Below are 115,343 nucleotides of genomic sequence, written 5' to 3' on the forward strand. Positions count from 1 at the left end.
GAAACCCGGCGCCGTCCGGGCCCCGCTCCCCACCTCCTCGCTCTCCTCGTCATCCCCCCGGGGGCGGGGTTATGCCCCCCCCGCACCACTTCCTGTTGCCGGACTCCAGCTTAGCAAGGGGGTGAATTATAGTCATGGGCCCCACCATCAAAGTCGTGCGATGCGCTGAGCCGGGCAGGCTGGTGTTTGAGGAGCAGCAGGCACCAGGCACTCCGCCCGAAGGCTGGGCACTGATCAATGTCGCCTATGTCGGGATATGTGGAACCGACTACCACATCTTCGAGGGCAGGCATCCTTATCTCGCCTATCCGCGCGTCATGGGCCATGAGGTTTCGGGAACAATCGCGACAATCAACGCGCCGGTGGACCTGTCGGTTGGAGAGCAAATCCTCGTCAACCCCTATTTTGCCTGCGGAAATTGTGCCGCCTGCCGCCAGGGAAAGCCGAACTGCTGCATGTCGATCGAGGTGCTTGGCGTGCACCGTGACGGTGCCATGAGCGAGCAGATTCTCGTGCCGGCGCAGAACTTGATACCAGCGGCCGGCCTGTCACCGGTCGAGGCTGCCACGGTCGAGTTTCTGGCCATCGGTGCTCACGCGGTGCGCAGATCCATGGCGGGGCCGGGCATTCGCACCTTGGTTATCGGCGCCGGGCCGATCGGCCTTGGCACCGCGCTTTTTGCGCGCATAGCGCAACTCAACGTGACCGTCATGGACGTCGATGCCGAGCGGCTGGCCTTTGCCGCAAGACAATTGGGCTTCCTGGTGATCGACGGGTCGAAGGGATCGATCGTCGAAACGATAGCGGAGCGAACTGCGGGAGCAGGTTTCGACGTCGTCTTCGACGCCACGGGGAACAGCCGTTCGATGCAGTCTGCCTTTGCCTATGTTGCCCATGGTGGCGTCATGGTGATGGTCAGCGTCGTGCCGGACGACATAACCTTCTCAGATCCAGAGTTCCACAAGCGGGAAATGATGCTGATCGGCAGTCGCAACGCGACGCGTAGCGATTTCCAGCACGTCATTGCCTCGATCCGCGCTGGAAAAATACCAATCGACCGACTCGTCACCCATCGCACTACCCTGCGAGACAGCCCACGCGATATTGCGATCTGGGCGCAGCAGAAGTCCGGTCGGATCAAGGCTGTTGTCGACGTGGCTGGAGCTGGCTGACGTCGGCAAACACAATCAAGATATGTGACCGCAGCCCTGATGCTGCATTGTGGGAGGGGGAGTTGCTCGGTGACGCCAGGCTAAGCGGCGCGCTTGACACAGTATTCGGAGTGGGTTTCCTAAGTGAACAATTGTCCCTGCCGAACTGGCTTGGCGTTTCACTGATTGCAGCGGGCGCAGTTCTCGTCGCATACAAAGGTTGAAGCCGTGAAGCGACGATCCTTCCGGCACAAAATGCGTTCACGCCAAGTCCGCCGGGTATTCGCATCGTTTGAGTATCCGACGTCGCTATTTTATATGATGCGTGATGTTTGATGCGCACCAAGCAGGGCAACATGAGAACCACACTGGCGATCGATGACGATGTCCTGGTTGCAGCCAAGGCCACCGCCCGGCAGCAGGATCGCAGCCTCGGCGAGGTCATCACCGATCTCGCCCGGCGCTCGCTGCGTCGGCCTCAAGCCGGCGGCGAGCGCAACGGGATTCCTCTACTGTCGCCTCGGCCGGATGCACCTCCCGTCACGCTTGAGACGGTCAACGCCTTGCGAGACGAACTGCCGTGACGTGCTCGATGTCAATGTGCTGATCGCACTGATAGATCCTGGCCACGTCGCCCATGACGACGCGCATGGAGTTCGAAGAGACCGGTAACTCGGCATGGCTACGTGTCCCATCACCGAAAACGGCGTCCTGCGCATCGTCGGCAACCAAAGATATCCCAATTCTCCCGGCTCACCAGCTGTTGTTGCGCGAATCGTTACCAAGTTGCGGACCCTGCACGGGCACAGCTTCTGGCCCGACGATGTGAGCCTGGTTGGCTCCGGCGACATTGATGCAGCCAAAATCCTGACCTCGGCGCAGGTGACGGCTACGTACCTTCTCGCGCTCGCCAAGGCGCGCGGCGGCCAACTTGCCAGCTTTGACCGCAAGCTGTCAGCGGCGGCCGTGAAGGGCGGGAAGTCTGCACTGCATCTGATTCCAACAAGGTAGAGACTCTTCGGTGCGGTCTACCTCCGATCTTCTCGGGTTTCTTCGGCGAGAAAGTCGCGGAGGTCCAGAGTCAGCACGGAATCGAGAGCGTCAAAGACTTCTGCACGTCGAACAACATAGGCAGGTGGTCGAGCGAAGAGGTCAATTGCCATTCGCGAGCGGCCCGAGAATTTGGACTCCCTGGCGGCGTGCGGCAAGTGCGAGCTTCCGATCGAGGGTGGCCAGCGGCAACTCGGTTTCGATTGCCAGCGCCAGATAGGCGGCGTCATAGGCGCTGAGCCCGTGCGAAGCCGCTAATGTCAGCACTGCGCCGTCCGACCCGCCGCCGGCGTCCTCCAGCGGCAATCGGCGCAGCCGTGCCATGGTGGTGGCAGCTTCGCCCGCCGCGATGCGGCCACGCCGCTCGGCCATCAATACGACGTTACGCGCCTCGTGCCAGAACAGGGAAGGGACAGGCGCCGTTGCTCCCGGCAATCGTCGCATCAGGGCGGCCGCCGCCTCACTGTCTTCATCAGGAAGAATCCAGGCAACGGCCATGGAAAAGTCGACAACGAAAGGCATCAGACGATGATCGCCATCAAGCGCGACGCCCTTCATCGCGCCAGGCCCGAATTTCGTCCTGCGTCACGGGCTTGGCGCGAGCGCGGGCAGCGCTGATCTCTTCGATCACGGCTTCGACATCGTTGCGCCGTTGAATCCGCGACAGTTTAGCGATGGGATCGTTGCCGCGCGAAATAATCACCTCCTCGCCGGCTTCTACCCTTGAAAGCAGTTCCGAGAGATGCGTTTTGGCCTCGCCAACTTTCACCGTGATGGTCATTTTCCTGTCCTTGCGCGCGTCGGGTCAACGTGGCGAGCCGTGTTCATTACCGAGCTGAGTGTAGATTGCTCGACAATCGCGCTTGCACGCGACGATAGGCGCAATCCTGCCCCTTGGTCAAGGCTTGGTCAAGTCACTGCCGACCCCTCGCACGCCGCAAGGCGGGCCGTCTCTTGACAAGGTGAAATCGTTCTGGAGCAACGGCTTCTGATCATGCGCAGTGTCTGATTTTGCGGGCGGAATCTTGCGCAACTTGTCGCGGTTATCGCACTCCAGTGGATCGCGAGTGGCTATCTGACCATAGTTTGCGGGGCATTCTTCTTCGGGCGTTCGCGCTTGGAGGCGCAGCGCCGACCTCTCGCCGTCTCTGTTGCCGTAGCACGACAACCCGATCACGCGGCTCTTCCCCAGGCCCGCGACCCATCTGGACAGTTCGGCCTTGCCCCAAATTGCCCTTTCAGCTGAAACGATTAGGGCGGAACGTTGCAAGCATGGGATGCGGATTGCCAGAGGCGATTTCTTTGGCAAGCAATTCGCCGACGATCAATCCAAGCGTGGCGCCGCTGTGGCTGAAGGCGACGTGAAGTTCGGCAACGGTCTCGACGCAGCCAAGCACTGGCTCGCCGTCGCCGGGGATGGGCTTCGGGCCAACTGCATAGGCAGCGAGTTGGAGCCGCGGATTGCCCTCGAGCACCGCACTAGCCTCCTCGAGCAGTCCTTTGACGGTCTTGTCGTGCACGGTGTAGGTTCCGTCAGAGTTGACCACGACTTCTTCCTCCGACCACGCCGAATCCAAAACAAGTGCGCCGTCCGGCGTCGGGCGAACCGCCACGCGGGGCGTATTCAGCACGGCACGGAGCTCGGTCTTGATCGGCTTGGTCTTCAAGAGAAGTGAAATTGGCGTGGCGTCGGGGACACGAACTCCGATCTCTGCGAGCATGATAGGCGTCGCTGGCCCGACCGCAAGGACCACTGCATCCGCCTTTACCGGCACACCGTCGGCAGTGACGACGCCACGCGCGCGACCACCTGTGGCATCTATCCGGACGCGTCCAGCGTCCCGAACAAACTTGCCGCCACGGGAGCGGAACTCATTGAGCAGCAGACTGATCAAAGACGGCAGGTCAACCCATCCTTCGCCAGGATTGAAGATGGCGCCCTGGGGGGTAATTGCGCTCGCGTTGACGCCGGGCACCACTGCACCGACTTCGGCAGGGCCGAGCAGAAGCGCGTCATAACCAATATCCTGCTCCAACTGGCAGACGGACGCGATCTGGTTCGTCCCGTCATCCGCATCCCAGGTGAGGCCGCCGTCAAAGCGAAGCCACGATCCCGTTTCCGGCCTTGTGGCGGCCAGGGTCCGATAACGGTCGATGCCTGCAAGCCTCAAGCGGTGGTAGGCAGTGTCCGCACGTCGCGCTGAGTTCAGCCAGGAAAGTGAACGGCCGGATGCACCGTTGGCTGGCGCGCCGTCGTTGACAAGCGTTACATCAAGGCCAAGACGAGCAAGGTGCAACGCGGAAGAGATGCCGAAGATGCCCGCGCCGATAACAACGACATGGCGCGGCTTTGGTGATGCAGTCATAGAGAAATCCTTCTTCGCAGAAGCCGGGCTGGGAGTTGTTGGATGGCTGCAGAGCGCGGCGGAACTAATAGTCGGTGAGCTTCTTCATGTAGCGCCGGCCCTCAAGCATTGGACGGCCGCGCAGGGCGGCCAGCTCGTAGGCAAAACGCCAAAGCGTGTCGAAGAAGACCAAGGGCACGAGATAGGGTTTGATGTGTTCGGACATACCGCTGAGGTCGAGTTCCGCTCCATCGAGCACCAGGACGTTTTCCCGGCTGCCGTACTTGAAAAGGAAGTCTCGGGCGCGTTCGGGAAGGCTCCGCGTTTCGTCCAAACCCAGCAAGACCACGAAGCAAGTATCCCGGTCGACCACCTCAAATGGGCCGTGAAAGAACTCGTTGGCGTGTATGGCCTGCGAATCGTACCACTGCATCTCCATCAACACGCAGATGGCGTACGAATAGGCCGCACCATAGCTGGCACCGCTGGCCAGTGTGTAGATCGCATTGCGCGGCGCGAAACGGGGGGCGAAGGCCTGAAACCGGTCGGCATAGGTCCGGTGCGCACGCTCGATCGCCGGCTGAAGATGGCTCAGGCTCGTCAGCAGATCGGCCGTTAGCCCGGCATCCTCCCGAGCATCGATCAGGCCGGCGAGCAACATATAGAGCACGCCGTAGTTGCTGCAGGCTGAATCGATTGCTTTGCCCGTCGTGTAGGAGGCCTGGTAGGCGACTGCGTGGTCGACCGCCAGCGCGAGGGGCGATATCTGGTCGAGCGTCATGCCGATTGTCGTTGCGCCTCGATCCTTTGCATGATTGGCCGCTCGCACAGTTTCGCGGGTGGTGCCGGTCTGCGAGCAAAGGACAACGAGCGCGTCAGGTCCCAACCGTCGCGGGTCTCGGCAGACGAACTCATCCGCGTTGTAGATGTCGCAGGCGAATGTGCCGCTGTGACGGTCGACGAAGTATTTGCCTGCCATCATGATCGAGAGCGAACCGCCGCACGCCACGAGGAATAGGTGCGAAAACTGCGTGCCCGCCGTAGCGGTCAGGGCGCGTTCCACGTCGGAGGGCAGGGCGGAAATCATGAGCTTCCTCGTCTCGTTGGCAGAGCTAGGGGCGGGCCCACAATTGACAGGTGGGCGGCCACTGTGCGAACGTTATCACACCCTTTAAACTGAAAGTCCTGCAATGGTCAAGATTGCCGCGATAGGCGATAACGTGGTCGATTGTTATCTTGCTCGCGACGAGATGTATCCTGGTGGAAATTGCCTCAATGTCTCGGTTTATGTCAGCCGCTTCGGCGGGCGATCGGCCTATGTCGGAGCGATCGGCAAAGACCGGGCAGGGGACCTTATCTGCACTGCACTGGCGTCGGAGCGCGTGGACATCACCCGATTACGGCGTCTCGAGGGACCGACCGCTTACTGCCTCATAGGTCACCGCAACGCCGATCGGATTTTCCTGGACTTCGATCTCGGAGTTTCGGTGTTTACGCCGACGCAAGAAGATCTGGATTTTCTCTCGGGCTTTCAGGCCGTCCACATCGGCCAGTCCAGCGGTTTGGACCCGTGGGTTGCCGCTGTATCAAGTAAGTCACTGTTGTCTTATGATTTTTCCACGCGACGGGACCCGGGACACCGACGCGAGATTGGACCCTATTGCTATCTGGCTTGTGTCTCGGGTGACGGTCTCGACGACAAGGAATTGGCCGCAATCGCGGCCGAATTGCTTGCACGTGGTTCAAAGTGGGTTCTTGTGACTCGTGGTCGAGCCGGCGCGGTGCTTCACGGCGACACCGTCTCTTACCGAACCCCGGCGCGGTTGGTCAAACCCGTCGACACCCTGGGCGCGGGCGACACCTTCATCGCAAGAACGCTATTCGGCCTGCTTAAGAAAGAGGCGCCTCAAGACATTCTCGGCCATGCCGCAGAGGCGGCTGCTGCTACCTGCCGGTACTACGGGGCAATCGGCCATGCGACAGCAATCGACTTAGGAAAGATGACGCCGAAGATCCCCCACGCTTAACACTGGAAACCATCTAGCTGCGAAATTCTCCGAAACAATTGACGCGAGAAATGGACAATGCTAGAGAAAATGATAACGTTCTCACCTTCCTGGCCGAACGCCGTCCAAGAGCGTTTTGATAGATGAGACGTCGAGTGGGATCGCAAGGCCGAGTTCGGCCAATCGTAAGAGGAGAAGACATGCACACGAATTCGAGCAGGCGCCTACTTTTGAAATCCGGTCTGGCGCTGACGATCGCGCTGTTGACAGGACTTGGCACGTTGGCCTCGTCAACTCAGGCAAACGCGGCGGACAACCCTTATAACCTCATCGACCCGACGGTGATCAGCGTCGGAACCATGGGCGATGCGAAACCCTATGTCTTCACCGATGCCAACGGCAACTTCACCGGCTTCGACGCCGAACTCTTCCGTGATGTGGCGCGCCGGCTCGGGTTCAAGGAGGAGCAGGTCGTTTTCACCGGCCAGGAATTCTCGGCGCTGCTGCCCTCCGTTGCCAACGGCCGCTTCGATGTCGCTGTCGCCGCCATCGGCACAACGGCGCAGCGCAAGAAGACCGTGGATTTTGGCGACGGCTATCTCGCCGGCTACCTGTCGATCATTTCGGCGGATCCGGCACTGACGAGCAATGAGAGCACCGCCGGAAAGCGCATCGGCGTGATCCAGGGAACGCTGCAGGAAATCTATGCCGAGAAGAACCTCAAGGGCGACATTGTCAAATTTCCCGACAACAACACTGCGGTGGCGGCGCTGAATAACGGGACGATTGATGGCCATTTCACTGACTATGAGTCCGCCAAGCAGTATGTGGAGCGCTATAAGAACCTGAAGATTACAATGAACGTGCCGTCCTTCGACGCGCCGGCCGGGTTCGTGGTCAAGAAAGGCAACGATGCCTTCCGCGAGGCGCTCAACAAGGCGCTGCGCGAGGCCATGGACGATGGCACCTGGAAACGGCTGCATGAGAAGTGGTTCCCGGGCACTCCGATGCCGGATCAATATCTGCCCAAGAAGTAAATTCGCGCGTATTCATTTTCGTTTCCGGCCGGGCCCGTCAGCAACGGTGCCCGGCCGAGTTATAGATGGACTTGATATGAGCTGGTTCGATACCTTCGCCCGCAGCTTCCTTGATTTCCAGGCGATGGCAGAAGTTCTGCCAAACATGGTGATGGTCGGCCTCAAGAACACTTTGATCCTGGCCCTTGCCTCGACGTTTTTCGGGACGCTGATCGGTATCGTCCTCGCAGTCATGGGGATTTCAGAGAACCGGCCGCTGAAACTCCTTGCCCGAGTCTACACCGATATCTTCCGTGGGCTTCCTGCCATTGTCACAATCCTGATCATTGGCCAAGGCTTCGCGCGGTTGGGCCGAGATCTGTTCGGTCCATCGCCTTATCCGCTGGGCATTCTGGCGCTCAGCTTGATCGCCGGAGCCTACATCGGGGAGATTTTCCGCGCCGGCATTCAGAGCGTCGAGCGGGGTCAGATCGACGCCACGCGCACTCTCGGTATGACGTATGGCCAAGGCATGCGCCTGGTGGTGATCCCGCAAGGCATCCGTCGCGTCCTGCCTGCACTGGTCAACCAGTTCATCGGCAATGTCAAAGACTCCAGCCTGGTCTATTTCCTTGGTCTGCTCGCCTCCGAACGCGAACTGTTCCGCGTCGGCCAGGACCAGGCTGTGCTGACCGGCAACTTGTCGCCCCTATTGCTGGCCGGCGTGTTCTATCTCGTGATCACGGTGCCGCTGACCCATCTCGTCAACTACATCGACGCGCGCATGCGCGTCGGCAAACGAATAACCGCCGTGCAGAGTGGCCTCCAAGAGGTCGCCGAGCTTGCCGAAGCCGTCGTGCCGGGAGCAGCGACGTTGCCTGCAGCAGCGCCCACACGCTTCAAGGGTGGCGGCATCGAGGTCAAAAATATCGACATGGCCTACGGCGCCGTCCAGGTGCTGCATGACGTCGGTCTGAAAGTGGAGCCCGGGACCGTCACCTGCCTCATCGGTCCGTCCGGATCGGGCAAGTCGACCTTGCTGCGCTGCCTCAACCGTCTCGTAGAATGCCGAGCCGGTGACATTCTGCTCGACGGCGAAAGCATCTACAAGCAGACCCCTGACCAACTCCGGCGGCGTGTGGGCATGGTTTTCCAGCAGTTCAATCTGTTCCCCGACCGTAGCGCGCTCGCCAACATCACCTTGGCGCTGCGCAAAGTTAGACGCATGTCGCGCGAGGAGGCTAATGACGCGGCCTTGGCGAGGCTAAATGAAGTCGGACTGCTGGAGCGCAAGGACCATCGGCCGGCCAATCTCTCGGGCGGGCAACAGCAGCGGGTGGCCATCGCGCGTGCGCTCGCGCTCGAACCCGAAATTATGCTGTTCGACGAAGTCACCAGCGCCCTCGATCCAGAATTGGTCAAAGGTGTCCTGAACTTGATGGCCGACCTCGGGCGGGGCGGGATGACGATGGTGGTCGTTACACACGAGATGAATTTCGCTCGCAAGGTCGCGAACCAGGTCGTGTTCATGGACGAGGGGCGGATCGTCGAGGCAGGCCGGCCAGAAGACCTATTCGACAATCCGCAGAGCCCGCGTCTTCGACGCTTTCTGTCGGAGGTGCTGTAATTCAAATGGTGTGCGCAGCGGCGGGTTCTGCGGTGTTCGGCCTTGCGGGGCGTGCCTAACTGCCGCTAGTTCGTCGCCACGACGTTGCATGGTCGGCGGGACTTGCTGGGTGACTCAAAGATCCAAAAACGCAACTATCATCGAAGTCGCTCGCCGGGCTGGAGTGAGCTCTGCCACGGCTGGGCGCGTGCTTGGTGACTACGGGTACAGCAGCCCTGAGGTCCAGGAGAAGGTGCGCGCCGCGGCATCTGCGCTGGGTTATCGGCCCAATCGCCTGGCCAAAGGCCTGATCACCGGTAAGACCCAGACTATCGGCGTTGTCGTAGGCGACATCGAAAGCCCATTCTATGCAAGCGTGCTGCGCGGAATAGGGGACGTCGCGCGCCGTGGCGGCTTCGGGGTTATCGTTACGAATAGTGACGAAAATGCCGAACTCGAGCGAGAGGCGGTGCAGCTGCTGTTGGAAAAGCAGGTCGATGGTTTAGTCGTCTCATCGACCTTCTTGGACAAGCCGGATCATCTTCGTGACGCAGTCGCGGCCGGCTGTCCCGTCGTGCAGTTCGACCGCATCGTGGCGGGCATGGAAACCGATTCGGTCGTGGTCGATAACGTTTCTGTAACGCGTAGCAGCATAGCGGCGATCATCGCCGCCGGACACAGCCGCATCGGAATATTGGCGGAACTCGGGCCGGACCAACGCGATGATGTTGGTTCCTTTGTGACAAACGCTGATCTCTCCAGCTCCGACGTTCGCTACCATCATCCAAGCTGGCAACGGTTGTTGGGTTATCTCGAAGCCCATCGCGCTGCGGGCATTTCGCCGGATCCACAGTTGATCCGCCGCGTGGCGGTCTATTCCAGCGAGGCAGCCCGAAAGGAGGCACTCGATCTGCTGACAATGCGCAATGCGCCGTCCGCCCTGTTTACCGCCGACGGTGTGATGTCGACAGGCGTTCTGGAGGCGACATCCGCACTGAAGCTTGCGATTCCGGGAGAGGTTTCGCTGCTTTGCTTCGACGATCTCGACTGGATGCAGTTCGTGGCCCAAGGTATCACAGCCATCGCGCAGCCGGCGCATCTGATCGGGGCGACGGCAGCCGAGCTTCTCTTGAAGAGGCTGGCTGGCGACACCGCACCGTTTGAACACCGTGTCCTCGCGGCTCGCCTGGTGAACCGTAATTCGATTGCGGTTCATCTCAACCGCAACGCCCCTGATCCGGCCGCGACGGTGTAGCTGGAGCCGAATTGCCGCGCCTCTTTGTGTCGAGGTCGATCCCATGCAACGGCTGAATGATAGCTCAAGCGTATTGCTGGGTAGGACTTTTGTCGCTTGCGATGCCCAGCGTGAGCTGCGCCAGAAATCGGGCGAGCCCATCCGGGTTCCGAGACCTAATCACGTGCGGTCGCAGTAGTATGGCTTGGTCGTTGAACGCAAAGGCTGCCCGATTTCGTTCCGCGATGGGTACAATTATAGATCAAGCAAAATGTCGCCTTGTGGGCGGCTGCAGCACGCCAGGATGTAGCCTGCCGATTTGTCCTCCAAGGTCAGTCCGCCTAGGTCATCCATGACGACTTCGCCAGACAGCTTGGCGATACGGCACGTACCGCAAACTCCCTGCTGGCAAGCGGTTGGGACATAGACGCCACATTGGCGCGCCGCTTCCAGCAGGGTCTCTCCGGGCGCGCAGTGATATGCAAGGCCGGAGCGGGCGAAGCGGACCGAAGACGAAACCTTTGAATCCGATAGCGAACGCGAAATGTTGCCGCCCCCGAAGCTCTCCTCATGATACTGTGAAGGGGCGAGCCCGATTGCATCGAGGCAGCTGCGTGCAGCCTTCACGTAGGATTCCGGCCCACAGGCAAAAATCGTGCGGCTATGGAGATCGGGAACCAAGGTCAGGAGCATCTCACTGTTAATTCGCCCGGTTGGACCCGTCCAGGCCGGGTCTCCATGACTGCAAATGCAAGTCACATGAACATTGGGAAAGCGAGCGGCAAGTGCGTCCAGTTCGAGCCGAAAAATGATGTCGTCCGGCGTTCTCGCACTATGAATGAAGTGGATATCCTGGTTTGCTGCGCGGTCGGTAAATGCCCGCAGCATCGACATGACGGGAGTTATCCCGCTGCCACCTGAAAGGAAGAGGGACTTTGCATGCGGCAGATCGTCGAGATTGAACGAGCCGAGCGGCCCTTCGATCTCGATCCCATCGCCCGGCTTCAAATTGTCATGGAGCCAATTCGAAACGAGCCCGCCCGGCGTCCGTTTCACGGTGATCTGCAGGTCGAGCGGTCGCGTCGGCGGTGATGAAACAGAGTAGGAGCGTGTCACCGCGGCCCCCTCGATCCTCAGGTGCACCACAACATATTGGCCAGCGCTGAAGCAGAACATCCGATCTGAAGCGGGTGTGAGAACGAATGTTTTCACATCGTGCGTCTCGTCGATCACGCGTCGGCAGAGCACAAGCTGCGGCGTGGTCTGTGCCCACTCCCGGTGAAGCTTTGTTGGGGCGAAGCCGGAGGCTGCAAAGGCCGCGTAAGCATTCATCATTCAACTCGGGTTTGAAGTGGAGCCAAGATGCCACTTCAAACCCCGCTGAACAGCCGCGCAATCCTGCCGTTATGATCGGCAATTTCGATTACACTTCCAGGGACATTACAGCCACCTGGAGAGCTCGGATGCCCTTGCGAATAATGGGTTCGTGTTTGCGGCGCGCAAGGATCGCGGTGTGGACTGGCTGGTGCAGCGTCGGCGCTCCCTCGACGAGGAACGATGGGAGCTCGGCCGTGAACCGGCGCGCATCGTCGCTGCGCATGTAGCAGGTGCCGCCCGTTCGCCGCAGCATGATCTCCGCCAGAGTTTCCGATCCCGTCGAAAGCCGACAGATCGCCAGCTCGGCCAGCAGCTCTGCGTGCGTCTTTTCCAGCACCGCGGTGTAGCCTGGGCGAATGTAGGTTTCAGGGTCGACATCGGACAGCGTTCTGGCAGCCGTCGAAACCATCACATATTCCTCGACCATCAGATGCTCGTAGGCGATCTCAGGCAGGTAGCGAGGCGCATAAAGCACGGCAATATCGAGATTTCCCATGCTTAGGTCGCTGACCATCTGGTTCGAATAGTCCGACTCGACATGGATCGAGGATTTTGGAAGCGCCTGGCACAGTGTCTCGACCCATCCCGGCAGGACCGAACGGGTCATGCCCACCTGTGCGGCGATGCGCAACGTGCCCTCGAAACGGTTGAACGCTCGCACATCGTGTCGAGCTTGCGACCACGTCGACAGCAAGGATCTGGCATAGGCTTCGAACCGCCGCCCGGCGGCTGTCGGCTCAGCGCCGGCGCGCCCGCGCAGAAAGAGCTCGGACCCGATCGCGCTCTCCAGATTCTTGATGCGGGTGCTGATCGTCGACTGGGTCAACCCCAGCCGGTCGGCGGTACGATTGAAATTTCGCGACTCGATGATGTCGAGAAAGGTTTCGATGTGATCTAGCTGCACATGACCTCCGATCGAAAAAGTCGATCATATTGCGCAGGATCATAAGCTTGATCAAACAATACTCAAGGCGGAAGCTGCACGCGGTGAAATCGGCCGGCAGATCGACCAGGCTGAAGCTACGGAGCTGAGCAACGTGTTCATAGTCGACTGCGATTGTCACAATTACTGGTCGAGCGCGACTGTATTGGAGCCTTACCTTTCCGGCCTCTGGAAGGACATGTTCGTTGAAGGCGAGAAGACAGGTCCCGTTGGCGCCTTCCCGCATGGCCATCGTCCCTGGTTTCATCCGCAGGACTTCTCACGCAAGGACGTCCGTCCGAAAACAGAAGCCGACAACTATCTCATCATGAAGGAAAAACACCTCGACAAGTACAAGGTCGATGTGGCGATCCTGACCGGCGATGAGCCGATCGAGGCTTCCACCCTCGCCAATCCCTATTATGCCAGCGCCCTCGTCAGCGCCTACAATGACTATCAGATCGACCAATGGCTGCCGAAGGACGATCGCTTCATGGGCTCGATCATCGTCGCGCCACAGGATCCGAAGCTCGCGGCCGCCGAGATACGCCGTCTGGGCAATCACCCGCGCATGGTTCAGGTTCTCGCTTCGCAAGGCTCCGTCAAGCCCTATGGCGATCCGTTTTACCATCCAATTTATGAGGCTTGCGCCGAGGTGGGGCTGCCCTTTGCCATTCATCTGGGCGGCCATGGTGGCGTGAATTCGACCGCGATTGCTCCGGCCCCGACGACATTCTTCTGGGAGACCCATGCCATCCTGCACATGTCGGCCATTTCGCATGTCGCAAGCATGATTGCGCATGGCGTCTTCGAAAAATGGCCGGACCTCTACTTCGTGGTCATCGAATGCGGCGTCGCCTGGGTGCCATCGGTATTGTGGCGCCTGGACGCCGACTACAAAGCCCTACGCAAAGAGACGCCATGGCTGAAAATGCTGCCGTCCGAATATTGCCGGCGAAATATCCGCTTTTCCACGCAGCCGCTGGAGCAGCCCGCAAATATTCAGCATCTCTGGTCCACTCTCGAGGCGATGGACGGCGAAAATACGCTGATGTTTGCCTCCGACTATCCGCATTGGGACTATGACGATGCCAACACGCTGCAAATCCCTCCTGCCTGGAAGAGCAAGATCATGGGGCTGAATGCGCTGGAGGTTTACAAGCGCATCCCGCGCGCGCAAGCGGCGAATGCTGCCTGAGGAAGCAGACGATGCCCGAGAAGACATACATCTGTAGAGTCGACGAGATCGAAACCGGATCTCCCTTCATCGCCAAGATCCGCAGCCTTTCGGTCGGCGTTTTTCGCATCGGAGATTCATTCCACGCGCTGCTGAATGTTTGTCCGCACCGCGGCGCTCCCCTTTGCGAGGGGCCGCAATGTGGAACAACTGCACCGGTCGAAGAGGCGCAGTTCATCTATCACCGCCAAAACGAGATCGTGCGCTGCGCCTGGCATGGCTGGGAATTTGACATCAAATCAGGCGCGGCCCTGGTCGATCCGTCCGTTCGTGCGCGCACATTTCCAGTAACGGTCGAGGCGGGCAGCATCTATGTGACGGCCTGATTGAGGTACGGATTCGAAGAGTAGCAGAAATGATGATCGCGGCTAACGGGCAGATTTCTTCACAGGGTGCGTGACGAACAAGAACGCGGAAAATCCGCAATGGGAGAGTCAAATGTCAGAATCTGGATACAAGCTTGCTATCGCTCAAAGCCTGATCGGTCGCGGCAAGATTTCCCGTCGCGATTTCATTAATCTTGGGCTGGCCGCTGGGCTGACGGTCACCGCTGCGGATAAGCTCTTCGTCAGCACGGCCCGCGCCGAACCGCTGCAGGGCGGCTTCGCCAAGCTCGGAATGGCACATGGCGCGACGACGGATTCGATCGATCCGGCCGGCTACCCGGACACCTTCACACAGACAGCGTTCTCAGGCTCGATGTCCAACAGCCTCACCGAGGTCGACGCCAAAGGCAACGTCCAACCGGACCTTGCCGAGAGCTTTGAATCGTCCGATGGCGCCAAAACCTGGGTCTTCAAGCTTCGCAAGGGCGCAACCTTCCACAACGGCAAGAATGTGACGGCGGACGATGTCGTGACTTCGCTTCGCTATCATATGGGCGACGAAACTAAGTCGGCGGCGAAGCCGCTGCTTGAGCCCGTCGCCAGCATTAAGGCGGATGGCCCCGAAACGGTTGTCTTCACGCTGAAAAGCGGCAACGCCGACTTCCCCTACATCATGAGTGACTACCATCTGGTCATCATGCCGGCCAAGGACGGCAAGGCGGATTGGGGATCGGGCGTTCGCACCGGCGCTTTCGTGCTTGAGAATTTCCAGCCCGGCGTTTCGGCCAAACTCAAGCGCAATCCGAACTACTTCAAGAACGGCAAACCCTATCTCGACGAGGTGGAGTTCATCGCCATCACCGATCTCGCCGCTCGCATGGCCGCGCTATCGACAGGGGAGGTAGACTATATCGGCCGCGCCGACCTCAAGACCCTCGGCATGTTGAAACGCAACCCCAAGGTGGAGATCGTCGAGGTCACCGGCTATGGCCATTATACGTTGCCGATGAATGTCACGATGGCGCCGTTCGACAATGCGGATGTCCGGATGGCCTTAAAGTGGGCGATCAACCGTCAGGAGATCGTCGACAAGATCTTTCTCGGTCACGCCACTGTGGCCAATGACAACCCGATCGCGCCGGCGATTAAATTCGCCACCAATCCGCAGCCGCAGCACAGTTTCGATCCGGAGAAAGCCAAGCATTATCTGAAAAAGGCTGGAATGGAGAAACTGAAGGTGGACCTCTCGGTCGCCGATGCCGCTTTTGCAGGCGCGGTGGACGCGGCTGCGCTGATCCGCGAGACGGCAGCCCAGTGCGGTATCGACGTAAACGTCGTGCGCGAGGCCGAGGACGCCTATTGGGACAATGTCTGGCTCAAGAAACCTTGGTGCGCTTCCTATTGGAGCGGTCGCGCGACGGCCGACTGGATGTTCACGCAAGCCTTCGCCGCCGATTCCAGCTGGAACGAGTCGTTCTGGAAAAATCCCCGCTTCAACGAGTTGCTTGTCCAGGCGCGCGCCGAGACGGATGAGGCCAAGCGGGCGGCAATGTATGCCGAGATGCAGCAACTGACGCATGATGATGGCGGCAGCATCGTGCTGGTCTTCAACAACTTCGTCAGCGCCAAATCCAATAAGCTCGCACATGGCGAAGTGGCGCCGAACTGGGAGAACGACGGACTGAAGATGGCCGAACGCTGGTGGATCGCCACTGCGTGAGAGAGCGGGCCGGACCCGCGATGGCTACTGGGCTTCGGCTTGCAGCCGCGTGCCCTGCCGGCAGGGCAGCGACGGCAACGGGAAACGCGAGCAAATGAACCCGGTCGCAAGAACGGTTCTGCAGCGCCTTGGCCTCGGCCTGGTCACGCTGTTCATCGTCTCCATCATTATCTTCTCTGCGATTGCAATGCTGCCGGGCGACTTCGCCAAGGCGATGCTCGGACAATCCGCGACACCCGAAACGGTCGCCGCCTTCCAGCGAGAAATTGGCATCGACCGTCCGCCTGTCGAGCGTTATTTCGTCTGGGTCGGGCAGATGCTCCACGGGGATTTCGGCTCTTCGTTCGCGAGCCGCACCGGATATCGGCGCACCGTCGCCGAGATCATCGCGCCGCGCCTTTACAATACGATGTTCCTCGCATCGATGACCGCGCTGATCGCAGTTCCGCTCGCCCTGGGACTGGGCATCCTCGCTGCGCTCCACCGCAATGGCTGGTTCGACCGGCTGGTGAACGCAGTGACGCTGACAACCATTTCGTTCCCGGAGTTCTTCGTCGCCTATATGCTTGCCTACCTGGTCATCTCGCGCGACACATTCATCGGCTCCGAGTTCGCACAATCCCTGCCGCATTGGCTTGCAGTGTCAGTGAACTGGATACTTAACGCAGTTCCCAAGTTCCCGACATTGTCGAACGTGAACGACCAGACGCCGTTCTGGGATCAGGTCTGGAGAGTAGCCTTGCCGGCGACCACGCTTACGCTCGTCATCGTCGCACACATGATGCGCATGACACGAGCGGCGATCATCAACATGCTTGCAAGCCCCTATATCGACATGGCGCGTCTCAAGGGAGTCTCGCCGATGGCCATCGTACTCAGGCATGCCTTGCCCAACGCATGGGCTCCGATCGTCACGGTGGTGGCCTTCAATCTTGCTTATCTCGTGGTCGGAGTGGTCGTCGTCGAAGTGGTGTTCGTCTATCCCGGCATCGGTCAGCTGATGGTCGACGCGGTCAAATCAAGGGATGTTCCGGTTGTCCAAGCTTGCGCCTTGATTTTCGCGGCAACCTATATCCTCCTTAATCTGACCGCTGACATCATTTCCATCGCCACCAATCCCAGGCTCTTGCATCCACGATGACCAGCTACGAACCAATCGCGCAGGTTCACAGGCTGAGGCGCTCGCGCGCCACCCGGGCCAAAACGGCGCTGAAGAAGGCACCCTTCAGTGCCTGGTTCGGCATCCTCGTGATCATTGGCTATGTCGTCGTTGCGGTCTTCACGCACTGGATCGCCCCATACGGCGAAACACAGGTCTTCAGCGAGGCCTTCGCACCGTGGAACCAGCAGTTCAAATTGGGTACCGACCAACTCGGCCGCGATATGCTCACACGCTTGATTTACGGTGCGCGCAACACCATCGTTATAGCCGTCGCGACTACATTGCTGTCCTTCGCAGTCGGCGTCTCGCTAGGCCTTCTTGCCGCGTTGTATAGAGGATGGCTCGACCAGATACTGTCGCGTGCGGTGGACGTCTTGATGTCGATCCCAAGCCTTATCTTCGCCCTGGTGCTGCTTTCGATCTTCGGCTCGTCGATCACAAGCCTGATAGTCATCATTGCGCTGCTCGATTCTACCCGTGTCTTTCGGCTCGCACGCGCCGTCGGGCTTAACGTGGCGGTAATGGACTATGTCGAAGTGGCGCGATTGCGCGGCGAAGGCCCGAAATGGATCATCGCCAAGGAAATCCTTCCCAACGTGATGCCGCCGCTGGTCGCGGAGTTCGGCTTGCGATTTTGCTTCGTATTCCTCACGATCGCGGCACTGTCCTTCCTGGGGGTCGGTATTCAGCCACCGACCGCCGATTGGGGATCGATGGTGCGCGAGAATGCGACCCTGATCACCTACGGCGATGTCACGCCGCTGCTGCCGGCCGGCGCGATTGCCCTCCTCACGGTCTCTGTGAATTTCGTCGTGGACTGGTTCCTGCATGCAACAAGCGGGTTGCGGGATGAAAAATAGCGCTCCCGGATTGCGCGAAAAAGGCAAGGATCTGCTTCAGATCCGCAATCTGCATGTGGAGGGTTTCTCGGACGAGCGGTGGTATCCCATTGTCCGCGGGGTCGATCTGGCGCTGAAGCGGGGGGACGTTCTTGGCCTGATCGGCGAGTCAGGCGCCGGCAAATCCACCATTGGCCTCGCGGCGATGGGTTACGCCAAGCCGGGCTGCCGTATTACACAGGGCTCGATCCTGTTCGACGGGATCAATCTTCTGGCACTAAGCGAAACAGGGCGGCGTCGCCTCAGAGGCTCCCGTATCGCCTATGTCGCGCAAAGCGCGGCGGCCTCTTTCAATCCGGCCCACCGACTCCTCGATCAGACTGTCGAAACCGTGGTGGCGCATGGGATTGCCAGCCGAGAGAAAGCGAACCGGAGTGCGGTCGATCTTTATCGGCGTCTTCAGCTTCCAGATCCGGAGACCATTGGCTTTCGCTATCCTCACCAGGTTTCCGGCGGACAATTGCAACGGGCGATGACCGCGATGGCGATGGCTTGCCGTCCGGACCTCATCGTCTTCGACGAGCCAACGACGGCGCTCGATGTGACAACGCAGGTCGAAGTTCTCGCCTCCATTCGCAACATCGTGGAGGAGTTCAACACCGCTGCAATCTATGTGACGCATGATCTGGCGGTGGTGGCGCAAATGGCGGACCGCATCATGGTTTTGCGCCATGGACTAACCGTGGAGGAGGCAGAAACGCGCCAGATGCTCGCCTCGCCCACCCAGGAATATACCAAGACGCTCTGGGCCGTGCGCAAGCTCGCCAAGCCCGAAGTTCCGGCCGATGAATATTTGCTTACGATAGACAACGTCACCGCGGCCTACGGCCGGGCGGTTAAGGTGCTCCAGGATGTCTCCATCAAAGTTCCACGCGGAAGAACAGTGGCTGTGGTCGGCGAGTCCGGTTCCGGCAAATCGACGCTCGCTCGCGTCGTTACCGGCCTGCTGCCCCCGCTTTCGGGGTCGATTTCCTTTGCCGGCCAGGCCCTTTCCAAGACCGTGAAGTTGCGCCCAAAAGAGATCCTGCGACGCATACAGATGATTTATCAAATGCCCGACAACGCCCTAAATCCGCGCCAGACAGTCGAAGAAGTTATAGCTCGTCCGCTTGAATTCTACCTTGGCCTCAAGGGTGCACAACGGGATCGGCGGATCGGCGAACTCATGCACATGGTCGAGATGAGCGAAACTTACCTGGATCGTCTGCCGGCCGAACTGTCGGGAGGCCAGAAGCAGCGCGTTTGCATCGCCCGGGCGTTGGCCGCCGATCCGGAGCTGATAATCTGCGACGAAATCACGTCCGCGCTCGACCAGATTGTGCAAGAGGAAATCCTGAAGCTCTTGATCCGGCTTCAGCGCGAGCTCGGCATGACCTACATTTTCATCACCCATGACATTGCCACCGTGCGGGCGATCGCCGACGAAATTGTGGTCATGCACCAGGGTAAAGTCGTTGAGCAGGGATTAAAGAGCGAAATTCTCACGCCGCCGCATGCCCCCTATACCGAACGGCTTCTGTCCTCCGTGCCGGAAATGGATCCGGATTGGCTCACAAGGCTGCTCGCCAGCCGGACGATATGATCGTCGGGCAGAGTGTTCTTCCATATCGCCACGGTTTACGGTCTCGCGGAAGGCGCTCGGCGAGACCGCGCTCGGTCGCAAACGGACAGCGCGCGTCGCCCCGTCCATACGAGGATAGGCGCCCTTTGCCGTCACTCGGTTTTCTGAGAGCATGATGGAGTACGCGCAATCCGGGAGCCGATACTCTATGCCAGCAGAAATCGATGCTAGCGTAGCGCGCCGGTGGTTTGCCGAAGACCTGCGTGTCGCATCACCTGTCTTGCACAATCCTGCGGTCATCGAGGCCTTTGCAAGGGTTCCGCGCGAACACTACCTTGGCGACGGGCCATGGCGTATCCATTCGAGACTGCAAATCGGGGCGGTCCATACCAGCCCTTCAGCCGCGCTTCATGAGATCTACCACGACGTTCTGGTCTTGCTTGACGAAAAACGCGGACTGAACAGCGGCTTGCCGTCGCTTTGGGCATTGGTTTTCGACCATCTGAACATCACTCCCGGCCAGACCGTCCTTCAGGTGGGCGCCGGTGTCGGCTATTTCACCGCCATCCTCGCTGAACTGACGGGTTCTGAAGGACGCGTGATTGCATATGAGATCGACGAACAACTAGCTCGTCGCGCGCAAGGCAATCTTGCTCAATATGCGCATGTCGAAGCGACGTGCGGTGATGCAACGCAGGCAATTGATCTGCCAGACCTCGATGTCGTGATCGCCTTTGCCGGAGTGACGCACGTGCCGGAACGGTGGCTTTCAAATTTGTCCGACGCTGGCCGGATGGCATTGCCGTTCACGGGTGAAGACCGACGAGGTTTCATGATGCTTCTGGAAAGGGCTGGCGATACGTTTCCCGTACGATCACTTGTGCCATGCGGATTTTACCCCTGCAGCGGAGCCAGGCGCAGTGACGAAGAAAAGGCCTTGATGGTCGCCCTCAAGGCTGCGCGAGGCAAGGTCACCCGTCTCGCGCAATATCACCGAGGGCGACCGAAAAATGGCATCGAGAACGCTTGGTTGGTGACCGACACATACTGGATTTCGAAAGCCTAGATGTCGATCTTGCGTGTCACCGTCATAGCGTGCGGCACGGCTTTCCACGAGCGATTTATGCCGGCGGGAGCAGTCCGAAACATCATTATTGCGTCCGAAATTTCCCCGATCCGCGCGTGGGGATTGCAGCCGCGGTCCTGGCAGGCTGCAGCACAGCCTTCTTCTTATGCGAACTATCCTGCGCAGCACGATCCGCCGTCGAGACGTCTCCGACCAGCGCCGCAAGTTCAGTCTCATCGAGCGTCTCGGTCTCGAGCAGCCTGCGTGCCGCCCTTTCCAGCACGTCGCGCCGGGAGGTGAGCAGGCTGACGCTTCGTTCGAACGCGGCCTCCACAATGTCGCGCACTTCTGCGTCGATGGCATCGGCGGCGGCTTCGCCGTAATCGTGCTCGCGCGGTCCGCCGGCGAGCGGGTTGGGGCTCAGGAAGGAGCGTGGGTCCTTTTCCAGCGCCACGTGCCCGAGTTTTGCCGACATGCCGTAACGCGTCACCATGGCACGCGCTATGTCGGTTATCTTGGCGAGATCATCGGCGGCTCCGGTGGACAGATGGCCGAATACGATCCATTCGGCCGCCCTGCCGCCGAGCAGCACTGCCATCTTGTTGTCCAGCTCCTCGCGTGTCATCAGGAAGCGATCCTCGGTCGGACGCTGGATAGTGTAGCCGAGCGCGCCGACGCCGCGTGGTATGATCGACACCTTGTGCACCGGGTCGACGCCAGGCAGCGCCATGGCTACCAGCGCATGACCCATTTCATGGTAGGCGACGATCTCGCGCTCCTTCGGGTTCAGGAGCCGGTTGCGTTTCTCCAGTCCCGCGACGATGCGCTCCACCGCATCGTTGAAATCTCCCATCATTACCGCATCCGCCTTGCGGCGCGTGGCGAGCAACGTCGCCTCGTTCACGAGATTGGCCAGGTCAGCACCGGTGAAACCGGGCGTCAGCGCCGCCACTTTTTCCGCGTCGACATCCGTCGCCAGCTTGGCCTTGCTCATGTGAACCTGCAGGATCTTGATGCGACCCTGCTTGTCGGGCCGGTCGACCAATACCTGGCGGTCGAAACGGCCGGCGCGCAGAAGTGCCGGATCAAGGATCTCAGGACGGTTCGTCGCGGCCAGCAGCACGACGCCGATCTGTGGATCGAAACCGTCGAGTTCGACCAGAAGCTGGTTGAGCGTCTGCTCCTTTTCGTCGTGGCCGCCGACCATGGTCCCGCGGGCGCGGCCAAGAGCGTCGAGCTCGTCGATGAATATGATTGCGGGAGCCTTGGACCGCGCCTGCTCGAAAAGATCGCGCACGCGCGCGGCCCCGACCCCCACGAACATCTCGACGAACTCCGAACCGGAGATCGAGAAGAACGGGACCTTGGCTTCGCCGGCGACGGCCTTGGCGAGCAGAGTCTTGCCCGTGCCCGGCGGTCCGACCAGCAGCACGCCTTTGGGCATGCGGCCTCCGAGGCGGCCGTATTCGCCCGGGTTCTTGAGAAAATCCACAATCTCCTGCAGCTCGGCCTTGGCTTCATCGACCCCCGCCACATCGTCGAACGTCACGCCGGTATTGGCTTCGACATAGACCCTGGCCTTGCTCCTGCCAATTTGCATCAAACCTCCGACGCCGCCGTCCATGCGTCTTAGAAGCAGCATCCACAGGCCAAAGAAGACGAGCACCGGCACAACCCAGGAAAGCAGGTCGCTCAGGAAGGTGCTTTCGACCTGGCCGGTCACAGTGACACCGTGCTCCTGCAGGTCACGGGCGAGGTTCGGCTCGACGCGTGTGGTGATGAATAGCGGCCTGCCGTCTTGCGGCTCCTTGAATCGGCCCTGGATGAAGCGGTCCGAAACCTGCACCTCGGCGATTTTGCCGGCGTTCAGCAAGGTCTCGAACTGGCTGTACGGTATCTCGGCGACGTGCTGCGTCGTGGCATAGATATACTGGACGACCATCACGCCCACGAACGCCGCGACCCAGTACCAGATATTGAACCGCGTCTTTCTGTTGCTCATGTCCATGGCGGCCTCCACAGGGAACCGGATATAGGTCGCCAAGCCCGCGCGGCATCGGTGCAGGCCAGGTACGGCGCAAAAAAGTGGGAGGCCCCAGACCGGCCGGCGACGATAGTGGGTCAGTCATTGTCCTTTCCTGTGCGGCATGCCCGGCATGCCGTTTTCCTCCGCCGGATAGCCCCTTCAAAACGTCGTTGAAATGATGGCTGACGGCCGCATTGCACTCGCAGGCAAGCGCCTGCGACCGGTGGCGGTTGCTGCTCTGCAGCAACGCCAGGCAGTTCCAGACAACATCTGCGCCGGCATGCGGCCGCTTTTCCGCATCGCAAGGATCCAACACTCAGGCGAGAGCCGGACCTATGGAACCCTACATGAATGGACGCGGAGAGAACGCGCCAGTCCTCGCCCGCCGGCGAGTTCCTCGCCGGCGGGCGGATGCCTCGGATGCAGAGAGTGGCCGCGTTCAACTCAAAGTCGATCGACGGATGCTGTAAAACCGGTGACCGCGATACCTTCGATTTCACGACCGCGACCGGCGCCGGGAAGCTTCTCCAATTGATCCAATTGGCGCAACGCGTCCATGATGGCATCGAAGCTGACTGGTTCGGTTGCTCCCGGCGGCATGCGCAGCGCCGGCACCGATTCCACTGCACAGGCATCCGATGCCCATGACGAAAGGATTGCACGCTTCTCCTGGAAGTCCAGCGTCACGTCGGTCAGCACGTTCTCAGGTCGCTCGAAATGCCGTGCCGGATGGAGCAACCGGTCAAGAAAGACATCAGGGCCCTCTGGCCCGATTGGGGGAAAACTCGTCGAAATGGCTCCTTCCATCGATAGTCCTCCGCTTTGAATAGTCTCCTCTGTTGACGTCGTCTGTGGTGGCTCTCGCGATTTCCACCAGCTGAAAATTTTGGAGAGTTTCGACCAAATTTCAATGGCTCCGCAACGCCACATCCTCGCAGTTCCGCCCGCCATCAACATTTTTTCGAACCGGTGAAACAATCGGCGTGAATGTCAGTTCTTGCGCCTGGGACAAGTCGCGCGGCAGCGCCAGGGCGGTCGGGCAGGAGAACCAATCATTTCTTACATTTCCAGGAAGCGACTGTGCATTGGCTTGGTCGCAGGAATTTTGATGCTCTCGGCTGGCGGCTTTGCTCCGGTTTCAGCACAGGAAATCCCGAACGACTTCGGCGCAATCCTGCGTCAGAAGCTGCCGGCCGTGGTCGCGAGCCCGGGCAAGATTACCGGTTTCGCGCTCTATTATCGAGGCCGACCAGCAAATGGCCGCGAGAATGCCTGGCTGATGAGGGACACATGCTGGAACTCGAAAGCCTGGCGATCGATATCAATCTCGCGTGTCGCCGCCGTAGGGCGTGGCACGCATTGAAGGGCGTTCCACGAAGGAGCTATACCATTGTGCCAGTCGTGGCCTTCCCTGCAGGAAGTCGGGCAGTCCGCGGAATTCCAGCCAGCTTAGACAAGTGGCGAGCGCGATGTGGCCGACATGGAGCGGCGCGTCGAATTCGACCTCGCTTTCCACGAAGTCATAGGATTCGATAAGCTTCATCGTCATGCCTGCACCCAAGGCGGGATAACGCAGATGTTCAGGGCGGCGCTCGTTTTCCCAGCGGATGGAAATGCCTGCGTCGCACATGCCGCCGGCAAGCGCCTGGAGGCGCAGGGCGGACCATTTGGCCCGCCCTGTTTCGGGGATGAGCCGACGACTGCTTTCAAGGTTGTCGAGATAGTCGCAGATTACGCCCGAATCGAAGAGAGCATAGCCGTCGTCGACAACGAGAACGGGCACCTTGCCAAGCGGATTGATCGCAAACACATCATCGTTGCGATTGATGGGGCTCGTCTCCTGATGAATGACGCGCAGACGTCCGGCAAGCCCAGTCTCGTGGGCAAAGACCAGAACCTTACGCGCGTAGGGAGAGTGGGTCTGGTAGATGAGTTTCATGGACCCATTCTGCGTTGGGTCTGGAATGCGGACATATCGAGCAGTACGTGGCCCAGCCGCTCTTCCGTTCAATGATCCCGGGTCCGGTGCCATCGTCCTGCGTCCTTCTCCAGTTCGGCCTCGGTCACGATGATCAGCGCCCGGCTCGATTCGTCGAGCGCAAGCTCCTGCGACAGGCCGTAAGCCGCGACGGCGGTGGCGAGGCCGGCGAGGCCTGCGGCACCCGACGGGGTTGTGTCTGGACCGTTTGCCTCACGAAGCCGGCTCTTCGCGTCGGCAAGCGCCGCTTCGGACACGGTTATGACCCGAGCGTTGCCTTGGCGCAGTACGTCGAGCGCCGATGCCGCTGCTTCGCCACAGGCGAGCATGTCTGCCGACGTCTTGAGATCGCCGGATATCCGAACTGAGCGTGCTTGCGACAGCGCGGCCGCGACGCAGGCTGCGGCCTCTGGTTCTACCACGACGATCATGGCCGGAGGCATCAGCCAGTCCTTCAGCCCAGTCGTCAGGGCGGCGGCAAGTCCACCGACACCGGCCTGCACGAAAAGGTGGGTTGGCCTCAGATGGCCAATCTCCTCGACTTGGCGACGGATTTCCGCGGCAATCACGGCATAGCCAGCGATGACATCAGCGACCGCTGGATCATCCGGGTCGCTCGAGGTATCGGCCACCAGAATGCCTTCCCCGGCGCGGGCTGCCGCAGAGGCCCGATCGACGGCATCGTCATAGGTGCCGTCGACCCACACGATTTCGGCGCCTTGGGACTCGATACGCCGCACCCGGCCCGCAGGGACGCCCGTATGGAGGTATATCCTTGCCCTCCCGCCGGCAAACTTCGCCGCCGCGGCGACGGCAAGTCCGTGATTGCCGGCGCTGGCCGTGATTAGCGCCGGCAGCGGCGTCTGGGCCCGCTCTGGATCGAGCAGTTCATCGATATCCATCCCGGTAGCGCGAGCGAGAGCGCACAGACCGGCATAGGTGCCGCCGAGGGACTTGAAGCTGCCCAGGGCACGGTGGCCCTCGTTCTTGGCAAGCACCTGGGTCACATCCAGGCTCGCAGCCAGGCTTGGCAGGTCGAGCAGCGGTGTCGGTGCATAAAACGGCGACAGGCGCTGTAACAGCGCCGCAATGAGATCAGGGCCAAGGCCCGGCTGTGTGTCTGTGGTCATGAGGCGAAATTCTATTCCCGAAACGATGGCGCTTGGCGCCTATTATCGTTGCCCAGCTGCCTGATTTCGTCATAGATGCCTGTCCAAATGACGAAAACCGCTGCCCTCGATCGCTTCGACCATGTGCTGCTGTCGCTGGTTCAGCGCGACAACCAGATCCCGGCGCGGCGTCTCGCCGAGCAGGTCGGGCTTTCCCAGAGTGCGGTCCTGCGCCGCCTGCGCCGGCTGCGGAAGGATGGCGTGATCGCGGCGGATATTGCCGTCATTCGTCCGGCGGCCGTGGGCCTGCCGCTAACCATCCATGTGCTCGTTTCGCTGGAACGGGAGAGCGCTGTCGAGTTGGACGCCTTCATCGGCAAGCTCCGCGGGCGCTCGGAGGTTCGTCAGGCCTGGTATGTCACCGGTGAAGCCGATTTCGTGCTCCTCCTGCAATTGCCGGGGATGGAGGCGTACGATGTCTTCGCGCGGGAAGTCTTCCACGCCAATTCGAACGTGAGGGCGTTCCGCACCATCGTGACAATGCGGGAAGTGGTTGGCGCAGCGGATGCGCGGCCGCTATCCACTGCCTGAGTTGCGGCGTGCCCCCGGCAAGCTGACTGCCCTGCTTGACCCGGAATTCTAGTCAAGGGCGCGAACCCGATTGAAGTTCGCTACACGCATCCCGTATCTACTCACCCGCCGCACCGAGCTAATCGCTGCCGCCAAGATGCTTCGCGAATGTCTGCCCCTGGCGCAAATTACTTCCACTCGTGCGTAGAAGAATATCCATGTATGAAACGGGGGGTGCAGCTCGCTCCCGTATACTGATCGTCCAACGGCGGCATGAATTTCGGAAGGGATATGAGAGCCAACACTTCAGGATCTCCCGGCGATGAGGCGCACTCTACCCGCAGCAGAATCAAAGAGGTCGCGGCCGAGTTCTATGTCCTGCGCGGCCACGATGGTTTCAGCTTCGGCGATATAGCGACGGCAATCGGCACGACGCGCGCCAACATCCATCATCACTTCGGCAACAAGCGTCAGCTGATGGAGGAATTGATCGCGGACTTCGCCGCCAACGCCGAGGCCCGCATCAAGCGCTTCTGGACGACCCCCGATATCCGGTTCTTCGACCGTCTCGATATGCAGCTCGAGGATCTGCGCCGCTTCTACGAACGTTTCAACGCTGAGAAGGGAGCCCGCAATATGTGGAGCCCGCTTTCGCGCCTTCGCCACGACCTCCCGGTTCTCGGCGAACCAGCGGAACGTGCCTTGGAGCGCGTCAACCGGGTCTATGATCAGAGCCTGCGTCATGCGGTGGACCAGGCGGTGAAGGACGGAGAGCTTTCCTCCGACACACTCAGCGACGAGCTCGTGCACATGCTGCGCATTACCCTTCTGTCCTGTCCACCGATGACGCAGGACACCGGAAGCTTCGACGAGGTCGCCAGGACTTTCGCAGCGCTCGCCGCGATCATCCGCGCCGCTTGGCAGGATGCGGGGAAGGGCTCGGATCGAGGCTAGATATCCGGTGGAACAAAGCGAGGGTGAGTTGACAGCCTTTGGCTTTCAAGTTACTTACTTGCAGGTAAGTCAGCCCATGATGGCGACGAGGCGCGTATTAGGGAGGATCACGTGCTGCGCGATGATGCATTCACCCGTTTCGAGGTCAGCCCCTTCACTGGTGCACTCGGTGCGGAAATTCGCGGGATCGATCTGGCGAGCGCGAGCGAGGATGCCTTCCAGGACGTTCGCCGCGCGCTCTACAAATATCATGCGCTCGCCGTGCGCGATCAGGAGCTTGACGCCGCTGGCGTCCACAAGGTCGCCCGCCGGTTCGGACCATTTAGCGGCAATCCGGTGCACACGCCGATCGACGGCTTTGACGATATCGTGCGCTTCGTGCGCGAGCCGGACGACACGGGCAAAGTGATCGGCGAGGACTGGCACATGGACCTCGCCTGGCTACCGAAGCCACCGGGCATTACGATTCTCTACGGTGAGGAGGTGCCGCCGGTTGGCGGCGACACCTGCTTCTCCAGCCTCGAGAAGGCATATGACTCGCTTTCGCCGCGGCTGGTCGAGATCCTGCAAGGCCTGACGGGCGTCCATAGCGGCCGCGGGGTCTTCGCCATCAACGCGGCCCACAGCCGGCTCGGCGTCAAGGCCGATGTCCAGACGATCGAGAATGCCGTCGTCGAGCATCCTGTGATCTGTCGCCACCCCGAGACTGGCCGGCGCTATGTCTTCGTCAGCAGCGTGATGACCAATTTCAAGGGGATGACGGAGGAAGAAAGCAAGCCGATGATCGACTTCCTGATGGCGCGGGCTGTCCGGCCCGAGTTCAACTGCAGGCTGCGTTGGGAACCGAAGACGCTCGGTATGTGGAACAATCCCCATGTCCTGCACACCGCCATCAACGATTATCCTGGATATCGCCGGGTAATGTACAGAACAACGGTGGAGGGCACCGTTCCACTTGCCGCCAGGGACGGCTGACACGCAACCGCTCAGGGAGGAGCAATGGCATTTGGTTCCGAGGCGTCCGTCGGCCATAGGGGGGAAGGGGCGGCGGAAGCGGCTGGCGAGACCATGAGGCGGCGCTTCGCGTTTTCGCCTGCCTACCTCTATGCGACGCCCGTGCACCTCCTGGTGCTTGGGATCATCGTGCTCCCCGCGATCTTCGTCCTGTGGCTGAGTTTCGAAGCCTCGTCATTCGGCCAATCGGCAACCTTCGTTGGCTTCGATAACTATATCCGCGTCCTCACCGATCCCTATTTTTGGGGTTCGGTCTGGAACACGGTCCTCGTCGTCGCCGTGGCGGTTCATATCGAACTGCTGCTCGGCCTTGGCCTGGCCCTGCTTTTCGCCTCCGGGCTTCCCCTCCAGCGCGTCATGCTCGTCGTGGTGCTCGCTCCCTACGCCATCAGCGAGGTGACGGCGGTCGCAATGTGGCGCTTCCTGTTCGATCCAGACGTCGGCCCGATCACGCTGATGCTGCGATACACCGGTCTGCCGACGCTCGACTGGACGTTCATCCCTTCTCACGGCCTCATCCTCGTCGGCCTGCTCACGATCTGGCTGCACCTGCCATTCACATTCATCATCCTCTATGCGGCACGGCTCGCGGTTCCGAAGGAGCTCTATGAGGCTGGGCGCACCGACGGAGCCAATGCGTTCCAGCTCTTCCGCAACATCACGCTGCCGCTTCTGGCGCCAGCGATGCTGATCGCGCTGCTCTTCCGCTACATCTTCGCCTTCCGTCTCTTTTCCGAGGTCTGGCTCCTGACCCAGGGCGGCCCGGCACGCACGACCGAGGTCGTTTCCGTTTATCTTTATCAGGAAGGCTTCCGCTACAACTCGTTCGGCACGGCGGCCGCGACGGCATGGATGATGGTCGTCATCTCGCTGCTGCTTGCGACTGGCTATGTCTGGCGGCTGCGCAAGGAATCCATGGCCAATGCGTTCTAGGCGTCTCGCCATCGGTGCCGGAAAGACGCTCGCCGTTGCGGCAATCGTCGTCTGGTCACTGTTTCCGATCGGCTTCATCGTGCTCTCGTCGTTCAAACCCGGTCGCGAGATTTTCGCGGTTCCACCGGAGCTCTTCTTCGAACCGACCTTCGAGCACTACGCCTCGCTGTGGCAGCGCTGGCCGGCCTTTTTCGACGGGCTCGTCAACAGCCTGATCATCACCACCGGGGCGACGGCGCTTGCCGTCATGGCAAGTCTGCTCGCCGGTTTTGCCTACTCGCGCTATCGAGGCGTCCGTTTCCTGGAGGGATCGGTGATGTTTCTGATCGGATCGCGGCTGATCCCGCCGATCGTCGTAACGCTGCCACTGTTCCCGGTCGTCAATCGGCTCGGGCTCAACGACACCCATCTGGTGCTGATCCTGCTCTACGCGACCTTCTTCGTCTCGCTCGGCACGCTCCTGATGCGCACGTTCATCGACCAGGTACCGCGCGAACTCGACGAGGCGGCCGTCCTCGACGGCGCGCGGCCGCTGACGATCCTTGTGAAGATCATCTTGCCGCTCGTAGCGCCCGGCATGCTCGCCGTCGCCGTCTTCGTGGTCGTCTTCGCGTGGAACGAGTTTCTGTTCGCCTATATCTTCACCGCCAACCACGCCAAGACCGCGCCTCTGGTCCTTTCGGAGATGATCAGTTCGATCGATGGCGTCGACTGGGGCGTCCTCTTTGCTGCCTCTACCGTCCAATTGCTGCCGGTTCTCGTCTTCGTGGTCCTGATGAACCGGTTTCTCGTCGCCGGATTGACCGCCGGCGCGACCAAGGGGTGACGACGTCACCGAGAAAGGGAGGAAGACAATGCCTTTGCACATGACACGCAGAGCCCTGCTGACGACGGCGATGGCCGCCGGCGCGACGGGTGCCTTGGGTCGGTTGGCCCATGCCCAGGTAAAGACGCTGAATGTGCTTTGCCATCGCGTCCACCAAGCCAACCTGACGACCGGCGCCGCCGGCAATGTCATCAAGCCCTGGGAGGACAAGAACAATGCCCAGATATCCTGGACCACGCTTGACAGCAATCCGCTCCAGGACCGGCTGTTCCGAGAGGCGAGCCTGAGCGAGACCGATTTCAACATCGGCTATGTCATCGACAACCGCATGACGTCGCAGATCGCCTCGCTATTCGAGCCGCTAGACGATCTCCGGAAAGCCGAGCCGATCGAGGATTTCGACGATATCGCCGAGGGCCTGCGCCACTCGATGACCGTCGGCGGCAAGCTCGTCGGCGTTCCGGTGCGCCATGCCACGCAGGGGCTTTTCTACAACGAGGAGCTGCTTCAGGAGGCCGGCATTTCGGCGCCACCGAACACGCTGGAGGAGCTGGTCGACCAGGCGAAGAAGCTGACCTTCACCTCCAGGTCCGGCACGCCCGTCGTCGGCATGATCCTTGCGAGCGACCTCGCCGTCTTCCCGGTCATGTTCGCCCGCGCCTTCGGCGGCGATTTCATCGACAAGCAGTTCAAGGTGGTCCCCGATCCGGAGGCGATGGAAAAAGGCCTGTCCGCGCTTGCCGACCTCTTCAAGGCCGGCGCGCTCCCCCGCAGCTATGCCACAACGCGCAACGACGACATGGTGACGTGGATGCAGCAGGGGCGCGCGGCCTTCGCGGTGCTGCCTTTCGCCCGCTACGCGCAGCTCAACAACAAGGAACAGTCGACCGCACCGGGAAAGATCAAGGCGATCGAGTTCCCCGGCTCCAAAACCCTCGGCAGCGGTCACGAAATGCATCCGGTCGTTGAATCCTGGGCGATGGCCATTCCCGCCAATTCGACGGACAAGAAGCTCTCCTGGAGCTACATCCGCTTCGTAGCGAGCAAGGCCGCCACACTCGACATGGCGCGCAACGGCAATGGCCCCGTCCGCACCTCGACCTATGCCGAGCCGTCGTTCGCCGGGTCGCTGCCGCAGGCGAAGGTCGAGGCTGCCGCGCTCGCCAAAGCGCGACCGGCATTTCCGGCTTTTCCCGAAGCCGCTCGCGCTCAGTCGACGTTTCTCGAGGAGGTTCAACTCGCTGTCCTCGGTCGCAAGAGCCCGAAGGAAGCGGTCGCCGCCATTATCGACCGCGTCAAACCGCTGATGCCAGCGTAATCATATGAACCGACGTTCATATCGCCTCGCACATACCGAATGGGAACGCCGGCCGAAATCGCTGCGGCGGTGGCGTTCCTCGCGAGTGATGAAGCTTCGTTCGTCACAGGCCAAACCCTGATCGCCGACGGAGGGCTCTCGATACTGGACTTCACTTCGCTTTCTCTTCTCGACCAGCGCGGTTCGGTGCTGTTCTCAGGCATGGTCGGCGACACTCCGTAGGCAGGTCTGAACCAGGCCGAAGCCGACCGCCGATCTTTCCGATCGAATATCCGATGATCTGGTAGCAGGAGCGCGCTGCCGCCTTTGCCATACTCACCGGAGTACCAGTTTCGGGTTTCGCTGCTGCGGCTGAACGAACGGAGCCTACCCCGGACCTTCGCGCGCCGATTTTCTACTAGCTTCCCGCGAGCGACAACCCACTGGCGCGCTCGCATAACAGGGCAAGCAATTCGCTGCGCCGCGCTTCTGGCGTGTCGACGGGCAACACGAAACAAAGCGTCTTGTTGATGGCTCCGTTGCCGTCGCGGATGGGCGCGGCCATGCACCAAGTGAAGCGGTCGGCCAGAGCGGCGGTCTCGCTGAAACCTTGCTGGCGCGCCAGAGCGACATCGCCGAAGAACTCGGCTGGCGCAATGACACGGCCGTCTGGAAGCGTGTAGTCGCCAGGCGGAATGAAGTCCCGTATTTCCTGCTCGCTCATATGGCCGAGCAGCAGCCTACCGGACGCCGTCCACGGTATCGGCACCTCGACGCCGACATCGCTTGAAATCCGGAACGGGCCAGGCGAGTCCCGGCAATCAAGGACGACATATTTGGTCCCGCGCAGGCCGCACAGTTGGACGGTCTCGCCCGTCTCCGCGCCTAGTCTGTCTAGGGTTTCGATGATGCGCCGGTAATGGGCATTATGATGTGAGTAGGCCCAGCCGAACAGATGCATCGCCTTTCCGAAATAGACATAGCCTTCCGTCCCGACATTTTCGAGCATTTCGGCTTCCAGCAGGCTGTTGACGATTTCATAAGTGGTTGAACGCGGCGCGCCGATCATCTTGGCGATGTCGCCGACGCGCATCGGCGCGCGGTGCCGCAGAAGGGCCTCCAGTAGCATGATGACGCGGTCGATCCCGCGACGCCGTTCGCCATTGCGCGGCTCGGCGCCGGCTTCCGTTTCAATTAGACCAGTGACGCCATCGCTCATGTAGGCCGCACCCGCGCAAAAATCATTCGGCCCTCGTCTCAAGACGCTTGAAAGATGTCAAGGCTCAGTCTAGCATCCCGTTTGTCCGATATACAGGCCTACTGTCTGAAATATCGGACAATAACGAGCCAGGCGCAGAAAGTCCTGACGAGAAAAACGGGCGGTTTCCGATGCGGCAACCGGCGGGTTCTCTCGTCCCGATCCCGCACGTCCAGGCATAACTTCAGAAGGGAACAATCATGACGAAATCATCGTTTTTCGCGTCCGCCAGTGCCCTTTGCCTCGGCCTCCTCCTCAGCCTCGGCGCCGGTTCGCAGGCCAACGCCGCCGCTAAATGCATCAAGGGCGATCGCAAAGCGCCATATACGATCGGCTGGGCCAATATCTATTCAGTGCCGACCTGGATGAAGCAGACACAGGGCACGATCGAAGCCGAAGTCGAGACTTTGAAGAAGCAAGGCTTGGTCGACAAACTCGTCGTGACCGATGCCCAGGGCGACGCCAACGTCCAGATTCAGCAGATCCAGTCGATGATCGATTCCGATGTCGATGCCATCATCTTGATCGCTGGTTCGTCGACCGCGCCGGCGCGCGTGCTGGCGGACGCCTGCGCCAAAGGCATCGCCATCATCAACTTCGACAGCCTCGTCGATACCGACCAGGTGACCGCCAAGGTCAACACCGATTCCTCACAGTGGGGCGATCAGGCGGCCAAGTTCCTGATCGACGCCATCGGCGGCAAGGGCAAGATCCTCATCCTCAATGGCCCAGCCGGCGTTTCGGTCAGCGACGACCGGCGCAAAGGCGCCGATGCCGAGCTTAAGGCCCATCCCGATGTGAAGGTGCTTGCCGAGACGAACACGCCCTACAATGTCGCGCCCGCCCAGGAGGCCGTCACCAGCCTGCTTTTCGCCAACCCCGAAATCGACGGCATCCTGTCGCTGGGCGGCGCGTTGTCGGCGGGCGCCGTGCTCGCGCTCGACAAGCAGGGCCGCGACCAGGTGCCGATCACCGGCGAGAATGCGCGCCAGTTTCTCGAACTGTGGAAGGAAAAGGGCCTGAAGAGCTGGGCGACGATGCAGCCGAACTGGCTCGGCGCCTTCGCCACCTACACCGCCGTCCAGGCACTGGAGGGCGAGGATGTGCCGGCTTTCGTCAAGATCCCGTTGCCGGTGATCGACAATTCCAACATCGACGAATACCTCGCCCGGGCGAAGGATTTCCCGGCTGACGGTTACATCTATTCGCCGTACGATGAGGATCTATTCAAGAAGCTGCTGGCCCAAAAATAAGCCTGAAGGGTTGTAGCATTGACAACCACGGCTCCGCTTCTCGCCGCGCAGGGGGTGTCGAAGTCCTTTTTCGGCAACCCCGTTCTGCGCAACGTTTCAATCGCTCTCCAGCCCGGCCGCGTGCATGCACTGCTGGGCGAGAACGGCGCAGGTAAGTCGACACTGATCAACCTTTTGTCCGGCGCCTTGCGCCCGGACGGCGGGGCGATCGAGGTCGATGGGCGCCCGGTCTCGCGCATGACCCCCGCTAATGCGCGACAGGCCGGAATCGCCGTTGTCCAGCAGGAACTCAGCCTGACGACCAGCTTGTCCATTGCCGAAAACATCGGGCTCGGTGCCTATCCCAAGCGGTTCGGCTTGATCGACTACAACGAGCTTGCCGTCCGGGCCAGGGCCGCATGCGATCTTGTCGGGCTTTACGAACCGCTGTCTGCGCCGGTGGGGCACCTGTCCCTCGGCCGCCGGCAGATGGTGGAGATCGCCAAGGCGCTTTACCGCCGGCCGCGCGTGCTCATTCTCGACGAACCCACCTCATCGCTATCGGCAACTGAGACAAAAATCCTCACCGACCTGCTGGAGAGGCTTCGGGGCGAGGGCATCGCTATTCTCTACATCTCACACCGACTGAACGAGGTGATGGCGCTGTGCAAGCATGTCACCGTGCTCAAGGACGGGACCTGCACGGCGGACTGCTCGCTGGAAGGAACCGATGCCGCCGGGCTGGTACGGCTGATGGTCGGCCGCGACCCCGGCGATCTCTTTCCACGATGGCGGCCTTCGCCATCGCCGGCCGACGCCATCTCGGTTCGTAAATTTTCGGCCGGCCTGATGCGCGACGTCGATCTCGACATCAGGACGGGCGAGGTGCTTGGCATTGGCGGCCTGGTCGGGCAGGGGCAGGAAGATCTGCTGCTTGGCCTCTACGGCGCGATCCCCGCCAGGACGGTATCCGCGACCGTAAACGGTGTTTCGGGTTTGCCCGGCGGCGTGCCGAACGCCAATGCGCTCGGCCTCGCTTATGTCCCGGCTGACCGCAAGCGCGAAGGCCTGCACCTGATCCATCCCATCATCACCAATATGATGCTGCCCGCCTTCGCAAGGCTGCCGGCGCTGAAGCTGCGCAGTCGGCGTGCCGAGCGCGATATGGCAAGGGGTCTCGCCGCCCAGCTTGCCATCAAGGGCGACCTCGACCGCCCGGCACAGGCACTCTCAGGTGGCAACCAGCAGAAGGTCGCGCTGGCGAAATGGATGCCACACGAGCCGCTTGTGCTTCTCCTCAACGACCCGACGCGCGGCGTCGATGTCGAGACCAAGCGTGAGATCTACATGATGCTTCGCAAACTCGCCGCCGCCGGCAAGGCGATCGTGCTGCTCAGTTCCGACACACCCGAACTGGTGCACCTTTGCGACCGTGTCGGCGTGGTCCGCGAAGGCCGCATCGTGGCCATGCTCGAGCGCGAGGCACTGAGCGAGGAAGCCATCGTTTCCGCCGCAATGGGCGCCGAACAGCAGAAAGTTGCGGCATGAGCGCGGTCGCATCCTCAAGCCAAGCCGGCGCGCTCTACTGGCCGGTTCAGCTGCGCCGCAATGTCGGCGTGCGCAGCCTGTTCGCTGTGGTCCTGGCGTTCGTCATTGCTTACGGTTTCCTGTTTCCCGGCCTCTTGACAGCGTCCGGTTTCGCCAAATTCACCCAGAGCTGGTTTCCGCTGGCGCTGGTCGCCATGGCCCAGGCGATCCTCATGCTCACCGGCGGCATAAGCCTGGCCATCGGCGCCATGGTCAGCCTGGGCGCAGTGATCGCTGCGACGACGATGACTGGACCGCTGGGCGTAGCCGGCGGTGCCGCTGCGGTGGCGCTGACCGGTCTCGGCATCGGTGCCGCGATCGGGTTCATCGTCGTGAAACTTCGGTTGCCGGCGATCGTGGTGACGCTGGCTGGCTCCTTCATTATCGGCGGCGCTGCCCTGCTCATCCTGCCGAGGCCGGGGGGCGCCATACCCGAGTGGCTGTCGGACCTGCTTGCCGGCAACACGCCGGCGGCATTCGTGCTGCTGGTACTCATCGTGGTTTTGTGGAAACTCTATCTCGCCACGCCGCTTGGTTTGAGCATCTATGCTGCAGGCGAAAATCCCGTCGGCGCCTACCGCTCCAGCGTGCCGGTCGACGGTGCCCGGATCGCCGCCTACGCGATTAGCGGCCTGCTTTGCACAGGCGCCGGCCTGTTCATCGCCGCGCAAACCGGTTCGGGCGATCCAGTCATCGGCACGGCGTTCACGCTGAATTCCATAGCCGCCGCAGTGCTCGGCGGCATCGGTTTCCTTGGCGGCCAAGGTACCATGCGCGGCGCTCTTGCGGGCAGCCTGCTGCTCAGCCTGATGATCAGTGTCATGTTCTTCCTCGGCTTCACGCCGGTCGCCCAATATGTCGCCCAGGGCCTCATCATCATCGGGGCGGTCGCCATCCCGCAATTCCGCAAGGTGCAGCAATGACAGCACGGAAAGTCAGTGTGAGCGGCAGGCGCGCCGTGACGATTTTGCGCAGCCGGCCCTTCCTTACGATCGCTATAGTTGCGGCGGTATGGATCGCGGCGAGCTTCGCTTCACCTGGCTTCGGCGCTTATGGGCATTTGCGCTATTTGGTTGAATTGGGCGCGGTGGTCGGCCTGGTCGCGGCGGGCCAAACTTTCGTGGTGATTGCCGGCGGAATCGACCTTTCCGTCGCGGCGATCGTCACGGTTAGCGCTGTCAGCCTGCCGCTGCTTTCATGGCAGGCGGATCCGACAGGGCTCACCGCCGTTCTTGCAGTTCTCACGTTGACGAGCGCAATCGGTCTGGTGAACGGGCTGGGCGTGGCGCTGTTGCGCGTTCATCCAATGATCATGACGCTGGCGATGGCGACATTCCTGCAAGGTCTGCTGATCATCATCGCCGGCGGCAGTGCCGTGACCGCCGAGAACCCGCTGGTCCGCTGGCTCGGCAATGCGCGGCCGGTCGGTATTCCGGCAGGCGTGCTTTTGTGGGTGGTCATTTCAGTGATCGTTCTGACCACGATGCATGCGACATCCCTTGGCGCCCGGATATTCGCGATGGGCGCCAATCCGCTCGCCGCGGCGCTGTCCGGGGTTCCCGTCGCCTCGACCACGCTGGCGGTCTACGGCATCAGCGGCTTCTGTGCGGGACTTGCCGGTGTGTTGGTCCTCGGCATGAACGGACAAGGCTATGTCGGTATCGGCGATCCTTATCTGCTCGCCTCGATTGCCGCCGTGGTGCTTGGCGGCACCTCGATCCTCGGCGGGCTTGGCACCTATGCCGGCACCATCCCCGGCGCCATCCTGCTGGTTACGATCACGGCGCTGATCACCGTGGTCAACGCATCGCCTGGCTGGCGCAGTATCCTGTTCGGGTCGCTGATCCTGGGGCTGCTGCTTCTCTCAGGCAGAGAGCAGGCCCGCCGATGACATATCGTCCAGCCGATAAATGCGCCGTGCATTGCCGTAGAACAGTGCCGTCTGCTCGTCCGCGGAAAGCTCTCCTGCAATGGCCTTGAAGCTGTCATACACCGCATCGAACGATGCATGCAGGCCGGCGACCGGAAAGTCGCTGCCGAACATCGCGCGCCGCGTACCGAAACAGTCGATGCAATGCATGACAACCGACCTTAGGCTGTCGAGCGTCCAATCATGATCGTAGGCGACCAGATCCGATATCTTGATGGCGACGTTCTCGCGCTCCGACAAAAGCCGCAGCCCCTCGCGCCACACCCGCATTCCGTCCGCATCGCGATCGATCGGGCTGCCGCAATGGTTGAGAACAAAGAGCTGGTCTGGAAATGCCGCTGCGAGGCGCGCCGCGCCGGTGAGCTGGCGCGGAAACACCATCAGGTCGAAAACCAGCCGGCGGCGCCCAAGCAGGGACAGGCCGGCACGCCAGGCCGGATCGTCCATGATGCCGTCGCGGGCGGCAAAACGACGGGCGGGATCAGGATCCCAGCTCAGTATGTCGCGTACGCCGACGACACGGTCGAATGCCGCCTGCGCCTGGACCAGCGCCGGCGCTTGGCGGTTCGCCAGAGGTACGTGAACGACGTAACGGGCGGCCACGCCGCGCGACTTGTCGAGGGTTTCAAGCCACCGCGTTTCACCCACGCAGTCATCCCCGGCCCAACCGGCTTCAATATGGACGGTGGCGACGACACTGTGCTGGCCGGCGTCGCGCAAATAATCTTCAGGAAGGTAGTTTCGCCGCAAGGGGCCAAGCTCGCCCAGACCGCCGCGTTCGCCAGCCGTGGGCGCGAGCCAGGGATGGCGGCCGAGGCCGAGATCCCACAGGTGATGGTGGGCATCGATGATCGGTCCGCAGTAACGCTTTGGCACGCATCTCTCTCATGGTGTGGCCGGCATCGGAAATCGATCCGGACTTCATCCTGCGAAAGCGAAAGGACTAGCATCGGATGACCGAAAACTCACCCGTACTGTCGCTCGCGACCCGTGAAAATTTCCTGCTCGACGATCGTATCCGCGGCGTTCCGCCTGGCACCCTCGGCCTGGACAGCAGCTTTGTCGCATCTGAGCGCTGGCATCCAGCGCATGGACGTATGTCGTTGCCGGTGTTGACCCTCGACGAGGAGGCCTTCATCGCCAATCGTGACCTGTTCTTGGGGTATGCGCGAGAACAGGGCGCCGTGATCGCCCCGCATGCCAAGACCCCGATGGCGCCGGACCTTGCCCGGTCCCTGGTCGAGGCCGGAGCATGGGGCACGACCGTCGCCGACATAAGGCAGGCCACAGTGATGCTCAGATCCGGGCTCTCTCGGCTGATCATCGCCAACGAGGTCGGCGGACCAGGTGGTGCGAACCGACTTGCTGTCCTTGTCGGCGCCTGGCCAAGCGCCGAGTTCTACGTTTTTGCCGACTCTTTCGACGCCGTGAATGCGCTTGCTGAAGCTTGGCGCGCCAATGCGACGCTGCCGCCATTGCGCGTGCTCGTGGAACTTGGTGCGGGGAGGGCAGGCGCCCGGACCACCGGCGAAGCCGAGGCGATCGCCGACGCGGTTGTAGCTGCCGGAGGGCGGCTGCTGATCGCCGGCGTCGCAGCCTACGAAGGTGCCGCGGCGCAAGCCGATCCTGGCCGTACCGATGAGGCGATATCCGCGCTGTTGGCAATGACAGCCGATATGTTCCTGCGGCTCCGCGCCCGCGTCGGCGGCGACACCCCGCTGATCGCCACCGCCGGCGGCTCGGTGTACTTCGACAAGGTGGTCGCAGCGCTTTCGCCCCTCGTCTCCAGGGACGGCAATGCCACGTTGGTGCTGCGCAGCGGCGCCATCTTCTTTCACGACCATGGCGTCTACGACAGGTCGCTCGGCGCACTCGATGCCCGCGACGGTTTTGCGATCGGCGGCGTCAGTGCTTCCGCACGAAATTCCTTCCATCCGGCTTTACGTCTTTGGGCCGAGGTACTGTCGCGGCCGGAGCCCGGCCTTGCTATCTGCGGTATGGGCATGCGCGACGTGTCGTTCGACCAGGGCTTTCCGAAGGTCGTGACCATCTTTCGTGCCGGCAAGCAGCTGCCGAAAGCGCGTGCCGAGGTCTTCAAGCTCAACGACCAGCACGCCTTCCTGACAATTGCGTCGGGCGACAATATTGCCGTTGGTGACGTCGTTGAATTCGGCATCTCGCACCCCTGCACCTGCCTCGATCGCTATCGCGTGATCTTCGGCGCCGACGCGGCCGGGTATGTCCGCCACGCCTTTCCTACCTATTTCGGCTGAGCAGATATCGCGGCCACTTCCAAAAAAGAGAACCTCGAAAGGATCTGATATGATCAAGTACTTCCAGTCCGGCTCCCGCATGTCTCAGGCGGTCGTCTATGGCGGCCTCGTGCACATCGCAGGCCAGGTGGCAGACGACCGCAAGGCCGGCATCGAGGGTCAGACGAGCGACGTGCTCTCCAAGGTCGAGGCGCTCCTTGTTGAGGCCGGCAGCAGCAAGTCGAGGCTAGTGGCGATCAACATCTTCCTGCCGCAGATCGCCGACTTCGATGCCATGAACAGCATCTACGATGCCTGGGTGGATCCTGCGCGCCTGCCGGCGCGCGCCTGTGTCGAGGCGCGTCTCGCCGATCCCGATCTCCGCATAGAGGTCACTGCGATCGCAGCTATCTGAGCCGCCGCCATGCACACCGGCCTCAGCCATACGCTCGACTTCGACCGGGACGGCAAGACACTCGGCCATCTCAGCATTCCGTTTTCGATCGACCGTTCGCCCTATTTCCAGGTCAAGGTCCCGATCTGCCTTGTCCGCAACGGCGAAGGCCCGTCGGTGCTTCTGATGGCCGGCAATCACGGCGACGAATATGAAGGCGAGCTGTCGTTGGCAAAGCTGGTGCGCCGGCTCGATCCCAAGCAGATCAAGGGTCGCGTCACCATCCTGCCGATGGCGAACGTGCCGGCGGTGATCGCCGCAAAGCGCTGCTCGCCACTCGACGGCGGCAATCTCAACCGCGCCTTTCCGGGCGACCCGTCAGGCACGCCAACAAGCCGGCTTGCCAATTTCCTGGAGATGGAACTGTTTCCCCGCCACGACGTCATCTTCGACATTCATTCTGGCGGCACCTCGATGGAGCATCTGCCGACCGCGCTTGTCGAGCACAATACCGATCCCGACCGGCACCGGCGCGGTGTGGAGCTAATGCGGACGCTCAGCATGCCCTATGGGTTCGTGGCCGACAACGGCCAGGCCTCACCGACCTCCATGGGTGCGGCGCGCCGGGCCGGCGCCATCGGCGTCAGCGGAGAGTTCGGCGGCGGTGGCACTGTCACGGTCGATACGATGGAGATTACCGCCCGCGCACTCGACGCCCTGATGGCCGCCTTGGGAGTGGTTGAGGCGCCGGTTCTTGCACCGGCAACCGGACCTTCGGCGCCGACGCGGCTTCTTTCGTTGTCTCGGCACAGTCAGGGCCTTTATGCCACAAGCCGTGGTTGGTTCGAGCCGGCAGTCAGGCTGGGCGACAGCGTGACTTCAGGCCAACTGGCGGGCTGGTACCACGACCTCGAACGACTCGACCTCGCCGAGCAAGCCCTGCACTTCCTCGAAAGCGGCATTGTGCTTTCGCGCCGGCTGCACACGATGTGCGAGGCGGGAGACTGCCTCATGCAGGTCGCCGAGCCGGTCGACTGATAAGAAGCCCTCCCGACCATACGCCCATATCAGGATCAAGACTGAGGATAACCGGATGCAACTGTCGATGTGGACCTATCCTTGGGATGTCCAGGATCTGGGCTTGGAGATGGTCGAGCGCGATCTTGTCGAGCGTGCCGGGCTCAACATGATCAGTCTGGCGACTTCGTATCACGCTGGCCGGTTTCTGCAGCCGCGCAGCCCGCGCCGGAAAGCCTATTTTCCGGAAGACGGAACCATCTATTTCAAGCCAGATGCGGCACACTGGGCCGACCTAGCCATCCAGCCCAAGGTGGCGAAGGTGATCATGGAAGGCGGCGATGTGCTTGGCGACCTTGTCCGCCGGCGCGAGGTGGGCGGGCTGGGCGTTTCGTGTTGGACGGTCTGCTTGCACAACACCCGGCTCGGCATGCTTCATCCGCAGGCCGTAACCCGCAACGCCTTCGGCGATGCCAACTACTACAATCTCTGCCCATCACATCCGGAAGCGCGCGCTTATGTCCGCGCGCTGATCGCCGATATCTCGCACAGCTACAGGCCGGACCGGATCGAGCTTGAAAGCCCGTCATTCATGGGCTTCGCCCACGAATACCATCATGAGAAAGACGGTGTCGGGCTGATGCCGGAAGACGATTTTCTGTTGTCGATATGTTTCTGCCCGTCCTGCCTTGCGCGCGCGGCCGAGGCCGGCGTCGACGGCGAAGTAGCGCGCAAGCTCGTCGGGCAATGGATCGTCGAGACCTGCGAGCGCGCCGTGCCCGAACGGCGCTTTCCAGACTTTCCGGGGAGCGGCCTCGACACTTTTTTGCCATGGCCGGAACTCCATGGCTACCTGCTGTGGCGGTTCGAACCGGTGACCAGCCTGGTCGCCGAACTGCGCGAGGTGGCCAATCCGGCGACCCGCGTTGTCATCATCGATTTGAAAGACGGTTGGCTTGGCGGCTGCGATCTCGCGGCGCTCGGCAAGGTCTGTGACGGGGCAATCCTGTGTGCCTACGACATGCAGCCCGGCGATGTCGCCAGCCTGATGGCGGCCGGACGCGCAGCCCTTGGCGTGAAAAAGTTCCTCGGCGCCGGCTACCGGCTGTTCTATCCGGAAATGGCCGGCCCCGACATCCTCACCGCCAAGGTCAAAGCTGCGATGGCGCCGGATGTCGACGGCATCAATTTTTACAATTATGGCCTTGTCCCTGCCGCACGCCTCGATTGGGTGAGTGCCGCAAGATCCGTTTGAAAAACCGATCCGTTGCCGCAGTCTGCTAGGACTGACCTCACTTTGCCTTGGAGCTTTATGAGCATGCCGGCTATTCGCTTCGGTCACATTGGCCGGCGGCGGCCGGACAAGCTGAAAGCATGGCGGTGACGGTCCATGCGGATCGAAGATCATACGCCGACCATATTGCTGCTTATACGCTTCAAAGTATACAAAATTCGATACGGAAAAGCGTATATTGAAATTTATCTGCGCGAGCGTATAATACCATGGCTAGAGAGGTATGCTGTGGACCAAATCGCCCGAACACCCAAGCAAATTGGAGATGCCGTCCGCCGGCAGCGTCGCAAGCTCCGCCTCAACCAGACCAATGTCGGGGACCAAACGATGCTGCGTCAGGCGACCATCTCGGCCGTCGAGAGTGGCGCGCCTGGGACCCAGCTCGGAACGCTTTGCGATATTCTCGCAGCGCTCGACCTCGAATTCGTCGTCCGCCCTCGTACCAAGGCAAAGCCGGCTGAGATCGAGGACATCTTCTGATGGCTCGTCCGCGGCAGCACATCCCGCTAAATGTCTTCTTGAACAGCCGTCTCGTCGGGCGGCTGAATAGACAATCCAGCGGCGCGATCGATTTTCAGTACGATCCGTCCTGGCTTGCTTGGGAGCACGCGCTGCCCGTCTCGCTATCACTGCCTCTGCGTGAAGATCGTTATATCGGTGCGCCCGTCATCGCCGTCTTCGACAATCTCCTGCCCGACAACGTCCCCATTCGCCGCCGTATGGCGGAGCGTGTTCATGCTCAAGGAATAGACGCTTACGACCTGCTTGCCGCTGTCGGGCGCGATTGTGTCGGCGCATTGCAATTCCTGCCGGATGGTGTCGAGCCAGGCCCCGCCGGTATTGTCAACGGCAAACCCGTTGACGATACCGAGATTGCTCGTCTTCTCCTCGATCTGGCATCGGCTCCCCTTGGGCTTGGCGAGGACGAGGACTTCCGGATCTCGATCGCTGGCGCTCAGGAAAAGACTGCGCTCTTGTTCTGGAAAGGACGTTGGTACAAGCCGCTGGCGACGACTGCCACGACGCACATCCTCAAACCACAGATTGGACGGTTGCCAAATGGCATCGATCTTTCCTTCAGCGTCGAGAACGAATTTTTCTGCCTCAAGCTGACAACCGCCCTAGGGCTCCCGAGCGCCGTCGTCGCAATCGAGGAGTTCGAAGGCAATCGCGTGCTCGCGGTCGAGCGGTTCGATCGCCGATGGACCAGTGACAATCGTCTCCTGCGTTTGCCCCAGGAAGACTGCTGCCAGGCCCTTTCTGTGCCGCCGTCACTGAAATACGAATCCGACGGCGGGCCTGGCGTTCCGGCTATCCTCAATTTGATGAAGGGAAGCGACCAACCGGAGGTAGACCAGGCTGCGGTTTTAAAGGCCGTGGTTGCCTTTTGGCTTCTCGGCGCCACAGATGGGCACGCCAAGAATTTTAGCGTCTTTCTTTCCCCCGGCGGCCGGTTCCGCATAACGCCGCTCTATGATGTGATTTCAGCGCAGCCCAGCCTTGATGCGGGACAGATCAAGCGCAACAAAATGAAACTGGCGATGGCTATTGGTGACACACGCCACTACCTCGTCGACAGCGTCATGCCACGCCATTTTATCCAGACCGCCGCCAAAGCAGGGATCGGTCCGAAACCCGTCAAGGCGATCTTTGATGAGCTGCGCCAACAGGCGCTAGCGGCGGTCGAACTGGTTTCTGCATCGCTCCCAAAGGATTTTCCTGCGGAAGTCGCTGATGCCATCGGCAATGGGGTCAGGGCTCGTGTACGCAGACTGGAAGAGGCGTGATGCTGAAAGTAGAGACGCAACGAGACTGATGTCGCCATTGCGACAACGCTCAAATGGTCTTCTTCAGCAGCAGCAGCATCCAGGCGGCCACGGCCGCCGCTGCGTCGTCCAGATGATGCCGAACCCACCCCTTACCTTCTCATGCGCGATAGGATGGGCCAAGGTTTGACCACATCAAAAAAACCGGAAAGCAAGGAACCTGCCGACCACCAGAGCGGCTCGAGCGGCAGCATGGAAAGTGTGACGCGGGGCTACCCGATCCTAGCCAGTGCCTTTCCGGGATAGGATCAACTCACGGATTTGCCAGCCTGTAACTTTCTTACGAGGCCGATCAACTGATCCAGATCAGCGCGTGGAAGCGCAAGTATCTCGGGCGGGGGTTTGTGATATTCCTTCATCAATTCCTTGATGGTTGCGGCACCTTTGGGTGTGAGCTTGACAAGCTTCACACGGCGATCGCCTGGCGACGGAATCCGTTCGGCGAGCCCCGCCTGCTCAAGCCGGTCGACCAGCCAGGTCGCCGTCGATGGATCGCACTGCCATTGAGCAGCCAATGCGCCGATCGGCTTGCCCGCATCTTTGTCGAGCGTGAAGAGGGCGCGGGAGTCGTTGGGCGTCAGGCCCAATTTCTGCTGGATCGCCAACCGGTCCGGCGCGGACCGCATCAGGAAATCAAACATCAGGCGCCATGCCTCGGTGGCGTGCTGCAAGCGATCTTGGCTCGGTCTCATTCCACGCTCCTTCATGTCTTGACACATACTTGGACCAATCATATGATTTGATCAATCAAAATGTTTTTGTGGTCAAAGCAATGAGAGGAGATCCGAGATGACCAATACCACGGTTCTCGTCGTCGGAGGCGGCCTGAACGGTCTGACGGCGGCCGCCCTTTTGGCTCACAACGACATTGCGTGTGTCCTCGTCGAGCGTCATCCCGACACGTCAATCCAGTACAAGTTTGCCGGCATCTCCCCGCGCAGCATGGAGATATTCCGAAGCCTCGGCCTCGAGGAGGAGATTCGTACAAATCGGACGGGGAACCAGCAGGCAGGCGCTATTGCGCGCGCCAGGAATCTCGCCGATCCGCAGATTCAATGGGGCGGACCGGCGTGGCCGGATGCAAGTGCCCTCAGCCCCACGCAACCAGCGACGTGTGATCAGCACGTCCTGGAACCGATTCTGCGCCGCTACGCCGAGCGGAACGGTGCAGACGTGCGTTTCAGCACGGAGCTGGTGACTTTCGATCAGGACGAGACCGTCGTCCGCGCGGAAATTCGCGATATCGCGACCTGCGCAAAGGAGGTCATCTCGGCCGACTATCTGATCGTCGCGGACGGTGCGAACGGTTCCCTGCGAGAGAGGCTGGAGATCAGCCGCAGCGGGGCAGGCGGCCTTCAGCACTGGATGAATGTCGTCTTTGACACGGACATGCCTCCGACGATAGGCGGCAAGCGCTTCACGTCGTGCTTCGTGACGGACCTCAACGGGACCTTCACGCCCAGACAGGGTGGACGATGGCTTCTGGCGCTCCAGTACTTTCCCGAAAAGGGCGAGAAACCACAGGATTTTGATGAAGCCAAGTGCAGGGAACTGATCATACGAGGTGCGGGCCGGCCGGACATCACGACGAGGCTTGTCGATGCGCGCTCCTGGGAAGTGGCCGCCCTCACAGCGCGCCAATTCCGCCGAGGCCGCGCGTTTCTTGTGGGGGATGCCGCACATGTGATGCCCCCAACAGGCGCTTTCGGTGGCAATTCAGGTATCCACGACGCCCATAACCTTGCCTGGAAGCTTGCGATGGTAGCACGCGGGCATGCCGATCCCTCGTTGCTGGATAGCTATGACATGGAGCGCCGGCCGGTCATCGAGGCTACGTTGGCGCAAGCGCTCGCCCGCCTACAGAAATGGTTCGACGATCCGTCGAAGCGGTTGCCTCCTCCTGTTGCGATCGTCGAGGATTACGACGTGGTATTTGGCCAACGCTACGCTGCAGGCATCGTGGCTCTGGAATCCACACCGGACGATCACCCATTCCAAAAATCCACGGAGCTGTCGGGCCGCCCCGGCACGCGTTTGCCGCATTTCGCGGTCGGGCGTGCCGGCCAGCGGATTTCGAGTCTCGATTTGTGCGACCGCGATCTTCTTCTCCTCTGCGCCGACGAAGCATGGTGTCAGGCCGCTGACTCCGTAAGCCAGCGCCTCGGGATGCCGCTGACGTGCCACTCGTTGGGTGCGAATGGGGATCTGCTTGACTTGGACCATCGGTGGCCTTCCGTGCTCGGGGTTAAAAGCGGCGGTTCCGCCTTGGTCAGACCGGACGGATTTGTCGCGTGGCGGTCAACGCACGGTGTGCCTGATCCTGTACAGGTGCTGATCGAAACACTTGATGGGCTCGGTTTCCGCACGGAGGCGCACGAACATCATCGGTGAGCGGCGGCGAGTGCGGATGCCTCCCGCCTTCGGGCATGACTTGCTTGCCGATGCCATCACTGGGAATGACAACGATGCCAGGCGCTTGCTCCTTTCCTACTCGTTGTCGCCGAGTAGGGCCGCGCACACCGCTTCGGTGACCTTATCGGTGGTGGCACTTCCGCCGAGATCGGGCGTGTGCAGTGAGGCGTCCGCCGTCACGCGCTCGATGGCGCGCATCAGGCGCGCCGCGGCAGCCGGCTCGCCAAGATGCTCCAGCATCATCACCGCCGACCAGAACGTGCCGACCGGATTGGCGATGCCCTTGCCGGTGATGTCGAAGGCCGAGCCGTGGATCGGCTCGAACATCGACGGAAACCGCCGCGCGGGGTTGAGGTTCGCAGTCGGCGCAATGCCGATCGATCCGGCAAGTGCGGCCGCAAGATCCGACAGGATATCGGCGTGAAGATTGGTCGCGACGATTGTGTCGAGCGAGCGCGGATTGAGCGTCATGCGCACTGTCATCGCGTCGACCAGCATTTTGTCCCATGCGACATCAGGAAAATCGGCCGCGACCTCACGGGCGATGTCGTCCCAGAGCACCATGCCGTGACGCTGGGCGTTCGACTTGGTGACCACGGTCAACAGCTTTCGCGGCCGCGACCGCGCCATCTCGAAGGCGAAGCGCATGATGCGCGTCACGCCGGCGCGGGTGAAGATCGAGACCTCGGTCGCGATTTCCTCAGGCAGGCCGAGATGCGAGCGCCCGCCCTGGCCGGCGTATTCGCCTTCCGAATTCTCCCGAACGATGACCCAGTCGAGATCCCCTGCCGTGACGCCGCGAAGCGGGCTCTCGATACCGGGCAGGATGCGGGTCGGGCGGACATTGGCGTACTGGTCGAAGGGCTGGCAGATCGCGAGCCGCAACCCCCAAAGCGTCAGATGGTCGGGCACGTCTGGCGCGCCGACAGCGCCGAAATAGATCGCATCGAAGGCCTTCAGCCGCTCGGTGCCGTCCTTGGGCATCATCACGCCGTTGAACTTGTAGTAGTCCGAGCCCCAGTCGAAATGCTGCACCTCGAGACTGAAACCGCCGTCGCGCGTGGCGCAGGCGGCCAGCGCACGAAGGCCGGCCGCTACGACTTCCTTGCCGATCCCATCGCCTGGAATGGCCGCGATCCTATAGCTTCGCATTAGTCCAGTCCTCCCCTTGTGGCGCTAAACTAGCATGGACCATCGTGCTGGCCTTTGGCCGTGAGGCCGAATGCCGCCATTACGGCAAATGGTCAATCAATCCGTTCAGCAGGAGCAGCAGCACCCCGGCGGCCACAGCCGCAGCCGCATCGTCCAGCATGATACCGGCCCCACCCCTTACCTTGTCATGTGCGATACGGATGGGCCAAGGCTTGACGACGTCGAAAAACCGGAAAGCAAGGAAGCCTGCTGCCCACCAGAGCGGATCGAGGGGCAGCATGGAAAGGGTTAGGGCCGCGCCGAAGGTCTCATCAATGACGACGATCTGCGGATCCTCCGTCCCGGTACGGGAGATAACATACGATGACGCCCATACGCCGACGGCGAACAGGGCCACGTAGGCAAGCACCGTCAGCCAAGGTGATGCGGGTATCAGAGCCGCGGCAACAGCCACTCCAACCATTGCGCCGGCCGTGCCCGGCCATATTGGAGATAATCCCGCGCCGACAGAGGTCGCGAGCAGGTAGGCGAACTTGGGTGGAAACTTATGCATCGATTTTCGGCCGGCTTCCCACGGATCGCAAGCGATCATAGTCACATCGTTCGGGTGCTGCCGCCAGACTGCTGTTCGATTTGCACCACCTCACAAGGGCATCGCCCAAACCGTGAAAATGCTGTCGGGCAGCTGTCGCAGTGACTGGAAGTTCTGTTTCGCCGCCAGCTCGGCGAGTACCTTAATCCGCCGGCCCCATTCGCCAAACGAGATCATTTTTGCGGCAAGTTGAGAACGTTGCTGAGCCCGGTCTCGGCCCGCATTGGCCAACCGAAACGGTGGCGACGGTGGAACAAACCCGCAAATTGCTGGTAAAGCTCCGTCAACCGACATCATCAGAGGAGCCGCCATGATCGCCGGTCTCATGAAAAGTCGCATCGACCCGCTATGGGAGCAGGCCGCCTCTCCGCTGATCGGGATCGGCATGACGCCGAACCAGGTTACGGCCAGCGGGCTGGTGCTCGTGGCTTTGTCTTCGGCCGCCTACGCGTTTCATCATTCAAGTCTTGCCTTTGGCCTTTGCCTGGCGTTTGCCTTCAGCTTCGATGCGCTGGACGGTGCGGTCGCCCGCCGGACAAATATGAGCACCAAGGCCGGTGGCTATTTCGACGCCGTCGTCGACCGCTATCAGGAATTGGCCGTCTTTGCGGCTATCGGCTGGGTTGCCGATCTGTGGGCGATCGCAATGTTCGCATTCGCGGGCGGGATCCTCACCAGTTACGCCAAGGCGCGGACGGCGCTGGAAATCCCTGTGAAAAACCACGGTTGGCCGGATTTCTTCGAGCGGATGGAACGTCTGGTGTTCATTTGCGTGCTGCTCGCCGCCGACGGAGTCGCGACCGCGATGGGCGCGGCTTCGCCCTGGATTCTGGCGGGTGGGTTCGCGCTGTACGCAGTGCTGGCCAACGCCACAGCCCTGCAACGGATCAGTCGCGCATTTGCGATGCTGAAACGAGCCGACGGGAAGCAGCCGTGAGACTACGGGGATGCTTGCACTTGGCCTCACCTGAGGCTATGCAATGCTTCACATGAATGGAGAGCGGCGATGTTGGCATTTGGAAATATAGCCGATGTGCTGGGGCTGCCGCCCAAGGAGACGGCTGCACGGTCGCCATTCGGGCTGATGGCTCGAATCGAAGACGGATTGCCGTTGGGTGCGCTTGAACGCGTCTCACAATTGCTGGCACCGGCCGATACGCAATTCAAATATCGCCTCGTCCCAAAGGCAACTTATGAGCGCCGCAAGAGAGGTGCTCTCCGACTCTCTTCGGAAGAGGGCATGCGGGTGGCGCGGGTGGCGCGCCTATGGAACCTGGCCCTCGACGTTTGGCAGATCGAAGGTGAGGCTCGTGACTTTCTGTTTCGGTCTCATCCCATGCTGGAAGACCGACGCCCGATCGACGTGGTCATTCAAAGCGAGATCGGCGCCGAACTGGTGCTCGATATCCTTGCAGGCCTGAAGTACGGCACCGCTGCTTGACGGCACAGATACTCGATCGCATGCTGCAGTGCTTCAGGATCGGCGATCCAGCCGGCACATATCCGATCTTCGACGCGACGGGCTCGACGATAGCGCCTGGCCGCTGGAACACGCCCGGCAGCCCGTTGATCTACACCAGCGAGCATTATTCAACGGCCTTGCTGGAAAAGCTGGTGCACGGCAGCGGCAGACTGCCGCCCAACCAGCCTTACGTCCAGATCATGCTTCCGCGCGGGCTGAGCTACGAACTCTTTTCTCAGCCGTCGTTGCCCGGATGGGATATGATGCCGGCAACGGTGAGCAAGGAATTCGGTGAGACATGGTGTGTCGAGCGCCGCAGCGCGATCCTGATCGTGCCAAGCGTCGTGGCTCGCCCCGACAACAACGTGTTGATCAATCCGGCACATCCGGAGTTTTCCCTGATCACGGCCAGCCTGCATCAACCCGTATACTGGGATAGCCGCCTGTTTGGCTCCTGAGCCGGGCAGAGAGGCAGGTTCCTACTTAACACAACCCGTCAGCGCCAACTCAAGCCTGGAGCGACATGGGTCAGGATCGCCTCGATGGCATGGACATTGTACTCGACGCCGAGCTGGTTGGGGACGGTAAGCAGCAGCGTATCGGCCTCGGCGATGGCTTCGTCGCCCTTTAGCTGCTCGATCAGGACGTCCGGTTCGGCGGCATAGGAGCGGCCGAACACCGCGCGTCTGTCTGCCTCGATGTAACCGAAATGATCTCCGCTCTGGTTGCCGCCGAAATAGGCTCGGTCGCGATCGTCGACCAGCGCAAAAATGCTCCGGCTCACCGACACCCGCGGCTCGCGCGTGTGTCCGGCCGCCTTCCAGGCCTCACGAAAAGCCCGGATCTGTTCGGCCTGCTGGACGTGAAACGGCTTTCCGCCTTCATCGAATTTGAGCGTGGAGCTCTGCAGGTTCATCCCCAGTTTCGCCGCCCATTCGGCGGTGGCGTTTGTGGCGGCGCCCCACCAGATGCGCTCGCGCAGGCCCTCCGAGTGCGGCTCGACGCGAAGCAGGCCAGGCGGGTTGGGAAACATCGGCCGCGGGTTGGGCTGCGCAAAGCCTTTGCCCAGCAACACTTTGAGCAGCACTCCGGTGTGTCTACGGGCCATGTCGGCATCGCTCTCGCCCTCTTGCGGGGCGTAGCCGAAGTAGCGCCATCCCTCGATCACCTGCTCCGGCGAGCCTCGGCTGATGCCCAGCTGCAGACGCCCTCCGGCGATTAGGTCGGCGGCGCCGGCGTCCTCGGCCATGTAGAGCGGGTTCTCATAGCGCATGTCGATCACCGCCGTGCCGATCTCGATTCGGCTGGTCTTTGCGCCGACCGCCGCCAGCAGCGGGAAGGGCGAGGCGAGCTGGCGGGCGAAGTGATGCACGCGGAAATACGCGCCGTCCGCACCCAGCTCCTCGGCCGCGACCGCCAACTCGACGGACTGCAAAAGCGCGTCGGATGCCGTCCGCGTCTGCGATTGCGGCGAGGGCGTCCAGTGCCCGAACGAGAGGAAACCAATCTTCTTCATGAGAACCAGCCTAAAGGGGAGCCAGGTGCAGACTATGCTGCGGCGCGCAGCAAAGCATCGCAAAATCGGTGCCGATGACCGCCTGCCTTGACGCGCAAAGCTTGAATCGGCGGTTGTTGATCAACGATGGCCGACCGTGCCGAGCTGCCGTCGGACGCCAGCCTAGGAAGGTGCCGCGAATGCGAGCGCTATCGCGATGAGGATCAACAGCGGTCCCATCCATTTGAAGCGAGTCCCAAAGTTGGTCCACCATGCTTGCTGCTGGCCGGGGCGAGCTTGGAACGGGTCCGCGAGAAATCCGAAGCCGACGCCAGCCATCCACAACCCGGCGCAGAACATGATGAACTCGTCGATGTATTCCGCGACCATGCTTCGAAGCTTTCGAATTTATGCCGCCGCTACATGCGCCGAATTCGAGCCGATATAGTTTCGGATCGTTTCGATGATCCGGTCCTGGTCAGCCTCGCTCAGATAGGGATGCATTGGCAGGCACAGGATGCGCTTCGGCAGCTCTTCCGAAACGGCAAGGCCGGTCGGCGTGCGCGGATAATCGCGATAGGCAATCTGGCTGTGCAGCGGTTTCACATAGTAGATGACCGACGGAATGCCCTTTTCACCGAGATGTGCCTTGAGCCCGTCCCGTTTCGGCGTTTCGATGGCGTATTGCGCCCAGGCCGAGCGGCCGCCGCCCAGATTGCGCGCCGCCTTGACGATATCGCCGAGACCTTCGGCATAGCGATTGGCGACCGCTTGCCGCGCCACCATCTCGTCCTCGAGGATGGCCAGCTTCTCTATCAGGATCGCCGCCTGAAGCGTGTCGAGCCGTGAATTGATGCCGACGCGGACATTGTCATATTGCGTTTCGCCCTTTCCGTGAAAGGCGAACGAGCGCAGCTGTTCGGCCAGCGCATCGTCATTGGTGAACATCGCACCGCCGTCGCCATAGCAGCCGAGCGGCTTTGCCGGATAGAAGCTGGTCGAGCCGACGGTGCCGAACGAGCCGCACATCTTGCCGTCAGCCGAGCCGCCGGTCGCCTGCGCCGCATCCTCGATGACCATCAGGCCTTCGCGATCGGCGATGGCCATGATCGCCTCGTAATCGGCGGCGAGGCCGAACAGGTCGACGGGAATGATTGCCTTCGGCCTCAGCCGGCCCTCCGCCTTGATCATGGCAATTGCCGCCTCGAGGCTGGCGATGTCGATATTGTAGCTGTCGGCATCGACATCGACGAACACCGGTTCGGCCTTGGTCAGCGCCACCACTTCGGCCGTGGCGGCGAAGGTGAAGCTCGGCACGAACACCGCGTCGCCCGGGCCGATGCCGGCGGCAAACAGCGGCAGCAGCAGCGCATCGGTGCCGTTGGCGCAAGCGACCACGTGCTTGATGCCGATATAGGCGGCGAGCTTGTTTTCGAATTCGGTGACCTGCGGTCCGAGAATATAGCGGCCTTCGTCGACAACCCGGTCGATTGCCGCTTTCAGCCTGTCGCGGATGCGTTCGCGCTGCGCGCCAAGATCGATGAACTGCATGTCGGCCTCAAACGGTTTTAGTCAGATAACCGGCCGCTGGTAGCAGACTTGGTACGGCCGAGAAAGCCGCAGGGCAAAAACCCTGAATTGCTCAAGTGTCGCAGCCTGTTACCTCTGATTTCCGATCTGGCCTCTTAAAGGCGTGGAAATCCGGGCTTCGGCCGGCCTGTTACAGGCTTCGCACCCCGCCCGCCAGGCTGGACGAAACATAAAGTGATCGCCGGTGAGCAGTCCATGGGCTGCGCACCAGCCGGTCAGGCGATTTCATGCCGCCATGGCGGGTTGGCGCCGGCCCGCGATACCGTCACCGCCGCGGCCTTGGCGCCAAGCGTCAGCGCCTTGTGGATGGCGTCTTCCGGCAAACTGGCGATTGCCGTCTTCGACAGCAGACCCTGTTCATGCAAGGAGGCAAGAATGCCGGCATTGAATGTGTCGCCGGCTCCGACCGTATCGACCACCTCGACCTTGTCCGGCACGACGGTGACCCGGTGCTGGCTGCTGTAACCGACCGCGCCTTCGCTGCCGTGGGTGACCACGATCAGCTTTGGGCCGCGATCCAGCCAGTTACGGACGACGTCTTCATGCGAGCCGGCTTCGCCGAACCAGTTCAAATCCTCGTCCGACAGTTTCACGATGTCGGCCATCGCCATCATGCCGCGGATGCGCCTGAGGTGCTTGGCCTTGTCGGGAATGAAGTTTGGCCGGATGTTGGGGTCGAGCATCATCACGCGGCGCTCATGTTCGCGCCGCATGAACTCCTCATAGGCCGATCCGGCCGGCTCCGAGATCAGGCTGATGGCGCCGAACAGCATGGCCTCGATCTCGCTGCCGAGTTCCGGCAGGTCCTCGATGGTCAGCATGCGCCCGGCGGTGTTCTCGTCATAGAAGGTGTAGGTCGCTTGGCCGTTGGTGAGCCGCACGAAGGCGAGCGTGGTCGGCCGCGGCGAAGTGTGCGCATAGGTCGAGCTGACCTTGCTGTTCCCCAGCGCCTCCCTGAACTGCCCGCCGAACAGATCCGACGACAGGCCGGAGAAAAAGGCAGCGGGCGCGCCGAGCCGGCCTAGCGCAATGGCCGAGTTGAAGACGGCACCGCCGACATAGGGGGCAAAGGCCGGCTCGCCCTCCGTCGTGGTCCGCGGCAGCATGTCGATCAGGGCTTCGCCGCAGCAGAGGATCATGAAGTCTTGCTTTCCGGCGGATAGATCACGCCCTTGCGAATGATGATGTTGGCATAAAGCCGCGGCTCGCTAGTCGCGACGATCGCGTGCGCGGCCTTGACCCGTGCATAGAAGTCGGCACCGGCAAGCGCAACCACCTTGCGGCCCGGCGTACGCCTGGCGCAGATCGCTTCCATCTCATAGTGAACCGGATCGGCGAGCAGGGGATCGCCTTTGGCCGAGGCGCGAAACAGCGCCTGCGGCACGGCGTCGTCGACCGGCAATACGCTCAATACCGCATCGAGCACGGGGACGAGATGATGACCGTCGGCGCGGACCAGCCGCTGTGCCTGCTGCTCGGCCGGGTAGTTGCCGTCGACCAAGGCGATCTCGTCGCCATGGCCCATGGCGCGCAATATCGCCAGAAGCTCGGGGCCGAGCAGCGCCGGGATGCCGATCAGCATGCTCAGAAGCTCCGGGAAATCGTGGTCGAGCCGATGAGGAAGCGCTCCGACAGCGGCAGGCTGGCGCCACCCAGCGCCCGCGCATGGATGCCGACGGTTCCCTCGCGAACGGCCGGCAGCCTCAGGCCTTCGCCGTCGATCCGGCCGATGGCCTGGATAACGGCATCGACAAGCCGCCTGCGCACGGCAAGCGGCATCCATCCGTCGATCACCGCGGCATCGAAGTCAATGACGGAGGAGGCCGAAACGATGGCATAGGCAAGCGCCTGCGAGGCGCTGGCGATCCAGTCGTCAAGCTCGGCGCCGATCTCGCCCCAGTCCCCCGGTGATGTCCACAGATGCGAGGCCTCGATGCCGCGCGCGTTGAGCGCCTTTTCCAGCATGGCGATCGACGCCACGTCGATCAACTGCGTCGGCTTGCCGTCCGGCCCTGGCACCGGCATCGAGCCCAGCGCGCCGGCATTGCCGGTTGGGCCACCAAACAACCGGCCGTTCAGCACGATGCCGCCGCCGGCAAAGGCACCGATATAGAAATAGACGAAATCGCGTGCCGCACCCGCCGCGTGGCCGAACACGAGCTCGGCGCCGCAGGCCGAGGTGGCGTCGTTCTGCAGATAGACTGGAAATTCGCATTGCGCCTGGATATCGGCGCGGATGTCGCGATGGCGCCATTCGTCCATGATTTCACGCGGCGCGCCGGCGGTGTCGGCCCAGTTCCACAATTCGAACGGCATGGCGATGCCAAGCCCGGCAATGCGTTTATCCTGCGCCGGGGTGAGTTCGCCGCGCATCTTCTTCATGCCGCTTGTGACGAATTCCACCGTTTCGCGCGGCGCCGGATAGCGGTAGGAATGCTGCAGCATCGAGCGCACACTGCCGAGGAAATCGATCAGCACCAATTCGGCGCTGCGGCGGCCGATCTTCAGGCCGATGAAATAGGCGCCGTCGGGATTGAGCGCCATGGGTATCGAGGGCTGGCCGATCTTGCCGCGCAACGGCGCCTGGCGGACGAGCAGGTCGTCCTCCTCCAGCTCGCGCATGATGACCGACACTGTCTGCGCCGAAAGGCCGGTCATACGTGCGATGTCGGATTTGGCCAGGCTGCCGTGCTGGCGCACCAGCGACAGCACCAGCCGCTCATTGTGGTCCCGCATGCCGCTTTGATTGGTGCCGCGGTGCAGGCGGCTTTCGGCCGCATCGGGCGAGCCGTGCCTCGTAATGCCGGTCTCCACCCTGTTCCTCCCGTCGTTTCCCCTCAATGCTTTTGGTCTAGAGTGAGTGAACAATCCTGCGTTGTCAATAATAAATAAGAGTGATTTAATTATTGACAGTGCTGCCGGACTGGTGTCTCTTGAGGTCGGCGCCGACACTGGGAGATTTCGTCGGACGCGCTGCAGATGCCGGTTGGCCGGCATCCTAAATGGTTCCATGGGAGGAAAATCGTGACCACGTCAAAACTGTTGAAATCCACCGTGTTTGCCGCGGCCGGACTGAGCCTGATGGCCTTTGCGTCGACGGCATCGGCCGCCGGGGTCGGCGCCTGCTTGATCACCAAGACCGACACCAATCCCTTCTTCGTCAAGATGAAGGAAGGTGCGGCGGCCAAGGCCAAGGAGCTTGGCGTCGATCTCAAGACTTACGCCGGCAAGATCGACGGCGACAGCGAGAGCCAGGTGGCTGCAATCGAGAGCTGTATCGCCGACGGGGCCAAGGGTATCCTCATCACCGCGTCCGACACCAAGGGTATCGTGCCGACCGTGAAGAAAGCGCGGGACGCCGGGCTGTTGGTGATCGCGCTCGACACCCCGCTTGATCCGATCGATGCGGCTGACGCGACCTTCGCGACCGACAATCTGGAAGCCGGCAAGCTGATCGGCGCATGGGCCGCCGCGACGCTTGGCGATAAGGCCAAGGATGCCAAGATCGGCTTCCTCGACCTGACGCCGTCGCAGCCCACGGTGGATGTGCTGCGCGACCAGGGTTTCATGATGGGCTACGGCATAGACGTGAAGGACCCCAACAAGATCGGCGACGAGGACGATCCGCGCATCGTTGGCCACGACGTGACGAACGGCAATGAAGAGGGTGGTCGCAAGGCGATGGAGAACCTTCTGCAGAAGGATAACACCATCAACGTCATCCACACAATCAACGAGCCCGCAGCTGTCGGCGCCTACCAGGCGCTGAAGGCCGTCGGTCTCGAAAGCCAGGTGCTGATCGTCTCGGTCGACGGTGGCTGCCCCGGCGTGAAATCGGTGACCGAAGGCGTGATCGGCGCTACCTCGCAGCAATATCCGCTGCAAATGGCGGCGCTCGGCATCGAGGCGATCGCCACTTTCGCCAAGCACGGGACGAAGCCGAAGCCGACCGAAGGCAAGAACTTCTTCGATACCGGCGTCAATCTTGTCACCGACAAGCCCGCCAACGGTGTGAAGTCCATCGACACCAAGGAAGGCCTCGCCAAGTGCTGGGGTTGAGCCTGGCCTGACCGGCAACAGATCGCGATCGGCCGGGGCTTGATCCCCGGCCGCTCCGGGTGGACGATGTGCCGATCTAAACGCAAATAGTGCCGGCGGCAGACCGGAAGGCGTGGATGGCGTCGGCGGTTGGCCGAAGCCCAGGGGAGGAAACATGGCTCAAGCACAAGAATTCGAAAAAGTTCTATCGAGCAGCGACACAAGCGTCGCCGCGTTCGACGACCATAAATCGGCCGTCAAGCGTGCCCAGCATTTCCTGCATTCCACGCCGGCAGCGGTGCCGCTTATCGTGTTGGTTCTGGCTATCATTATTTTTGGTATCACCATCGGCGGGCGTTTTTTTTCATCCTATACGCTGACGCTGATCCTTCAGCAGATCGCCATTGTCGGCATTCTGGGCGCCGCACAGACGCTGGTGATCCTGACTGCCGGCATCGACCTGTCGATTGGCGTGATCATGGTGATTTCGGCTGTGATCATGGGCAATTGCGCGGTCAGCTACGGTATGCCGGCCGTGCTCGCGGTGGCGATCGGGCTTCTCGCCGGTGGCGCGTGCGGCCTGCTCAACGGTGTGCTGGTCGCCTACATGAAGCTGCCGCCCTTCATCGTGACGCTCGGCACCTGGAACATTGTCATGGCCACCAACTTCATCTATTCGGCCAATGAGACGATCCGCGACACCGACGTCGACGTCCAGGCGCCTCTGCTGCACCTGTTTGCCCTGAGCTTTAAGGTCGGCACGGCGGTGCTGACGCTTGGCGTCATTGCCATGGTCGTTCTCGTGTTGGTCCTCTGGTACGTGCTCAACCACACCGCATGGGGCCGCCATGTCTACGCGGTCGGCGACGATCAGGAGGCTGCGAAACTGTCGGGCATCCAGACGAAGAAGGTGCTGATGACCGTCTATGCCCTTGCCGGGCTGATCGCCGCCTTCGCAGCCTGGGTCTCCATCGGCCGCAATGGCTCGATCTCTCCTTCCGCCGCTGTCACCGACTACAATCTTCAGGCCATCACCGCGACGGTGATCGGCGGTATTTCTCTGTTCGGCGGGCGCGGCTCGATCCTCGGCACGCTGTTCGGCGCCATGATCGTCGGCGTCGTCTCGATGGGCCTCAACATGCTGGGCGCCGATCCGCAGTGGAAGGTGCTGCTCACCGGCGTGCTGATCATCGGCGCCGTGGCGATCGATCAATGGATCAGAAAGGTTTCGGCATAGCCATGACCCAGGAACCCATCCTCATCGCGCGCGGTCTGGTCAAGCGCTATGGCCGCGTCACCGCCCTCGACAACGCCGATTTCGACCTCTATCCGGGCGAAATCCTTGCCGTCATTGGCGACAACGGCGCCGGCAAGTCGTCGCTTATCAAGGCGATTTCCGGCGCGGTCGTGCCCGACGAAGGTGAGATACGACTTGAAGGCAAGCCCGTTGCGTTCAAGTCGCCGATGGAGGCACGGGAGGCCGGCATCGAAACAGTCTATCAGAACCTAGCTCTGTCGCCGGCGCTGTCCATCGCCGACAACATGTTCCTCGGCCGGGAGATCCGCAAGCCGGGGTTCCTCGGCGAATGGCTGCGCATGCTCGACCGCCCGGCGATGGAAAAGCGCGCCCGCGACAAGCTCACGGAGCTTGGCCTGATGACCATCCAGAACATCAGCCAGGCCGTGGAAACGCTTTCCGGCGGCCAGCGTCAGGGCGTGGCGGTGGCGCGCGCCGCCGCCTTTGGCAGCCGGGTGGTGATCATGGATGAGCCGACGGCGGCACTTGGCGTCAAAGAGAGCCGCCGCGTCCTCGAACTGATCCTCGACGTGAAGAAGCGAGGCCTGCCGATCGTGCTGATTTCACACAACATGCCGCATGTCTTCGAGGTGGCGGACCGCATCCACATTCACCGGCTCGGCCGTCGCCTGTGCGTCATCGATCCGAAGCAGTATACGATGTCCGACGCGGTCGCCTTCATGACGGGCGCCAAGGTGCCGCCGGAAGCGGCGCTGGCGGCTTGAGCAAGAACTTGAGGCCCATCGCCAAGGGTCCCAAATGCGCTGTTTCCAAATGCCAAATTGCCGCAGGGCAACCCGGCTTGCGATCACCTGAATCGATTGAACATCCGGTGGGATGCACTAGCATTGGCAGAGATGGTGAAAGCCGCATGATCCTGGCAACGTCACGAGAGGCAGCATGACGCGCGCGATGACAACCGAAGCTCCTCTGCCCACGCTCAAAAACCCGGATCCCAAGACGCTCGCCGAGGAAGTCTTGCAAGCCCTCAAATACAGGCTCGGCAAGGGCACCAACGTTGCAACCCAGTACGATTGGCTCACCGCCTCGATCAAGGTTGTACGCGACCGCATAGTCGATCACTGGATGCAGGCGACCCAAGAGGCCTACGCCCAGCAGGAAAAGCGCGTCTATTACCTGTCGCTGGAATTCCTCATCGGCCGCCTGATGCGCGATGCCTTCTCCAATCTCGGCCTGATGGACAATATGCGCGAGGCGCTTTCGTCGCTTGGCGTCGACCTCGACATCATTGCAGCGCTCGAACCGGACGCTGCCCTTGGTAATGGCGGGCTTGGCCGGCTCGCCGCCTGCTTCATGGAAAGCATGGCGACCGTCAATATACCCGCGCATGGCTACGGCATCCGCTACGCCAACGGCATGTTCCGGCAGGAGGTCCATGACGGCTGGCAGGTGGAGCTGCCCGAGACGTGGCTCGATCACGGCAATCCCTGGGAGTTCGAGCGCCGCGAACGCTCCTTCGAGGTCGGCTTCGGCGGCTCGGTGGAATCGGTCACGTCGAAGGACGGCAGGCTCGAGCGCCACGTCTGGAAGCCGACGGAACATGTTCTGGCCGTCGCTTACGATACGCCAGTGGTTGGCTGGCGGGCCAACCGCGTCAACACGCTGCGTCTGTGGTCCGGCATGCCGGTCGACCCGATCCTGCTCGACAAGTTCAATGCCGGCGATCACATCGGTGCGCTCGCCGAAAGCAACAAGGCCGATGCGTTGTCGCGCGTCCTTTACCCGGCCGATTCCCACAAGGCCGGCCAGGAGTTGCGGCTCAGGCAGGAGTATTTCTTCTCCACCGCCTCGCTGCAGGACATCGTCCAGCGTCATCTCAGCCAGTATGGCGACCTGCAATCGCTGCCCGACAAGGCGGCGATCCATCTTAACGACACCCATCCGGCCATCGCCGTCCCCGAGTTGATGCGCCTGTTGATGGATGTCCATGGCATGGATTTCGACCAGGCCTGGAGCATCACCAAGCGCACTTTCGGCTACACCAACCACACGCTCCTTCCCGAAGCGCTGGAAAGCTGGCCCGTGCCGCTGTTCGAGCGGCTGTTGCCGCGCCACATGCAGATCGTCTACGCCATCAACGCCGAGGTGCTGCTCGAGGCGCGCGCCTCCGACCAGTTCTCGGACGAGCAGATCAGCCGCATCTCGCTGATCCAGGAAAATGGCGATCGCCGCGTGCGTATGGGCAATCTGGCCTTTGTCGGCTCGCACTCTATCAACGGCGTGTCGGCACTGCATACGGAATTGATGAAGGAGACGGTGTTTGCCGACCTCCACAGGCTCTACCCGGATCGCATCAACAACAAGACCAACGGGATCACACCGCGGCGCTGGCTGATACAGTGCAATCCCGGCCTCACTGCACTCACCCGAGAGGCGATTGGCGACGGCTTCCTCGACGACATCGACGAGATAAACCGGCTTGATCCTCTTGCCGAGGACGCCGCCTTCCGCGACAAGTTCGCCGCCGTCAAACGGGCGAACAAGACGAGGCTTGCCAATCTCGTTGCAGACCGGCTCGGCATCAAGGTCGACCCGTCGGCGCTGTTCGACATCCAGGTCAAGCGCATCCACGAATACAAGCGCCAGCTCTTGAACATTCTCGAAGCGGTCGCGCTTTACGACCAGATCCGCTCGCATCCGGAGCGCGACTGGATGCCTCGCGTCAAATTCTTTGGCGGCAAGGCGGCGCCCAGCTATCACAACGCCAAGCTGATCATCAAACTTGCCAATGACGTCGCCCGAGTCATCAACCGCGACCCGGCGGTACGCGGCTTGCTGAAAGTGGTATTCGTGCCGAACTACAATGTCAGCCTGGCCGAGATCATGATGCCGGCCGCCGATCTGTCGGAGCAGATATCGACCGCCGGCATGGAAGCGTCCGGCACCGGCAACATGAAGTTCGCGCTGAACGGCGCGCTGACCATCGGCACGCTCGACGGCGCCAATGTCGAGATCAAGGAATGTGTGGGCGACAACAACATCTTCATCTTCGGGCTGACCACAGAGGAAGTCGCCGAGCGGCGCAACAATGGTTACGATCCGCGCGCTGTGATCGAGGGATCGCCTGAATTGGCGCAGGCGCTGGCCGCGGTTTCATCCGGGGTTTTTTCACCTGATGATCCGGACCGTTATCGCGACCTGATCAACGGTCTTTACCAGAGCGACTGGTTCATGGTCGCCGCGGATTTCGATGCCTACGCCGCCACCCAGCGCGACGTCGATGCCGTCTGGCGCAACAGCCCGGACTGGTACGCCAGAGCCATCCGCAATGTCGCGCGCGTCGGCTGGTTCTCGTCCGACCGCACGATCCGCCAATATGCGAAAGACATCTGGCACGTGCCCGCCTGATGTGATTGCATGAGACTACGAACAATGTGGCCCTAGTGGAGTGATTTGACCCTCGCATCCCTTGGAGGGTAAGGCGGCATGGCGAATGTCGAATTCAAAACTCCACTAGAAACATACACTTGGTGCCCGGGGAGGGTCACTGCCTGATGAGCAAGCCGCGCGCGACCGTTGCGACAAACGGGCCGGACGGACTGGCGCCAGCCGGCGATGTCGCGGCGATTGTCGCCGGCACGCACGGCGATCCGTTTGCCGTGCTTGGCGTGCATGAGGCGGGAAAGGGCTTTGTCGCCCGCTGCTTCGTCCCTCATGCCGAGTTCGTCACCGCCTATACGCTGACCGGCAAGAAGGCCGGCGAGCTGTCGAGACACGACGACCGCGGTTTCTTCGAAGGCAAATTGTCGCTGCGCAAACGCCAGCCGCTGCGCTATCACGCCAGGAATTCCGGCGGTGACTGGTGGCTGACCGATCCATATTCCTTCGGTCCCGTGCTCGGCCCGCTGGACGATTATTACATCGCCGAAGGGTCGCATCTCAGGCTGTTCGACAAGCTCGGCGCCCATCTCATCGACCATGAGGGTGCATCGGGTGTGCATTTTGCGGTGTGGGCGCCCAATGCAAGGCGTGTCTCGGTGGTCGGCGACTTCAACGAGTGGGACGGCCGCAGGCATACCATGCGCATCCGCCGCGACACCGGCATCTGGGAGCTGTTCATTCCCGACATCGGCGCTGGCCGCCCGTATAAGTATGAAATCATCGGGCCGGATGGCGTGAGATTGCCGCTCAAAGCCGATCCGTTTGCCTTCAAGTCCGAACTGCGCCCGGCCACCGCCTCGGTTACGGCACTGCCGCCGGCGCATGAATGGGGTGACGAGGCGCACCGGAACTACTGGCGCAATGCCGACCACAGGCGCGAAGCCGTATCGATCTACGAGGTCCATGCCGGGTCATGGCGGCTTCACGACGACGGCAGCTTCCTGTCGTGGGATGAGCTCGCCGACAGGCTGATCCCTTACGTGGTCGAGACCGGTTTTACCCACATCGAATTCATGCCGATCTCCGAACACCCTTATGACCCGTCCTGGGGCTACCAGACGACGGGTCTTTATGCGCCGACTGCCCGCTTTGGCGATCCGGACGGTTTTGCCCGCTTCGTCGACGGCGCCCACCGTGCAGGCATCGGCGTCATCCTTGACTGGGTGCCGGCGCATTTCCCGGTTGACGAACACGGTCTGGCAAAGTTCGACGGTACCGCGCTCTACGAACATGCCGATCCGCGCAAGGGCTTCCATCCCGACTGGAACACAGCGATCTACAATTTCGGCCGTCGCGAAGTGATTTCGTTCCTGGTCAACAATGCGCTGTTCTGGGCCGAGAAATATCACGTCGACGGACTGCGCGTCGATGCGGTCGCCTCGATGCTTTATCTCGATTATTCGCGCAAGGCCGGTGAATGGATTCCCAACGAGAAGGGCGGGCGAGAGAACCTCGAAGCGGTCAGCTTCCTGCAGCGGATGAACAAGGAGGTCTACGGCCACCATCCAGGTGTGATGACCATCGCCGAGGAATCGACCTCGTGGCCGAAAGTCTCGCAGCCGGTGCATGAAGGCGGACTGGGCTTCGGTTTCAAGTGGAACATGGGTTTCATGCATGACACTTTGGAGTATTTCTCCAAGGAGCCGATCTTCCGCAAGCATCACCACAACGACATCACCTTCGGCCTGGTCTACGCTTTCAGCGAGAATTTTGTGCTGCCGCTGTCCCATGACGAGGTGGTGCACGGCAAAGGCACGCTGCTCAACAAGATGGCCGGCGACGACTGGCAGAAATTCGCGACGCTGCGGGCCTACTACGCCTTCATGTGGGGTTATCCTGGCAAGAAGCTGTTGTTCATGGGCCAGGAGTTCGCACAGCGCCGCGAGTGGAGCGAGGCGCGCGCGCTCGACTGGAACCTGCTCGATTTCCGGTTCCACCGTGGCGTCTGGCAGACGGTGCGCGATCTCAACTATCTCTACCGCTCGCGCCCCGCGCTGCATGCCCGCGACTGCGAGCCGGAGGGCTTTTCCTGGCTGATCGTCGACGACAGCGCGAACTCGGTCTTTGCCTGGCTGCGCAGCGCGCCGGGCGGCAACCCGGTCGCCGTCATTTCCAACTTCACGCCGGTGCCGCGCGACAATTACCGCGTGCCGTTGCCGCAGGCCGGAAAATGGCGCGAGATCATCAACACCGATGCCACGGATTATGGCGGTTCCGGCAAGGGCAATAGCGGCGTCATCGAGGCTCGGGCGGAAGGGGGAGGGATTTCGGCGACGATGCTTTTGCCGCCGCTGTCGACGATCATGCTCGAATTCGTCCCGGACTGAGCTATGTCTGGAGCATCTAACCTGGGAGGATAGGAATGGCTGAAATAAAACGAACACAGCCGCTGGCACGCGACGCCATGGCTTATGTGCTGGCAGGCGGCCGTGGTAGCCGGCTCAAGGAACTGACCGACCGCCGCGCCAAACCGGCGGTCTATTTCGGCGGCAAGACCCGCATCATCGATTTCGCGCTCTCCAATGCGCTCAATTCCGGTATCCGCCGCCTCGGCGTCGCCACCCAGTACAAGGCGCATTCGCTGATCCGCCATCTGCAGCGCGGCTGGAACTTCCTGCGGCCCGAGCGCAACGAGAGTTTCGACATCCTGCCGGCCAGCCAGCGTGTGTCGGAAACGCAATGGTATGAGGGCACCGCCGACGCCGTGTACCAGAACATCGACATCATCGAGGCCTACGGGCCGGAATACATGGTCATCCTGGCCGGCGACCACATCTACAAGATGGACTACGAAATGATGCTGCGCCAGCATGTCGAGGCCGGCGCCGATGTCACCGTCGGCTGCCTCGAAGTGCCGCGCATGGAAGCCACCGGCTTCGGCGTCATGCATGTCGATCCCAAGGACACTATCATCTCCTTCATCGAAAAGCCCGCCGATCCGCCGGGCATTCCCGACAAACCGGATTTCGCGCTGGCCTCGATGGGCATCTATGTGTTCAAGACCAAATTCCTGATGGAGCAATTGCGTCGCGATGCGGCGGAGCCCGGCTCGAGCCGCGACTTCGGCAAGGACATCATCCCCTACATCGTCGAGCACGGAAAGGCGATCGCCCATCGTTTTGCCAAATCCTGCGTGCGCTCGACCGCCGAGAACGAGGCCTATTGGCGCGACGTCGGCACGGTCGACGCCTATTGGGAGGCCAATATCGACCTGACCGACATCACGCCGGAACTCGACCTTTACGACCGCGATTGGCCGATCTGGACCTATGCCGAGTTGAAGCCGCCGGCAAAATTCGTGCATGACGAGGATGGCCGCCGCGGGTCGGCCGTGTCGTCTCTCGTGTCGGGCGATTGCATCGTTTCGGGCGCTTCGCTGAAGCGAAGCCTGATCTTCACCGGCGCGCGCATCAATTCCTATTCGACGCTGGAGGAGGTCGTCATGCTGCCGGACGTCCATGTCGGCCGCAACGCCAGGTTGAAGCGCGTGGTCATCGATCACGGCGTCAGGATCCCGGAGGGTCTGGTGGTCGGCGAGGATCCCGTCCTCGACGCCAAGCGTTTCCGCGTTTCGGAAAAAGGCATCTGCCTCGTCACGCAGGACATGATCAACAGGCTGGGATCGTAGTGCATGCAGGTTCTGTCGGTGGCGCCCGAGATCTTTCCGCTGGTCAAGACGGGCGGGCTCGCCGACGTGACCGGCGCCTTGCCCGTGGCATTGGCCGGCAAGGGCGTCACCATGCGCACGCTCGTCCCCGGCTATCCTCAGGTGATGGGCGCCTTCAGGAAAAAGAAGCCGGTTCAGCAATATCCATTGCTGCAGGGCGGCAAGGCTTCGGTGTATGCCGCCCAGATCGCCGGGCTCGACCTGTTCGTGCTTGACGCGCCGCATCTTTTCGACCGTCCCGGCGGCCCATACGGCAACGCGACAGGCGCCGACTGGCCGGACAATTGGCGGCGGTTCGCGGCCTTGAGCCAGGTAGGCGGTGATATTGCCGGCGGCGCGATCTCGGGCTACCTGCCCGATATCGTCCATGCCCATGACTGGCAGTCGGCAATGACGCTTGCCTACATGCGCTACGGCAAGGCGGTCGGCACGCCGTCGATGATCACCGTGCACAACCTAGCCTTCCAAGGCCAGTTCGGCGCCGGCATCTTTGGCGAGCTTGGCCTGCCGGCGGCGGCGATGGCGCTCGACGGCGTCGAATATTACGGCGGCGTCGGCTTCCTCAAGGCCGGCCTGCAGGCGGCGTGGGCGATCACCACGGTCAGCCCGACCTATGCGCAGGAAATCCGCTTGCCCGAATTCGGCATGGGCCTCGACGGCCTGATCAACATGCGCTCCGTCGATCTCCATGGCATCGTCAACGGCATCGATACCGAGATCTGGAACCCGGAAACCGACAAGCATCTGGTCTCCAACTACACCGCAAAGACGCTCAAGGCGCGAATGCCCAACAAGGCCGCGGTCGAGGACCGTTTCAGCCTCGATCGCGATGACAGTCCGATCGTCTGCGTCGTCAGCCGGCTGACCTGGCAAAAGGGCATGGACATACTGGCTGCGGCCATCGACGGCATCGTCGCGGCAGGTGCACGGCTGGCGATCCTCGGCTCCGGCGACGCTGGGCTGGAAGGCGCGTTGCTTGCCGCCGCAGCCCGCCACCGCGGCCGCATCGGCGTCGTCGTCGGCTATGACGAGGGACTCTCCCACACCATGCAGGGCGGCTGCGACGCAATCATTATCCCATCGCGCTTCGAACCTTGCGGGCTGACACAGCTTTACGGCCTGCGCTATGGCTGCGTGCCGGTGGTCGCGCGCACCGGCGGCCTTGCCGACACGATCATCGATGCCAACGAAGCCGCCATCTCTGCCGGCGTGGCGACCGGTTTCCAGTTTGCGCCCGCCAATGCCGGCGCCTTGCTGCACGCCGTCCGCCGCCTTGTCGAGGCGCATGCCAATCCCGCAGTGTGGACGTCGATGCAGCGGCAAGGCATGAAGGCCGACGTTTCGTGGGACAAAAGCGCCGAAAAATATTTCCAACTCTATCGCTTGCTGCTTTCGAAAAGGGCTGCCTGACTGATGATCCGCACCGTCGCCACCAAACCCTATCCCGACCAGAAGCCCGGCACCTCCGGGCTGCGTAAAAAGGTCCCGGTGTTCCAGCAGGAGCACTATGCCGAGAACTTCATCCAGTCGATCTTCGACGCGCTGGACGGGTTCGAGGGCAAAACCCTGGTGATCGGCGGCGACGGCCGCTTCTATAACCGCGAGGTCATCCAGAAGGCCATCGCCATGGCCGCGGCAAACGGCTTCGGCAAGGTGATGGTCGGGCAGGGCGGCATCTTGTCGACGCCGGCCGCTTCGCATGTCATCCGCAAATACAAGACCTTTGGCGGCATCATCCTGTCGGCCAGCCACAATCCGGGTGGCCCGCATGAGGATTTCGGCATCAAGTACAATGCCGGCAATGGCGGCCCAGCGCCGGAAAAGCTGACCGACGCGATCTTCGAAAAAACCAAGGCGATTTCAAGCTTCAAGATCGCCGATATCGGGCAGGTCGACATCGACACGATCGGCACGGTCAAGACGGGGGACATGACCGTCGAAATCATCGATCCTGTCGCCGACTATGCCGAACTGATGGAAAGCCTGTTCGATTTCGACGCATTGCGGGCGCTGTTCAGGTCGGGCTTCCGCATGCGCTTCGACGCCATGCATGCGGTGACCGGCCCCTACGCCAAGGAGATCCTCGAAAACCGGCTCGGCGCGCCCAACGGCACCGCCCGCAATTTCATTCCGCTGCCGGATTTCGGCGGCCATCATCCCGATCCCAATCTGGTGCACGCAAAACACCTCTACGACGAGATGATGGGGCCGGATGCGCCAGACTTTGGCGCCGCCTCGGATGGCGACGGCGACCGCAACCTGATTATCGGCAAGGGAATTTTCATCACCCCGTCGGATTCGGTGGCGATGCTCGCCGCCAACGCCCATCTGGCACCGGGCTACAAGGCCGGGCTGAAAGGCATCGCCCGCTCGATGCCGACCAGCGGTGCTGCCGACCGGGTCGCCGAAAAGCTCGGCATCGGCATCTACGAGACGCCGACCGGCTGGAAATTTTTCGGCAATCTGCTCGATGCCGGCATGGCAACGATCTGTGGCGAGGAGAGTGCGGGGACCGGCTCCAACCATGTCCGCGAAAAGGACGGCCTGTGGGCTGTGCTTTTATGGCTCAACATCCTTGCCGTTCGCGGCGAAAGCGCCAAGCAGATCGTCACCCAGCATTGGACGGCCTATGGCCGTAACTATTATTCGCGCCACGACTACGAGGAGGTCGAGACCGATCGTGCCAACGCGCTTGTTGGCGAGTTGCGCGCCAAGCTCGGCTCGCTGCCTGGCACCCGCGTCCGCGGCATGACGATCGCCAGCGCTGATGATTTCGCCTATCACGATCCGGTCGACGGCTCGGTCAGCGAGAACCAGGGCATCAGGGTGCTGTTCGAAGGCGGCTCACGCGTCGTCTTCCGCCTGTCCGGCACCGGCACCTCGGGCGCGACGCTGCGGCTTTATGTCGAGCGCTACGAGCCGGACAAGAACCGCCACGATCTCGACACCCAGGAGGCGCTTGCCGATCTGATCGCGGCGGCCGACGACATTGCCGGGATTCGCAGCCATACCGGCCGCGCCAAGCCGAGCGTCATCACCTGATGTCGTCGGGACTATCCGCCGGCTATCGTCCGCGATTTGGCGGGCTTGCCGGGGAGGGCGGTATCCGCTTCGCCGCATGGTCCTCGTCGGCTCGGCGCATCTGGGTTTCGATTTTCGACGAACACGGCAACCGCGAAGTCGACCGGCTGGAACTCCAGTCGGAAGACGAGGGCGTCCATGCACTTTTTGTTGCCGGTCTCGCCGCCGGGACCCGATACGGGTTCCGCGCCGATGGCGACTACGCGCCGGAACACGGTCTCTGGTTCGATCCCGACAAGCTGCTGGCCGATCCCTATGCCGTCGAGATCGACAGGCCCTATGCCTATGACGGCCGGCTCGCCGCGCGCCGAGGCGAGGGGGCCGACACTGCGCCGCTGATGCCGAAAGCCATCGCCGGCGCCTTGCCGGAACCCTTGCCCGCCTTGCCGCCGCTGTTTCGGCCCGGCGGCCTTATCTACGAAGTGCCGGTACGCGCCTTCACAAAGCTGCATCCCGACATTCCCGAGAAGCAACGCGGCACCATTGCAGCGCTCGCTCACCCCCTCGTTGTCGAGCATCTGCAAAAACTCGGCGTGGCAGCCATTGAGTTGATGCCGGTGACTGCATCGATCGACGAACGGCATTTACCGCCGCTCGGTCTGCGCAACGCCTGGGGTTATAATCCCGTGACCTTCATGGCGCTCGATCCGCGACTGGCGCCCGGCGGTCTGGCCGAGTTGCGCGGAACGGTCGCCGCGCTGCGCGAGGCCGGCATCGGCACCATTCTCGACCTGGTGTTCAACCACACCGGCGAAAGCGACCGGCTCGGCCCGACATTGTCTCTGCGCGGGCTCGACAGCCGCGCCTATTATCGGCACGAGCCGGACGGCGCTCTGGTCAATGACACCGGAACCGGCAATACGCTCGCCTGCGAGCATCCGGTCGTCCGGGAAATGGTCCTCCACACGCTTCGCCACTTTGTCCAGCGCGCCGGTGTCGACGGATTCCGCTTCGACCTGGCGCCGATCCTCGGCCGCGTCGACGGCGTTTTCGACGCCGATGCGCCGCTGCTGAACGCCATTCGCAACGACCCTGTTCTTGGCGACCGGGTGCTGATCGCCGAGCCTTGGGATATCGGACCGGATGGCTATCAGCTCGGCAATTTTCCGCCGCCCTTCCTCGAATGGAACGACAAATACCGCGACGATATCCGCCGCTTCTGGCGCGGCGACGGCGGCATGATCGGTGCCCTGGCGACGCGGCTTGCCGGTTCGTCCGACGTCTTTGCCAAAGCAGGCCAGACAACGAGCCGCAGCATCAACTTCATCGCCGCGCATGACGGCATGACGCTGGCCGATATCGTCGCTTATGGGCACAAGCACAACGAGGCCAATGGCGAACTGAACCGCGATGGTCACGACGACAACCTGTCCTGGAACGATGGCGTCGAGGGCGAGACCAGCGACCAGTCAATCGTTACGGCCCGTTTCGGTGACCAGCGCGCGCTGCTGGCGACGCTCTTTGCCTCGCGCGGCACGATCATGCTGACGGCCGGCGACGAGTTCGGCCGCACGCAGCGCGGCAACAACAACGCCTACGCGCAGGACAATGACATCACCTGGCTCGACTGGGCCGGGCGCGACCTGGCGCTCGAGCATCATACGGCTCTGCTCGCCAGGATGCGTCGCGCCGTGCCGGCGCTCTTGGACACAGCATTCCTGACCGGAGAACAGCCTGCGGGTTCGGAAATCCCAGACGTAGCCTGGCTGACGGAAACCGGCGTGCCGTTCGAAGAGGCAGCCTGGGACGATGCCAGGCGGCACCGGCTGGTCATGGTTCTCGGTAGCGGTGAGAACAGTCGCCTTGCGGTGGTCATCAATGGCGACCGCCGGGCCTGCATGTTCACGCTGCCGGAACGGGCGGGTTTTCATTGGCGCCCAGCTATCGAACCGGATAGTAGCGATATCTCGCGGCCGGTGCCTGGGCGAACAGTCCTGTTCATGATCGAAAGCAGGACAGCGTGTGCGGGCGCAGGGGAGAGCCATGATGGCTGACAATGCCGAATGGTGGCGCGGCTGCGTCATCTACCAGATCTACCCGCGCTCCTTCCAGGACACGACAGGCGACGGCAGCGGCGATCTCAGCGGCATCACCTCGAGGCTGGCCCATGTCGCATCGCTCGGTGCCGACGCCGTTTGGCTGTCGCCTTTTTTCAAGTCGCCAATGGCCGATATGGGTTACGACGTTTCGGATTACTGCGCCGTCGATCCGATGTTCGGCACATTAGAGGATTTCGACGCACTGATTGCGGAGGCGCACCGGCTCGGCCTGAAGGTGATCATCGATCAGGTCTTGTCGCATTCGTCGGATCGGCACGAATGGTTCGTCGAAAGCCGCACGAGCCACGACAACCCCAAGGCCGACTGGTACGTCTGGGCCGATGCGAAGCCCGACGGCACCGCCCCCAACAACTGGCTGTCGCTTTTCGGCGGCCCGGCCTGGGAATGGGACGCAACGCGCAGGCAATATTACCTGCACAATTTCCTCGCCTCGCAGCCGGACCTGAATTTCCACAACCCAAAGGTGCAGGACGCCTTGCTGGAAACGGTGCGGTTCTGGCTCGAGCGCGGCGTCGACGGTTTCCGGCTGGATACGGTCAACTATTACGTCCACGACCGCTGGCTGCGCAGCAACCCGCCTTTGGCGGAAAGCGTCGCCGGCACCAATACGGCAACCAGCCCCTATCTCTATCAGGAGCATCTGTTCGACAAGAGCCAGCCGGAAAACCTTGCTTTCCTCAGGCGCTTCCGGGCCTTGCTTGACGAATATGAAGGCCGCGCCGCTGTCGGCGAGATTGGCGACGAAACGCGTTCCTTGCAGACACTCGCCGCCTATACCGGCGGTGGCGACAAGCTCCAAATGTCCTACACGTTCGACCTGCTCGGCCCGCAATTCTCGGCGTCGCATGTGCGTGGCTGTGTCGAGGCCTTCGAGAGTAAGGTATTCGACGGCTGGGTTTGCTGGGCGTTCTCCAACCACGATGTCGTGCGCCATGTCAGTCGATGGAAAAGGCCGGGCGGCGATCCGGACAGGGTGGCGAAATTCTCGATCGTGCTGCTTTCCTGCCTGCGCGGATCGATCTGCCTCTACCAGGGCGAAGAACTCGGGCTGGAGGAGGCCGAACTGGCGTTCGAGGATTTGCGCGATCCTTTCGGCATCCGCTTCTGGCCGGGGATCAAGGGGCGGGACGGGTGCCGAACGCCGATGGTCTGGGAGGCTGGCGCCGACGATGCCGGCTTTTCGACGGGCAAGCCGTGGCTTCCGGTCCCGGCAAGCCATCGCGCCCAGGCGGTCGACGTCCAGGACGGCGAGCAAACCTCCGTCCTGGCGAGCTACCGTGCGATGCTGGCCTTGCGCAAGCAGCATCCGGCGCTGGTTCGAGGCTCGATCCGGTTCCTCGATGCCGAAGGCGACGTCCTTGCTTTCATTCGCGAAGGCGGTGACGAAAAGCTGCTCTGTGTCTTCAATTTCGCAGACGAGCCGGCCGGCTGGCAATTGCCACCGGATCTGGAAGCGATAGAGCCGATAGACCTTGGCGGTGCTGCCGGCGTCTTGCAGGAAAGAACGCTGTCGCTGCCGCCGCTGGGCTGCTTCCTCGGCCGGATCGGCTGAGCTCTATTTCATTATCTCATTGAACGAGCACGGAGCGCCCGCAAGTCGCGCCGACAACCCGCACATCGGCCTCGCCGACATGCACGCCGACAGCTGCAAGCACGTTATAGACCAGTTCGTCGACCGGCGCCGTCACGCCGTTCAGAACCGTTACCACCGCCGGCTTAACCGTTCCGAGCAGGGCCGTCACGTCCAGCCCGAGGCCCAGTGCATTGACCGAGAGCGAGAGGCCGCTGACCAGCGATGTCGTGAGTGATTGCGTCAGGTTTTTTGTGGTGACAGTTTTAATCGTCTTGTTGGCGATATCGGTGCTGTCGAACGTCAATGTGGTCGGATCGTTGTTGGTGATGGCAAGTGATGAAGAACCCTTCACATCGAGCAGATTGAGGGTAAGCAGCAGAAGCTTCACGCTCACCTGGGCAATCGTGGCATCGGAGAACGATTGCGGATTGCTGAAATCGGCGAAGGCCGATGGGTTGTTGTCGGCGTCGCTGGTGGCAAGGTGCAGCGAGGCCACGCCAGGCTGCGCGGCGATCGAAACCTTGATGCTATCCGGCCGGCCCGTCGGGCAGCTGATGTCGGTTAGCTTGGCTTCCGCATAGGCGACTTCGACATGCAGAGGCAGGTTGACGGACAGCAGGCTGATGCCGCCGCCGAGATTGGAATTGCCGATGCCCACTGTGGTGACCAGCTTGATGCGCGTCTGCGCGGTGCGCACCACGGTGCCTTTTTCCCCGACGGCCAGCCAGGGTGAGTATTGCATCGGTTCACCGATGGCGATGGCGAGCGTGGTGGAGGTAAGTCCCGGAATAGTGGCGCCGAGATCGACCTGGACCTGGTTTGAGCCATTGGCCAGCGAGGCGGCGGCACCCAGCATGCCCATCGCGCTTGCGTCGACGGAAAAGCCGGGAGACTTTTGTCCGAGGCCGAGCCTGCCGATCGAGCCAAGATCGATAAGATGACTGAGGGGTATCTTGACCGTGTTGGTGGCCCTCGACGCGATCGTCTGCAGCACAAGTTTGCTGGCGCTGCCCGACCCGGACGCATTGGCCATGGCGGTCGCGATCTGGCCTACCGTCGCTTTTGACGCCAGCACGTCGGAATAGCTGACACCTGTCAGTTGCAACTGTACGGCAAGGGCATCGACGAACGAAAGCACGTTTACATCGGCCGAGATCAGCGCGTTGTAGTCCATGACGCTGAGCGAAATGTTGGCGCCCAGCAACTTGCTGAGAAGCGCGTTGAGGATGCCGCCATTGACGCTGAGGAGCCTGGACCCGACCGAGAACATCGCTTGCGGGGTCACACTGGCAATGGCTTCGGTGCCGACAACCGGAGTAGGGATGAGCGAACTGGCGAAATACCGGGCGGGGATTTTTCGCAGAGTGACGCGAACGGCGTTGTAAGGCGTTTTGCCGGCTTCGAAGCGCTTGTCGACGCCAACGGAGGACGCCGCTGAGTATCGGCCGCCGGTGACCGACACGACGGTTTTGCCAACCGTGGGAACGATTGTCTGACCTGCCTTTTGAACAATGATGCCGGGCATTCGGTTGTCACTGAGCGTGGTTACCGCCGCGGCTTCCATATTGTTGATGTTCGACGCCGCGGTGATCGCCGCCAGATCGGTCATCGCCTGGGCTTCCCTGCGCTCCGTGTAGATCGAACCTTCGTCGACAGCGAAGGCAGCCAGCCCCAGCGCGAATGGCGCCGTCAGCGCCGTCATGACGGCAAAGTTCGCCTTCTTGTCGCCAACCATCGAGCGAGCGATCCGCCCGATGCTCCTCAGCAAGAACTGCGACATTTCAAATGCCTCCAATCCTGATGGTAGATCTGCGCGACATCGTGGTTTGCGGCATCGCAAGGCTTGGTAATAGGTTCCAGATCGGCAGGTTGCTGGCATCGTACTGGATCGACACGACGAACTGATTTCCGTCGGCCGTGCTGTCCGTCGCCTGATAGGTCAGCTTGCCGGAATCGACGAACGGGTATCCACTGGCATTGTTTTTGACGAAACTCGCCACCAGCGCCTGGCGCTCGGTTTGATTCAATCCGGCAATTGCGGTGCGGGCGGCATCGGCGGCGATTTGCTGCAAGGAGTTGCTTGCACCAAAATAGATACCATACGCAACCATTCCGAGCAAAAGAAGGATAAAGATTGGGGAAAGCAGGGCGAACTCGACCGCGGAAGTTCCGGACTCTTCTCCAATTTTGCGTAGATTCGTCCGTATGTGGCGCAATATTTTACGCTTCAATGCGACAGTATTACTGTCTATCTTGTTCATTGCCCTTGCCCGTTGGAACCCAAGGTCGATGTGCCGATTCCATCGAAATTTGTAACCCTTGGTTGCCTAAGAACCAATTAATACATTCCGGTAAACTGAAATGATCGGCCAGATTATTTCCCAGATCGGCGTTCTGGCCAGGAAACCCAGTCAAACTCATGGTTTCGACCATTGATTGGCCGCCCGCAAAACGACTGCCCCGGCCCCCTTACTTTGGGTGACCCCGAGAGTCTGTTGAAATAAAAAATCTCCACGTTACTGTTTGGCCACCAGCTGCCGGAGAGGGAACCGGCTGCGCGCTCGAAAGGAACCAACCAATCGGTTTCGGGGCGTCAACACTTAGAGACGTGGCCGAAGGGCGACGTCATTAGGGAGAACTCCATGTTGAAACATGTGCTGAAGGCGACGGTACTCGCCACGACCATGGTCTTGGCCGCCGGTACGTTCTACACGCCGGCTTTCGCCGAGACCGTCTACAACCGCGGAGCCGCCGCCGAAGCGGAGACGCTCGATCCGCACAAGACCTCGACGGTCTACGAAGCCGATATCATACGCGACCTGTTCCAGGGCCTCGTGATGCATGACCAGAAGACGAATCTCATTCCGGGCGCCGCTGAAAGCTGGACGGTGTCCGACGACGGCACTGTCTACACCTTCAAGCTGCGCAAGGACGGCCTCTGGTCGGATGGCAGCCCGGTGACGGCGGACGACTTCGTTTATTCGTTCCGTCGGCTGGAAGATCCGGCCACCGCTGCGGAATACGCTTCCATGCTCTATCCAGTGAAGGGTGCCGAGGAAGTCAACACCAAGAAGGGCAAGCCGGAGGATATGGGCGTCAAGGCGATTGACGCAAATACCCTCGAAGTCACGCTCAAGGCGCCAACGCCTTACTTCCTGGAGATGCTGACCCATCAGGCGACCTATCCGGTTAACAAGGCGTCTATCGAAAAGCTTGGCGCCGACTGGATCAAGGCAGGCAAGCTGGTCTCGAACGGGGCCTTTACAGCGGCAGAGTGGATTCCCAACGACCATCTGAAGCTGGTCAAGAATCCGAAATTCTGGGACGCCGCCAGCGTCAAGTTGGACGTGGTCAACTACATCCCGACCGAGGATCGCTCGTCCGCGATGAAGCGCTTCGAGGCCGGCGAATTCGACAGTTACGGTGACCTGCCGACCGAACAGCTCGCCGATCTCAAGACCAAATTCGGCGACCAGGTCCGTGTCGGGCCATATCTCGGCATCTACTATTACGCGATCAAGACCGACAAGGCGCCTTGGGACAACGTCGAACTGCGCAACGCTATCTCGATGGCGATCGATCGCGACTTCCTCGCTGAAAAAGTCTGGCAGAATTCGATGCTGCCCGGCTATTCGATGGTCCCTCCGGGTATCCAGGGCTACACGCCGGCACTGGCCAAATACGCCGACATGCCGCAGATCGACCGCGAGGACGCTGCCAAGAAGATCCTCGAGAAACTCGGCTATACACCCGAGCATCCGTTGAAGATGCAGATCCGCTACAACACCTCTGAAAACCACAAGAACACCGCTGTCGCCATCCAGGAACAGTTGAAGCCGCTTGGCGTCGAGGTCACGCTGCTCAACACCGACACCAAGACCCACTACTCCTTCCTCGAGCAGAAGGGCGACTACGATGTGGCGCGTGCCGCCTGGATCGCCGATTACAAGGACCCGGAAACCTTCCTCGGCATATCTCGCAAGGCCAGCGGCAACAATTATTCGAGCTATAACAGCCCGAAATTCGAGGCGGCCATGGACAAGGCCGCCGCCGCCGGCGGCAAGCCCGAACAGCGCATGAAGGAGCTCGCCGAGGCCGAGCGCATCCTCGTCGACGACGTCGGCGAGATCCCGCTTCTCTACTACAGCTACCACGACATCGTTTCCTCGAAGCTGCACGGCTTCGACGACAATGTGATGGACATCCATCCGTCCCGCTTCATCAGCAAGGACTGATCCCTTAGCCAGGCCGCCGCGCGACTCAATGCGCGGCGGCGCCGGTTTGCCATCGCATCGGCCCGGGAACCGGACTCGATTTTCGACAATGTCGGTGCGAAAATTTGAAGGCTAGAGCGCAATCGTCCAGCCGGACGCGCGCTGCTCTGGATCAAGCGGGGCATCGATGCTGCGATTCGTTTTCCGGCGGCTCCTGACCGCCATCCCGACGCTGTTCGTCATCGTGACTATAGCGTTCTTCCTGATACGCGTCGCGCCGGGCGGCCCGTTCAACCAGGAGCGGGGCCTGAGCCCCGAGATCAGGGCCAATCTCGAAGCCCAGTTCGGGCTCAACGACCCGCTCTGGCTGCAGTACCTCCATTATTTAGGCAATCTTCTGCGCGGCAATTTCGGCCCCAGCTACAACATGCCGGATTTCACCGTCGGCGAGTTGTTCAGGGAAGGCCTGCCGATCTCGATCCAACTTGGCGCTTCGGCGCTCGTTCTGGCGCTGCTCCTCGGCAGCGTGCTCGGCACTGTTGCCGCGCTCAACCAGAACAAGCTTGCCGACTATTCGGTGATCGCGCTGGCGACCGCCGGCAGCACCATACCAACCTTCGTCATCGCCCCGATAATCCAGCTTGTATTCGGATTGACCTGGAAGCTGCTGCCGATCGGTGGCTGGGGCGACGGAGCCCTCATCAACAAGATCGGCCCGGTGCTGACGCTCGCTCTGCCGCAGATTGCCATCGTTGCCCGCCTGATGCGCGGCTCGATGATCGAATCGCTGCACTCGCATCACATCCGCACCGCGCGCGCTCTCGGCCTGTCCGACTGGTCAGTCGTCGTCAAGCATGCACTGCGCGGCGCCATCCTGCCGATCGTCTCCTTCACCGGTCCGGCAGCTGCAGCCCTTCTCACCGGCTCGATCATCGTCGAGACCATCTTCTCTATCCCTGGCATCGGCCGCCATTTTGTCGTTGCCGCGCTCAACCGCGACTACACACTGGTGATGGGGACGGTGGTGGTCATCGCGCTCTTCACCATTGTCTTCAACCTGATCGTCGACGTCCTCTATGGGGTCGTCGATCCGAGGGTGCGCTATGACTGATATCGCAGTTGCCGCACCGGTCGTCGGCCGGTCCCTGTGGGGTGACGCCTGGGCGCGCCTCAAGGCCAATCGCGCGGCCATGTTCAGCCTCTATTATCTTGCCTTCATCGCCGTCATCAGCGTGTTTGGGCCCTCTTTCGTGCCGCACCAATACACCACCATCTATGCCGACTATGTCCGTACGCCGCCGAGCTTCTCCGCCTATCCGAAGGCCGACATGATCGAAGGCGCTCTCGATGAGGCGATCAGGCGTATGCGCGTCGACATCAAGGAGTGGCGGCAGGAGGGCAGCCGTGTGTTCGTTACCGTCAAATCGTCCAAGCCGATCGACGACCGCAACATTCGCTACCTTGATCGTTCCGATACCTTTGATGACACAAAGATCGAGAGCAAATCGCCGGACGGTCTCGAAATGGTGATGAGTGCCTCAATCAAGCAGCAATATTTCCTGTTCGGCACCGACAATACCGGCCGCGATCTCCTGTCCAGAACGCTGATGGCCGGGCGCATATCGCTGGCCATCGGCCTGCTTGCCGGCATTGTGGCCGTGGTCATCGGCGTGCTCTACGGCGCCACCGCCGGTCTTGCCGGCGGCAGGGTCGACGAGGTGATGATGCGTGTCGTCGACGTGCTTTATTCTTTGCCGTTCATCTTCTTCGTCATCATGCTGGTGGTGTTTTTCGGCAGGAACTTCGTGCTGATGTTCCTGGCGGTCGGCGCGGTGCTGTGGCTCGACATGGCGCGCATCGTGCGCGGACAAGCGCTGTCGATCCGCCGGCAGGAATATGTCCAGGCGGCGGAGGCGATGGGCGTCGGCCAGCGCGGCATTCTGCTGCGCCATGTGATCCCCAATTTGCTCGGGCCGGTGGTGATCTACATGACGCTGCTGGTGCCGCAGGTCATTATCCTGGAGAGTTTTTTGTCGTTCCTCGGGCTCGGCGTCCAGGAGCCGATGACCAGCTGGGGCGTGCTGATCTCGGTTGGCGCCCAGAACATCGGCTCGGCCAACTGGCTGCTTCTGTTCCCGGCCTTCTTTCTCGTCTCCACGCTGTTCGCGCTGAATTTCGTCGGAGATGGGCTGCGCGACGCGCTCGACCCGAAGGATCGTTGAGATGGCTGCTTCCGATACCATCCTCAGCGTCAAGGACCTTCGCGTCCGCTTCCGCACCCTCGACGGTGTGGTGGAGGCGGTGAAGGGCATCAATATCCACGTCAAATCAGGCGAAACCGTCGCCGTCGTCGGCGAATCCGGTTCCGGCAAGAGCCAGACGATGATGGCGGCGATGAGCCTGCTCGCCTCGAACGGCGAAGCCAGCGGCACAGTCGATTATCGCGGCCGCAATCTTTTGACCTTGAGCAAACCCGAGCTCAACAAGATCCGCGGCCGCAAGATCAGCATGATCTTCCAGGAGCCGATGACGTCGCTAGACCCGCTTTATTCGATCGGCAACCAGCTGATCGAGCCGATCCGCAAGCATCGCGGACTTGGCGCCGCCGCGGCGCGCGAGGAGGCGCTCAAGCTGCTGCGGCTGGTCCATATTCCCGATCCGGAGCGGCGGATGAAATCCTATCCGCACGAGTTGTCGGGCGGTCAGCGCCAGCGCGTCATGATCGCCATGGCGCTGGCCAACGACCCCGACATACTGATCGCCGACGAGCCGACGACCGCGCTCGACGTCACCATCCAGGCGCAGATCCTCATGCTGCTCGCCGAATTGCAGCGCAAGCTCGGCATGGCGATCGTCTTCATCACCCACGATCTCGGCATCGTCCGGCGCTTTGCCGATCGGGTCTATGTGATGCGCTATGGCGAGGTGGTCGAGGAGGGCGAGGCGGAAGCGATCTTCGCCAACCCGCAGCACGGCTACACCAAGATGCTACTTGCCGCCGAGCCGACCGGCACCAAGGCGCCGCCGCCTCCGAATGCCCCTGTCCTGCTTGAAGGCAGGAACGTCGAGGTGACCTTCAAGATCGGCGGCGGATTTCTTGGCGGCGAGCCGCTGCTGCTGCGCGCCGTCGATCACATTTCGATACGGCTGAAGCGCAACCAGACGATCGGCATCGTCGGCGAATCCGGCTCGGGGAAATCGACGCTCGGCCGCGCCTTGCTGCGGCTCCTGCCCAGCGACGGTATCATCCGGCTTGGTGACCGCGACATTTCCCACGCCGACCGCCAGGCGATGAGGCCGCTGCGGCGCGAATTGCAGCTGGTTTTCCAGGATCCGTTCGGCTCGCTGTCGCCACGCATGACCGTCGGCCAGATCATCACCGAGGGGCTCCTGGTCCATGAGCCCAATCTGTCGGGCAGGCAGCGCGATCTCCGCGCGGTCGATGCCTTGCTCGAAGTCGGGCTCGACCCGAACACGCGCAACCGCTATCCGCATGAATTCTCCGGCGGTCAGCGGCAGCGCATCGCCATTGCGCGCGCCATGATACTCAAGCCGAAAGTGGTGGTGCTGGACGAGCCGACCTCGGCGCTGGACCGCTCCGTGCAGAAGCAGATCGTCGAATTGCTACGCAAGCTGCAGGCCGACCACGAGCTGTCCTATCTGTTCATCAGCCACGATCTCGCCGTCGTGCGCGCCATGGCCGACTACATCATCGTCATGAAGCAAGGTAAGATCGTCGAGGAGGGACCGGCCGAGGCGATCTTCAGCAATCCGCAGGCAACCTACACACAGACACTGATGGCCGCGGCCATCGATGTCACGCGATTTCGCCTGAGCGCATAGCCTTGCTGGCGATCCGCCACATGTCGACGTCGCACAGCACAGGCCACATGGCGCGGGTATAGCGAAGCACATTCGGGGTGACATCGTCGCCGAGCCCGGCTTCCACGCGGCAGGTGCGGAACGCCTTCTCGATGCGCTTTGTCGGTTCGCCCAGGCTGTCATGGACGACCGGCCCGCAGTCGCAATCGATACGCTTCCAGCGGCGCATATGGGCGATCAGCCGTGACGGCAGTCGCGTCGGCGGACGCCATTTCTTGCTTTTTTTCGCGTGCTGATCTTTGCAATAGAGCACGCCGCGGCCTAGGTCCGGCCAAGCTTCTGCGGCCTCGCCATCCCAATTGAGTTGCAGGATTGAACGATGTCGGCAGCCAGTGTAGAGCCCCACAATGATAAAGCGGCAGAGATGAGCGTACTGACCGTGCTTCCGGCGCAGCCGCAATGCCGCGCGCAGCAGTCCCGCTGCTTCCTCGCGCGTCAGCCAGCGCTCGCGCGCTGCTGGTTTGTCTGGCAAGGTGACGGACGGCTTCGGATCGAGACCGTATTCCTTGGCCCAAAAGTTGATCGCCGAGCGGAGGTCCTCAAGATCGCGACGCGGGCCTGATGTAAAGTCCTTGTCTCGCCACGCCGGGAGTAACGCACGGCGGGTCTCCATCGCCGCAGCGTTGAGCTTGGCGATTCGCTCACGCTCTACCCGATTGCGCTCGCGCGAACGGTGCTCGACATAGACGCGGCAGCGATCTCCATTGATGTTGGCGACCGGCTCGGTGCCGAAGAATTCGTTCAGAAAACGCATCCTGGCGAGAAATTCCTTGCGACCGGCAATCTTGGCCTGGCGTGCTTCGGTATAGGCGGCGAGGATGTCACCGACAGTCAGGCGGCGGGCATCGGCCCTGGAGATCGGGCGCTGATATTTGCCTGCGGCGGCAGGCCCGAGTTGAGGGCGCAGCATACCTGAAGCGCTAGACACCGCTCCCGTGCGGGCATGATGATGGGTCGTCACAATGGTCCCCTTTTTTGCTCCGAAGTTGTTCGTCCTGCGGACGGGGATCACTAGAAGAGGCGACAAGACCGGCTTTGCAACAAGCAAAATGGACGATAGTGCCGTGAGATGCAAAGACTTGCGAAAGGCGGCGCAGAATCGCGCCGGCTTGGCTTTCCCGCCGGACGACGAGTCTTGGTGCATTCCCGGAGGGTAGCTGACAGCCGCATCAAAATGGTGGCTCGGGCTATCCCATGTTCCGGTTGCAACTGAGGTGTAAATCTCACGCCGGCCTTCACGGGACGATTTGGCGTTTCGAAGCGGGGGAGGTTTCCGGTGCCTTGGAAATCTCGCTTTTTTCGGTGACGAACATGCGTTAGCAATAGCCGCGATCCGATGCCACTGCGGGCACCGCGTAGCCTCTCCTCGGCCAAACCTCTTTTTGTCGAATGTACAGGCGCAACTTGGAAGAGCCCCTACGAGCCCTGAGCCATTGCCTCCCGGGTTGGACAATGTTTTTTCTGGTCGGAGTGGCAGGATTTGAACCTGCGACCCCATCGTCCCGAACGATGTGCGCTACCAGGCTGCGCTACACTCCGTGACCAGACCGCGGGCTTATAGCCGCCGAGTTTGGTTACTGCAAGCGCCAATGGCAGCGCTTCTGTCGCATTTCTTTCGCTTTCGCCGCCACGTCATACAGGTTTCAGTTTCCTGTCGCACAAACACGGCTTAAAGGGCATCTGGGTAACCGTCCACTTGCCTCGAAGCACCTGATTCAGCCGCCTGGAGTTTGCAGCCTTGTCGATGAAGATCGTTAGCGATGCCAGACCAAACACATTCGAGTTCGAAACCTCGGCGCTCGTCATGCCGTCCGGGTTTCGCGAATATGATGCGCGCTGGTGGTTCGGCCATCCCGGCTCGAACGAAACGCCGGAACTCAATCTAATCGGCGTCCAGGCGCTCGGCATGGGGCTCGGCACGCTGATCCGTCGCCTGGGTGCCGGACCCGACATCGTCACCGGTCACGATTTCCGCTCCTATTCGCTTGCCATCAAGCTGGCGCTGGTTTCCGGGCTGATGGCGGCCGGCGCACGGGTCAAGGATGTCGGGCTTGCCCTGTCGCCGATGGCTTATTTCGCCCAGTTCGCGCTCGACACGCCGTCCGTCGCCATGGTCACTGCCTCACACAACGAGAATGGCTGGACCGGCGTCAAGATGGGCGCGGCGCGTCCGCTGACCTTCGGTCCGGAGGAGATGAGCGCGCTGAAGGCGATCGTGCTGTCAGGCGATTTCGACCTTGTCGGTGGTGGCTCCTACGCCTTCGTTGCGGATTTCCGCAAAACCTACCTTGACGATCTGACCGCGGGAAAGCGTATCTCCAGGAAGCTCAAGGTGGTGGCCGCCTGCGGCAACGGCACCGCCGGGGCTTTCGCTCCCGAGGCACTGGAAAGTATCGGCTGCGAGGTCATCCCGCTCGACGTCGAGCTCGATCATACGTTTCCCAATTACAATCCCAACCCCGAAGACATGCAGATGCTGCACGCCATTCGCGACAAGGTGCTGGAAACGGGCGCCGATGTCGGGCTAGGCTTCGACGGCGACGGCGATCGCTGCGGCGTGGTCGACAATGAAGGCAACGAGATCTTCGCCGACAAGGTCGGCGTCATGCTGGCGCGCGACATTTCGCACCTCTATCCCGGCTCGACTTTCGTCGTCGACGTCAAGTCGACCGGATTGTTCATGACTGACAAGGTGTTGCGGGAAAATGGCGCGGTCACCGACTATTGGAAAACCGGTCACTCCTATATCAAGCGGCGCGTGGCCGAACTCGGCGCTGTCGCCGGTTTTGAGAAATCGGGCCACTTCTTCTTCAATCCTCCGATCGGCCGCGGCTATGACGATGGCCTGGTCACGGCCATCGCCATCTGCCAGATGCTGGATCGCAGCCCGCAAAGCAGCATGGCTGACCTCTATCGCGATCTGCCGCTGACCTTTGGCACGCCGACCATGTCGCCACACTGCGCCGACGAGCTCAAATACGGCGTCGTCGAGCGCGTCGTAGGCGACTTTCGCAAGATGAAGGACGAGGGCACGGTCTTCGCCGGCCAGAAGATAGGCGAACTGATCACCGTCAACGGCGTCAGGGTCGTGGCGGAGGATGGTACATGGGGGTTGGTGCGGGCATCATCGAACAAGCCGGAGCTTGTGGTGGTGGTGGAGAGCCCGGTATCGTCCGAGCGGCGGCGGCAGATGTTCGAAGCCGTCGATGCGGTGCTGCGCCGCAGCCCCGAAGTCGGCGCCTACAATCAGACTTTTTGAACGCGGGGCTTGTTTTCATGATCGAACGGATCGTCAGTTTTGTGATGAGCGGCGGCGTCGGCTCGCGGCTGTGGCCGTTGTCGCGCGAGGACAATCCCAAGCAGTTCCATGATTTCTCGGGCGACGGCTCAATGCTGGCCAAGACGCTGCGCCGGCTAACCGCGCGGCCGGAAGGCGAAACGCCGGTTTTCCTGATTGCCTCGGAAAGGCATGCCGACCGCGTTCATGCCGACATTGCCGGTCACGAGCTTTCCGGCGGCGGCCCGCTGTTCGAGCCGACCGGACGCAATACTGCCGCGGCCGTCGCTTTGGCAAGCCTGCGCACGCTGTCGGAATTCGGCGATAGCCTGGTGCTGGTGGTGCCGTCCGATCATGAGATCGCGACGCCACAGCAATTCTGGCGGAGCATCGAGGCCGGCACGGCGGCCGCGCGCCAAGGCAGGCTGGTGGTGTTCGGCATCAAGCCGGCCCAACCCGAGACCGGTTACGGCTACATCGAGGTGGCCGGCGAGCGCGATGGCATCTGCGATGTCTCGCGTTTCGTCGAAAAACCCGATCTCGCCACGGCGCAGAGCTATCTCAAGGCTGGCAATTTCTACTGGAACACCGGCATCTTCCTGTTTCGCGCAAGTGCCATGCGCGACGCGTTCATGGCCTTCCAGCCCGACATCTGGAGCGCCACAGAGGCTGCCTACCAGGCTGCGACATCGGATCTTTCCGGCCTCTACATGCCTCTGGATCTCTATGCCGCCATCCCATCGACATCGATCGACTATGCGATCATGGAGCGCGCCAGCGGCATCGCCATGGTGCCGGCCGGCTTTCGCTGGAACGATCTCGGCTCCTGGCAATCGCTGCTCGACGTCGGCCCCTCCGACACGCAGGGCAATGTCATCGTCGGCGATGTCGTCGCCATCGATTGCGAGAACTCCTATATCCGCAGCGACGGCCGCCTGCTGTCGGCCATAGGCCTGAAGGACGTCGCCATCGTGTCGACCGCCGACGCCACTTTCGTCGCCCCGGTCAGCCACAGCCAGAACGTCAAGAAGATCGTCGAGCAGCTCGAAAAAAGCGGCCGCCTTGAGACCAGGTTCACGCCCGCCGACGACCGCGTCATCGAAAGCGGCGCCTGGCAGCGCCGCGTGCACCATTGGCTGTTCGAGGAGACGGTGCCGTTGTGGTCGACGGTCGGCGTCGATGAGCGCCACGGCGGGTTCCACGAGGCGCTCGGCTTCGATGCCGCCCCTCTGATGAAACCCAAGCGCATGCGCACGCAGGCCAGGCAGATCTACGCCTTCGCCGTCGCCAAGGCGCGCGGCTGGAACGGCCCGGCCGATCGGCTGATCAGCCACGGCCTCGAATTCATGGCCAGGCACGGACGTACCGACAATGGCGGCTGGGTACGCACGCTCAACGTCGACGGCACCGTCGCCGACGCCGCCGAGGATGCCTATGACCATTCCTGCGTGCTCCTGGCGCTGGCACATGCCCATATGTGCGGCAATCCCGATGCGTTGCGACTTGGCCAGGAGACCTTTGCGTTCATCGACGCGCATCTCGAGGACGAACGCCTGACCGGCTTCCGCGAGACCTCGAGCGGCGAGGGCGAGCGCCGCTCCAACCCGCACATGCATCTGCTCGAGGCATTCCTGGCCTGGCATCAGGCGACCGGCGAGCGCGCCCATCTTCGTCGCGCCGCGCGCATCGTCGATCTGTTTCGCAGCCATTTCTTCGACCCGGAAAGCTGGACGCTGGGTGAGTATTTCGACCATGAATGGCGGCCGACCCCTGGTGAGAAGGGCACGTGGACCGAACCCGGCCATCATTTCGAATGGGCCTCGCTGCTGGTCGACTTCGCCGGCCGCAGCGGCCAGAGCGGCTTGACCGGCCTTGCGCGGAAGCTCTACGCGTCGGCGATCGCCAATGGCCTGAACCGCGCCACGGGCCTCGCCTACGGCGCCGTCTCGCGGCAAGGTCTGCCGCTCGACCGCGTCTCGCGCAGCTGGCCGCAGGCCGAAGCGATCAAGGCGGCGATCGCGCTGGACGGTTCGGGCGGTCCCGACCTGAAGCCGGAGATCGAAGCACGGGTCGGCCGGCTGTTCCGCTGGCACATCAATCCGGCGCCGCTCGGCCTGTGGATCGACCGCATCGACGAGCGTGGCCGCTCCTTGGCGAGCGAGGTGCCGGCCAGCATCTTCTATCATCTCGTCTGCGCGCTGACGCAGTATCTGGACGGCACGGCGCCCAAGGATCAGTACGGGCTGGCGACATCCCCGGTCTCGACATAGACCGACTTCAGCTGCGAATAGAGCGCCAGTGCCGCGAGCGAATTCTCGCGGCCGATGCCGGATTGCTTGAAGCCGCCGAAGGGGATTTCGACCGGCGTCAGATTGTAGGCGTTGATCCAGCAGGTGCCGGCCTGCAGTTCGGCGATGACACGATGGGCGCGCGCCAGGTCTCGCGTGAACACGCCTGCGGCGAGGCCGAATTCGGTGTCGTTGGCGCGCTCGATCACCTCGTCCTCGCTGTCAAACTTCAGCACGCTCATAACCGGCCCGAAAATCTCCTCGCGGGCGATGCGCATCGTGTCGGTGACACCGGTGAACACCGTCGGCTCGACGAAGAAGCCATCCTGGAAACCCTGCAGCGAAGGCACATTGCCGCCGCAGGCGAGCACCGCGCCATCCTGCTTGCCGGCCTCTATGTATGAGACGACCTTGTCGTGTTGCGCCTTCGAGACCAGCGGCCCCATCTGCGTGTCCGGATCGAGCGGATCGCCGATGCGGATTTTCTTCGTCCGTTCGGTCAGCCTCTCGACGAAACGGTCATGGATGCCGCTCTGCACGAAGACCCGCGTGCCGTTGGAGCAGATCTGGCCGGTCGAATAGAAATTGCCGAGCATCGCGCCGCCGATGGCATTTTCGAGGTCGGCGTCTTCGAAGACGATCAGCGGCGACTTGCCGCCGAGCTCCATCGTCGCGTGCTTCATCTTTGAGCCGGCGAGCGACAGCACTTTGCGGCCGGTTGGCACCGAGCCGGTCACCGAGACCTTGGCGACGACATTGTGGCCGACAAGGCCGGCGCCGACATCGCCAAAACCCTGCACCACGTTGAACAGCCCGTCGGGCAGCCCGGCCTCGGTATAGATTTCGGCGAGCGCCAGCGCTGATAGCGGCGTGTTTTCCGATGGTTTGAAAACCATCGCATTGCCCATGGCGAGGGCGGGTGCGGATTTCCAGCCGGCGATCTGGATCGGATAGTTCCAGGCGCCGATGCCGACGCAAACGCCGAGCGCCTCGCGCCTGGTATAGGCAAAGGGTCCGCCGAGATCCACGGCCTCGCCATTAAAGGCGGCGACCGCGCCGCCGAAATATTCCAGGCAGTCGGCCGCCGACGGGGCGTCCGCAACCAGCGTCTCCTGGATAGGCTTACCGGTATCCAGCGTCTCGATGCGCGCCAGATCGGCATTGCGCGCGCGCAAAATGTCGGCGGCGCGGCGCAGGATGCGGCCGCGTTCGACCGCCTTCAGCCGCGCCCAGGCCGGTTGTGCTGCACGCGCCGCCTCGATCGCGAGCTCCAGCACGTTCGGCGTCGCCGAGCGCAGCATGGCGATGGTCTCGCCGGTTGCCGGATAGATAACCGGCAGCGCTGAGCCGCGCTCGTCGTCGATATAGCGGCCGTTGACATAATGCGATGCCGTTGGCTGGGCGCGCATGACTGTTCTCCAAATCGTCTTGTCGCGGCATGCGGAATATGCGTCCGCCGGATCATGGCCTATCTGTCCGACACCTGCCAGCGCGGATTGATCCATGGTTCCTGGTTGGAAGGTGGCAGCGGCGTACGCCCGAGAATGTGGTCGGCGGCCTTCTCGCCGGTCATGATCGACGGAGCGTTGAGATTGCCATTGGTGACGCGCGGGAAGATCGAGGAATCGGCGACCCGAAGCCCTTCGACGCCAATGACGCGGCATTCTGGATCGACGACGCTCATCGCATCGTCGGCACGGCCCATCTTGCAGGTGCCGCACGGGTGATAGGCGCTTTCGACGTGGTCGCGGATGAAGGCGTCGAGCTCCTCATCCGATTGCACATGTGAACCTGGCGACAGTTCCTTGCCGCGGTACGAATCGAAGGCCGCCTGCCCGAAGATCTCGCGGGTCAGCCGGATGCAGTGGCGGAACTCCGTCCAGTCGTCCGGATGCGACATGTAGTTGAAGCGGATCACCGGCTTCGATTTGGGATCGGGCGAGCGCAGCGTGACCGAACCGCGCGACTTCGACCGCATCGGCCCGACATGCGCCTGGAAGCCGTGCGCCTTGGCCGCCGCCTTGCCGTCATAGCGGACCGCGGCCGGGATGAAATGATACTGGATATCGGGATAGTCGACGCCGGCGCGCGAGCGTACGAAGGCGGCCGCCTCGAAATGATTGGTGGCGCCGAGGCCGGACTTGAAGAACAGCCATTGTGCCCCGATCAGCGCCTTCGAGAACGGGTTCAAGACGGAGTTCAGCGTGATCGGCTTTGTCGATTCCTGCTGGATGTAAAGTTCCATATGGTCCTGCAGATTGCGGCCGACTCCGGGCCGGTCGGCGATCACCGGGATGCCGTTCTCCCTAAGGTGCTGGCCGGGGCCGATGCCGGACAGCATCAGGATCTTGGGCGAGTTGATCGAGGACGCGGCAACGATCACCTCGCGCCGCGCTCTGACCATCTGAATCCGTTTGCGCACTTCGATCTCGACGCCGGTGGCGCGTTGATTCTCGATAATTACCCGCCGGGCGAAACCCTTGACCAGGCTGACATTTTTCCGCCTCAGCGCCGGCCTCAGATAGGCGCTCGCGGCCGACCAGCGACGGCCGCCGCGGATGGTCTGCTCCATCGGCCCAAAGCCTTCCTGCTTCGCGCCGTTATAGTCGTCGGTCAGCTCGAAACCGGCCTGACGGCCTGCCTCGACGAAGGCGCCGTAGAGTGGGTTCGTCCTCGAGCCGCGCTGCACAGTCAGCGGGCCGCCGTGGCCGCGCCAGCCATTCTCGCCGCCATTGCTGTCCTCCATGCGCTTGAAGTACGGGAGCACATCGGCAAAGCCCCAGCCGGTCGCGCCCTGTTCGGCCCAATGGTCGAAGTCGCGGGCATGGCCGCGCACATAGACCATGCCGTTAATCGAGGATGAGCCTCCGATGACTTTGCCGCGCGGCGTCGCCAGCACGCGGCCGCCGAGATGCGGCTCCGGCTCGCTGGCGAAGCCCCAGTCGTAAAGGCTCATATTGAGCGGGATCGACAGCGCCGACGGCATCTGGATCAGCGGCCCGATATCGCTGCCGCCATATTCGATGACGATCACCGAATGCTTACCGTCCTCCGACAGCCGGTAGGCCATGGCCGAGCCGGCCGAGCCGGAGCCGATGATGACGAAATCCGCTTCAAGCATGGTTCATGCGCGCCCGTGGTTCATATGCGCAATGAAATCGGCCAGCGAGACGTTGCCGCCGGTTGCCATCACCAGAACGGTCTTGCCGGTTATGTCGACCTTGCCGCCGAGCACCGCCGCCAGCGAGGCAGCGCCGGATGGCTCGAGCACCAGCTTCAGCCGCTCGAAGGCGAGGCGCATGGCGCGCCGCACCGAAGCATCGTCGACGGTGACGCCGCGAACGCCGGCGGCCTTCACCGCTGCGAACGGCGCGTCGCCGGGCCGCCGCGACATCAGCCCGTCGCAGATCGATTTCGGTCCGATCGGCATGGTTTCGATGGCGCCATGCGCGAGCGACGAGCCCATGCCGTCAAAACCTTCCGGCTCGACGCCGATGATCTCCGTGGCGGGCGACAGATAGTGGAAGGCCAGCGAAACGCCACCGATCAGCCCGCCACCGCCGACCGAACAGAACAAGCCATCGGCCTCCACTTGCCTGGCGGCGAGCTGGTCGAGTGCCTCCAGTCCGGCGCCGGCCTGGCCGGCGACGATCTCCGGATCGTCGAACGGGTGCAGCAGCGCCAAGCCATCGCTCGCGGCGATCTCACGCGCTCTGGCGGCGGCGACTTCCTCACGCGCGCGTTCGCCATGGTCAGTCAGCACCACGCGCGCGCCATACCCTGACGTGGCATCGCGTTTGGCGGCCGGCGCGTCGATCGGCATGACGATGGTGACGGGAATGCCAAGGGCTTGGCCAGCCGCCGCTAGCCCCTGCGCAAAATTGCCGGAGGAGTAGGCGACGACGCCCTTTTTGGTTTCGTCAGGCGAGAGCTTCTTCAGCCGCCAGTAGGCGCCGCGCACCTTGAACGATCCTGCCCATTGCAGCGATTCGGCCTTGACGAAGACGCGGGCGGCGCCGGTCTCGCGGGCAAGTGCCGCCGATTCCAGGAGCGGCGTGACCTGCGTCGCCTTGGAGGTGACGGCATAGGCCTGCCTGAGATGGTCGAGCGAGGGGACGAGACTATCTGCCATCATTCGCCTCGCGGAAAGCGCTTCTGCTCTTCGAGCAGGTCGAGGTTCATGTGGTTGCGCATGTAGCGCTCCGATGCCTTCTGCAGCGGCTGGAATTCCCAGGGATAATGGGTGCCGTTGCGCAGCGCCGGGTAGACTACCCAGCGGCGTGCCTGGCTGGCACGCACCGCTGCATCGAACGCCGCCATGTCCCAGCGCGCCCGCACCTTGTCGGAGAAAGCGGTCACCAAAGCCGCATTGGCCGGATCGGCGGCGAGGTTGGTCGATTCCAGCGGATCCGATTCAAGATCAAACAGTTGCGGCGGATCGATCTCGCAATGGATGAATTTGTAACGGCCCTCGCGCAGCGCCACCATCGGCGCGTTCGAGCCTTCGGCGGCATATTCCATCAGCACCGGCGCGGAGCGCTTCTTTCCATTCAGCAGCGGCAGCAGCGACTGGCCGTCGGTCCACGGCGCAATCGCGCTGATGTCGATGCCGGCGAGGTCGCAAAGCGTCGGCGTCACGTCGAGGTTGGAGACCGGCGTGTCGATCAGCCCGGCGGCGATGCCTTTGCCGGCGATCATCAGCGGCACCCGCGCCGAACCTTCGAAGAAGCACATCTTGAACCACAGGCCGCGCTCGCCGAGCATGTCGCCGTGATCCGAGCAGAACAGGATGATCGTGTCGTCGAGCATGCGCGTGCGCTCGAGCACCGACAGCAGCTCGCCGAGCTTGTCGTCGAGATATGAGATGTTGGCGAAATAGCCGCGCCGTGCGCGGCGTATCTGCTCAGCGGTGATGTCGAACCTGTCATAGTCGCTGGCGCGGTAGAGCCGCTGCGAATGCGGGTCCTGCCTGTCGTAAGGAATGAAGCCGACCTCAGGCTCGAGCGCCGGGCAATCCTCGTAGAGGTCCCAGTATTGCCGCCGTGCGACGTAAGGATCGTGCGGATGGGTGAAAGAAACCGTCAAGCACCAGGGCCGATGTGCGGCATCGTCGGAGACGCGGGCAAAATCATAAAGCTTCTGCACGGCATGGAAGGCGACCTCGTCGTCATATTCCAGCTGGTTGGTGATCTCAGCAGTACCGGCGCCGCTGACGGAGCCGAGATTGTGATACCACCAGTCGATGCGCTCGCCGGGTTTGCGATAGTCGGGCGTCCAGCCGAAATCGGCCGGATAGATGTCGGTGGTCAGCCGCTCCTCGAAACCGTGCAATTGGTCCGGCCCGACGAAATGCATCTTGCCGGAGAGGCAGGTGTGATAACCGGCGGCGCGCAGATGATGGGCAAAGGTCGGGATCGAAGACGCGAATTCGGCGGCGTTGTCATAGACCCCGGTGCGTGACGGCAACTGGCCGCTCATGAATGCGGCGCGGCCCGGCGCGCAGAGCGGCGAGGCCGTGTAATTGTTGCAAAAACGCGCCGAACGCGCGGCGAGCGCCTTCAGATGCGGCGCGTGCAGGAAGTCCGCCGGCCCATCCGGAAACAGCGTTCCGTTGAGCTGATCGACCATGACGATCAGGATGTTGGGTCGCTTGGATGTCACTGCTTCTGCCGTCCGCTGAGCTTCGTTTCGAGATAGTCCTCGACCAGTGCGATCGCGGTCGCGGCATCGGGAACACCGTCTTTCAGCGCGCGCCTGATATAGAGCCCGTCGATCAGCGCCGCCGTCGCTTCGGCGACCCGGTCGGCCTCGCTTCTCGGCAGGATCCCGGCCAGCCCGCTGAGCAGATTGGAATGCAGCCGCCGCGCATAGACCTTGAGCAGCCGTCGAAGCGCTGCCGATTTCTGCGCCTCGACATAGAAGGCGAGCCAGGCGGCGATCGTTTCGGGCTGGAACTGGATGTCGGAGAAATTGACCGCGACCACCGCCGAGACGCGCTGGCGCGCCGTGCCGGCCGCGCGAAGTGCACGGCGCGTATCGGCGGTGAGCTCGCTCAGGATGTGCCGCATCGTCGCCAACAGCAATTCGTCCTTGACGCCGAAATAATGGTGGGCAAGCGCCGAGGACACGCCGGCGCGCCCGGCGATTTCCGACATCGTCACATCAAGCGAACCGCGCTCGCCGATCGCCGAGATCGTTGCATCGATTAGCGCCCTGCGGCGCAACGGCTCCATTCCGAGTTTCGGCATTCTTGCTCCGGCCTGTTGGGGCAAGATTATTTTTTATTGACGCATCAATCAACAAAAATCCGGCCTGATTTGCTGGCAAAAGCCAGGCACTATGACCAGATGATCAAGATCAAGCGATTGTGCGGTTCTGGCCCCTTCACGAAGCCGGCGGAACGGTTCATGCTTGAACAATGCTGAGGCGCGCTGCAAGTATCGCGTAGCCCGGGTCCACAGGATGGAGATCGCCATGACAGCATGCATCGTCGGTTGGGCGCATTCGCGCTTCGGCAAGCTCGAAGGCGAGACGCTGGAGGGCCTGATCACCAAGGTGGCAGTCGAGGCGCTCGATCATGCCGGCATCGGTCCGGATGACGTCGACGAGATCGTGCTCGGCCACTTCAACGCCGGGTTTTCCGCCCAGGATTTCACCGCGAGCCTGGTCCTCCAGGCAGACGACCGGCTGCGCTTCAAGCCTGCGACCCGCGTCGAGAACGCCTGCGCCACCGGCTCGGCGGCGGTCAGGCAAGGCATCCGCGCCATCGACGCCAATGCCGCCCGTATCGTGCTGGTGGTCGGCGCCGAGCAGATGACGACGACGCCCGGTCCCGAGATCGGCAAGAACCTGCTCAAGGCCTCGTATCTGCCGGAGGACGGCAACACGCCGGCAGGTTTCGCCGGCGTCTTCGGCAAGATCGCCCAAGCCTATTTCCAGCGCTACGGCGACCAGTCGGATGCGCTGGCGATGATCGCCGCCAAAAACCACAAGAACGGCGTCGACAATCCCTACGCGCAGATGCGCAAGGATTTCGGCTACGAGTTCTGCCGGCAGGAAAGCGAAAAAAACCCCTTCGTCGCCGGTCCGCTGAAGCGCACAGACTGCTCGCTGGTGTCGGACGGTGCCGCCGCGCTTGTCCTTGCCGACACGGCCACGGCGCTGAAGATGCGCCGCGCCGTCGCCTTCCGCGCCAACGAGCATGTGCAGGATTTCCTGCCGATGTCGAAGCGCGACATTCTCGCCTTCGAAGGCTGCGAGCAGGCCTGGAACCAGGCGCTGAAGCAGGCGGGCGTGACGCTCGGCGACCTGTCCTTCGTCGAGACGCATGACTGTTTCACCATCGCCGAACTGATCGAGTATGAGGCGATGGGCCTGGCAAAGCCGGGCGAGGGCGCCAAGCTGGCCCTGGATGGCGAGACGGCGAAAAATGGAAGGCTGCCGGTCAATCCGTCCGGTGGACTGAAGGCCAAGGGCCACCCGATCGGTGCCACCGGCGTATCGATGCATGTGCTGAGCGCCATGCAGCTTGTCGGCGAGGCGGGCGGCATCCAGGTGCCGGGAGCAAAACTCGGCGGCATCTTCAACATGGGCGGTGCCGCGGTCGCCAACTACGTTTCCATTCTCGACCGGATCAGATAAACCCGCCCGCATTCGCGGGAGGTGACATGGCAAATCCGGTTCTGGTCGAAGTCTTGCGCGGCGCAATCGTCGAGAGTGCTCATCGCGGCGCTGTTGCCGTCTTCGACGCCGACGGCAAGCCTGTCTGGGAGATCGGCGACACGGCACAACCGGTGTTCCCGCGTTCGGCGGTCAAGGCGATCCAGGCGCTGCCGCTGGTCGAGAGCGGCGCTGCCGATGCCTACGGCTTCGGTGATCGGGAGCTGGCGCTGGCCTGCGCCTCGCATTCCGGCGAGCCGCCACATGTCGAGCTGGCGCGCGCCATGCTGGCGAAGGCCGGCTTGGACGAGACGGCACTCGAATGCGGCGCGCATTGGCCTTCGAGCCATGGAGCGACCCTGGCACTTGCCCGCGCCGGCAGCGTGCCGAACGCGCTGCACAACAATTGTTCCGGCAAGCACTCGGGCTTTCTCTGCACCTGCGTTCACAGCGGCATCGCCCATCGTGGTTACGTCAAGGCTGGCCACGCCTCGCAGGAGATGGTGCGCGAAGCGATGCAGGCGGTGACCGGTGCTGCCCATGACGCCGATCACCGCGGCACCGACGGCTGCTCGATTCCGACCTATGCCGTGCCCCTGCGCAGCTTTGCCCTTGGCTTTGCCCGCATGGCGACAGGTGCCGGGTTCGAGCCGATGCGCGCCCGGGCGGCGAAGCGGCTGCTTTCCGCCTGCATGGCCGAGCCGTTTTTCGTCGCCGGCACGGGCAGGTCCGATGTCGCGATGATGGAGGCCGCGCCGGGCCGGATTTTCGTCAAGGGAGGCGCCGAAGGTGTTTTTTGTGCAACCCTTCCGGAGCTTGGCCTTGGCATCGCGCTGAAGTGCGACGATGGCGCCGGCCGCGCCGCTGAAGTGATGGTCGCGGCCGTGCTGGCTAAGCTGCTGCACGCCGACCAGGCGCTCGCTGCGAAACTGACCGAACAGGCAAATCCGCCTATCGAGAGCCGGATCGGTGCCAAAGTCGGTGCGCTCCGGCCGACGGCCACCCTCAACTGACGTGGTTGCGCTCGACGGTCAAATGCGCGTAGCCGGCATTGCCTGATGCGGCGAGGTCACCGGTCACTCGCTCGGCCCAGCGTTGGCCGACGATCGCGCCGTTCTGGACTCCGTCGATGACATTGTCGGAGATGATTGCCGTTCCGGCACCTTCAACCACGCTGACGGCGATGCCGGTTCCGGCCTTGCGGACGATGTTTCCCGTGGCGACCACATTGCGCATGAACGGTCCCCAGCCGATCTGCATGCCGTAGAGCGGCGCATTCTCGATGACGTTGCCGGAAACGGTGGTGTCGGCCTCGACGCTGATGCCGACGCCGAAGCCGGGCGCGTCGGCAGGGTAGGGGCCGCTGGTCGACAGATTGCGGACGATGTTGCCGGAGCACACGCCCATGCGGCCGCCCTCATTGAAATTGACGATCGAAATACCGTTCGCGGCGCCATCGACGATGTTGTTGCCGATGACGGCGCCTTCGAACGAGAATTCGGAATACACGGCCGTCTCGCCCGAACGCGAGCAGGTGTTGCCGGTGATCTGCAAATTGCTGGAACTGTTGGCGCGGATCGCCGAGAACGCGCAGTCCGAGACAATATTGCCGGAGATGATGACGTTGCCGGCGCGGAACGCATTGATGCCGTTGCCGTTCTGGCCGGTTCCGCCGCTGCGCGCCTGGATGCGCTCGATCCGGTTGCCGCTGACGATGGTGCCGTCTTCAGCCGCCTGCCAGCGGTGCACGAGAATGCCGCCATTGGCGCAGTCGGAGACGCTATTGCCTGATATTTCCAGGCCATCGGCCTCGACCGAATAGATGCCGGCATCGGCCGCACCGGAAATCTCCAAGCGCTCGATGCGGCCCGAGGCGTGCTCGAGCGCCAGACCGTTCTTGCCGCTGCCGGTAAGCTGGCAATTGTCGACGACCAGATGGGCGATGCGGCGCAGATCGAGCAGGCCTTGCGTGTAGTCGCCCATCCAGCGTTTGCGGCCATCGAACACCAGCCCACTGAGTTCGATGTGCTCGGCCCGTTCGGCCATGATGAGATGGCCATTGCCGCCATAGACGATCCGCGATGCGCCCGGCACGCCGGACAGGCGCACGCGGCCGGGCAGCGACATGTTGGAAACGATATAGATCCCCGGCGGCAGGAACACCGGCATGTCGCGGTCGTGCGCGTCGCGCAGCAGCTTGGTGAAAGCCTTGCTCTGATCGTCAAGCGCACCGGGCCGGACGCCGAGCTCGGTCGCGTTGATCGCGCCACGCATCGCGGCTTTCTCGATGCTTGGCAGGTTTTTCGCCGCTGCCTTGCCGAGCGAAAGCCCCATGACGGCAAAGCCGGCGGTCTGCGCAAGCAGCGTTCGTCTGTTCAACATCGGCACAGATTCCTTGCGTTCAACGGTCGCGCCGCAGGATTCGTGCCAGACTAGCCCGGTCGAACTCGTGGTGAAAATCTGACGCTTGGCCCCTATTCGATCCTCGTTGGCTCGGCGATCACCGCATTTACCCCGTTGAAGGCAAGTTGCAGGAATGTCTGGTCGATCTCCGCCGGAGACAGCTTCGTATCCCTCTCAAGCCACCAGTGCATCACTTCAAAGAACGCGCCAACGATGAAGCGTGTGGCGATCTCAAGTCTGACTCCGCCTTGATCACCTTGGATATTCGGCAATTCATTGCGAACCTGCCTGCTTATCCAGCCGCGGATCTCTTCTGGCATTTCGCGCTTTTTCCCGCCCATCAGCGCACGGTGCATCTCCCGCATGGCATGAGCATGCTCGAACACCGGACCGCTGAAGGAAAAGCCCTTGGCGTTTCGCTGCGAATGGCGTTCGGCACCGTGTGCCTGCAGGGTCTTCAGATGGTCGTCGATCGTTGCTTTCCTCAAGCGGTCCTTGTCGGGATAGTGTGTGTAGAAAGTCGAGCGGCCGATATCGGCTTCCCTGCAGATATCCTCGACCGTGATCGCCGTATATCCCTTCTCGGCGGTCAATCTGAAAAGCGCCTGCTGCAGTCGGCTGCGGTCCTGGCGACCCGACGGTCGATCGGTCCGGCTGGCATGGGCAACATCCTTTTCCGGCCAAAGGACACCAAATCGTCCAGTATTGGGCGCGTCGGTGCGATGTGGCCAGTAAAACTGATACTGGACACACTGTCCAGTATCCTATGCTCTTGCGGAAGGCCCGGCGCGATGCCCGGCTGGCCGGAGATAAAGCAATGCACCAACGTCTTTTCGGAACAATAGTCGGAGGGCATGCGTTAGTCGCGCTCGTCAAAGTGGCCGTGGTGCTCGCGGCATTTTTCTCGTTGGGACAGGCAAATGCGGTCTTTTCCTTGGGAGTTCCCGTCCTCCTGCTTCATGCTGGTGCACTCGTCGTAGTCGCGAGCTTATTGATATGGCAAAGCGCTCACGGGCGGCTGTCCGCCAAGGACCGCAGACCGGCCGCCGGCGAGGAGAAGGCGCTGCATGTCGGCATCACGCTTCATTCCGCCGCCCTGTACGATATGCTGGCGTGGCTTCTGACCTTCGGTCGCGAACGTGCTTTTCGCGAAAGGATATTAAGCTTTGCGGAGCTGAAACCGGGAGAAGTGGTCCTGGATGTCGGGTGCGGCACCGGCACCACCGCGCTCCTTGCCAGACAAAAAGTGGCGCCGGAGGGGCGCGTGCACGGCGTCGACGCCTCCGCCGAAATGGTTGCGCGCGCGACGGCAAAGGCCCGGCGAGCCGGGCTACAAGTCGGGTTCTCGACCGCCACCGCTCAGGAACTGCCTTTCAAGGATGGGGAATTTGATGTCGTCCTCAGCACGCTGATGTTCCACCATCTTCCAAGGAAGGGCCGCGAGGATTTCGGCAGAGAAGCCTTCCGCGTCCTGAAGGCGGGCGGTCGCGTGCTTATCGTCGATTTTGCAAAACCGCCGCGCCGGAAGAGCACCTTTCGGCTCCACCGGCATGGTTACGTCGATTTGGACAAAGTTGCAGCGGATCTCGGCCGGCACGGCTTCAATATCGTTGAGCAAGGCGACGTCGGAACCAAGGGGCTCCGCTACCTAGTTGCGCAACCGGACCTTAGCCTTGCGGCCCGCGAAGCGCGATAGTGCGCCAAGTTGAGGCATTCGCATGCTCAGCTTTATACCCCAAGCAGCTGTCTAATCTCGGGTACTGAACCCAGATCTTCACCATTAGCCTCTTCATCAGCAATGGCTTGTGGAGTCGCCATTCCAAGCCTAAGTTCGTCGGATGAGCAGGGCCTTCACCCGCGAGGAAGACAGCGAAAACGCCATTGCCGGCATCGGCGAGCGGCCGATCAGCCATCACCGCAATCTGGTCACGGAACGCGGCATGGCGCTGATCGATGCCGAGGTGGCCGCTCTGCGCGACGAACTGGGCAGAGCCGAGAAGAGGGCCGACCGCGAGCGCATCGCGCTGGTGTCGCGTGATCTCCGCTACTGGACGGCGCGGCGCGAAAGCGCCGAGCTTTCGGTGCCGGAACCGGGCAGCGACATGGTTCGCTTCGGCATGGGCGTCACGCTGGAAAGCCACGACGGCAAGAAGGTGCACTGGAAGATCGTCGGCGAGGATGAGGCAAATCCCGCCAAGGGGACAATTTCCCATATGTCGCCGATGGCGATGGCGCTGTTCGGCAAGAAGGTCGGCGAAGTTGCCGTGGTCAATGGCAAGGAATGGGAGATCGTCAAGCTCTCCGACAGTTAGTCTTCGAGCTTGACGACATGATCGCGGAAGAACGCTGCGGCGCCGGCCTCGTCGATTTCGCCGGCGGCGACGCCCATGACGAATTCGTAAAGCATGCCGTCATTGGCCGACAGGGCATAACCATTCACAATCAGAAATGCGCCGGCCGCGACAATGGCGGTGCGTTTGTTGCCGTCGACAAAGGCATGATTTCTGGCAATGCCGAAGACATAGGCGGCTGCGAGTTCCTCAACCGACCGGTCTCCGTAGTTGGCCTTGTTTTCGGCGCGAGCGCCCGCCGATTCGAGGGCATTTTCATCCCTCAAGCCTTGTGCTCCGCCGTGTCGGCGCAACTGCTCCGCGTGCATGGCTTCGACTGCACGCCTCGTCAGAAGTTCCCAGCTCATTCGGCGAGCTTCTGAAGCGCGACCTTGTATTTATCCATCACCTCGCGGGCGGCTTTCATTTGCCGCTCGAAGCTGTCGTCCACCGGCCTCAGCGCAAAACCGTCACCTGTTTCAACGATTTGAAGCTGGTCGCCGGCCTTCAGGTTCAGACGATCGAGAAGTTCCCTCGGCAGGATCACGCCTTCGGAATTGCCGATCTTGCGAATGGTCGTGTTCATGGTGAGGCATCCTGTTGCAACGCTGATTATAACGCAGTGTGTTTCTTGTTACAACAGACATTATAACAAGGCGTCAGCCGGCCTGCAGCAGCCGGTCCATCAGCCGCTCCGCCGCTTCCGGGATGACCGTGCCGGGCGGGAAGATTTCAGTGGCGCCTGCCTGCCGGACTGCGTCGTAATCCTGCGGCGGGATAACGCCGCCGGCGACTATCAGCATGTCGTCGCGGCCCAACTTCTTCAGTGCAAGCTTGAGTTCGGGAATGAGCGTCAAATGGCCCGCAGCCAGCGACGAGGCGCCGACGATGTGCACGTCATGCTCGACTGCCAGTCTGGCGATCTCGTCCGGCGTCTGGAACATCGGCCCGACGGTGACGTCGAAGCCTAGGTCGGCAAAGGCGGTGGCGATCACTTTCTGGCCGCGATCATGGCCGTCTTGCCCCATCTTGGCGACCAGAATGCGCGGCTTGCCGCCGGACCTCTCCTCGAACGCGACGATCTTGTCCTGCAGCCGGTCGACCACCGGATTGTCGCCGAGCGCGTTGCGATAGACGCCGGAGATCGTCTGCACCGAGGCGACATGGCGGCCGAAAACCTTTTCCAGCGCCAGCGAAATCTCGCCGACCGTGGCGTTGGCGCGTGCGGCCCGGATGGCGAATTCCAGCAGGTTTCCGTTACTCCCGGCAGCACGGGTCAGCGCATCGAGCGCGCTCTCGACGGCGGCGACGTCGCGCGTACCTTTCAGCCGCTGCAGCTTCGACAATTGCCGTGCCCTGACCTCGGCATTGTCGATCTTCAGCACGTCGACTTCGATGTCCGTGCCGGGACGGTGGGCATTGACACCGACCACGATCTGTTCGCCGGAATCGATGCGCGCCTGGGTGCGCGCGGCAGCCTCTTCGATGCGCAGCTTCGGTAGGCCCTTTTCGATCGCCGCGGCCATGCCGCCGAGGCTCTCGACCTCCTCGATATGCGCAAGCGCACGCGCCGCCAGATCATGTGTCAGCCGTTCGACATAGGCGGAGCCGCCCCACGGGTCGATAATGCGCGTCGTGCCGGATTCCTTCTGCAGGATGAGCTGTGTGTTGCGGGCGATGCGGGCCGAATGGTCGGTCGGCAGCGCCATTGCCTCGTCGAAGGAATTGGTGTGCAGCGACTGCGTATGGCCTTGAGTGGCGGCCATCGCCTCGATCATGGTGCGGATGATGTTGTTGTAGGGATCCTGCGCCGTCAGCGACCAGCCCGAAGTCTGGCAATGGGTGCGCAGCGACAGCGAGCGCTCGTCCTTCGGCGAAAAGTTCTTCAGCATTAGGCTGGCCCACAATACGCGCGCTGCTCTCAGCTTGGCGACTTCCATGAAGAAATTCATGCCGATCGCCCAGAAGAAGGAAAGGCGCGGCGCGAAACGGTCGATGTCGAGGCCGGCCGCGACGCCGGCGCGGGCATATTCGATACCGTCTGCAATCGTGTAGGCGAGCTCGAGATCCGCCGTCGCTCCCGCCTCCTGCATGTGATAGCCGGAGATCGAGATCGAATTGAACTTCGGCATGTGCTTCGACGTGTAGGAAAAAATGTCCGACACGATCCGCATCGAAGGTTTTGGCGGATAGATGTAGGTGTTGCGCACCATGAACTCTTTCAGGATGTCGTTCTGAATGGTCCCGGTGAGGTCCTTCTGCGCAACGCCCTGTTCCTCCGCCGCGACGATATAGAGCGCCATGATCGGCAGCACCGCGCCGTTCATCGTCATCGATACCGTCATCTCGTTAAGCGGGATGCCGTCGAACAGCTGGCGCATGTCGAGAATGGAATCGATGGCGACGCCGGCCATGCCGACATCGCCGGCGACGCGCGGATGGTCGCTGTCGTAGCCGCGGTGCGTGGCGAGATCGAAGGCGACCGACAGGCCTTTCTGGCCGGCGGCAAGGTTGCGCCGGTAGAAGGCGTTGGACTCTTCGGCCGTCGAGAAGCCGGCATATTGCCGGATCGTCCAGGGTTGCTGGACATACATCGTCGGATAAGGGCCGCGCACGAAAGGCGGCAGGCCTGGATAGGTATCGAGGTGCGGCAAGCCCTTGAGATCGCCCTGGTTGTAGAGATGCTTGACGGCGATTCCTTCCGGCGTCATCCGCTGGCCTTTGATCTCGACCGGCGCCCGCCGTGGCGGCGACCAGGCGATCTGGCTGAAATCCGGGATCATGGCACGGCTCCGATCGACTGATCGATGCGGATCGGAAATAGCGGCTCGCACACCGCAACGCCTTCGGTGAAGGCAGGCCGCCGCTCCGCCGCCAGCGTCTCGACCGGACGCTCGGTCTTCGACGGGTGCAGCGTCGTGCCGACGATCGCCCGTTCGCCCGCCTGGTAGGCTGTGTTGCGGCGGGCGGAAGCTGCCTGGACGCGCCTCTGGATGTGGCCTTGCTCAAGGCTGGTCAGCACGCCGCCTTCCGCCTCGATCTGCTGGAACTCCTGCCAGGCCGCCGCGCAGAGCTCCGCAGTCAGCGCTTCGACGGCCCCCGAACCGCAAACCGGATCGGCGACGTGGTCGATATTGCTTTCATTGGCCATGATCAGTTGCGCGTTGCGGGCAACGCGGCGGGCAAAACCCGCGGGCAGGCCGTGCGCGATCGTGTGCGGCAGGATGGCGATCGAATCCGCGCCGCCGGCGGCAGCGGCAAAAGCGGCAATGGTGGTGCGCAGGATGTTGGTTTCCGGATCGGCCGCCGTCATCATCCGGAAGGATGTTTCGGCATGGATGCTGGCGGTGGAGGGCGGTATCGAGCAGGCCTCCTGGACACGCGCCCACAGCCTGCGCAACGCCCTGACCTTGGCCGTCGAAACGAACTGGTCCTGGTCGACGCTGAGCGCAAAACCGATATGCGGCGCCGCGTAGACGAGCGGCTGGCGCGCCTTCTCGAACAGCCTCAAATAGGAGACGGCCGAGGCGAGCATGGTGCCAAGCTCCTGCGCCTCGGTGGCGCCGGCATTGTGGAATACCCGCCCGTCGGCCTCCAGCAGCACGCCGGGCACACCCATCGAAAAGAAATGCGCCAGCGATTGCGGCATCGAAGCCTGCAAAGCCTCGATCGACATGCGCAGCCTGCCGGTCCCGGCAAAGATCGCCGCCGGATCGATGCCGAAGGAGAGGTTGAGCTTTGCCGGGTCGGAGCGGCGCTTGGTCAAAAACGCCACCAGCCAGTCGGCCACGGCACGGCTCCAGGGATGGGCGTCGATGCGGATCTGGATGCGGTTGAGCGGCACGCCGTCGAGCACGCCCTCCAGCGCCTCCGCCGTCCTCGGCAAGCCATAGCCGAAGGCGTTCGGCGCACCCTCGAAGACAAGCGACAGTCCGGTGGCACCCTGCGCGACGTCTTCCAGCGCCTGCGCACTGGCGCGGCCTATGTCCGGATCGTCGATGCGCTGGCTGACGATCCACGGTGATCCCGGGTTGGCGCGCACGACAGGCTCGGCGGTTACCGAACGCTCGTAGAGCGGCTCGATGCGGATGGCGTCGTCCGTATGCGAGACGAGCTTTTCCTCGAAGGACCCGCCGGCCAGCGCCTTCTCCGCCAGCGCCAGCCATCGTTGCCGGTCGACGTTCGGAAGTTCGGCATCCTGGGTCAAGGCACCGGCGCCCATCGGTTCTCCTCGTTCTAGCGGCCGCAGCGGCCGACTATGTCAGTCTACGGTCCCCGGCCCGATATCACAATGCAGCACACATGCGGTGCAACTCGCCTTCCGTGACGGTGACCGTCAACCGATTGCCAAACATGGGCAGGTTCCGCAAGCTCCAAAAGCCATTTTCGACGGTGCCCATTGTCGCTGCGCAATGGCCTCACTATACCTGCGGCGGGGCTCCCTTTTCTTCAAGGGATCAGGGCATTCAACCCTATAGGTTTGCGGAGAGACCGGACACATGGCCGACGATACCAGTATCTTCATAGGGGCCAGCCGCAAGCCGGACGACAGTTATCAGCGGCCCGAACAGCTTTTGCTGCAATATGGCAATCGTCATGGCCTGGTCACCGGCGCGACCGGCACCGGCAAGACGGTGACCCTGCAGATATTGGCCGAGGGTTTCTCAAATGCCGGCGTGCCGGTATTCTGCGCCGACATCAAGGGCGACCTGTCGGGTATCGCTATGATGGGCACAGCGCAGGATTTCCTGGTCAAGCGGGCCGAGCAGGTCAAGCTCGATCCCTATGAATTCCAGGAATTCCCGGTCATCTTCTGGGATCTGTTCGGCGAGCAGGGCCACCCGATCCGCGCCACCATCTCGGAGATGGGGCCGCTGCTTCTGTCGCGGTTGATGAACCTTTCCGAGGCGCAGGAAGGCATCATGAACATCGCCTTCCGCATCGCCGACGAGGAAGGCCTTCTGCTGCTCGATTTGAAGGACCTGCAGTCACTGCTGGCCAATATCGCCGACCGCGCCGAAGAGATCGGCGCCCGCTACGGCAATGTGACGAAGCCTTCGGTCGGCGCGATCCAGCGCACGCTGCTGGTCCTGGAGCAGCAGGGCGCTGCCAATTTCTTCGGCGAGCCGGCATTGCGGATATCCGACATCATGCGCACCACGCGCGATGGACGCGGCGCCATCAGCGTGCTCGCCGCCGACAAGCTGATGATGAATCCGCGGCTCTATGCGACGTTCCTTCTGTGGCTGATGTCGGAACTGTTCGAGGAACTGCCGGAAGTCGGCGACCCGGACAGGCCGAAGCTGGTCTTCTTCTTCGACGAGGCGCACCTTCTGTTCGACGACGCCCCGAAGGTGTTGGTCGACCGCGTCGAGCAGGTGGTCCGGCTGATCCGCTCGAAGGGCGTCGGCGTTTATTTCGTCACGCAAAATCCGCTGGATATCCCCGAAACGGTGCTGGCCCAGCTCGGCAACCGCGTGCAGCACGCACTCCGTGCCTACACGCCGCGCGAACAGAAGGCCGTCAGGACGGCGGCCGAGACGTTCAGGCCTAATCCCGACTTCGACTGCGCAACCGTGATCACGCAGCTCGGCACCGGCGAGGCGCTTGTCTCGACGCTGGAAGCCAAGGGCGTGCCGTCCATGGTGCAGCGAACGCTGATCCGCCCGCCGTCATCGCGCCTTGGCCCGATCACGCCCGACGAGCGCCGCAAGCTGATCACCGAGAGCCCGGTTGCGGGACAATACGATCAGACCATCGACCGCGAATCGGCCTTCGAGATGCTGCAGAAGAAGGCCAAGGACGCCCAGGAGGCACAGGCGCAGCAACAGGAAAGCGGCCGTTCGCGCTGGACCATTCCCGGCTTCGGCAATGACGATCCCCAGCCGACCGGCGGCCGCCGCGCGCCGCGCCCCTCCAACCGTCAGACCGTTGCGGAGGCGGCGATCAAATCCATCGTGCGCTCGGTCGGCTCGTCGGTCGGACGGGCGATCGTCCGCGGGATTTTGGGGAGCTTGTCCAGGGGCAGGTGAGGGGCATCGCACCGAAGGGCGGGCATCTGTGTTGGCAAATTCTGTCTTGCACATCAAGTGCCGGTGGCCAGATCTGAAGGACAGCGGACGGCGGCTATGCGCCCATAGCTGCCGTCGGACCGTCTGCAAAAGTGTAAACGCGTATCGGCGGTAGCTAGTTCAGCGTCGCCAACAGGCGCGCGGCAGCCTTCAAATCTTCCGTACTCGCGCCTTCTACGAAATGCTCCGCAACCGATTGCAAGAGCTCGCGAGCGCCGTCGATCTCGCCTCGCCCAGCCATCAACGTTGCCATATCAATTGCGGTTCGCAGCTCCCATGCCCGCGCGCCTTGACTCCGGCTCAACTCCAGTGCCTGCATTAGGGATGCGCCGACCTCGTCGCGATTGCGTTCCGACAGTTGTTGGAGAAGAAGGCCTCCCTTCATCCGCAGCAACTCCGGAAGGTACAATTGGTCACCGTTCTTTTCGACTTGACCAACTGAATCACCGATCAGCGCGACTGCTTCGTCGACCCGACCGATCGCGGATAGTCCTCTAACCAGCGAGAGGTTGAGCTCGGTCGTGAGCAATTCGTAAGGTGCTGCGTGGAGGTTTTGGAGAGAACTCTGGAGGCCCCCGACCCCACCTGTCGCATCCCCGTGCCGGATTGCGACTTCGCTTTTGAATCCCCGACCGACCAGCAGATAAGGGGCCATGGAATGGGACTCGGCGCGGGAAATCAGCATGTCGATGTGTGCCTCCGCGCTCTCCAGTTCCCCGGCCCACAGGAACACCGATATTCCCCAGATCAGGGCGATCGCCAGAGTCAGCGAGTGGTCCATGGCGGCGGCCTCTTCGACGGCCTGTCGAGCACGTTCCATGGCTTGGTCCGGATGGCCTTGCAGCCAAAGGTTCCTCGCCAGGATAGCCTTGGCCAGGATTTTGCCCTCGAAACCGAGATAGACCGTTGTGGTTCGCTGAGAGCGTGGCCCACGATCCAGCGCTGCCTCAAGCTCCGCGCGGGCTTCGGCCAGGTCACCACGAAGGTGAAGCGATATCCCCAGAATGGTATGCGCCAACGCAATCGCGACCGGATCCTCCAGGGTCGCGGCTATGGCTGAACAGCGTTTTGCAAACTGGAGGGCGGTCACGAAGTTGCCTGTCCGCAGGTGGAACATGTTGAGCGGACCCAGCAGGCGCACTTGATCCAACGTATCACCGCGTTCTTCGGCGATCGCCAGGCTTTTCTCCAGGGCGACGCGCGCCGCATCACGCCCTCCCCGCATGAACATCAGGGACACACCCAAGGCTGCCTGGAGATGCATCTCGTCAAGTCCGCCAAGAGCGGCATCGTCGAGAGCGAATATCGCGCGTTCTGACCAGCGATGACACTCCGGCAACAAGGACATCGCCAGGAAAACAGGCGCGGCAGCAGTGGCAAGTCCGATGCCGATATCGGCGTTTCCGCCCTCGCCGAAGCACCATTCCAGAGCGGCCCGCACATTGTTGATGGCGGCGAAGTGAGGAGCCCGCTCCTCGCCGGTCGCCAGACCTGGCCACTCGATACCTGTTTGCTCAAGCCATCTTCGATAGTAGGCGGCGTGGCGCACCGCCAGATCGGCGGCCTCGGCGTCATCTATGCTGATATCGAGGACGTAGGCGCGCGTGGTATCCAGGAGCCGATAGCGCATCATCGCTCCGAGCGGGCGCGTCGCTATGATCGACTTGGCAACAAGACTATCCATGGCATTAAGAACCGTCGATCTGTCGAGGGCAGCGCTTGTGACGACTTCCAAGACCGCATCGAGCGTGAAATGGCCAAGGAATACAGCGAGCCTGCGAAGCACTGCGCGCTCCAGGTCGGTAAGTAGCCCAAAGCTCCAATCCAGCGTGGCCTGCAGGGTCTTTTGACGCGGTGGCGCGGTCCGCGATCCCAGCCACAGCAAAGTCAGACGTTGATCGAGAAGCGCGGCGGTTTGTTGCAATCCATAAGACTCGACCCGCCGGGCCGCCAACTCGATTGCAAGCGCCACACCGTCAAGCTTTCGACAGATGCTTGCGACGATCAGGGCCTCCGCATCGCTGACATCCAAGCGCGCGCCACTTGCCACCGCGCGCTCCACGAACAGTTGAATGGCCGGGAACGTCTGGACAACCGCCGCCGTAAGCCTTGGGTCGTCTGGCGGACAGGCAAGGGCATCCAATCGGTAGATATGCTCGCCTTCGACCCGAAGCGCTTCGCGACTTGTTGCCAGAATGTGGACCTGCGACGCCGCGTCGATGATGCTTGCGGCCAGAGGCGCCACCGCATCGACGAGATGCTCGCAGGTGTCGAGGATCAAAAGCATCCGCTTGTTGCGCAGGTAGGCGATCAGACTGGGCGTCGCGTCACTCGATTGAACCGACAGCCCAAGCATGGAGGCGACGGCTGTCGTCACCAGGTCGGGATCGCCGAGCATTCCCAGGTCGACGAACAGCACAGCGCCCGCGAAGCCGTCAATGAGGTGATGTCCGACCGCGATCGCGACGGTGGTTTTGCCGACGCCGCCCGCGCCAACGATTGTGACGAAGCGCGACGCATTCAGTCGAGCCGACAGCTGAAGAACGTCGTCGTCCCGGCCAACCATTCGGCCCAAGCGGCTCGGAAGATTCGCGTGCGGAAAACTGGCGGCAGCTGCAGGCTCTTCATCGCGCGGACCGCCGATCTGCGAGACGGGCGCGATGAAGCAATAACCCCGCCCTGGTAGTGTCGCGATGTATCGTGCGCCGTCCTTTCCGTCACCCAGCGCCTTGCGGAGCCTGGTCATGTGAAACCGCAGGCTGCCTTCCTCGACTACGACATCGGGCCAAACCCGCGACATCAGATCCTTTTTGCCGACGATTTCATTCGGCGTGGAGATCAGGGCAATGAGAATGTCCAGTGCACGCGAGCCCAGCGCCAAGGGAGCGCCGTCTTTTGTGACGAGCCTTTCGCGCGCAACCAGATGGAAAGGACCGAACGACAGTCCGTCCTTGGCCTGACCTGCCACTATCGTCATGGCGCTTCTCTCGGAGCCGCCCGCCACCAAGCCGATAGTCTAAGTCAAGTACAACACCTGCACCATAGGCGAACGGTGGCAGGACCCCGCTGCCCGGAGCCACCAGCGCTGACAGCCACTAACAGGGGGCTCACAACACATAACGGGCGATTCTCGTCCTGCGGGCGTAAGTTTTCGGCAGCACCGAGCACCCCCCAGGAGAGACCCATGAATACGACCAAGACTCCCGAACTAATCGATCAGGACCGCCGCCTGGTTTTGAGCACGGCCGCAATGGGCATTGCCGCCGTAGGTACTGCCAGCCTGCTCCCATCGGTCGCCGCAGCCGCGGGCGATGCGATCCGGCCCTTCAAGGTCAGCTTTCCTCAGGAGGAAATCGACGAGCTTAGCCGACGCGTCGCCGCGACCCGCTGGCCGGACCAGGAGAATGTGGCTGACGACACCCAGGGCGTGCAGCTCGCCACAATGCAGAAGCTCGCGAAGTACTGGGCGACGGATTACGACTGGCGCAAGATGGAGACCCGGCTCCATGCCCTGCCGCAGTTCATCACCGAGATCGACGGGCTGGACATCCACTTCATCCATGTCCGCTCCAGGCATGAGAATGCATTGCCGGTAATTATCACGCATGGCTGGCCTGGCTCGATCATCGAGCAGTTGAAGGTCATCGAGCCGCTCACCAATCCAACCGCCAACGGCGGGAGCGAAGCGGACGCATTTCATGTGGTGATCCCCTCGCTGCCTGGTTACGGCTTCTCAGGCAAGCCGACCGCACCGGGATGGACACCTGTCCGCATCGCCAAAGCGTGGGCGATGCTGATGCAACGCCTCGGTTACACGAGATACGTCGCGCAGGGCGGCGACTGGGGCAACGCCGTGTCGGAGACGATGGCGCTGCAAGAGCCTCCGGGCTTGCTTGGCATCCACACCAACATGGCTGCCACCGTGCCCGCCGACATCTCGAAGGCGCTTGCCGCCGGCGGCCGGGCGCCCGCCGGCCTCTCGCCCGACGAGAAGCGCGCCTGGGACCAGCTCGACGATTTCTACAAGAACGGGCTGGGCTACGCGATCGAGATGAACAATCGCCCGCAGACGCTCTACGGCATCGTCGACTCGCCGGTTGGTCTCGCAGCCTGGATGCTCGACCACGACATCCGCAGCTACGAGCTGATCGCACGCGTCTTCGACGGGCAGCCGGAAGGGCTGACGAAGGACGATATCCTGGACAATGTCACGATGTACTGGCTGACCAACACGGCGATCTCCTCGGCGCGTCTTTACTGGGACAACGCGCACCACCCGACGGGAGGCTTCTTCGACCCCAGGGGCATCAAGATCCCGGTCGCTGTGAGCGCCTTCCCGGACGAGATCTACCAGGCGCCGGAGACCTGGGCTGAAAAGGCGTATCCGAAGCTTATCCATTACAACCGGCTCCCCAAGGGCGGCCATTTCGCAGCCTGGGAGCAGCCCGCGGCCTTCACCGCCGAACTCCGGACGGCATTTCGTCCGCTGCGCCAGCAAATCTGAACCCCTCACAGGGTTCCGCTTGCAGTCACACCTGCTCGACTGTCCAAGGCAACCCGATTGAACCCGGGACAAAGGAGAACGCCATGTCAGCAATCGCGCACTCTTCCGCATCGCACGAACCCATCACGAAGATGGCAGCCCCCGTCGAGGACCATGAAATCGTCGATTCAAGCTTTACGGCTATCATCAACGCGCCGATCGAGAAGATTGACATTCCCAACTGGTGCTTCGCGCTGTCCGAACATGAATATCAGGGGTGTTCGCCTGCCCACATAGCGGCGGGTTTCACGACGGCGCCGGATGGCAAGCGCATGTCGATCAATGTCGAGATCATCGGCGGCAGCCTGATGGTGCAACACTATGTCGAGACGCTTGGCCGCAAGGATCACCTCATCCTGGAGTCGGTTTCAGACCTCTTCACGCCTACGGGCCGCACCACGATCCATGTGCGTTGGGAGCTGAGCGTCAAGGCTATCGACAGTCGCCGATGTGAGTTTACCAACCACGTCCGGTCCTGGGCCACGAAGGAATTCATGGCCTTCTTCGAGCGCCAGGGCATCCCGTTCGAGGTGCTTCGGTCACAGCGCCAGCCCATGTCGATCGCTCACAACAAGGGCGAGACGCCGCTTTTTGCGGCCAGCATCGAACGAGCCGCGCTCAGGAACTGAGCGGCAGCATCTTTCTTGTGATGTAGCCGCTCCATGGAGGAGGCACAATGACGAGGCACGCACATGACCGGGAGGTCACCGCACTTTTGGTGATCGATCCGTACAACGACTTCATTTCCGATGGGGGCAAGATATGGCCCCGCATCCGGGCTGTCGCAGAGGCGAACGGCTGCGTGCCTCACATGCTGCAAGTCCTGAATGCCGCGCGTCAAGCTAAGCTTCGCGTCTTCTATGCAATGCATCATCGATACCGTCCGGGCGACTATGAGACATGGACTTACGTCGCGCCCGTCCAGAAGAGAGCATGGAAGAGCAAGAGCTTTGAATACGGCACCTGGGGCGGCGAGATTCGGTCCGAGTTCGAGCCCAAGCCAGGCGAAACTGTCGCGACCGAACATTGGTGTTCCAGTGGGTTCGCCAATACGGATCTGGATCTGCAGCTGAAAAGGCACGGAATCCAGAAACTCATTGTCATCGGACTGATCGCACACACCTGCGTCGAAGCGACCGTTCGCTTCGCCGCCGAGCTCGGCTACGACGTAACCATGGTGAGGGACGCGACGGCAGACTACTCGGATGAGGAGATGCACGCGGCTCTCGACATCAACATGCCGAACTACGCCAGCGCGATTGTCACGACAGACCAAATCATCGACTCGATTTCTGCCGTCCAGACCTCGGCCGCCGAGGCGTAGGTGATGATCGATCTCACACGCGAGGGAATGGCCAACCGTGCGCATCTCACTCTGCACTCCGGCGGACCGTTTCCGTGCGCTCGACGCGTCAAAATACGTCGAAGAGAACTTGGCTCTGGCCGACATGCAGCAGAGAGATCCAGAACAGGCTCGGTCATTACGTGGCAACGATCGGGCAGGACCAGGTCCCACCCAACTGGAAAGAAAACGACCATGTCAGACATCGCAACGGCCCGTCAGGGCGAAAAGACCTCCGACACCGCAAGCGCACGTCCCGTCGACCTGAAGTTCGAGGTTGTCGTTATTCCGGTCGCAGACGTCGACCGCTCCAAGCAGTTCTACGAGGGCCTCGGCTGGCGGCTCGATGCCGACTTCGCGGTCGGCGACATGTTCCGGGTTGTGCAGTTCACGCCTCCGGGCTCGCCTGGCTCGATCCACTTCGGCAAGGCGTCACCTCGGCCGCGCCGGGGTCGACACAGGGTCTCTATCTCATCGTGTCCGACATCGTAGCGGCGCGCGCCGAGCTCATCGCTCACGGTGCAGATGTGAGCGAAGTGTTCCACCGTGCCGGTCCGGGACAGCCTGCTGTCAATGGTCGGGACCCGGAGGGACGCAGCTACGTCTCCTTTGCAACGTTCAGCGATCCCGACGGGAACGGCTGGCTGCTCCAGGAGATCACCACCCGGTTTCCGGGCCGGATCGACTCGAAGGCGACGAGCTTCGCCTCCGAGGGCGACCTGGCCGCCGCAATGCGGCGCGCGTCGGTCGCCCACGGAGAGCACGAGAAGCGGACCGGCGGCCAGCGTGACGAGAACTGGCCGGACTGGTACGCCGAATACATAGTGGCCGAGCAGTCTGGCGAGGAACTGCCGCAGTAGGAAGAGCTTCCAGACGGCGGCACACTGGCGCCGTATTCGTTCGCGGCCTGCGGAGATCGTGGCGACCTGACGGCCTTTATCGGAGGAAATCATGAGTACCGCAGCCATCCCCACTCAGCGCGAACCTGAACTTCTTGGCCAGACCGTCGTCGTCATCGGCGGTAGCGCCGGCATCGGTCTGGAGACCGCCCGGCGTGCCCGCGCCGAAGGCGCCCGCGTCATCCTCACCGGACGCAATCGCGACCGCCTCGATCAAGCAGCGTGCGAGATTAGCGCTGAGGGCACCGCCGCCTTCGACGCCAATGATGCGACCCAGCTGAAGTCGTTCTTTCAAGATCTGCCGGACTTGATCGACCATGTGATGGTTACTGCCGGCGCTCCCCATTATCGCTCTCCCCTCGAAATTCCTCCCGAGGAGGCACGACACGATCTCACGGACCACCTATTGCTCGCGCTCAATGTGGCACGCAGCGCCGCTGGCAAGGTCGGGTCGGCCGGCTCACTGATATTCATGGGCGGCACGGGCGCACGCCGCCCAAAACCAGGCCTCGCGATCGTCTCGACGGTTACCGTCGCGTTCCCCGCGCTCATCGCCAATCTCGCGCTCGAGCTCGCGCCGATACGCGTCAACCTGATCGCCGCAGGCTTCGTCGACACGCCACTGTCGGCGTCGCTGCTCGGCGACAACCTCGACAAGCGGCGCGATGAACTGCGCGCGACGCTGCCAATCCGACGTGTCGTCGGACCGGCTGATGTCGCCGCGCTCGCCGTTCACATCATGAGCAACACGGCGCTGACGGGCGCGACATACGACCTCGACGGCGGCCAGCAGCTCGTCTCGTGACTACGCAGGAACAAAGCACATTGCCTCATCACAAAGAGACATCACTATGAACACGATCAGTGTTTGCGACAAAATCGATGAGCGCCGCCGTCGCCTGATCGGTGCAGCCGCAATGGGCATGACGCTTGCCGAACTCGGCATGACCGCGACAGCGAGGGCGGCGCCCATTGGAGTCGACCAGACGACGGCGTCTGCGATGCACACTGCAAAGAACTCGTTCGGCGAACCCAGGCAGATCGATGCCGGTGTCCTTAATGTCGGCTATGCAGAGGCCGGCCCTGCCGACGGTGCGCCCGTTATCCTTCTCCATGGCTGGCCTTACGACATCCACACATATGTCGACGTTGCGCCCATTCTGGCGGCGAAAGGCCGCCGCGTGATCGTGCCCTACCTGCGCGGATACGGCACGACGCGGTTCCTGTCGGACGAGACGATGCGCAATGGTCAGCAGTCGGCCATCGCTGCCGACATCGTCGCGCTGATGGATGCGCTGGGTATCGAGAAGGCGACGATTGCCGGCTGCGACTGGGGCGCTCGGACGGCGAACATCATCGCCGTCCTGTGGCCGGAACGCTGCAAGGCGATGGTCTCGGTGAGCGGCTATCTCATCGGCAACCAGCAAGCCGGCAAACTGCCGCTGCCGCCGAAGGCCGAGCTGCAATGGTGGTACCAATATTACTTCGCTACCGATCGCGGCCGTGTCGGCTACGAGAAATATACGCGCGATTTCGCCAGGCTGATTTGGCAGCTCGCCTCGCCGCAATGGAATTTCGATGAGCCCACGTTCGAGCGGAGTGCTGCGGCCTTCGACAATCCGGATCACGTCGCGATCGTCATCCACAATTATCGCTGGCGGCTCGGCCTGGCAGAAGGCGAGGTGCAATATGATCCACTGGAGCAGCGGCTTGCTCAGGCACCCGTCATCTCCGTGCCCACGATGACGCTCGAGGGCGACGCCAATGGCGCGCCGCATCCGGACGCCAGCGCTTACGCCAAGATGTTTTCAGGCAGATATAGCCACCGGGTAGTCATGGGCGGCATTGGACACAACCTACCTCAGGAAGCACCACAGGCCTTTGCCGACGCCGTTGTCGAGGTCGACGCGTGATCGAGTTCGCGGCGCCGCCCCTCCGGCAGGTACGACAACCACCAAAAGAATGCCTATGAACCCGATCGCAAGGGTTGTTTACACGGCCAGGACCGCAACCACAGGTGGCCGCGAGAATGGCGCCTCGCGCAGCTCTGATGGCCTTCTGGACATCAGGCTTTCCATACCCGGATCGGCGCGCATCGGCACCAACCCGGAGCAACTGCTTGCAGCCGGCTGGTCGGCCAGCTTCGCAAGCGCGGTTGCGTCTGTGGCTCACGAACAAAAAATTATGCTGCCGGCCGGAGTGAGAATCGATGCCGAGGTTGATCTAAATCTCGGGGACGACGGCTACTCTCTCAGCACTCGGCTCAACGTCAGCCTGCCTGGCGTGGAGTACAATACCGCACGAGCCCTGATCGACGAGGCGCACGACATTTGTCCGTACTCGAAAGCGACGCGCGGCAACGTGCAAATTGCGATCAACCTGCTCTGAGTGGATTGCATCGATCGTTGAAGCAATTGGCATGGCCAGGGTTACATTTTGGATCATTCCTTCGCGCCAAGGTCTACAAAAACCTGCCACGGCATCGCACCTGTCAGAGCGCATCCAGCACAAATACGGTCAGGATGACAGGAGGGGTATCCCTCCGATCACCGTGATAATCCCTTCTGAGCGCGAAATGTCCGCTCCGGGGTCATGAGCTGTCACTGGTGGCGTCTGCACACAGGTGCGGCAAAGTCCGCCTCAACCTAAGCATCAAATCCAAAGGCGGGCACCGGCACGGGCAAGCCGACGCTCGGCAAAACCAGCAGGAGCCGTGAGCAATCCCGCCTGTGCTTCCGTCAGCTCAGAAGATCGAGTCTGTGATCGCCTTGACCGGGCCGAGCAGGATCGATCCTTCCGGCACGCCGGCGTCGATCGGGATGGCTTTGCGGTTTGCTGTCGCCACCATCGGCTGGCCGATATCGGCCGTCACCACGACCGGGGTCTTGTTCGGCACTCGGTCGTAGAGATCGATAATGTCCTGGTTCATCAGGCGAACACAGCCCGACGACACCGATTTGCCGATCGACCGCCATTCCGGCGAACCGTGCAAGCGGTAGAGCGTGTCCTGGTTGCCCTGGAAGAGATAGAGCGCCCGCGCGCCAAGCGGGTTCTTGAGCCCACCGGGCATGCCGCCATTGTCGGCGCTGTACGGTCTTAGTTCGGGCTGGCGGGCGATCATTTCGTCCGGCGGCGTCCATTTCGGCCATTTCTGCTTCCATTGGACCACCGCATCGCCCGACCATTCGAAGCCGGCGCGGCCGAGGCCGACGCCATAGCGGATCGCCTGGCCGCCCGGGCGCACCAGATAGAGGAAGTGATTGGTGGTGTCGACGACGATGGTGCCCGGCTGCTGCCCGGTCGGATCGTCAACGATCTGGCGCAGGAACTGCGGGTCGATCTTGTCGACCGGTATGGCCGGCAGCTCGAAGCCGCCATCCGACATCGGCCCATACATCGTCACATAGTCGCCAAGCGCCGGCTCGACATAGGTCGGCGGCGGCGGCTCGACCGGCTGTTGCGACAGCGTGGTGCAACTGGAGACCGCGACCGAGGCGGCGCCAAGGGCTGCTGCGTTGAGGAAACCGCGACGGCTCAGGCGCAGAGAGGACGATGGGGGTGTGAACATGATTGCCTTTTTTAAGTCTCAAATCGCAACAAAGCATGAATGCGCCCGGTTGCGCGCGGTTGCCCGAGCAATGCCCGGCGCGATAGGCGGTTCCAATTCTGGCCGCAGGGTGGACAAACAAAGGCAAAGCTGTGACTGGATCGTCACTGTTGCGCCGACGCAACATTCCGGTGTCACCCCCCGGCGACCAGACCTTCAAGGGACGGCAGGATCAGGGCCGGTGGAAAATCCCGGTATTCCTCTGGCTGATTGGCGCGGTTGATCCACACCGTCCTGAAGCCGAATTTGGTGGCGCCGGCGACGTCCCAGCGGTTGGATGACTGGAAAGAGACAGCGCCCGGATAGAGGCGCCAGCCCGTGGTGACCATGTCGTAGACCGACGGATCGGTCTTGAAGCGCTTGACGCTGTCGACGGAATAGATGTCGTCCAGGACCTGGTCGAGCGCGGCGGATTTGACGGCCGCTTCCAGCATCTCAGGCGAACCGTTGGACAGGATCGCCAGCCTTGCCCCCGATGCCTTGAGCGCCTTGAGCACGGCCGGTACCTCCGGATAGCAGTCCAGCCGCCAATAGGCCTCGAGCAGCTTCGCCCTCAGCCCGGCATCGGCGGATGGAACCTTGCGCAGGGCGAAGTCGAGGGCCTGCTCGGTGAGCTGCCAGAAATCGGCATAGGCCCCCATCAGCGTCCTGACCCAGGAATATTCCAGCTGCTTGGCGCGCCAGATATCGGACAGCAACTGGCCGTCCGGCCCGATCTGGTCGGCGTGACGGCGCACGGCCGCATGCACGTCGAACAGCGTGCCATAGGCGTCGAAAACGTAAGCCGCGAACTGCATTCGACAGTTTTGAGGCCGCGTAAGGCAAGGCGCAA

Annotated in this window: 99 protein-coding genes, 1 tRNA gene and 4 pseudogenes; 64 read left to right on the forward strand and 40 right to left on the reverse strand. The window is 62.0% G+C overall.

Annotation, left to right across the window (positions count from 1 at the left end; genetic code table 11):
• The first annotated feature begins 146 nt into the window (after positions 1–146).
• From NKH28_RS17810 to NKH28_RS17825, 4 genes and pseudogenes are all read left to right on the forward strand, one after another.
• Complete coding sequence (locus NKH28_RS17810; protein ID WP_352979903.1) at positions 147–1,172, forward strand: zinc-binding alcohol dehydrogenase family protein; 1,026 nt, start codon at positions 147–149, stop codon at positions 1,170–1,172.
• Positions 1,173–1,273: 101 nt separating this feature from the next.
• Positions 1,274–1,375 (forward strand): annotated as a pseudogene (locus tag NKH28_RS17815) (EamA family transporter); the annotation flags it as partial.
• Positions 1,376–1,507: 132 nt separating this feature from the next.
• Complete coding sequence (locus tag NKH28_RS17820; protein ID WP_352817828.1) at positions 1,508–1,735, forward strand: CopG family transcriptional regulator; 228 nt, start codon at positions 1,508–1,510, stop codon at positions 1,733–1,735.
• Positions 1,680–2,162: pseudogene (locus NKH28_RS17825) on the forward strand (TA system VapC family ribonuclease toxin). The gene NKH28_RS17820 and the pseudogene NKH28_RS17825 overlap by 56 nt, the downstream one beginning before the upstream one ends.
• Before the next feature lie 141 nt (positions 2,163–2,303).
• On the opposite strand, the gene NKH28_RS17830 reads toward NKH28_RS17825, so the two are convergent.
• From NKH28_RS17830 to NKH28_RS17845, 4 genes are all read right to left on the reverse strand, one after another.
• Entirely contained in the window at positions 2,304–2,759 is a 456-nt protein-coding gene (locus tag NKH28_RS17830; protein WP_352823062.1) for a type II toxin-antitoxin system VapC family toxin, read from the reverse strand.
• Positions 2,740–2,982 carry a type II toxin-antitoxin system Phd/YefM family antitoxin gene (locus NKH28_RS17835; RefSeq protein ID WP_352467423.1) on the reverse strand — a complete coding sequence of 81 codons (243 nt, stop codon included), beginning with the start codon at positions 2,980–2,982 and terminating at the stop codon, positions 2,740–2,742. Before NKH28_RS17835 ends, NKH28_RS17830 begins: the two co-directional genes overlap by 20 nt.
• 457 nt (positions 2,983–3,439) lie before the next feature.
• Positions 3,440–4,567, reverse strand: coding sequence for an NAD(P)/FAD-dependent oxidoreductase (locus NKH28_RS17840; protein WP_352979859.1), 1,128 nt, complete (start codon positions 4,565–4,567; stop codon positions 3,440–3,442).
• A 64-nt stretch (positions 4,568–4,631) separates the two neighbouring features.
• Positions 4,632–5,633: an SIS domain-containing protein gene (locus tag NKH28_RS17845; RefSeq protein WP_352474449.1), complete on the reverse strand. Its 1,002-nt coding sequence runs from the start codon at positions 5,631–5,633 to the stop codon at positions 4,632–4,634.
• Positions 5,634–5,736: 103 nt separating this feature from the next.
• On the opposite strand from NKH28_RS17845, the gene NKH28_RS17850 reads away from it, so the two are divergent.
• The 4 genes from NKH28_RS17850 to NKH28_RS17865 all read left to right on the forward strand — a co-directional run bounded on the left by NKH28_RS17850 (position 5,737) and on the right by NKH28_RS17865 (position 10,429).
• Positions 5,737–6,573: a PfkB family carbohydrate kinase gene (locus NKH28_RS17850; RefSeq protein WP_352979862.1), complete on the forward strand. Its 837-nt coding sequence runs from the start codon at positions 5,737–5,739 to the stop codon at positions 6,571–6,573.
• Positions 6,574–6,752: 179 nt separating this feature from the next.
• Positions 6,753–7,589, forward strand: a complete 837-nt coding sequence (locus tag NKH28_RS17855) for an ABC transporter substrate-binding protein (RefSeq protein WP_352449157.1) — start codon at positions 6,753–6,755, stop codon at positions 7,587–7,589.
• Between the two features lie 76 nt (positions 7,590–7,665).
• Positions 7,666–9,195 (forward strand): amino acid ABC transporter permease/ATP-binding protein, encoded by a 1,530-nt coding sequence (locus tag NKH28_RS17860; RefSeq protein ID WP_352979905.1) that lies wholly within the window; start codon positions 7,666–7,668, stop codon positions 9,193–9,195.
• Between the two features lie 88 nt (positions 9,196–9,283).
• Positions 9,284–10,429: a LacI family DNA-binding transcriptional regulator gene (locus tag NKH28_RS17865; protein WP_352614842.1), complete on the forward strand. Its 1,146-nt coding sequence runs from the start codon at positions 9,284–9,286 to the stop codon at positions 10,427–10,429.
• 234 nt (positions 10,430–10,663) lie between these two features.
• Here the strand turns inward: NKH28_RS17865 and NKH28_RS17870 are convergent, their stop codons facing one another.
• Positions 10,664–11,743 (reverse strand): FAD-binding oxidoreductase, encoded by a 1,080-nt coding sequence (locus NKH28_RS17870; protein WP_352979864.1) that lies wholly within the window; start codon positions 11,741–11,743, stop codon positions 10,664–10,666.
• An 88-nt stretch (positions 11,744–11,831) separates the two neighbouring features.
• Positions 11,832–12,689: a LysR family transcriptional regulator gene (locus tag NKH28_RS17875; RefSeq protein ID WP_352503720.1), complete on the reverse strand. Its 858-nt coding sequence runs from the start codon at positions 12,687–12,689 to the stop codon at positions 11,832–11,834.
• 133 nt (positions 12,690–12,822) lie between these two features.
• Here NKH28_RS17875 and NKH28_RS17880 point away from each other — a divergent pair, with 133 nt between their 5' ends.
• From NKH28_RS17880 to NKH28_RS17910, 7 genes are all read left to right on the forward strand, one after another.
• Positions 12,823–13,905: an amidohydrolase family protein gene (locus NKH28_RS17880; RefSeq protein WP_352503721.1), complete on the forward strand. Its 1,083-nt coding sequence runs from the start codon at positions 12,823–12,825 to the stop codon at positions 13,903–13,905.
• A gap of 11 nt (positions 13,906–13,916) precedes the next feature.
• Positions 13,917–14,270, forward strand: a complete 354-nt coding sequence (locus NKH28_RS17885; RefSeq protein WP_352503722.1) for a Rieske (2Fe-2S) protein — start codon at positions 13,917–13,919, stop codon at positions 14,268–14,270.
• A gap of 112 nt (positions 14,271–14,382) precedes the next feature.
• Positions 14,383–15,990, forward strand: coding sequence for an ABC transporter substrate-binding protein (locus NKH28_RS17890; protein ID WP_352823071.1), 1,608 nt, complete (start codon positions 14,383–14,385; stop codon positions 15,988–15,990).
• Positions 15,991–16,084: 94 nt separating this feature from the next.
• Positions 16,085–17,131, forward strand: a complete 1,047-nt coding sequence (locus tag NKH28_RS17895; RefSeq protein WP_352503724.1) for an ABC transporter permease — start codon at positions 16,085–16,087, stop codon at positions 17,129–17,131.
• A complete protein-coding gene (locus NKH28_RS17900) occupies positions 17,128–18,012 on the forward strand; it encodes an ABC transporter permease (protein WP_352979865.1) in 885 nt (294 codons plus the stop codon). Before NKH28_RS17895 ends, NKH28_RS17900 begins: the two co-directional genes overlap by 4 nt.
• Positions 18,002–19,633, forward strand: coding sequence for an ABC transporter ATP-binding protein (locus NKH28_RS17905; protein WP_352503726.1), 1,632 nt, complete (start codon positions 18,002–18,004; stop codon positions 19,631–19,633). The genes NKH28_RS17900 and NKH28_RS17905 overlap by 11 nt, the downstream gene beginning before the upstream one ends.
• Before the next feature lie 187 nt (positions 19,634–19,820).
• Positions 19,821–20,678 carry a protein-L-isoaspartate O-methyltransferase family protein gene (locus NKH28_RS17910; protein ID WP_352979866.1) on the forward strand — a complete coding sequence of 286 codons (858 nt, stop codon included), beginning with the start codon at positions 19,821–19,823 and terminating at the stop codon, positions 20,676–20,678.
• Positions 20,679–20,763: 85 nt separating this feature from the next.
• On the opposite strand, the gene ftsH is transcribed toward NKH28_RS17910, so the two are convergent.
• From ftsH to NKH28_RS17930, 4 genes are all read right to left on the reverse strand, one after another.
• On the reverse strand, positions 20,764–22,686 hold the full coding sequence (gene ftsH / locus NKH28_RS17915) for an ATP-dependent zinc metalloprotease FtsH (RefSeq protein ID WP_352823078.1): 1,923 nt from the start codon (positions 22,684–22,686) through the stop codon (positions 20,764–20,766).
• A gap of 462 nt (positions 22,687–23,148) precedes the next feature.
• Positions 23,149–23,511 (reverse strand): hypothetical protein, encoded by a 363-nt coding sequence (locus NKH28_RS17920; RefSeq protein WP_352770511.1) that lies wholly within the window; start codon positions 23,509–23,511, stop codon positions 23,149–23,151.
• A 514-nt stretch (positions 23,512–24,025) separates the two neighbouring features.
• Positions 24,026–24,643, reverse strand: a complete 618-nt coding sequence (locus NKH28_RS17925) for a glutathione S-transferase family protein (protein ID WP_352470919.1) — start codon at positions 24,641–24,643, stop codon at positions 24,026–24,028.
• Between the two features lie 68 nt (positions 24,644–24,711).
• Positions 24,712–25,812: a pyridoxal-phosphate dependent enzyme gene (locus tag NKH28_RS17930; protein WP_352821528.1), complete on the reverse strand. Its 1,101-nt coding sequence runs from the start codon at positions 25,810–25,812 to the stop codon at positions 24,712–24,714.
• Between the two features lie 87 nt (positions 25,813–25,899).
• Between NKH28_RS17930 and NKH28_RS17935 the strand changes: the two genes are divergently transcribed.
• The 7 genes and pseudogenes from NKH28_RS17935 to NKH28_RS17965 form a co-directional block, all read left to right on the forward strand.
• Positions 25,900–26,382, forward strand: a complete 483-nt coding sequence (locus tag NKH28_RS17935; RefSeq protein WP_352540712.1) for an Lrp/AsnC family transcriptional regulator — start codon at positions 25,900–25,902, stop codon at positions 26,380–26,382.
• 270 nt (positions 26,383–26,652) lie between these two features.
• Positions 26,653–27,315: a TetR/AcrR family transcriptional regulator gene (locus NKH28_RS17940; protein WP_352503732.1), complete on the forward strand. Its 663-nt coding sequence runs from the start codon at positions 26,653–26,655 to the stop codon at positions 27,313–27,315.
• Between the two features lie 111 nt (positions 27,316–27,426).
• Positions 27,427–28,290 (forward strand): TauD/TfdA dioxygenase family protein, encoded by an 864-nt coding sequence (locus NKH28_RS17945; RefSeq protein WP_352503733.1) that lies wholly within the window; start codon positions 27,427–27,429, stop codon positions 28,288–28,290.
• A 24-nt stretch (positions 28,291–28,314) separates the two neighbouring features.
• Positions 28,315–29,262 (forward strand): carbohydrate ABC transporter permease, encoded by a 948-nt coding sequence (locus tag NKH28_RS17950; protein WP_352770518.1) that lies wholly within the window; start codon positions 28,315–28,317, stop codon positions 29,260–29,262.
• The gene (locus NKH28_RS17955) at positions 29,252–30,088 is read left to right on the forward strand and encodes a carbohydrate ABC transporter permease (RefSeq protein ID WP_352770521.1); all 837 of its coding nucleotides are present in this window, start codon (positions 29,252–29,254) and stop codon (positions 30,086–30,088) included. The genes NKH28_RS17950 and NKH28_RS17955 overlap by 11 nt, the downstream gene beginning before the upstream one ends.
• A 40-nt stretch (positions 30,089–30,128) precedes the next feature.
• Positions 30,129–31,406: an ABC transporter substrate-binding protein gene (locus NKH28_RS17960; RefSeq protein ID WP_352979869.1), complete on the forward strand. Its 1,278-nt coding sequence runs from the start codon at positions 30,129–30,131 to the stop codon at positions 31,404–31,406.
• A gap of 36 nt (positions 31,407–31,442) precedes the next feature.
• Positions 31,443–31,628, forward strand: a pseudogene (locus NKH28_RS17965) (SDR family oxidoreductase); the annotation flags it as partial.
• A 175-nt stretch (positions 31,629–31,803) separates the two neighbouring features.
• Here NKH28_RS17965 and NKH28_RS17970 read toward each other — a convergent pair.
• The gene (locus NKH28_RS17970) at positions 31,804–32,604 is read right to left on the reverse strand and encodes an IclR family transcriptional regulator (protein WP_352470926.1); all 801 of its coding nucleotides are present in this window, start codon (positions 32,602–32,604) and stop codon (positions 31,804–31,806) included.
• A gap of 239 nt (positions 32,605–32,843) precedes the next feature.
• Here NKH28_RS17970 and NKH28_RS17975 point away from each other — a divergent pair, with 239 nt between their 5' ends.
• From NKH28_RS17975 to NKH28_RS17990, 4 genes are read left to right on the forward strand one after another with little or no spacing between them, the layout of a single operon-like run.
• On the forward strand, positions 32,844–33,896 hold the full coding sequence (locus NKH28_RS17975; protein ID WP_352470927.1) for an ABC transporter substrate-binding protein: 1,053 nt from the start codon (positions 32,844–32,846) through the stop codon (positions 33,894–33,896).
• 18 nt (positions 33,897–33,914) lie between these two features.
• Positions 33,915–35,423 (forward strand): sugar ABC transporter ATP-binding protein, encoded by a 1,509-nt coding sequence (locus NKH28_RS17980; protein WP_352614870.1) that lies wholly within the window; start codon positions 33,915–33,917, stop codon positions 35,421–35,423.
• Complete coding sequence (locus tag NKH28_RS17985) at positions 35,420–36,385, forward strand: ABC transporter permease (RefSeq protein ID WP_352503472.1); 966 nt, start codon at positions 35,420–35,422, stop codon at positions 36,383–36,385. The genes NKH28_RS17980 and NKH28_RS17985 overlap by 4 nt, the downstream gene beginning before the upstream one ends.
• Entirely contained in the window at positions 36,382–37,353 is a 972-nt protein-coding gene (locus tag NKH28_RS17990; RefSeq protein ID WP_352470930.1) for an ABC transporter permease, read from the forward strand. Before NKH28_RS17985 ends, NKH28_RS17990 begins: the two co-directional genes overlap by 4 nt.
• Here NKH28_RS17990 and NKH28_RS17995 read toward each other — a convergent pair.
• Positions 37,327–38,268, reverse strand: coding sequence for an amidohydrolase family protein (locus NKH28_RS17995; protein ID WP_352503470.1), 942 nt, complete (start codon positions 38,266–38,268; stop codon positions 37,327–37,329). The two genes, NKH28_RS17990 and NKH28_RS17995, sit on opposite strands and share 27 nt — an antisense overlap.
• Positions 38,269–38,345: 77 nt before the next feature.
• On the opposite strand from NKH28_RS17995, the gene NKH28_RS18000 reads away from it, so the two are divergent.
• The 6 genes from NKH28_RS18000 (at position 38,346) to NKH28_RS18025 (ending at position 44,136) form a co-directional block, all read left to right on the forward strand.
• Positions 38,346–39,665 carry a type III PLP-dependent enzyme domain-containing protein gene (locus NKH28_RS18000; RefSeq protein WP_352979871.1) on the forward strand — a complete coding sequence of 440 codons (1,320 nt, stop codon included), beginning with the start codon at positions 38,346–38,348 and terminating at the stop codon, positions 39,663–39,665.
• 49 nt (positions 39,666–39,714) lie between these two features.
• Complete coding sequence (locus NKH28_RS18005) at positions 39,715–40,059, forward strand: RidA family protein (RefSeq protein WP_352470933.1); 345 nt, start codon at positions 39,715–39,717, stop codon at positions 40,057–40,059.
• A gap of 9 nt (positions 40,060–40,068) precedes the next feature.
• A complete protein-coding gene (locus NKH28_RS18010; protein ID WP_352470934.1) occupies positions 40,069–41,076 on the forward strand; it encodes a succinylglutamate desuccinylase/aspartoacylase family protein in 1,008 nt (335 codons plus the stop codon).
• 55 nt (positions 41,077–41,131) lie between these two features.
• Complete coding sequence (locus NKH28_RS18015; protein WP_352470935.1) at positions 41,132–42,310, forward strand: hypothetical protein; 1,179 nt, start codon at positions 41,132–41,134, stop codon at positions 42,308–42,310.
• A gap of 135 nt (positions 42,311–42,445) precedes the next feature.
• The gene (locus NKH28_RS18020; protein ID WP_502899609.1) at positions 42,446–42,829 is read left to right on the forward strand and encodes a helix-turn-helix domain-containing protein; all 384 of its coding nucleotides are present in this window, start codon (positions 42,446–42,448) and stop codon (positions 42,827–42,829) included.
• Positions 42,829–44,136, forward strand: a complete 1,308-nt coding sequence (locus NKH28_RS18025; RefSeq protein ID WP_352470936.1) for a type II toxin-antitoxin system HipA family toxin — start codon at positions 42,829–42,831, stop codon at positions 44,134–44,136. The genes NKH28_RS18020 and NKH28_RS18025 overlap by 1 nt, the downstream gene beginning before the upstream one ends.
• A 287-nt stretch (positions 44,137–44,423) precedes the next feature.
• Here NKH28_RS18025 and NKH28_RS18030 read toward each other — a convergent pair whose 3' ends face one another.
• Positions 44,424–44,867 carry a MarR family winged helix-turn-helix transcriptional regulator gene (locus NKH28_RS18030; protein WP_352470937.1) on the reverse strand — a complete coding sequence of 148 codons (444 nt, stop codon included), beginning with the start codon at positions 44,865–44,867 and terminating at the stop codon, positions 44,424–44,426.
• A gap of 97 nt (positions 44,868–44,964) precedes the next feature.
• Here NKH28_RS18030 and NKH28_RS18035 point away from each other — a divergent pair, with 97 nt between their 5' ends.
• A complete protein-coding gene (locus NKH28_RS18035; protein ID WP_352921372.1) occupies positions 44,965–46,566 on the forward strand; it encodes an FAD-dependent monooxygenase in 1,602 nt (533 codons plus the stop codon).
• Positions 46,567–46,662: 96 nt separating this feature from the next.
• On the opposite strand, the gene NKH28_RS18040 is transcribed toward NKH28_RS18035, so the two are convergent.
• The 3 genes from NKH28_RS18040 to NKH28_RS18050 all read right to left on the reverse strand — a co-directional run bounded on the left by NKH28_RS18040 (position 46,663) and on the right by NKH28_RS18050 (position 48,643).
• On the reverse strand, positions 46,663–47,739 hold the full coding sequence (locus tag NKH28_RS18040) for a tartrate dehydrogenase (protein ID WP_352470939.1): 1,077 nt from the start codon (positions 47,737–47,739) through the stop codon (positions 46,663–46,665).
• A 79-nt stretch (positions 47,740–47,818) separates the two neighbouring features.
• Positions 47,819–48,331 (reverse strand): phosphatidylglycerophosphatase A family protein, encoded by a 513-nt coding sequence (locus NKH28_RS18045; RefSeq protein ID WP_352614882.1) that lies wholly within the window; start codon positions 48,329–48,331, stop codon positions 47,819–47,821.
• Positions 48,332–48,382: 51 nt separating this feature from the next.
• A complete protein-coding gene (locus NKH28_RS18050; protein ID WP_352614884.1) occupies positions 48,383–48,643 on the reverse strand; it encodes a hypothetical protein in 261 nt (86 codons plus the stop codon).
• Here NKH28_RS18050 and NKH28_RS18055 point away from each other — a divergent pair.
• From NKH28_RS18055 to NKH28_RS18065, 3 genes are all read left to right on the forward strand, one after another.
• Positions 48,642–49,268 carry a CDP-alcohol phosphatidyltransferase family protein gene (locus tag NKH28_RS18055; RefSeq protein ID WP_352470942.1) on the forward strand — a complete coding sequence of 209 codons (627 nt, stop codon included), beginning with the start codon at positions 48,642–48,644 and terminating at the stop codon, positions 49,266–49,268. The genes NKH28_RS18050 and NKH28_RS18055 overlap by 2 nt on opposite strands.
• A 69-nt stretch (positions 49,269–49,337) precedes the next feature.
• A complete protein-coding gene (locus NKH28_RS18060; protein ID WP_352470943.1) occupies positions 49,338–49,772 on the forward strand; it encodes an antitoxin Xre-like helix-turn-helix domain-containing protein in 435 nt (144 codons plus the stop codon).
• The gene (locus NKH28_RS18065; RefSeq protein WP_352470944.1) at positions 49,769–50,251 is read left to right on the forward strand and encodes an RES family NAD+ phosphorylase; all 483 of its coding nucleotides are present in this window, start codon (positions 49,769–49,771) and stop codon (positions 50,249–50,251) included. Before NKH28_RS18060 ends, NKH28_RS18065 begins: the two co-directional genes overlap by 4 nt.
• Before the next feature lie 38 nt (positions 50,252–50,289).
• On the opposite strand, the gene NKH28_RS18070 is transcribed toward NKH28_RS18065, so the two are convergent.
• The 6 genes from NKH28_RS18070 to NKH28_RS18095 form a co-directional block, all read right to left on the reverse strand.
• A complete protein-coding gene (locus NKH28_RS18070) occupies positions 50,290–51,309 on the reverse strand; it encodes an LLM class flavin-dependent oxidoreductase (RefSeq protein ID WP_352921369.1) in 1,020 nt (339 codons plus the stop codon).
• Positions 51,310–51,471: 162 nt separating this feature from the next.
• The gene (locus tag NKH28_RS18075) at positions 51,472–51,678 is read right to left on the reverse strand and encodes a hypothetical protein (protein ID WP_352490787.1); all 207 of its coding nucleotides are present in this window, start codon (positions 51,676–51,678) and stop codon (positions 51,472–51,474) included.
• 18 nt (positions 51,679–51,696) lie between these two features.
• Positions 51,697–52,839 carry a DegT/DnrJ/EryC1/StrS family aminotransferase gene (locus tag NKH28_RS18080; protein ID WP_352540722.1) on the reverse strand — a complete coding sequence of 381 codons (1,143 nt, stop codon included), beginning with the start codon at positions 52,837–52,839 and terminating at the stop codon, positions 51,697–51,699.
• Between the two features lie 254 nt (positions 52,840–53,093).
• Positions 53,094–54,017: a carbohydrate kinase family protein gene (locus NKH28_RS18085; RefSeq protein ID WP_352470948.1), complete on the reverse strand. Its 924-nt coding sequence runs from the start codon at positions 54,015–54,017 to the stop codon at positions 53,094–53,096.
• Complete coding sequence (locus NKH28_RS18090) at positions 54,014–54,460, reverse strand: RbsD/FucU family protein (RefSeq protein ID WP_352979873.1); 447 nt, start codon at positions 54,458–54,460, stop codon at positions 54,014–54,016. The genes NKH28_RS18085 and NKH28_RS18090 overlap by 4 nt, the downstream gene beginning before the upstream one ends.
• A gap of 2 nt (positions 54,461–54,462) precedes the next feature.
• Entirely contained in the window at positions 54,463–55,692 is a 1,230-nt protein-coding gene (locus NKH28_RS18095; protein WP_352470950.1) for an ROK family transcriptional regulator, read from the reverse strand.
• Between the two features lie 267 nt (positions 55,693–55,959).
• Here NKH28_RS18095 and NKH28_RS18100 point away from each other — a divergent pair, with 267 nt between their 5' ends.
• From NKH28_RS18100 to bglA, 10 genes are all read left to right on the forward strand, one after another.
• Positions 55,960–56,937, forward strand: coding sequence for a sugar ABC transporter substrate-binding protein (locus NKH28_RS18100; protein WP_502906635.1), 978 nt, complete (start codon positions 55,960–55,962; stop codon positions 56,935–56,937).
• A gap of 154 nt (positions 56,938–57,091) precedes the next feature.
• Positions 57,092–58,153, forward strand: a complete 1,062-nt coding sequence (locus tag NKH28_RS18105) for an ABC transporter permease (protein ID WP_352503463.1) — start codon at positions 57,092–57,094, stop codon at positions 58,151–58,153.
• A 2-nt stretch (positions 58,154–58,155) separates the two neighbouring features.
• Positions 58,156–58,938, forward strand: coding sequence for an ATP-binding cassette domain-containing protein (locus tag NKH28_RS18110; protein WP_352470952.1), 783 nt, complete (start codon positions 58,156–58,158; stop codon positions 58,936–58,938).
• 175 nt (positions 58,939–59,113) lie between these two features.
• Complete coding sequence (locus NKH28_RS18115; RefSeq protein ID WP_352979875.1) at positions 59,114–61,582, forward strand: glycogen/starch/alpha-glucan phosphorylase; 2,469 nt, start codon at positions 59,114–59,116, stop codon at positions 61,580–61,582.
• Between the two features lie 146 nt (positions 61,583–61,728).
• On the forward strand, positions 61,729–63,942 hold the full coding sequence (gene glgB / locus NKH28_RS18120; protein ID WP_352979877.1) for a 1,4-alpha-glucan branching protein GlgB: 2,214 nt from the start codon (positions 61,729–61,731) through the stop codon (positions 63,940–63,942).
• A 35-nt stretch (positions 63,943–63,977) separates the two neighbouring features.
• The gene (glgC, locus tag NKH28_RS18125; protein ID WP_352490794.1) at positions 63,978–65,243 is read left to right on the forward strand and encodes a glucose-1-phosphate adenylyltransferase; all 1,266 of its coding nucleotides are present in this window, start codon (positions 63,978–63,980) and stop codon (positions 65,241–65,243) included.
• A 3-nt stretch (positions 65,244–65,246) separates the two neighbouring features.
• Positions 65,247–66,692: a glycogen synthase GlgA gene (glgA, locus tag NKH28_RS18130; RefSeq protein WP_352979879.1), complete on the forward strand. Its 1,446-nt coding sequence runs from the start codon at positions 65,247–65,249 to the stop codon at positions 66,690–66,692.
• A 3-nt stretch (positions 66,693–66,695) separates the two neighbouring features.
• On the forward strand, positions 66,696–68,324 hold the full coding sequence (locus NKH28_RS18135; RefSeq protein WP_352490796.1) for an alpha-D-glucose phosphate-specific phosphoglucomutase: 1,629 nt from the start codon (positions 66,696–66,698) through the stop codon (positions 68,322–68,324).
• Entirely contained in the window at positions 68,324–70,357 is a 2,034-nt protein-coding gene (gene glgX / locus NKH28_RS18140) for a glycogen debranching protein GlgX (protein WP_352979881.1), read from the forward strand. The genes NKH28_RS18135 and glgX overlap by 1 nt, the downstream gene beginning before the upstream one ends.
• On the forward strand, positions 70,347–71,975 hold the full coding sequence (gene bglA, locus NKH28_RS18145) for a beta-galactosidase BglA (RefSeq protein ID WP_352683818.1): 1,629 nt from the start codon (positions 70,347–70,349) through the stop codon (positions 71,973–71,975). Before glgX ends, bglA begins: the two co-directional genes overlap by 11 nt.
• Before the next feature lie 16 nt (positions 71,976–71,991).
• Here the strand turns inward: bglA and NKH28_RS18150 are convergent, their stop codons facing one another.
• Entirely contained in the window at positions 71,992–73,776 is a 1,785-nt protein-coding gene (locus NKH28_RS18150) for a pilus assembly protein TadG-related protein (protein WP_352490799.1), read from the reverse strand.
• A 1-nt stretch (position 73,777) separates the two neighbouring features.
• A complete protein-coding gene (locus tag NKH28_RS18155) occupies positions 73,778–74,257 on the reverse strand; it encodes a TadE family protein (RefSeq protein ID WP_084641571.1) in 480 nt (159 codons plus the stop codon).
• A gap of 381 nt (positions 74,258–74,638) precedes the next feature.
• Here NKH28_RS18155 and NKH28_RS18160 point away from each other — a divergent pair, with 381 nt between their 5' ends.
• The 4 genes from NKH28_RS18160 (at position 74,639) to NKH28_RS18175 (ending at position 80,053) form a co-directional block, all read left to right on the forward strand.
• Entirely contained in the window at positions 74,639–76,231 is a 1,593-nt protein-coding gene (locus NKH28_RS18160) for a peptide ABC transporter substrate-binding protein (protein WP_352614906.1), read from the forward strand.
• 166 nt (positions 76,232–76,397) lie between these two features.
• On the forward strand, positions 76,398–77,321 hold the full coding sequence (locus NKH28_RS18165; RefSeq protein WP_352979884.1) for an ABC transporter permease subunit: 924 nt from the start codon (positions 76,398–76,400) through the stop codon (positions 77,319–77,321).
• Positions 77,314–78,432, forward strand: a complete 1,119-nt coding sequence (locus NKH28_RS18170) for an ABC transporter permease (RefSeq protein WP_352614908.1) — start codon at positions 77,314–77,316, stop codon at positions 78,430–78,432. Before NKH28_RS18165 ends, NKH28_RS18170 begins: the two co-directional genes overlap by 8 nt.
• A gap of 1 nt (position 78,433) precedes the next feature.
• Complete coding sequence (locus NKH28_RS18175; protein WP_352821482.1) at positions 78,434–80,053, forward strand: ABC transporter ATP-binding protein; 1,620 nt, start codon at positions 78,434–78,436, stop codon at positions 80,051–80,053.
• Here NKH28_RS18175 and NKH28_RS18180 read toward each other — a convergent pair.
• Positions 80,028–81,053 carry a site-specific integrase gene (locus tag NKH28_RS18180; protein WP_352979886.1) on the reverse strand — a complete coding sequence of 342 codons (1,026 nt, stop codon included), beginning with the start codon at positions 81,051–81,053 and terminating at the stop codon, positions 80,028–80,030. The two genes, NKH28_RS18175 and NKH28_RS18180, sit on opposite strands and share 26 nt — an antisense overlap.
• 501 nt (positions 81,054–81,554) lie before the next feature.
• Positions 81,555–81,631, reverse strand: a tRNA-Pro gene (locus NKH28_RS18185).
• Between the two features lie 205 nt (positions 81,632–81,836).
• Here NKH28_RS18185 and NKH28_RS18190 point away from each other — a divergent pair.
• Together NKH28_RS18190 and NKH28_RS18195 are read left to right on the forward strand one after the other, a co-directional pair.
• A complete protein-coding gene (locus NKH28_RS18190) occupies positions 81,837–83,351 on the forward strand; it encodes a phosphomannomutase/phosphoglucomutase (protein WP_502906634.1) in 1,515 nt (504 codons plus the stop codon).
• A 17-nt stretch (positions 83,352–83,368) separates the two neighbouring features.
• Positions 83,369–85,639 (forward strand): AGE family epimerase/isomerase, encoded by a 2,271-nt coding sequence (locus NKH28_RS18195; RefSeq protein WP_352540729.1) that lies wholly within the window; start codon positions 83,369–83,371, stop codon positions 85,637–85,639.
• On the opposite strand, the gene betB is transcribed toward NKH28_RS18195, so the two are convergent.
• From betB to betI, 5 genes are read right to left on the reverse strand one after another with little or no spacing between them, the layout of a single operon-like run.
• Positions 85,603–87,066 carry a betaine-aldehyde dehydrogenase gene (gene betB, locus NKH28_RS18200; RefSeq protein ID WP_352540730.1) on the reverse strand — a complete coding sequence of 488 codons (1,464 nt, stop codon included), beginning with the start codon at positions 87,064–87,066 and terminating at the stop codon, positions 85,603–85,605. The genes NKH28_RS18195 and betB overlap by 37 nt on opposite strands.
• A 59-nt stretch (positions 87,067–87,125) precedes the next feature.
• Entirely contained in the window at positions 87,126–88,778 is a 1,653-nt protein-coding gene (betA, locus tag NKH28_RS18205; RefSeq protein WP_352470968.1) for a choline dehydrogenase, read from the reverse strand.
• A 3-nt stretch (positions 88,779–88,781) separates the two neighbouring features.
• Positions 88,782–89,789, reverse strand: a complete 1,008-nt coding sequence (locus tag NKH28_RS18210) for a threonine/serine dehydratase family protein (protein WP_502901210.1) — start codon at positions 89,787–89,789, stop codon at positions 88,782–88,784.
• Positions 89,789–91,318 carry a choline-sulfatase gene (betC, locus tag NKH28_RS18215; RefSeq protein ID WP_352470970.1) on the reverse strand — a complete coding sequence of 510 codons (1,530 nt, stop codon included), beginning with the start codon at positions 91,316–91,318 and terminating at the stop codon, positions 89,789–89,791. The genes NKH28_RS18210 and betC overlap by 1 nt, the downstream gene beginning before the upstream one ends.
• The gene (betI, locus tag NKH28_RS18220; RefSeq protein WP_352454288.1) at positions 91,315–91,905 is read right to left on the reverse strand and encodes a transcriptional regulator BetI; all 591 of its coding nucleotides are present in this window, start codon (positions 91,903–91,905) and stop codon (positions 91,315–91,317) included. The genes betC and betI overlap by 4 nt, the downstream gene beginning before the upstream one ends.
• A 226-nt stretch (positions 91,906–92,131) precedes the next feature.
• On the opposite strand from betI, the gene NKH28_RS18225 reads away from it, so the two are divergent.
• On the forward strand, positions 92,132–93,298 hold the full coding sequence (locus NKH28_RS18225; protein WP_352540731.1) for an acetyl-CoA acetyltransferase: 1,167 nt from the start codon (positions 92,132–92,134) through the stop codon (positions 93,296–93,298).
• A 26-nt stretch (positions 93,299–93,324) separates the two neighbouring features.
• Entirely contained in the window at positions 93,325–94,329 is a 1,005-nt protein-coding gene (locus NKH28_RS18230; protein WP_352470972.1) for an asparaginase, read from the forward strand.
• On the opposite strand, the gene NKH28_RS18235 is transcribed toward NKH28_RS18230, so the two are convergent.
• Both NKH28_RS18235 and NKH28_RS18240 read right to left on the reverse strand, forming a co-directional pair.
• Positions 94,322–95,698 (reverse strand): TIGR03808 family TAT-translocated repetitive protein, encoded by a 1,377-nt coding sequence (locus tag NKH28_RS18235; protein ID WP_352470973.1) that lies wholly within the window; start codon positions 95,696–95,698, stop codon positions 94,322–94,324. The genes NKH28_RS18230 and NKH28_RS18235 overlap by 8 nt on opposite strands.
• Positions 95,699–95,790: 92 nt before the next feature.
• A complete protein-coding gene (locus NKH28_RS18240; protein ID WP_352979889.1) occupies positions 95,791–96,312 on the reverse strand; it encodes a TetR/AcrR family transcriptional regulator in 522 nt (173 codons plus the stop codon).
• Between the two features lie 224 nt (positions 96,313–96,536).
• Between NKH28_RS18240 and NKH28_RS18245 the strand changes: the two genes are divergently transcribed.
• Positions 96,537–97,415 carry a class I SAM-dependent methyltransferase gene (locus NKH28_RS18245; RefSeq protein WP_352979891.1) on the forward strand — a complete coding sequence of 293 codons (879 nt, stop codon included), beginning with the start codon at positions 96,537–96,539 and terminating at the stop codon, positions 97,413–97,415.
• A gap of 142 nt (positions 97,416–97,557) precedes the next feature.
• Positions 97,558–98,031, forward strand: a complete 474-nt coding sequence (locus tag NKH28_RS18250) for a GreA/GreB family elongation factor (protein WP_352490814.1) — start codon at positions 97,558–97,560, stop codon at positions 98,029–98,031.
• Here the strand turns inward: NKH28_RS18250 and NKH28_RS18255 are convergent.
• The 4 genes from NKH28_RS18255 to NKH28_RS18270 all read right to left on the reverse strand — a co-directional run bounded on the left by NKH28_RS18255 (position 98,028) and on the right by NKH28_RS18270 (position 102,271).
• On the reverse strand, positions 98,028–98,417 hold the full coding sequence (locus NKH28_RS18255) for a type II toxin-antitoxin system death-on-curing family toxin (protein WP_352683826.1): 390 nt from the start codon (positions 98,415–98,417) through the stop codon (positions 98,028–98,030). The genes NKH28_RS18250 and NKH28_RS18255 overlap by 4 nt on opposite strands.
• A complete protein-coding gene (locus tag NKH28_RS18260; protein WP_352470978.1) occupies positions 98,414–98,635 on the reverse strand; it encodes an AbrB/MazE/SpoVT family DNA-binding domain-containing protein in 222 nt (73 codons plus the stop codon). The genes NKH28_RS18255 and NKH28_RS18260 overlap by 4 nt, the downstream gene beginning before the upstream one ends.
• A 73-nt stretch (positions 98,636–98,708) precedes the next feature.
• On the reverse strand, positions 98,709–100,832 hold the full coding sequence (scpA, locus tag NKH28_RS18265) for a methylmalonyl-CoA mutase (protein WP_352540734.1): 2,124 nt from the start codon (positions 100,830–100,832) through the stop codon (positions 98,709–98,711).
• The gene (locus NKH28_RS18270) at positions 100,829–102,271 is read right to left on the reverse strand and encodes a methylmalonyl-CoA mutase subunit beta (protein ID WP_352614924.1); all 1,443 of its coding nucleotides are present in this window, start codon (positions 102,269–102,271) and stop codon (positions 100,829–100,831) included. Before NKH28_RS18270 ends, scpA begins: the two co-directional genes overlap by 4 nt.
• Before the next feature lie 277 nt (positions 102,272–102,548).
• On the opposite strand from NKH28_RS18270, the gene NKH28_RS18275 reads away from it, so the two are divergent.
• The gene (locus NKH28_RS18275) at positions 102,549–104,081 is read left to right on the forward strand and encodes a helicase HerA-like C-terminal domain-containing protein (protein WP_352540736.1); all 1,533 of its coding nucleotides are present in this window, start codon (positions 102,549–102,551) and stop codon (positions 104,079–104,081) included.
• A 154-nt stretch (positions 104,082–104,235) separates the two neighbouring features.
• Here NKH28_RS18275 and NKH28_RS18280 read toward each other — a convergent pair whose 3' ends face one another.
• A complete protein-coding gene (locus tag NKH28_RS18280) occupies positions 104,236–107,097 on the reverse strand; it encodes an ATP-binding protein (protein ID WP_352470982.1) in 2,862 nt (953 codons plus the stop codon).
• 207 nt (positions 107,098–107,304) lie between these two features.
• On the opposite strand from NKH28_RS18280, the gene NKH28_RS18285 reads away from it, so the two are divergent.
• From NKH28_RS18285 to NKH28_RS18315, 7 genes and pseudogenes are all read left to right on the forward strand, one after another.
• Positions 107,305–108,624: an epoxide hydrolase family protein gene (locus tag NKH28_RS18285; RefSeq protein WP_502904286.1), complete on the forward strand. Its 1,320-nt coding sequence runs from the start codon at positions 107,305–107,307 to the stop codon at positions 108,622–108,624.
• Between the two features lie 131 nt (positions 108,625–108,755).
• Complete coding sequence (locus NKH28_RS18290) at positions 108,756–109,292, forward strand: hypothetical protein (RefSeq protein WP_352471106.1); 537 nt, start codon at positions 108,756–108,758, stop codon at positions 109,290–109,292.
• A 47-nt stretch (positions 109,293–109,339) separates the two neighbouring features.
• Positions 109,340–109,987, forward strand: a complete 648-nt coding sequence (locus NKH28_RS18295; RefSeq protein ID WP_352501766.1) for a cysteine hydrolase family protein — start codon at positions 109,340–109,342, stop codon at positions 109,985–109,987.
• Positions 109,988–110,200: 213 nt separating this feature from the next.
• Positions 110,201–110,865, forward strand: a pseudogene (locus NKH28_RS18300) (VOC family protein).
• A gap of 91 nt (positions 110,866–110,956) precedes the next feature.
• Positions 110,957–111,709: an SDR family oxidoreductase gene (locus NKH28_RS18305; RefSeq protein ID WP_352470985.1), complete on the forward strand. Its 753-nt coding sequence runs from the start codon at positions 110,957–110,959 to the stop codon at positions 111,707–111,709.
• Between the two features lie 46 nt (positions 111,710–111,755).
• Positions 111,756–112,817: an alpha/beta fold hydrolase gene (locus tag NKH28_RS18310; RefSeq protein WP_352979893.1), complete on the forward strand. Its 1,062-nt coding sequence runs from the start codon at positions 111,756–111,758 to the stop codon at positions 112,815–112,817.
• A 55-nt stretch (positions 112,818–112,872) separates the two neighbouring features.
• Complete coding sequence (locus tag NKH28_RS18315; protein ID WP_352470987.1) at positions 112,873–113,292, forward strand: Ohr family peroxiredoxin; 420 nt, start codon at positions 112,873–112,875, stop codon at positions 113,290–113,292.
• Between the two features lie 355 nt (positions 113,293–113,647).
• Here the strand turns inward: NKH28_RS18315 and NKH28_RS18320 are convergent, their stop codons facing one another.
• Together NKH28_RS18320 and NKH28_RS18325 are read right to left on the reverse strand one after the other, a co-directional pair.
• Positions 113,648–114,472, reverse strand: a complete 825-nt coding sequence (locus NKH28_RS18320; protein WP_352540739.1) for a L,D-transpeptidase — start codon at positions 114,470–114,472, stop codon at positions 113,648–113,650.
• Positions 114,473–114,645: 173 nt separating this feature from the next.
• Complete coding sequence (locus NKH28_RS18325) at positions 114,646–115,308, reverse strand: haloacid dehalogenase type II (RefSeq protein WP_352470989.1); 663 nt, start codon at positions 115,306–115,308, stop codon at positions 114,646–114,648.
• Positions 115,309–115,343: the final 35 nt, after the last annotated feature.

The sequence above is a fragment of the Mesorhizobium sp. M1227 genome, assembly GCF_040318315.1.
In the GTDB taxonomy this organism is placed as follows: Bacteria; Pseudomonadota; Alphaproteobacteria; order Rhizobiales; family Rhizobiaceae; genus Mesorhizobium.

Bases quoted from the DNA above. Each gene is read 5' to 3' on its own strand.
- NKH28_RS17820 (WP_352817828.1), top strand. From the start codon at position 1,508: ATGAGAACCACACTGGCGATCGATGACGATGTCCTGGTTGCAGCCAAG.
- NKH28_RS17830 (WP_352823062.1), bottom strand. From the start codon at position 2,759: ATGAAGGGCGTCGCGCTTGATGGCGATCATCGTCTGATGCCTTTCGTT.
- NKH28_RS17835 (WP_352467423.1), bottom strand. From the start codon at position 2,982: ATGACCATCACGGTGAAAGTTGGCGAGGCCAAAACGCATCTCTCGGAA.
- NKH28_RS17840 (WP_352979859.1), bottom strand. From the start codon at position 4,567: ATGACTGCATCACCAAAGCCGCGCCATGTCGTTGTTATCGGCGCGGGC.
- NKH28_RS17845 (WP_352474449.1), bottom strand. From the start codon at position 5,633: ATGATTTCCGCCCTGCCCTCCGACGTGGAACGCGCCCTGACCGCTACG.
- NKH28_RS17850 (WP_352979862.1), top strand. From the start codon at position 5,737: ATGGTCAAGATTGCCGCGATAGGCGATAACGTGGTCGATTGTTATCTT.
- NKH28_RS17855 (WP_352449157.1), top strand. From the start codon at position 6,753: ATGCACACGAATTCGAGCAGGCGCCTACTTTTGAAATCCGGTCTGGCG.
- NKH28_RS17860 (WP_352979905.1), top strand. From the start codon at position 7,666: ATGAGCTGGTTCGATACCTTCGCCCGCAGCTTCCTTGATTTCCAGGCG.
- NKH28_RS17865 (WP_352614842.1), top strand. From the start codon at position 9,284: ATGGTCGGCGGGACTTGCTGGGTGACTCAAAGATCCAAAAACGCAACT.
- NKH28_RS17870 (WP_352979864.1), bottom strand. From the start codon at position 11,743: ATGATGAATGCTTACGCGGCCTTTGCAGCCTCCGGCTTCGCCCCAACA.
- NKH28_RS17885 (WP_352503722.1), top strand. From the start codon at position 13,917: ATGCCCGAGAAGACATACATCTGTAGAGTCGACGAGATCGAAACCGGA.
- NKH28_RS17890 (WP_352823071.1), top strand. From the start codon at position 14,383: ATGTCAGAATCTGGATACAAGCTTGCTATCGCTCAAAGCCTGATCGGT.
- NKH28_RS17895 (WP_352503724.1), top strand. From the start codon at position 16,085: ATGAACCCGGTCGCAAGAACGGTTCTGCAGCGCCTTGGCCTCGGCCTG.
- NKH28_RS17900 (WP_352979865.1), top strand. From the start codon at position 17,128: ATGACCAGCTACGAACCAATCGCGCAGGTTCACAGGCTGAGGCGCTCG.
- NKH28_RS17905 (WP_352503726.1), top strand. From the start codon at position 18,002: ATGAAAAATAGCGCTCCCGGATTGCGCGAAAAAGGCAAGGATCTGCTT.
- NKH28_RS17910 (WP_352979866.1), top strand. From the start codon at position 19,821: ATGCCAGCAGAAATCGATGCTAGCGTAGCGCGCCGGTGGTTTGCCGAA.
- ftsH (WP_352823078.1), bottom strand. From the start codon at position 22,686: ATGGACATGAGCAACAGAAAGACGCGGTTCAATATCTGGTACTGGGTC.
- NKH28_RS17920 (WP_352770511.1), bottom strand. From the start codon at position 23,511: ATGGAAGGAGCCATTTCGACGAGTTTTCCCCCAATCGGGCCAGAGGGC.
- NKH28_RS17925 (WP_352470919.1), bottom strand. From the start codon at position 24,643: ATGAAACTCATCTACCAGACCCACTCTCCCTACGCGCGTAAGGTTCTG.
- NKH28_RS17930 (WP_352821528.1), bottom strand. From the start codon at position 25,812: ATGACCACAGACACACAGCCGGGCCTTGGCCCTGATCTCATTGCGGCG.
- NKH28_RS17935 (WP_352540712.1), top strand. From the start codon at position 25,900: ATGACGAAAACCGCTGCCCTCGATCGCTTCGACCATGTGCTGCTGTCG.
- NKH28_RS17940 (WP_352503732.1), top strand. From the start codon at position 26,653: ATGAGAGCCAACACTTCAGGATCTCCCGGCGATGAGGCGCACTCTACC.
- NKH28_RS17950 (WP_352770518.1), top strand. From the start codon at position 28,315: ATGGCATTTGGTTCCGAGGCGTCCGTCGGCCATAGGGGGGAAGGGGCG.
- NKH28_RS17955 (WP_352770521.1), top strand. From the start codon at position 29,252: ATGCGTTCTAGGCGTCTCGCCATCGGTGCCGGAAAGACGCTCGCCGTT.
- NKH28_RS17960 (WP_352979869.1), top strand. From the start codon at position 30,129: ATGACACGCAGAGCCCTGCTGACGACGGCGATGGCCGCCGGCGCGACG.
- NKH28_RS17970 (WP_352470926.1), bottom strand. From the start codon at position 32,604: ATGAGCGATGGCGTCACTGGTCTAATTGAAACGGAAGCCGGCGCCGAG.
- NKH28_RS17975 (WP_352470927.1), top strand. From the start codon at position 32,844: ATGACGAAATCATCGTTTTTCGCGTCCGCCAGTGCCCTTTGCCTCGGC.
- NKH28_RS17985 (WP_352503472.1), top strand. From the start codon at position 35,420: ATGAGCGCGGTCGCATCCTCAAGCCAAGCCGGCGCGCTCTACTGGCCG.
- NKH28_RS17990 (WP_352470930.1), top strand. From the start codon at position 36,382: ATGACAGCACGGAAAGTCAGTGTGAGCGGCAGGCGCGCCGTGACGATT.
- NKH28_RS18000 (WP_352979871.1), top strand. From the start codon at position 38,346: ATGACCGAAAACTCACCCGTACTGTCGCTCGCGACCCGTGAAAATTTC.
- NKH28_RS18005 (WP_352470933.1), top strand. From the start codon at position 39,715: ATGATCAAGTACTTCCAGTCCGGCTCCCGCATGTCTCAGGCGGTCGTC.
- NKH28_RS18010 (WP_352470934.1), top strand. From the start codon at position 40,069: ATGCACACCGGCCTCAGCCATACGCTCGACTTCGACCGGGACGGCAAG.
- NKH28_RS18015 (WP_352470935.1), top strand. From the start codon at position 41,132: ATGCAACTGTCGATGTGGACCTATCCTTGGGATGTCCAGGATCTGGGC.
- NKH28_RS18020 (WP_502899609.1), top strand. From the start codon at position 42,446: ATGCGGATCGAAGATCATACGCCGACCATATTGCTGCTTATACGCTTC.
- NKH28_RS18025 (WP_352470936.1), top strand. From the start codon at position 42,829: ATGGCTCGTCCGCGGCAGCACATCCCGCTAAATGTCTTCTTGAACAGC.
- NKH28_RS18030 (WP_352470937.1), bottom strand. From the start codon at position 44,867: ATGAGACCGAGCCAAGATCGCTTGCAGCACGCCACCGAGGCATGGCGC.
- NKH28_RS18035 (WP_352921372.1), top strand. From the start codon at position 44,965: ATGACCAATACCACGGTTCTCGTCGTCGGAGGCGGCCTGAACGGTCTG.
- NKH28_RS18040 (WP_352470939.1), bottom strand. From the start codon at position 47,739: ATGCGAAGCTATAGGATCGCGGCCATTCCAGGCGATGGGATCGGCAAG.
- NKH28_RS18045 (WP_352614882.1), bottom strand. From the start codon at position 48,331: ATGATCGCTTGCGATCCGTGGGAAGCCGGCCGAAAATCGATGCATAAG.
- NKH28_RS18055 (WP_352470942.1), top strand. From the start codon at position 48,642: ATGATCGCCGGTCTCATGAAAAGTCGCATCGACCCGCTATGGGAGCAG.
- NKH28_RS18050 (WP_352614884.1), bottom strand. From the start codon at position 48,643: ATGGCGGCTCCTCTGATGATGTCGGTTGACGGAGCTTTACCAGCAATT.
- NKH28_RS18060 (WP_352470943.1), top strand. From the start codon at position 49,338: ATGTTGGCATTTGGAAATATAGCCGATGTGCTGGGGCTGCCGCCCAAG.
- NKH28_RS18070 (WP_352921369.1), bottom strand. From the start codon at position 51,309: ATGAAGAAGATTGGTTTCCTCTCGTTCGGGCACTGGACGCCCTCGCCG.
- NKH28_RS18075 (WP_352490787.1), bottom strand. From the start codon at position 51,678: ATGGTCGCGGAATACATCGACGAGTTCATCATGTTCTGCGCCGGGTTG.
- NKH28_RS18080 (WP_352540722.1), bottom strand. From the start codon at position 52,839: ATGCAGTTCATCGATCTTGGCGCGCAGCGCGAACGCATCCGCGACAGG.
- NKH28_RS18085 (WP_352470948.1), bottom strand. From the start codon at position 54,017: ATGATCCTCTGCTGCGGCGAAGCCCTGATCGACATGCTGCCGCGGACC.
- NKH28_RS18090 (WP_352979873.1), bottom strand. From the start codon at position 54,460: ATGCTGATCGGCATCCCGGCGCTGCTCGGCCCCGAGCTTCTGGCGATA.
- NKH28_RS18100 (WP_502906635.1), top strand. From the start codon at position 55,960: ATGGCCTTTGCGTCGACGGCATCGGCCGCCGGGGTCGGCGCCTGCTTG.
- NKH28_RS18105 (WP_352503463.1), top strand. From the start codon at position 57,092: ATGGCTCAAGCACAAGAATTCGAAAAAGTTCTATCGAGCAGCGACACA.
- NKH28_RS18110 (WP_352470952.1), top strand. From the start codon at position 58,156: ATGACCCAGGAACCCATCCTCATCGCGCGCGGTCTGGTCAAGCGCTAT.
- NKH28_RS18115 (WP_352979875.1), top strand. From the start codon at position 59,114: ATGACGCGCGCGATGACAACCGAAGCTCCTCTGCCCACGCTCAAAAAC.
- glgB (WP_352979877.1), top strand. From the start codon at position 61,729: ATGAGCAAGCCGCGCGCGACCGTTGCGACAAACGGGCCGGACGGACTG.
- glgC (WP_352490794.1), top strand. From the start codon at position 63,978: ATGGCTGAAATAAAACGAACACAGCCGCTGGCACGCGACGCCATGGCT.
- glgA (WP_352979879.1), top strand. From the start codon at position 65,247: ATGCAGGTTCTGTCGGTGGCGCCCGAGATCTTTCCGCTGGTCAAGACG.
- NKH28_RS18135 (WP_352490796.1), top strand. From the start codon at position 66,696: ATGATCCGCACCGTCGCCACCAAACCCTATCCCGACCAGAAGCCCGGC.
- glgX (WP_352979881.1), top strand. From the start codon at position 68,324: ATGTCGTCGGGACTATCCGCCGGCTATCGTCCGCGATTTGGCGGGCTT.
- bglA (WP_352683818.1), top strand. From the start codon at position 70,347: ATGATGGCTGACAATGCCGAATGGTGGCGCGGCTGCGTCATCTACCAG.
- NKH28_RS18150 (WP_352490799.1), bottom strand. From the start codon at position 73,776: ATGTCGCAGTTCTTGCTGAGGAGCATCGGGCGGATCGCTCGCTCGATG.
- NKH28_RS18155 (WP_084641571.1), bottom strand. From the start codon at position 74,257: ATGAACAAGATAGACAGTAATACTGTCGCATTGAAGCGTAAAATATTG.
- NKH28_RS18160 (WP_352614906.1), top strand. From the start codon at position 74,639: ATGTTGAAACATGTGCTGAAGGCGACGGTACTCGCCACGACCATGGTC.
- NKH28_RS18165 (WP_352979884.1), top strand. From the start codon at position 76,398: ATGCTGCGATTCGTTTTCCGGCGGCTCCTGACCGCCATCCCGACGCTG.
- NKH28_RS18170 (WP_352614908.1), top strand. From the start codon at position 77,314: ATGACTGATATCGCAGTTGCCGCACCGGTCGTCGGCCGGTCCCTGTGG.
- NKH28_RS18175 (WP_352821482.1), top strand. From the start codon at position 78,434: ATGGCTGCTTCCGATACCATCCTCAGCGTCAAGGACCTTCGCGTCCGC.
- NKH28_RS18190 (WP_502906634.1), top strand. From the start codon at position 81,837: ATGAAGATCGTTAGCGATGCCAGACCAAACACATTCGAGTTCGAAACC.
- NKH28_RS18195 (WP_352540729.1), top strand. From the start codon at position 83,369: ATGATCGAACGGATCGTCAGTTTTGTGATGAGCGGCGGCGTCGGCTCG.
- betB (WP_352540730.1), bottom strand. From the start codon at position 87,066: ATGCGCGCCCAGCCAACGGCATCGCATTATGTCAACGGCCGCTATATC.
- betA (WP_352470968.1), bottom strand. From the start codon at position 88,778: ATGCTTGAAGCGGATTTCGTCATCATCGGCTCCGGCTCGGCCGGCTCG.
- NKH28_RS18210 (WP_502901210.1), bottom strand. From the start codon at position 89,789: ATGGCAGATAGTCTCGTCCCCTCGCTCGACCATCTCAGGCAGGCCTAT.
- betI (WP_352454288.1), bottom strand. From the start codon at position 91,905: ATGCCGAAACTCGGAATGGAGCCGTTGCGCCGCAGGGCGCTAATCGAT.
- NKH28_RS18225 (WP_352540731.1), top strand. From the start codon at position 92,132: ATGACAGCATGCATCGTCGGTTGGGCGCATTCGCGCTTCGGCAAGCTC.
- NKH28_RS18230 (WP_352470972.1), top strand. From the start codon at position 93,325: ATGGCAAATCCGGTTCTGGTCGAAGTCTTGCGCGGCGCAATCGTCGAG.
- NKH28_RS18235 (WP_352470973.1), bottom strand. From the start codon at position 95,698: ATGTTGAACAGACGAACGCTGCTTGCGCAGACCGCCGGCTTTGCCGTC.
- NKH28_RS18245 (WP_352979891.1), top strand. From the start codon at position 96,537: ATGCACCAACGTCTTTTCGGAACAATAGTCGGAGGGCATGCGTTAGTC.
- NKH28_RS18250 (WP_352490814.1), top strand. From the start codon at position 97,558: ATGAGCAGGGCCTTCACCCGCGAGGAAGACAGCGAAAACGCCATTGCC.
- NKH28_RS18255 (WP_352683826.1), bottom strand. From the start codon at position 98,417: ATGAGCTGGGAACTTCTGACGAGGCGTGCAGTCGAAGCCATGCACGCG.
- NKH28_RS18260 (WP_352470978.1), bottom strand. From the start codon at position 98,635: ATGAACACGACCATTCGCAAGATCGGCAATTCCGAAGGCGTGATCCTG.
- scpA (WP_352540734.1), bottom strand. From the start codon at position 100,832: ATGATCCCGGATTTCAGCCAGATCGCCTGGTCGCCGCCACGGCGGGCG.
- NKH28_RS18270 (WP_352614924.1), bottom strand. From the start codon at position 102,271: ATGGGCGCCGGTGCCTTGACCCAGGATGCCGAACTTCCGAACGTCGAC.
- NKH28_RS18275 (WP_352540736.1), top strand. From the start codon at position 102,549: ATGGCCGACGATACCAGTATCTTCATAGGGGCCAGCCGCAAGCCGGAC.
- NKH28_RS18280 (WP_352470982.1), bottom strand. From the start codon at position 107,097: ATGACGATAGTGGCAGGTCAGGCCAAGGACGGACTGTCGTTCGGTCCT.
- NKH28_RS18285 (WP_502904286.1), top strand. From the start codon at position 107,305: ATGAATACGACCAAGACTCCCGAACTAATCGATCAGGACCGCCGCCTG.
- NKH28_RS18290 (WP_352471106.1), top strand. From the start codon at position 108,756: ATGGCAGCCCCCGTCGAGGACCATGAAATCGTCGATTCAAGCTTTACG.
- NKH28_RS18295 (WP_352501766.1), top strand. From the start codon at position 109,340: ATGACGAGGCACGCACATGACCGGGAGGTCACCGCACTTTTGGTGATC.
- NKH28_RS18305 (WP_352470985.1), top strand. From the start codon at position 110,957: ATGAGTACCGCAGCCATCCCCACTCAGCGCGAACCTGAACTTCTTGGC.
- NKH28_RS18310 (WP_352979893.1), top strand. From the start codon at position 111,756: ATGAACACGATCAGTGTTTGCGACAAAATCGATGAGCGCCGCCGTCGC.
- NKH28_RS18315 (WP_352470987.1), top strand. From the start codon at position 112,873: ATGAACCCGATCGCAAGGGTTGTTTACACGGCCAGGACCGCAACCACA.
- NKH28_RS18320 (WP_352540739.1), bottom strand. From the start codon at position 114,472: ATGTTCACACCCCCATCGTCCTCTCTGCGCCTGAGCCGTCGCGGTTTC.
- NKH28_RS18325 (WP_352470989.1), bottom strand. From the start codon at position 115,308: ATGCAGTTCGCGGCTTACGTTTTCGACGCCTATGGCACGCTGTTCGAC.